Origin of the sequence: Amycolatopsis sp. WQ 127309 (assembly GCF_023023025.1) — a bacterium.
In the GTDB taxonomy this organism is placed as follows: Bacteria; Actinomycetota; Actinomycetes; order Mycobacteriales; family Pseudonocardiaceae; genus Amycolatopsis.
In genome coordinates this window covers 1,751,397-1,864,422 of the sequence record NZ_CP095481.1, presented here as the reverse complement: position 1 = coordinate 1,864,422, position 113,026 = coordinate 1,751,397, and the positions used below count along the sequence as shown (strand labels likewise).

General features: G+C 71.5%; 106 protein-coding genes and 2 riboswitches (2 of these 108 only partly in view). Of the genes, 61 read left to right on the top strand and 45 right to left on the bottom strand.

What is annotated here, in order from left to right:
- The 3 genes from MUY22_RS08295 to MUY22_RS08285 form a co-directional block, all read left to right on the top strand.
- Positions 1–2,377, top strand: the 3' portion of a protein-coding gene (locus tag MUY22_RS08295; protein WP_247058677.1) for a CHAT domain-containing tetratricopeptide repeat protein. Its footprint begins 179 nt before the window's first position; the window shows 2,377 of its 2,556 coding nt (coding positions 180–2,556); its start codon lies beyond the left edge, outside the window; the stop codon is at positions 2,375–2,377.
- Positions 2,378–2,514: 137 nt separating this feature from the next.
- Positions 2,515–3,009, top strand: coding sequence for a DUF4232 domain-containing protein (locus MUY22_RS08290; RefSeq protein WP_247058676.1), 495 nt, complete (start codon positions 2,515–2,517; stop codon positions 3,007–3,009).
- Positions 3,010–3,044: 35 nt separating this feature from the next.
- On the top strand, positions 3,045–3,635 hold the full coding sequence (locus MUY22_RS08285) for a DUF4232 domain-containing protein (RefSeq protein WP_247058675.1): 591 nt from the start codon (positions 3,045–3,047) through the stop codon (positions 3,633–3,635).
- Positions 3,636–3,863: 228 nt separating this feature from the next.
- Here MUY22_RS08285 and MUY22_RS08280 read toward each other — a convergent pair whose 3' ends face one another.
- The gene (locus MUY22_RS08280) at positions 3,864–4,847 is read right to left on the bottom strand and encodes a small ribosomal subunit Rsm22 family protein (protein ID WP_247058674.1); all 984 of its coding nucleotides are present in this window, start codon (positions 4,845–4,847) and stop codon (positions 3,864–3,866) included.
- A 411-nt stretch (positions 4,848–5,258) separates the two neighbouring features.
- Here MUY22_RS08280 and MUY22_RS08275 point away from each other — a divergent pair, with 411 nt between their 5' ends.
- The 3 genes from MUY22_RS08275 to MUY22_RS08265 are packed head-to-tail and all read left to right on the top strand — an operon-like array spanning position 5,259 to position 7,336.
- Complete coding sequence (locus MUY22_RS08275) at positions 5,259–5,684, top strand: YciI family protein (protein ID WP_247058673.1); 426 nt, start codon at positions 5,259–5,261, stop codon at positions 5,682–5,684.
- The gene (locus MUY22_RS08270; RefSeq protein WP_247058672.1) at positions 5,684–6,031 is read left to right on the top strand and encodes a YciI family protein; all 348 of its coding nucleotides are present in this window, start codon (positions 5,684–5,686) and stop codon (positions 6,029–6,031) included. Before MUY22_RS08275 ends, MUY22_RS08270 begins: the two co-directional genes overlap by 1 nt.
- 39 nt (positions 6,032–6,070) lie before the next feature.
- On the top strand, positions 6,071–7,336 hold the full coding sequence (locus MUY22_RS08265) for an RNA polymerase sigma factor (protein ID WP_247058671.1): 1,266 nt from the start codon (positions 6,071–6,073) through the stop codon (positions 7,334–7,336).
- Here MUY22_RS08265 and MUY22_RS08260 read toward each other — a convergent pair.
- From MUY22_RS08260 to MUY22_RS08245, 4 genes are all read right to left on the bottom strand, one after another.
- Complete coding sequence (locus MUY22_RS08260) at positions 7,333–8,196, bottom strand: thermonuclease family protein (protein WP_247058670.1); 864 nt, start codon at positions 8,194–8,196, stop codon at positions 7,333–7,335. The two genes, MUY22_RS08265 and MUY22_RS08260, sit on opposite strands and share 4 nt — an antisense overlap.
- 103 nt (positions 8,197–8,299) lie before the next feature.
- The gene (locus tag MUY22_RS08255; RefSeq protein ID WP_247058669.1) at positions 8,300–8,857 is read right to left on the bottom strand and encodes an HD family hydrolase; all 558 of its coding nucleotides are present in this window, start codon (positions 8,855–8,857) and stop codon (positions 8,300–8,302) included.
- 9 nt (positions 8,858–8,866) lie between these two features.
- Positions 8,867–10,558 carry an L-lactate permease gene (locus tag MUY22_RS08250; protein WP_247058668.1) on the bottom strand — a complete coding sequence of 564 codons (1,692 nt, stop codon included), beginning with the start codon at positions 10,556–10,558 and terminating at the stop codon, positions 8,867–8,869.
- A 1-nt stretch (position 10,559) separates the two neighbouring features.
- Entirely contained in the window at positions 10,560–11,342 is a 783-nt protein-coding gene (locus MUY22_RS08245; RefSeq protein ID WP_247058667.1) for an IclR family transcriptional regulator, read from the bottom strand.
- Between the two features lie 339 nt (positions 11,343–11,681).
- Between MUY22_RS08245 and MUY22_RS08240 the strand changes: the two genes are divergently transcribed.
- The 6 genes from MUY22_RS08240 (at position 11,682) to MUY22_RS08215 (ending at position 17,518) form a co-directional block, all read left to right on the top strand.
- Positions 11,682–12,902, top strand: coding sequence for a MurT ligase domain-containing protein (locus MUY22_RS08240; RefSeq protein WP_247058666.1), 1,221 nt, complete (start codon positions 11,682–11,684; stop codon positions 12,900–12,902).
- The gene (locus tag MUY22_RS08235) at positions 12,895–13,617 is read left to right on the top strand and encodes a type 1 glutamine amidotransferase (protein ID WP_247058665.1); all 723 of its coding nucleotides are present in this window, start codon (positions 12,895–12,897) and stop codon (positions 13,615–13,617) included. The genes MUY22_RS08240 and MUY22_RS08235 overlap by 8 nt, the downstream gene beginning before the upstream one ends.
- Positions 13,618–13,847: 230 nt before the next feature.
- A complete protein-coding gene (locus MUY22_RS08230; RefSeq protein WP_247058664.1) occupies positions 13,848–15,242 on the top strand; it encodes a cell wall metabolism sensor histidine kinase WalK in 1,395 nt (464 codons plus the stop codon).
- Between the two features lies 1 nt (position 15,243).
- On the top strand, positions 15,244–15,918 hold the full coding sequence (locus MUY22_RS08225; protein ID WP_247058663.1) for a response regulator transcription factor: 675 nt from the start codon (positions 15,244–15,246) through the stop codon (positions 15,916–15,918).
- A gap of 194 nt (positions 15,919–16,112) precedes the next feature.
- On the top strand, positions 16,113–16,622 hold the full coding sequence (locus MUY22_RS08220; protein WP_247058662.1) for a GvpL/GvpF family gas vesicle protein: 510 nt from the start codon (positions 16,113–16,115) through the stop codon (positions 16,620–16,622).
- Positions 16,623–16,702: 80 nt separating this feature from the next.
- Positions 16,703–17,518: an NHL repeat-containing protein gene (locus MUY22_RS08215; RefSeq protein WP_247063756.1), complete on the top strand. Its 816-nt coding sequence runs from the start codon at positions 16,703–16,705 to the stop codon at positions 17,516–17,518.
- Here the strand turns inward: MUY22_RS08215 and MUY22_RS08210 are convergent.
- The 3 genes from MUY22_RS08210 to MUY22_RS08200 are packed head-to-tail and all read right to left on the bottom strand — an operon-like array spanning position 17,515 to position 19,069.
- On the bottom strand, positions 17,515–17,916 hold the full coding sequence (locus MUY22_RS08210; protein WP_247058661.1) for a CoA-binding protein: 402 nt from the start codon (positions 17,914–17,916) through the stop codon (positions 17,515–17,517). The genes MUY22_RS08215 and MUY22_RS08210 overlap by 4 nt on opposite strands.
- A 23-nt stretch (positions 17,917–17,939) precedes the next feature.
- Positions 17,940–18,509, bottom strand: a complete 570-nt coding sequence (locus MUY22_RS08205) for a hypothetical protein (protein ID WP_247058660.1) — start codon at positions 18,507–18,509, stop codon at positions 17,940–17,942.
- 56 nt (positions 18,510–18,565) lie between these two features.
- The gene (locus MUY22_RS08200; RefSeq protein ID WP_247058659.1) at positions 18,566–19,069 is read right to left on the bottom strand and encodes a VOC family protein; all 504 of its coding nucleotides are present in this window, start codon (positions 19,067–19,069) and stop codon (positions 18,566–18,568) included.
- A gap of 140 nt (positions 19,070–19,209) precedes the next feature.
- Between MUY22_RS08200 and MUY22_RS08195 the strand changes: the two genes are divergently transcribed.
- Positions 19,210–20,007, top strand: coding sequence for a 2-keto-4-pentenoate hydratase (locus MUY22_RS08195; protein ID WP_247058658.1), 798 nt, complete (start codon positions 19,210–19,212; stop codon positions 20,005–20,007).
- Positions 20,004–20,765, top strand: coding sequence for a 2-keto-4-pentenoate hydratase (locus MUY22_RS08190; protein ID WP_247058657.1), 762 nt, complete (start codon positions 20,004–20,006; stop codon positions 20,763–20,765). The genes MUY22_RS08195 and MUY22_RS08190 overlap by 4 nt, the downstream gene beginning before the upstream one ends.
- A 218-nt stretch (positions 20,766–20,983) precedes the next feature.
- Here the strand turns inward: MUY22_RS08190 and MUY22_RS08185 are convergent, their stop codons facing one another.
- The 4 genes from MUY22_RS08185 to MUY22_RS08170 form a co-directional block, all read right to left on the bottom strand.
- The gene (locus MUY22_RS08185; protein WP_247058656.1) at positions 20,984–21,859 is read right to left on the bottom strand and encodes an alpha/beta fold hydrolase; all 876 of its coding nucleotides are present in this window, start codon (positions 21,857–21,859) and stop codon (positions 20,984–20,986) included.
- Complete coding sequence (locus MUY22_RS08180; RefSeq protein WP_247058655.1) at positions 21,859–23,334, bottom strand: wax ester/triacylglycerol synthase family O-acyltransferase; 1,476 nt, start codon at positions 23,332–23,334, stop codon at positions 21,859–21,861. The genes MUY22_RS08185 and MUY22_RS08180 overlap by 1 nt, the downstream gene beginning before the upstream one ends.
- A 270-nt stretch (positions 23,335–23,604) precedes the next feature.
- The gene (locus tag MUY22_RS08175) at positions 23,605–25,494 is read right to left on the bottom strand and encodes an ABC transporter ATP-binding protein (protein WP_371827662.1); all 1,890 of its coding nucleotides are present in this window, start codon (positions 25,492–25,494) and stop codon (positions 23,605–23,607) included.
- Positions 25,495–25,860: 366 nt separating this feature from the next.
- The gene (locus MUY22_RS08170; protein ID WP_247058653.1) at positions 25,861–26,328 is read right to left on the bottom strand and encodes a DUF1579 family protein; all 468 of its coding nucleotides are present in this window, start codon (positions 26,326–26,328) and stop codon (positions 25,861–25,863) included.
- Positions 26,329–26,377: 49 nt separating this feature from the next.
- Between MUY22_RS08170 and MUY22_RS08165 the strand changes: the two genes are divergently transcribed.
- On the top strand, positions 26,378–26,821 hold the full coding sequence (locus MUY22_RS08165) for a MarR family winged helix-turn-helix transcriptional regulator (RefSeq protein WP_247058652.1): 444 nt from the start codon (positions 26,378–26,380) through the stop codon (positions 26,819–26,821).
- 319 nt (positions 26,822–27,140) lie between these two features.
- On the opposite strand, the gene MUY22_RS08160 is transcribed toward MUY22_RS08165, so the two are convergent.
- A complete protein-coding gene (locus MUY22_RS08160; RefSeq protein ID WP_247058651.1) occupies positions 27,141–27,710 on the bottom strand; it encodes a TetR/AcrR family transcriptional regulator in 570 nt (189 codons plus the stop codon).
- Positions 27,711–27,803: 93 nt separating this feature from the next.
- Here MUY22_RS08160 and MUY22_RS08155 point away from each other — a divergent pair, with 93 nt between their 5' ends.
- The 7 genes from MUY22_RS08155 to MUY22_RS08125 all read left to right on the top strand — a co-directional run bounded on the left by MUY22_RS08155 (position 27,804) and on the right by MUY22_RS08125 (position 37,301).
- On the top strand, positions 27,804–30,230 hold the full coding sequence (locus MUY22_RS08155) for a glycoside hydrolase family 3 C-terminal domain-containing protein (protein WP_247058650.1): 2,427 nt from the start codon (positions 27,804–27,806) through the stop codon (positions 30,228–30,230).
- Between the two features lie 157 nt (positions 30,231–30,387).
- Positions 30,388–31,290, top strand: a complete 903-nt coding sequence (locus MUY22_RS08150; RefSeq protein WP_247058649.1) for a GNAT family N-acetyltransferase — start codon at positions 30,388–30,390, stop codon at positions 31,288–31,290.
- Between the two features lie 89 nt (positions 31,291–31,379).
- On the top strand, positions 31,380–31,817 hold the full coding sequence (locus tag MUY22_RS08145; RefSeq protein ID WP_247058648.1) for a hypothetical protein: 438 nt from the start codon (positions 31,380–31,382) through the stop codon (positions 31,815–31,817).
- Positions 31,818–31,849: 32 nt separating this feature from the next.
- Complete coding sequence (gene boxC, locus MUY22_RS08140) at positions 31,850–33,469, top strand: 2,3-epoxybenzoyl-CoA dihydrolase (protein WP_247058647.1); 1,620 nt, start codon at positions 31,850–31,852, stop codon at positions 33,467–33,469.
- A 5-nt stretch (positions 33,470–33,474) separates the two neighbouring features.
- Positions 33,475–34,896: a benzoyl-CoA 2,3-epoxidase subunit BoxB gene (gene boxB / locus MUY22_RS08135; protein WP_247058646.1), complete on the top strand. Its 1,422-nt coding sequence runs from the start codon at positions 33,475–33,477 to the stop codon at positions 34,894–34,896.
- 9 nt (positions 34,897–34,905) lie between these two features.
- A complete protein-coding gene (locus tag MUY22_RS08130) occupies positions 34,906–36,450 on the top strand; it encodes a benzoate-CoA ligase family protein (protein ID WP_247058645.1) in 1,545 nt (514 codons plus the stop codon).
- Entirely contained in the window at positions 36,447–37,301 is an 855-nt protein-coding gene (locus MUY22_RS08125) for an amidohydrolase family protein (protein ID WP_247058644.1), read from the top strand. The genes MUY22_RS08130 and MUY22_RS08125 overlap by 4 nt, the downstream gene beginning before the upstream one ends.
- A gap of 664 nt (positions 37,302–37,965) precedes the next feature.
- Here MUY22_RS08125 and MUY22_RS08120 read toward each other — a convergent pair.
- Positions 37,966–38,577 (bottom strand): dienelactone hydrolase family protein, encoded by a 612-nt coding sequence (locus tag MUY22_RS08120; RefSeq protein WP_247058643.1) that lies wholly within the window; start codon positions 38,575–38,577, stop codon positions 37,966–37,968.
- 129 nt (positions 38,578–38,706) lie between these two features.
- Here MUY22_RS08120 and MUY22_RS08115 point away from each other — a divergent pair, with 129 nt between their 5' ends.
- Positions 38,707–39,528, top strand: coding sequence for a helix-turn-helix transcriptional regulator (locus MUY22_RS08115; protein WP_247058642.1), 822 nt, complete (start codon positions 38,707–38,709; stop codon positions 39,526–39,528).
- 6 nt (positions 39,529–39,534) lie between these two features.
- Here MUY22_RS08115 and MUY22_RS08110 read toward each other — a convergent pair whose 3' ends face one another.
- On the bottom strand, positions 39,535–39,990 hold the full coding sequence (locus MUY22_RS08110) for a MarR family winged helix-turn-helix transcriptional regulator (RefSeq protein WP_247058641.1): 456 nt from the start codon (positions 39,988–39,990) through the stop codon (positions 39,535–39,537).
- 84 nt (positions 39,991–40,074) lie between these two features.
- Between MUY22_RS08110 and MUY22_RS08105 the strand changes: the two genes are divergently transcribed.
- From MUY22_RS08105 to MUY22_RS08090, 4 genes are read left to right on the top strand one after another with little or no spacing between them, the layout of a single operon-like run.
- Positions 40,075–41,040 (top strand): ring-cleaving dioxygenase, encoded by a 966-nt coding sequence (locus MUY22_RS08105; RefSeq protein ID WP_247058640.1) that lies wholly within the window; start codon positions 40,075–40,077, stop codon positions 41,038–41,040.
- Positions 41,037–41,639: an alpha/beta hydrolase gene (locus tag MUY22_RS08100; RefSeq protein ID WP_247058639.1), complete on the top strand. Its 603-nt coding sequence runs from the start codon at positions 41,037–41,039 to the stop codon at positions 41,637–41,639. The genes MUY22_RS08105 and MUY22_RS08100 overlap by 4 nt, the downstream gene beginning before the upstream one ends.
- A 42-nt stretch (positions 41,640–41,681) precedes the next feature.
- Positions 41,682–42,821 carry a dipeptidase gene (locus MUY22_RS08095; protein ID WP_247058638.1) on the top strand — a complete coding sequence of 380 codons (1,140 nt, stop codon included), beginning with the start codon at positions 41,682–41,684 and terminating at the stop codon, positions 42,819–42,821.
- 46 nt (positions 42,822–42,867) lie between these two features.
- The gene (locus MUY22_RS08090) at positions 42,868–43,332 is read left to right on the top strand and encodes a lipopolysaccharide assembly LapA domain-containing protein (RefSeq protein ID WP_247058637.1); all 465 of its coding nucleotides are present in this window, start codon (positions 42,868–42,870) and stop codon (positions 43,330–43,332) included.
- A 72-nt stretch (positions 43,333–43,404) separates the two neighbouring features.
- Here MUY22_RS08090 and MUY22_RS08085 read toward each other — a convergent pair whose 3' ends face one another.
- On the bottom strand, positions 43,405–44,226 hold the full coding sequence (locus tag MUY22_RS08085) for a maleylpyruvate isomerase family mycothiol-dependent enzyme (RefSeq protein ID WP_247058636.1): 822 nt from the start codon (positions 44,224–44,226) through the stop codon (positions 43,405–43,407).
- Between the two features lie 81 nt (positions 44,227–44,307).
- Here MUY22_RS08085 and MUY22_RS08080 point away from each other — a divergent pair, with 81 nt between their 5' ends.
- The 9 genes from MUY22_RS08080 to MUY22_RS08040 all read left to right on the top strand — a co-directional run bounded on the left by MUY22_RS08080 (position 44,308) and on the right by MUY22_RS08040 (position 56,569).
- Complete coding sequence (locus MUY22_RS08080; protein WP_247058635.1) at positions 44,308–45,105, top strand: Abi-alpha family protein; 798 nt, start codon at positions 44,308–44,310, stop codon at positions 45,103–45,105.
- Positions 45,106–45,109: 4 nt separating this feature from the next.
- Complete coding sequence (locus MUY22_RS08075; protein ID WP_247058634.1) at positions 45,110–46,345, top strand: DUF445 domain-containing protein; 1,236 nt, start codon at positions 45,110–45,112, stop codon at positions 46,343–46,345.
- 154 nt (positions 46,346–46,499) lie between these two features.
- Positions 46,500–46,802 (top strand): zinc-binding dehydrogenase, encoded by a 303-nt coding sequence (locus MUY22_RS08070; RefSeq protein ID WP_247058633.1) that lies wholly within the window; start codon positions 46,500–46,502, stop codon positions 46,800–46,802.
- 108 nt (positions 46,803–46,910) lie between these two features.
- Complete coding sequence (locus MUY22_RS08065; protein WP_247058632.1) at positions 46,911–49,946, top strand: patatin-like protein; 3,036 nt, start codon at positions 46,911–46,913, stop codon at positions 49,944–49,946.
- Between the two features lie 220 nt (positions 49,947–50,166).
- Complete coding sequence (ectA, locus tag MUY22_RS08060; RefSeq protein ID WP_371827661.1) at positions 50,167–50,721, top strand: diaminobutyrate acetyltransferase; 555 nt, start codon at positions 50,167–50,169, stop codon at positions 50,719–50,721.
- Positions 50,722–50,736: 15 nt separating this feature from the next.
- Positions 50,737–51,990: a diaminobutyrate--2-oxoglutarate transaminase gene (gene ectB, locus MUY22_RS08055; RefSeq protein ID WP_247058630.1), complete on the top strand. Its 1,254-nt coding sequence runs from the start codon at positions 50,737–50,739 to the stop codon at positions 51,988–51,990.
- Between the two features lie 11 nt (positions 51,991–52,001).
- Positions 52,002–52,394 (top strand): ectoine synthase, encoded by a 393-nt coding sequence (locus tag MUY22_RS08050; protein ID WP_247058629.1) that lies wholly within the window; start codon positions 52,002–52,004, stop codon positions 52,392–52,394.
- A gap of 34 nt (positions 52,395–52,428) precedes the next feature.
- The gene (gene thpD / locus MUY22_RS08045; protein WP_247058628.1) at positions 52,429–53,331 is read left to right on the top strand and encodes an ectoine hydroxylase; all 903 of its coding nucleotides are present in this window, start codon (positions 52,429–52,431) and stop codon (positions 53,329–53,331) included.
- Positions 53,332–53,842: 511 nt separating this feature from the next.
- Positions 53,843–56,569: a BTAD domain-containing putative transcriptional regulator gene (locus tag MUY22_RS08040; protein WP_247058627.1), complete on the top strand. Its 2,727-nt coding sequence runs from the start codon at positions 53,843–53,845 to the stop codon at positions 56,567–56,569.
- Positions 56,570–56,826: 257 nt separating this feature from the next.
- On the opposite strand, the gene MUY22_RS08035 is transcribed toward MUY22_RS08040, so the two are convergent.
- The 6 genes from MUY22_RS08035 to MUY22_RS08010 form a co-directional block, all read right to left on the bottom strand.
- Entirely contained in the window at positions 56,827–57,495 is a 669-nt protein-coding gene (locus MUY22_RS08035; RefSeq protein ID WP_247058626.1) for a DUF4190 domain-containing protein, read from the bottom strand.
- Positions 57,496–57,799: 304 nt separating this feature from the next.
- A complete protein-coding gene (locus tag MUY22_RS08030; protein ID WP_247058625.1) occupies positions 57,800–58,684 on the bottom strand; it encodes a hypothetical protein in 885 nt (294 codons plus the stop codon).
- Positions 58,681–59,157, bottom strand: a complete 477-nt coding sequence (locus tag MUY22_RS08025; RefSeq protein WP_247058624.1) for a hypothetical protein — start codon at positions 59,155–59,157, stop codon at positions 58,681–58,683. The genes MUY22_RS08030 and MUY22_RS08025 overlap by 4 nt, the downstream gene beginning before the upstream one ends.
- 56 nt (positions 59,158–59,213) lie before the next feature.
- Positions 59,214–59,609, bottom strand: coding sequence for a hypothetical protein (locus MUY22_RS08020; RefSeq protein WP_247058623.1), 396 nt, complete (start codon positions 59,607–59,609; stop codon positions 59,214–59,216).
- A gap of 14 nt (positions 59,610–59,623) precedes the next feature.
- Positions 59,624–60,361, bottom strand: a complete 738-nt coding sequence (locus tag MUY22_RS08015) for an OmpA family protein (RefSeq protein WP_247058622.1) — start codon at positions 60,359–60,361, stop codon at positions 59,624–59,626.
- 1,671 nt (positions 60,362–62,032) lie between these two features.
- A complete protein-coding gene (locus MUY22_RS08010; protein ID WP_247058621.1) occupies positions 62,033–62,851 on the bottom strand; it encodes an SGNH/GDSL hydrolase family protein in 819 nt (272 codons plus the stop codon).
- 279 nt (positions 62,852–63,130) lie between these two features.
- On the opposite strand from MUY22_RS08010, the gene MUY22_RS08005 reads away from it, so the two are divergent.
- Positions 63,131–63,793, top strand: a complete 663-nt coding sequence (locus MUY22_RS08005) for a DUF3159 domain-containing protein (RefSeq protein WP_247058620.1) — start codon at positions 63,131–63,133, stop codon at positions 63,791–63,793.
- 101 nt (positions 63,794–63,894) lie between these two features.
- On the opposite strand, the gene MUY22_RS08000 is transcribed toward MUY22_RS08005, so the two are convergent.
- Both MUY22_RS08000 and MUY22_RS07995 read right to left on the bottom strand, forming a co-directional pair.
- On the bottom strand, positions 63,895–64,860 hold the full coding sequence (locus tag MUY22_RS08000) for an N-acetylglucosamine kinase (protein ID WP_247058619.1): 966 nt from the start codon (positions 64,858–64,860) through the stop codon (positions 63,895–63,897).
- Positions 64,857–65,903 carry an SIS domain-containing protein gene (locus MUY22_RS07995; protein WP_247063754.1) on the bottom strand — a complete coding sequence of 349 codons (1,047 nt, stop codon included), beginning with the start codon at positions 65,901–65,903 and terminating at the stop codon, positions 64,857–64,859. Before MUY22_RS07995 ends, MUY22_RS08000 begins: the two co-directional genes overlap by 4 nt.
- Before the next feature lie 148 nt (positions 65,904–66,051).
- Here MUY22_RS07995 and MUY22_RS07990 point away from each other — a divergent pair, with 148 nt between their 5' ends.
- Together MUY22_RS07990 and MUY22_RS07985 are read left to right on the top strand one after the other, a co-directional pair.
- Complete coding sequence (locus MUY22_RS07990; RefSeq protein WP_247058618.1) at positions 66,052–66,807, top strand: GntR family transcriptional regulator; 756 nt, start codon at positions 66,052–66,054, stop codon at positions 66,805–66,807.
- 42 nt (positions 66,808–66,849) lie between these two features.
- On the top strand, positions 66,850–68,391 hold the full coding sequence (locus MUY22_RS07985; RefSeq protein WP_247058617.1) for an MFS transporter: 1,542 nt from the start codon (positions 66,850–66,852) through the stop codon (positions 68,389–68,391).
- A 24-nt stretch (positions 68,392–68,415) separates the two neighbouring features.
- On the opposite strand, the gene MUY22_RS07980 is transcribed toward MUY22_RS07985, so the two are convergent.
- Complete coding sequence (locus MUY22_RS07980) at positions 68,416–69,363, bottom strand: threonine/serine dehydratase (RefSeq protein ID WP_247058616.1); 948 nt, start codon at positions 69,361–69,363, stop codon at positions 68,416–68,418.
- A gap of 146 nt (positions 69,364–69,509) precedes the next feature.
- Between MUY22_RS07980 and MUY22_RS07975 the strand changes: the two genes are divergently transcribed.
- A complete protein-coding gene (locus MUY22_RS07975; RefSeq protein ID WP_247058615.1) occupies positions 69,510–70,250 on the top strand; it encodes a hypothetical protein in 741 nt (246 codons plus the stop codon).
- A gap of 62 nt (positions 70,251–70,312) precedes the next feature.
- On the opposite strand, the gene thiE is transcribed toward MUY22_RS07975, so the two are convergent.
- Positions 70,313–70,972, bottom strand: coding sequence for a thiamine phosphate synthase (gene thiE / locus MUY22_RS07970; protein WP_247058614.1), 660 nt, complete (start codon positions 70,970–70,972; stop codon positions 70,313–70,315).
- A 132-nt stretch (positions 70,973–71,104) separates the two neighbouring features.
- Positions 71,105–71,210, top strand: a riboswitch (TPP riboswitch).
- On the opposite strand from thiE, the gene thiO reads away from it, so the two are divergent.
- The 4 genes from thiO to MUY22_RS07950 all read left to right on the top strand — a co-directional run bounded on the left by thiO (position 71,204) and on the right by MUY22_RS07950 (position 73,770).
- The gene (gene thiO, locus MUY22_RS07965) at positions 71,204–72,280 is read left to right on the top strand and encodes a glycine oxidase ThiO (protein ID WP_247058613.1); all 1,077 of its coding nucleotides are present in this window, start codon (positions 71,204–71,206) and stop codon (positions 72,278–72,280) included. (Overlaps the previous riboswitch by 7 nt.)
- Positions 72,280–72,480, top strand: a complete 201-nt coding sequence (gene thiS, locus MUY22_RS07960; RefSeq protein WP_247058612.1) for a sulfur carrier protein ThiS — start codon at positions 72,280–72,282, stop codon at positions 72,478–72,480. The genes thiO and thiS overlap by 1 nt, the downstream gene beginning before the upstream one ends.
- Position 72,481: 1 nt before the next feature.
- Positions 72,482–73,240 carry a thiazole synthase gene (locus MUY22_RS07955; protein WP_247058611.1) on the top strand — a complete coding sequence of 253 codons (759 nt, stop codon included), beginning with the start codon at positions 72,482–72,484 and terminating at the stop codon, positions 73,238–73,240.
- A 98-nt stretch (positions 73,241–73,338) separates the two neighbouring features.
- A complete protein-coding gene (locus MUY22_RS07950) occupies positions 73,339–73,770 on the top strand; it encodes a MarR family winged helix-turn-helix transcriptional regulator (RefSeq protein WP_247058610.1) in 432 nt (143 codons plus the stop codon).
- Here MUY22_RS07950 and MUY22_RS07945 read toward each other — a convergent pair.
- Positions 73,767–74,570: an ion transporter gene (locus MUY22_RS07945; RefSeq protein ID WP_247058609.1), complete on the bottom strand. Its 804-nt coding sequence runs from the start codon at positions 74,568–74,570 to the stop codon at positions 73,767–73,769. The two genes, MUY22_RS07950 and MUY22_RS07945, sit on opposite strands and share 4 nt — an antisense overlap.
- A 320-nt stretch (positions 74,571–74,890) precedes the next feature.
- Positions 74,891–75,718 (bottom strand): bifunctional hydroxymethylpyrimidine kinase/phosphomethylpyrimidine kinase, encoded by an 828-nt coding sequence (gene thiD, locus MUY22_RS07940; RefSeq protein WP_247058608.1) that lies wholly within the window; start codon positions 75,716–75,718, stop codon positions 74,891–74,893.
- A 211-nt stretch (positions 75,719–75,929) separates the two neighbouring features.
- Between thiD (MUY22_RS07940) and MUY22_RS07935 the strand changes: the two genes are divergently transcribed.
- Positions 75,930–76,940, top strand: a complete 1,011-nt coding sequence (locus MUY22_RS07935) for a phosphatidylinositol-specific phospholipase C domain-containing protein (RefSeq protein ID WP_247058607.1) — start codon at positions 75,930–75,932, stop codon at positions 76,938–76,940.
- Here the strand turns inward: MUY22_RS07935 and MUY22_RS07930 are convergent.
- The gene (locus tag MUY22_RS07930) at positions 76,937–77,860 is read right to left on the bottom strand and encodes an NADP-dependent oxidoreductase (RefSeq protein WP_247058606.1); all 924 of its coding nucleotides are present in this window, start codon (positions 77,858–77,860) and stop codon (positions 76,937–76,939) included. The genes MUY22_RS07935 and MUY22_RS07930 overlap by 4 nt on opposite strands.
- Before the next feature lie 91 nt (positions 77,861–77,951).
- Here MUY22_RS07930 and MUY22_RS07925 point away from each other — a divergent pair, with 91 nt between their 5' ends.
- Complete coding sequence (locus tag MUY22_RS07925) at positions 77,952–78,347, top strand: helix-turn-helix domain-containing protein (RefSeq protein ID WP_247058605.1); 396 nt, start codon at positions 77,952–77,954, stop codon at positions 78,345–78,347.
- 92 nt (positions 78,348–78,439) lie between these two features.
- Positions 78,440–79,951 (top strand): alkaline phosphatase family protein, encoded by a 1,512-nt coding sequence (locus MUY22_RS07920; protein ID WP_247058604.1) that lies wholly within the window; start codon positions 78,440–78,442, stop codon positions 79,949–79,951.
- A gap of 44 nt (positions 79,952–79,995) precedes the next feature.
- On the opposite strand, the gene thiD (MUY22_RS07915) is transcribed toward MUY22_RS07920, so the two are convergent.
- The 3 genes from thiD (MUY22_RS07915) to MUY22_RS07905 all read right to left on the bottom strand — a co-directional run bounded on the left by thiD (MUY22_RS07915) (position 79,996) and on the right by MUY22_RS07905 (position 83,507).
- On the bottom strand, positions 79,996–80,796 hold the full coding sequence (gene thiD, locus MUY22_RS07915; RefSeq protein WP_247058603.1) for a bifunctional hydroxymethylpyrimidine kinase/phosphomethylpyrimidine kinase: 801 nt from the start codon (positions 80,794–80,796) through the stop codon (positions 79,996–79,998).
- Positions 80,793–82,427: a phosphomethylpyrimidine synthase ThiC gene (gene thiC / locus MUY22_RS07910; RefSeq protein WP_305879361.1), complete on the bottom strand. Its 1,635-nt coding sequence runs from the start codon at positions 82,425–82,427 to the stop codon at positions 80,793–80,795. The genes thiD (MUY22_RS07915) and thiC overlap by 4 nt, the downstream gene beginning before the upstream one ends.
- Positions 82,421–82,545, bottom strand: a riboswitch (TPP riboswitch). (Overlaps the previous gene by 7 nt.)
- Positions 82,546–82,595: 50 nt before the next feature.
- A complete protein-coding gene (locus tag MUY22_RS07905) occupies positions 82,596–83,507 on the bottom strand; it encodes a S1C family serine protease (protein ID WP_247058602.1) in 912 nt (303 codons plus the stop codon).
- 206 nt (positions 83,508–83,713) lie between these two features.
- Between MUY22_RS07905 and MUY22_RS07900 the strand changes: the two genes are divergently transcribed.
- Positions 83,714–85,879, top strand: a complete 2,166-nt coding sequence (locus tag MUY22_RS07900) for a glycoside hydrolase family 15 protein (RefSeq protein WP_371827593.1) — start codon at positions 83,714–83,716, stop codon at positions 85,877–85,879.
- 83 nt (positions 85,880–85,962) lie between these two features.
- Here the strand turns inward: MUY22_RS07900 and MUY22_RS07895 are convergent, their stop codons facing one another.
- Positions 85,963–86,541 carry a peptide deformylase gene (locus tag MUY22_RS07895; protein WP_247058600.1) on the bottom strand — a complete coding sequence of 193 codons (579 nt, stop codon included), beginning with the start codon at positions 86,539–86,541 and terminating at the stop codon, positions 85,963–85,965.
- Positions 86,542–86,696: 155 nt separating this feature from the next.
- On the opposite strand from MUY22_RS07895, the gene MUY22_RS07890 reads away from it, so the two are divergent.
- Positions 86,697–87,005, top strand: coding sequence for a DUF3263 domain-containing protein (locus tag MUY22_RS07890; protein WP_247058599.1), 309 nt, complete (start codon positions 86,697–86,699; stop codon positions 87,003–87,005).
- Positions 87,002–87,628, top strand: a complete 627-nt coding sequence (locus MUY22_RS07885; protein WP_247058598.1) for a LytR C-terminal domain-containing protein — start codon at positions 87,002–87,004, stop codon at positions 87,626–87,628. The genes MUY22_RS07890 and MUY22_RS07885 overlap by 4 nt, the downstream gene beginning before the upstream one ends.
- Positions 87,629–87,735: 107 nt before the next feature.
- Here MUY22_RS07885 and MUY22_RS07880 read toward each other — a convergent pair whose 3' ends face one another.
- The 3 genes from MUY22_RS07880 to MUY22_RS07870 all read right to left on the bottom strand — a co-directional run bounded on the left by MUY22_RS07880 (position 87,736) and on the right by MUY22_RS07870 (position 91,969).
- A complete protein-coding gene (locus tag MUY22_RS07880) occupies positions 87,736–90,003 on the bottom strand; it encodes an AAA family ATPase (protein WP_247058597.1) in 2,268 nt (755 codons plus the stop codon).
- Positions 90,004–90,265: 262 nt separating this feature from the next.
- Positions 90,266–91,234 (bottom strand): CDP-diacylglycerol--serine O-phosphatidyltransferase, encoded by a 969-nt coding sequence (gene pssA, locus MUY22_RS07875; RefSeq protein ID WP_247058596.1) that lies wholly within the window; start codon positions 91,232–91,234, stop codon positions 90,266–90,268.
- Between the two features lie 3 nt (positions 91,235–91,237).
- Complete coding sequence (locus MUY22_RS07870; protein WP_247058595.1) at positions 91,238–91,969, bottom strand: phosphatidylserine decarboxylase; 732 nt, start codon at positions 91,967–91,969, stop codon at positions 91,238–91,240.
- 257 nt (positions 91,970–92,226) lie between these two features.
- On the opposite strand from MUY22_RS07870, the gene MUY22_RS07865 reads away from it, so the two are divergent.
- Entirely contained in the window at positions 92,227–92,451 is a 225-nt protein-coding gene (locus tag MUY22_RS07865; RefSeq protein WP_247058594.1) for a hypothetical protein, read from the top strand.
- Positions 92,452–92,490: 39 nt separating this feature from the next.
- Here the strand turns inward: MUY22_RS07865 and MUY22_RS07860 are convergent, their stop codons facing one another.
- Positions 92,491–92,775, bottom strand: coding sequence for a GlsB/YeaQ/YmgE family stress response membrane protein (locus MUY22_RS07860; protein WP_247058593.1), 285 nt, complete (start codon positions 92,773–92,775; stop codon positions 92,491–92,493).
- A gap of 72 nt (positions 92,776–92,847) precedes the next feature.
- Between MUY22_RS07860 and MUY22_RS07855 the strand changes: the two genes are divergently transcribed.
- Positions 92,848–93,408 carry a transcriptional regulator gene (locus MUY22_RS07855; protein WP_247058592.1) on the top strand — a complete coding sequence of 187 codons (561 nt, stop codon included), beginning with the start codon at positions 92,848–92,850 and terminating at the stop codon, positions 93,406–93,408.
- The gene (locus MUY22_RS07850) at positions 93,405–94,658 is read left to right on the top strand and encodes an MFS transporter (RefSeq protein WP_247058590.1); all 1,254 of its coding nucleotides are present in this window, start codon (positions 93,405–93,407) and stop codon (positions 94,656–94,658) included. Before MUY22_RS07855 ends, MUY22_RS07850 begins: the two co-directional genes overlap by 4 nt.
- Here MUY22_RS07850 and glp read toward each other — a convergent pair.
- Positions 94,612–95,805 carry a gephyrin-like molybdotransferase Glp gene (gene glp / locus MUY22_RS07845; RefSeq protein ID WP_247058588.1) on the bottom strand — a complete coding sequence of 398 codons (1,194 nt, stop codon included), beginning with the start codon at positions 95,803–95,805 and terminating at the stop codon, positions 94,612–94,614. The two genes, MUY22_RS07850 and glp, sit on opposite strands and share 47 nt — an antisense overlap.
- Positions 95,806–95,878: 73 nt before the next feature.
- Between glp and MUY22_RS07840 the strand changes: the two genes are divergently transcribed.
- The 5 genes from MUY22_RS07840 (at position 95,879) to groL (ending at position 100,948) form a co-directional block, all read left to right on the top strand.
- On the top strand, positions 95,879–96,556 hold the full coding sequence (locus MUY22_RS07840) for a TIGR00266 family protein (RefSeq protein ID WP_247058586.1): 678 nt from the start codon (positions 95,879–95,881) through the stop codon (positions 96,554–96,556).
- The gene (locus MUY22_RS07835; protein ID WP_247058583.1) at positions 96,556–97,179 is read left to right on the top strand and encodes an AIM24 family protein; all 624 of its coding nucleotides are present in this window, start codon (positions 96,556–96,558) and stop codon (positions 97,177–97,179) included. The genes MUY22_RS07840 and MUY22_RS07835 overlap by 1 nt, the downstream gene beginning before the upstream one ends.
- Positions 97,180–97,291: 112 nt before the next feature.
- Positions 97,292–97,498, top strand: a complete 207-nt coding sequence (locus MUY22_RS07830; RefSeq protein ID WP_247058582.1) for a cold-shock protein — start codon at positions 97,292–97,294, stop codon at positions 97,496–97,498.
- A gap of 67 nt (positions 97,499–97,565) precedes the next feature.
- A complete protein-coding gene (locus MUY22_RS07825) occupies positions 97,566–99,062 on the top strand; it encodes a serine/threonine-protein kinase (RefSeq protein ID WP_247058579.1) in 1,497 nt (498 codons plus the stop codon).
- Positions 99,063–99,319: 257 nt separating this feature from the next.
- Positions 99,320–100,948, top strand: a complete 1,629-nt coding sequence (gene groL, locus MUY22_RS07820; RefSeq protein WP_247058577.1) for a chaperonin GroEL — start codon at positions 99,320–99,322, stop codon at positions 100,946–100,948.
- 56 nt (positions 100,949–101,004) lie between these two features.
- Here the strand turns inward: groL and MUY22_RS07815 are convergent, their stop codons facing one another.
- From MUY22_RS07815 to MUY22_RS07805, 3 genes are all read right to left on the bottom strand, one after another.
- The gene (locus MUY22_RS07815; protein ID WP_247058576.1) at positions 101,005–101,337 is read right to left on the bottom strand and encodes a hypothetical protein; all 333 of its coding nucleotides are present in this window, start codon (positions 101,335–101,337) and stop codon (positions 101,005–101,007) included.
- A gap of 172 nt (positions 101,338–101,509) precedes the next feature.
- Positions 101,510–101,725 carry a PspC domain-containing protein gene (locus MUY22_RS07810; protein WP_247058574.1) on the bottom strand — a complete coding sequence of 72 codons (216 nt, stop codon included), beginning with the start codon at positions 101,723–101,725 and terminating at the stop codon, positions 101,510–101,512.
- A 99-nt stretch (positions 101,726–101,824) separates the two neighbouring features.
- The gene (locus MUY22_RS07805; RefSeq protein WP_247058572.1) at positions 101,825–102,757 is read right to left on the bottom strand and encodes an o-succinylbenzoate synthase; all 933 of its coding nucleotides are present in this window, start codon (positions 102,755–102,757) and stop codon (positions 101,825–101,827) included.
- Positions 102,758–102,831: 74 nt separating this feature from the next.
- On the opposite strand from MUY22_RS07805, the gene MUY22_RS07800 reads away from it, so the two are divergent.
- Positions 102,832–105,621, top strand: a complete 2,790-nt coding sequence (locus tag MUY22_RS07800; RefSeq protein ID WP_247058570.1) for an AfsR/SARP family transcriptional regulator — start codon at positions 102,832–102,834, stop codon at positions 105,619–105,621.
- 1,173 nt (positions 105,622–106,794) lie between these two features.
- Here MUY22_RS07800 and MUY22_RS07795 read toward each other — a convergent pair.
- Positions 106,795–107,652, bottom strand: coding sequence for a DUF72 domain-containing protein (locus tag MUY22_RS07795; RefSeq protein WP_247058568.1), 858 nt, complete (start codon positions 107,650–107,652; stop codon positions 106,795–106,797).
- Between the two features lie 271 nt (positions 107,653–107,923).
- Positions 107,924–108,685, bottom strand: a complete 762-nt coding sequence (locus tag MUY22_RS07790; protein WP_247058566.1) for a DUF4253 domain-containing protein — start codon at positions 108,683–108,685, stop codon at positions 107,924–107,926.
- Between the two features lie 233 nt (positions 108,686–108,918).
- Between MUY22_RS07790 and MUY22_RS07785 the strand changes: the two genes are divergently transcribed.
- The gene (locus MUY22_RS07785) at positions 108,919–109,491 is read left to right on the top strand and encodes a DinB family protein (protein ID WP_247058564.1); all 573 of its coding nucleotides are present in this window, start codon (positions 108,919–108,921) and stop codon (positions 109,489–109,491) included.
- Between the two features lie 3 nt (positions 109,492–109,494).
- On the opposite strand, the gene MUY22_RS07780 is transcribed toward MUY22_RS07785, so the two are convergent.
- Positions 109,495–111,141 carry a DNA repair helicase XPB gene (locus MUY22_RS07780; protein ID WP_247058562.1) on the bottom strand — a complete coding sequence of 549 codons (1,647 nt, stop codon included), beginning with the start codon at positions 111,139–111,141 and terminating at the stop codon, positions 109,495–109,497.
- Positions 111,142–111,230: 89 nt separating this feature from the next.
- Here MUY22_RS07780 and MUY22_RS07775 point away from each other — a divergent pair, with 89 nt between their 5' ends.
- Positions 111,231–111,914, top strand: a complete 684-nt coding sequence (locus tag MUY22_RS07775) for a hypothetical protein (protein WP_247058559.1) — start codon at positions 111,231–111,233, stop codon at positions 111,912–111,914.
- On the opposite strand, the gene MUY22_RS07770 is transcribed toward MUY22_RS07775, so the two are convergent.
- On the bottom strand, positions 111,911–113,026 hold the 3' portion of the coding sequence (locus MUY22_RS07770) for an FAD-dependent oxidoreductase (RefSeq protein WP_247058557.1). It continues 267 nt past the right edge of the window; 1,116 of the gene's 1,383 nt are visible here — the last part of the coding sequence; its start codon lies beyond the right edge, outside the window; its stop codon occupies positions 111,911–111,913. The genes MUY22_RS07775 and MUY22_RS07770 overlap by 4 nt on opposite strands.

Genomic DNA, 113,026 nt, shown 5'->3' with positions numbered 1-113,026 from the left:
CCTCGCCACGCGCGTCCTCGGCACCTACGCGGCCGTCGAAACGGCGCTCGGCAACAGCACCCGCGGGCTCGCGCTGCTCGACGAGGCCGACGTCCTCGTGTCGGACGCCGGGCGCGGGATCCTGCGCCAGCAACGGGGTCTGGTGCTCATCCTGATCGGCCGGATGGACGAGGCCCTCGACTGTTTCGACGAGGCGATCCCGTTGCTGCGGCAGGCGGGCGAGTTCGTCGTGCTGGCCCGGACCCTGCTCAACCGCGCGATGCTGCACCAGTACGCCGGGCGCGTCCGGCTCGCGCTCGCCGACCTCGACCAGTGCGAGCAGATCGGCGCCGGCCAGTCCGAAGAAGAGGGTCTGGCCAGGATCTTCGCGAAGGCGGCGCACGGCCGCGGCCAGGCGCGCGTGCTGACCGGCGACATCCCCGGCGCCCTGCGCGACTTCGACGCGGCCAGCGGCTTCTACGCCGAGCAGAGCGTCGGGATGCTGCCGGTGCTGGCCGTCGACAAGGCCCGCGCGCTGCTCGCGGCCGGGCTCCCCAACGAAGCCGCGGCCGAACTCGGTGCGGCGCTGGAACAGTTCCCGCGGCTGCGGATGAACCAGGAACACGCCGAGGCCGAGCTGACCCGCGCGCTGGCCGCGCTGGCGAGCGGGGAGGCGTCGACCGCGCGCAGCTGGGCCGGGCGCGCCGAGCGTCGATTTCGTCGAAGGGGCAACGAAACCTGGGCGGCGGTCGCCCAGCTGACCGTGCTGCGCGCGGACTTCGCGGCCGGCCGCCGGATCGCCCGCGTCGCCGCCGACGCGACGTCGCTGGCCGCCCGGCTCACCGCGCTGGGCCTGCGCAACGACGCGGAGATCGCCGCGCTGCTCGGCGCCCGGGCCCGGATCGTGCTGGGCGACCTCGACGGCGCCCGCGCGGGCATCGCCGCGCGCGACCGCCGGACCGCGCCGCTGGAGAACCGCCTCTTCCGGCGGCTGGCGCTGGCCGAGCTCGGCGCGGCGACCGGCAACCGGCGCGTGACGTTCGCGAACGCGCGGGCCGGGCTGACGCAGCTGCAGCGCCACCGCAGCCGGTTCGGCAGCGTCGACCTGAAGACCGGGACGACGTCGCTGGGCAAGGAGCTCGCCGACGCCGGCCTCGCCGCCGCGCTCGCCCAGCGGTCGCCGGGGGTGGTGTTCCGGTGGCTCGACCGGTCGCGCGCCCAGGCGTTCCGGTTCCGGCCGGTGCGCCCGCCCGCGCACCCGCAGACCGTCGACGCCGTCGCCGAGCTGCGGTACCTCTCGATGCAGATCCGCGCCGGCGAGCTGTCCGGGAAGCCGGACGCGCAGGCCGTGAAGCGTTGTGCCGCACTGGAACACGAGATCCGCGCCAAGGGCTGGCAGGCCGAGGGCACCGACGAGGACCACCCGGAAGCGAAGCTGCGCGAGGTCGGCGACGAGCTCGCGGCGAGCGGCACCGCGATGGTGTGCTTCCTCGCCGACCACGGCGCGCTGTGCGCGCAGGTGATCGCGGACCACCGGGTCGCGCTGATCGAGCTGGGCCCGGCAGCGGCGGTCGCGGAGCCGGTCGCGCGGCTGCACAGCGACCTCGACGCCCTGTGCGGCCGCCAGCTGCCGCCGCAGCTGGACCACGTCATCCGCCGGTCGGTGCGCACCCAGGTCACGGCGCTCGACGCGATCCTCCTGAAGCCGCTGGCCGCGCGGCTCGGCGACCTCGACGTCGTCGTCGTGCCGACCGGCGCGCTGTCCGCGATCCCGTGGGGGCTGCTGCCGACGCTGCGCGGCCGCCCGGTGACCGTGACGCCGTCGTCGTCGGCCTGGCTCGACGCCGGCCGCCGCCCGCGGCGCGCGACCGGGGCGCCGCTGCTGGTCGCGGGCTCCGACCTGACCCACGCCGACGCCGAGGTCTCCCGGCTGGCCGCGCTCTACCCGGAGGCCGCGGTGCTGACCGGCCCGGAAGCGACGGTCGCGGCGACGCTCAAGGCGTTCGACGGCTGCCGCCTGGCGCACTTCGCCGCGCACGGCCACCACGAGCAGGAGAACGTGCTGTTCTCCCGGCTCAACCTGGCCGACGGGCCGCTGATGGCCTACGACGTCCAGCAGCTTTCGACGGCCCCGGAGCAGGTGGTGCTGTCTTCGTGCGACGTCGGCCAGACGGTCGTCCGCGCGGGCGACGAGGTACTGGGCTTCACGGCGGCGCTGCTCTACGGCGGCAGCCGGACGGTGGTCTCGAGCGTGGCCCGCGTCGACGACCGGACCGCGGGTGGCGTGATGCTGGCCTACCACCGGGCCCTGGCGTCGGGAACGCCCCCGGCCCGCGCACTGGCGGACGCCGCCCAGGCCGAACCGCTGATGCCGTTCGTGTGCTTCGGCCGCGGCTGAGCGTTCTTTCTTTTCGACGTCTCACCCGGGCCGGGGTTGCTTTCGGGTGATCGACCCCATCGGGACGCATCCTCGGTGATCACTTGGGCATCTTCCTCATGAGTCCGAAAGTTGTTGACGGAACGAGGGAGAGCACCATGAAGCGCACTGTTACCGCGATCGCCGTCGGTGGCCTGGTGGCCGGGGGCCTGTTCCTGGCGGCCGGCGCCGCGAACGCCATGCCGAGCGACACCCCGTGCGGCGCGTCCGACGTGCACGTGACGGTCGCGAAGGACCCGTCGAACGCGGCCGGCCACGAGGCCTACGTCCTGACCTACACCGCGACCTCGCCGACCACGAACTGCAAGCTCCAGGGCGCGCCGACGGCGTTGACCTTCGTCGCCGACGGGCAGCGGCTGCCGATCGCCACCACGGTCGACGGGGCCGAGGCGCTGCCGGTGAACCTGCGTGCCGGCCACCCGGCCGTGTCGCGGATCGTGCAGCGCTCGGCCGCGACGCCGTCGCCGGTCGTGCCGACGACCGTCACGTTCGACCTGCCGACCGGCCCGTACGGCCAGCCGGTGAGCGTCGACTGGCCGGCGGGTGCGCCGGTCAGGGGTGACTCCGTGCAGGTCACGCCCGTCAGCAGCTGAATCTCGCCGGCTTTCCGGACACAGGGAGGAATGTCATGAAGCGCATCTTGACGGGGATCGGGGCCGCGGCGGGGATGGCCGCGCTGACCGCTTGTGGCGCGGCGGGGGCCGCGACGCAGCCGTCGTCCGGAGCGGCGGGGGCCGCGGGGACGGCCGGGGGCGCCGTGGCTCCGGCCGCGTCCACCGCGACGCCGCGCTGCACCACGGCCGACCTGGCGGTCTCGCTGGGCAAGCCGGCCGGGAAGACCGACGCGCCGGGCCAGTTCGACGTGCCGCTGACCTACCGCAACACCTCGGACCACACGTGCGGCCTGTACGGCGTCCCGGGCGTCGATCTCCTCGGCCCGGACGACGCGACGTTCGGCCCGGTCTACCACCTGCCGCGCGAGGACAACGGCGTGAAGTACAACGAGGTCCCGGCGGGCACCACGGCGTCGGCGACGATCACGGTCCTGACGCCGTCGGAGGGCGGCGCGTCCTGGACGCCGACGTCGCTCAAGACGATCCCGCCGGGCCAGACCCAGCCGCTGACGGCCGACTGGCCGGCCGGCCTCCCGGTCCTGCGCCAGGACGCGGCGACCCACCCGGGCACCTACGTGAACGGCATCCTCGCCGACCCGGCCTGACCGGTACCGAGCGCCCCGAGGCCACCTCGGGGCGCTTGGGCCGAATGCCACGGCCTCACTCGATCGGGTGAAGCGCGAGAGCGCGCGTCATACCTGAGGCGAGGTGCCCTCTTCTTCCATGCGGCGGTAACCGGCCGGCACGCCCCCCGACTGGCCGGTTACCGCTGCGGTCTTTCCTACTCACGGTGGACCGGCTCGACGCGCAGGCACCCGTGCTCGCCGGCTCGGTCAGGTCGTCGGCCAGCCGTCGCCCCACTCGACGTCGCGGGCGGCGCGGTAGCGGGGGCCCTGCTTCTTCGACACGGCGACGCCGCTCTCGAGGCCGTCGCCTGCGGTGCAGAGGTCGAGTGCGACCCAGCCCTTGTGCTTCTTCGGGTGCCGGATGATCCGCGCGTCCGGCCGCGCCGGCGTGAACCGCCCGGCGACGACGTAGGCGAACTTCTCGTCCTCGAACCCGAGCGTGGCGGTCTTCATCCGGCGGTGCAGGTTGGACCGCGGCAGCCGCGCGGCGAAGTGGCACCAGTCCTTGCCGGGCGTGATCGGGCACTCGCCGTCGTGCGGACACGGCGCGACGACCTGCAGGCCGAGCGCGATGAGCTGGGCGCGCGCGGCCCGGATCCGCTCGTAACCGGCCGGCGTGCCGGGCTCGACCACCGCGACGGCCCCGGCTTTCGCGGCGAGCCACCGGACGACGTCTTCGCGGTCCGCCTCCGGCAGCTCGCCGAGGACGTAGGACAGCGTCACGAGGTCCGCTTCCGGCGCGGGCGCGGCCGGGTCGACGAGCTCGCGCCGCCACTCGGCGCCCCGGACGGCGGGCTTCCGCGCCCCGGCGGCCAGCCGTTTCCCGAGCCCGATGGCCCCGGCGACCTGCTCCACGACGGCGCACTTCTCGAGCGAAGGCCAGACCTCCGCGGCGGCCCAGACAGCGGCGCCGGTCCCCCCGCCGACGTCGACCTGCGTACGCGGCTCGAAGCCGGGAGCACGCGAAGCGGCTTCGGCGAGCACGGCGTGCACGGCGGCGTAGGTCGCGGGCATGCGGTAACCGGCGTAGGCCGCGACGTCGACGTCGGAGGCGAGGATCGGCGACGTGGCCGCGTCACCCTGCCGGTAGCGCGCACTGAGCCGGTCGAAGGCCTGCGTGAGCCGGTGGAGGTGGTGTTTGGCCAGCTCGTCGTCGAGCGCGGCGGAGAGATCGTCGGGGAGTACGGCCACGGCCGTCGATTCTCCCCTGACGGCGGCTCCGGCCGATCACCAGGGCTTGGCGTCCCGGTTCCTGGTTCAGCGCCACGCTCGGTCAGCGGTCCGCTCGGTCAGCGGTCCGCTCGATCAGCCGGCGGGCTCGTCCGAGCCGGGACGGGAGCCGCAGGTGATCCGCCGGACCGCCGCCGCGTTCGGGAGCCGGACCATGAACCGGCGCATCCCGTACCGCGTGATCTCGTCCAAGTCGCTCCCAGCCCGCCGCGTCCGAGCCAGCTCACGACCGCGGCCCGGGAGCCCTGTCCGGATCGTCCCGGCTCCACGCACCCTGAGCTGCTACTTTCCGGGCGCGAAAAGTTTTCCGGCGCACCCGTCGATCCGGCGTCCCGCTGTTCGACGCGTAGGCAGAAGCGAGAGGAGACCGCGATGCGGTTCATGGTCATCGTCAAGGCGTCGGAGGAGTTCGAGGGCGGGCAGGGTCCCAGCGCCGAGCTGCTGGAAGAGATGGCGAAGTTCAACGAAGAGATGCTGAAGGCCGGCATCCTGCTCGCCGGCGAGGGGCTCACGCCGAGCTCGCAGGGCGCGCGCATCGTGTTCTCCGGCAAGGAGGAGCCCAAGGTCGTCGACGGGCCGTTCGCCGAGACCAAGGAGCTCGTCGGCGGCTTCTGGATCCTGCAGGTCCGCAACCGCGAAGAGGCGGTCGAGTGGATCAAGCGGATGCCGAACACCGACGGCTCGACCCACGAGGTCGAGATCCGGCGCGTCGCCGAGGCGGCCGACTTCGACAACCTGAGCCCGGAGGTCGCCGAGATCGAGGCGCAGCTGCGCGCGAAGACGTCCGGGGAGGCGTGATGCGCTTCCTGGTGATGGTCAAGTCGAGCCCAGAGTCGGAAACGGGCGCGCCGCCGAACGCCGTCCTGCTCGAAGAGATGGCGAAGTTCAACGAGGAACTGCTGGCCGACGACCGGATCGTGCTGGCCGAGGGGCTCACCGCCAGCGCGGAAGGCGTGCGCGTCCTGTTCGAAGGCGACGCGGAACCGAAGCTCATCGACGGGCCGTTCGCGGAGTCGAAGGAGCTCGTCGCCGGGGTGTGGGTGCTCAACGGCGAATCGCTCGACGACGTCGTCGAGCTGATGAAGCGGGCGCCGAACCCGGAGGAGCAGGGCGGCGTGATCGAGATCCGCCCCATCGCCGAGTAGTGGGTTGCACCGGGCGGGCGCAGCCTGTCTGATGGCCGGGTGACGGTAGCGGACACCCGGAGCACGGTCGAAGCGGTTTGGCGGATCGAGTCGCCGCGGCTCATCGCGGGCTTGGCCCGGATGGCCCGCGGCGACGTGGGGCTCGCCGAGGAGCTGGCGCAGGACGCGCTCGTCGCGGCGCTGGAGCAGTGGCCGGAGTCCGGCGTGCCGCGCAACCCCGGCGCGTGGCTGATGACCACCGCGAAACGCCGCGCCGTCGACCAGTTCCGCCGCAACGAGCGGTACGCCGAGAAGCTCGTGGAGGTCGGCCGCGACCAGCAGGTCGGCGAGGGCGTGCTGCCGGACTTCGACGCGGCGCTCGACGACCACATCGAGGACGACCTGCTGCGGCTGCTGTTCGTCGCGTGCCACCCGGTGCTCAACACCCAGGCGCGCGTCGCGCTGACGCTGCGGATGCTCGGCGGCCTGACGACCGACGAGATCGCGCGCGCCTTCCTCGTCCGCGAGTCGACGATCGCGCAGCGGATCGTCCGCGCGAAGAAGGCCCTCGCGGCGGCGAAGGTCCCGTTCGAGGTGCCCGAAGGCGACGAGCGGGTCGCCCGGGTGTCGTCCGTGCTCGAGGTGCTCTACCTGGTGTTCAACGAGGGTTATTCGGCCACCCGCGGCGACGACTGGATGCGCCCGGCGCTGTGCGAGGAGGCCATGCGGCTCGGCCGCGTGCTGGCCGGGCTGATGCCGGGCGAGTCCGAGGTGCACGGCCTCGTCGCGCTGATGGAACTGCAGTCGTCCCGGTCGAAGGCCCGTACCGGCCCGGCCGGCGAGCCGGTGCTGCTGCTGGACCAGGACCGCGCCCGCTGGGACCGGCTGCTGATCCAGCACGGCCTCGCCGCGCTGACGCTGTCGGAGCAGATCGCCGAAGGCGCGTACGGCCCGTATTCGGCCCAGGCGGCGATCGCGGCCTGCCACGCGCGCGCCCGCAAGGCCGACGAGACGGACTGGGCGCGCATCGCGGCGCTCTACGAAGGACTCGGCAAGCTCCAGCCGTCCCCGGTGGTCGAGCTGAACCGCGGGGTCGCGGTGGCGATGGCGTACGGCCCCGAGGCGGGCCTGGCGGTCGTCGACGCGGTGGCCGACGAGCCGGCGCTGAAGGACTACCACCTCCTGCCGAGCGTCCGCGGCGACCTGCTGCGCAAACTGGGCCGGCTGGAAGAGGCCGAGCAGGAGTTCCGCCGCGCGGCGGAGATGACGGAGAACGCCCGAGAGCGAGCCCTGCTCCTGTCCCGCGCGACGGCGGTCGGTCGCTAGGCCTCGATGAACACGATCTGTTCCGGTGGCATCGTCAGCTTCACGCTCTGCCGTTTCACCTCCACCAGCGTCGAGAGCTCCGTGGCGTGGCCGCCGGGGACCGTGAACAGGCGGTCGTTCCTCGTGTCCAGGAAATGCGCGAAACCCGACAGGGACGCGCCGCCCGTTTCGTCGAGGACCAGGTAGTCGGCCAGCCTGCGGAACAGTTTCGGCAGCAGGACCAGGTCGTCGCTCAGCTGGGCGCGGTTGCTCAGCTTGAAGCCCGACGTCGTGACGTCCGACGCCCACACGCCGCTGCCGGACTTCCGGGCCGCGACCGCCGCGTCCGACAGGGCCTGGCGGAGATCCGGGTACAGCAGCGAATAGAACGTCGGGTACGCCAGGCCTTCGGTGATCATCCGGAAGTTGACGGAGTTCTTGAGCTGCTTGACGTCCAGGTGCACGAGGCTGCCGTCGACCGAACGGCCCGGTCGTTGCCCGGGGAACGCGAACGCGACCGCGCGGCCGTACTTGTCGGCGAAACGGGTCAGAATGTGGCCGGTCACCTTGTCCGGCGTCGCCGACTTCACCTTGCCGTCGTCGGCCCGACGAACGTCGGTGAATCCCAGCACCGCGACCAGCCGGTCGGCGGCCGCCGTGCCCAGGGCGACCGGCTGGTGCAGCATCGGGCCGCCGTGCGGGCGGTAGTGCGTCTCCAGCGCGTCGATCGCGTCGAGCCGCAGCTGCATGCCGCCGCGGGAATTGAGCCGGACCTTCAGCCCGGCCTTCTTCGTCGCCTCGGGATCGTCCGGGTAGAACCGCACGGAATCGCCGTCCGGCGAAGCTCCGACGAGCTGGAACGTACCTTTGATCAGCGTCATGGGCATACGACAACGGTAGGACGCCCGGCCATTGATCCGTTCGCTTTCCACCCGGACAGACCAGTGACCACAGTGGAAACAACCGCGATACCGCCGGACGCGGTTAACGGATTTCCCGCCACGAAAGCGGGGAAAGCGCCACCGCCGCCGCGGCGATCCTGCGGGCGGTCTCCGTGGTGAGACCCGTTCGGCCGGATTCGATCCACTCGCCGACCGGCCGGACGCCGGCGTGCTGGTACTCGAGCGCCTGCAGCAGCATCTCCAGCTTGTCCGCGTCCTTGGCGCAAAGCGCTTCGGGCGATTCCCGTGACTCATATTCGTCGACGGCCGCGCGCACGACGTCTCGCGAAGACACCGGCAGCCCCGCCGTCTGGTCCGCGGTGATCTCCCGCGGTTCCGGCTTCCGCAGGTACGCCACGGCCGTGTGCGGCAGGTCGCCGGTGCGGGTTTCCTGCGTGTCGTGCCACAGTGCCAAGAACGCCGCCCGTTCCGGGGACGCGCCCTCCTCCGCCGCGAGCAACGCGGCCAGCTGCGCCGCCCGTAGGCTGTGCTCGCCGACCGACTCCGGGTCGCGGACGCCCGCCTGCCACCACCCCGACCGCCGGATGCGTTTCAGCACCCCGAGTTCGTAACCGAAAGCGGCCAAGGCGTCAGCACTCATGCCGCCAGCCTAGGGCGACGGGATCATCGCCGTGAGGATCGTCGCCTGCAAGAGGGAAATCACGCCCACCACCGCGGTCAGCGCGAACGACCACAGGAACGTCTGCCGCAGCAGCGAGCCCTCCTTGCCGGTCTGCCCGATCGCCGTCGCGCCGATCGACAGGTTCTGCGGCGAGATCATCTTGCCCATCACGCCGCCCGACGTGTTCGTCGCGCCGGCCAGGATCGGGTCGATGTGCAGCTGCTGGGCCGAAATCACCTGCATCGGGCCGAACAGGCTGTTCGTCGACGCGTCCGACCCGGTCAGGAACACGCCCAGCCAGCCGATGTACGCCGAGAACAGCGGGAACACCGCACCGGTCGTGGCCAGGGCGAGGCCGAGGGTCTGCGTCGCACCCGAGTAGTTCATCACGAACGCGATCGCCAGGATCATGAAGATCGTCGCGAGCGCCCAGCGCATCTGGTGCAACGTCTTGCGGTACGTCGAAAGCAGCAGCCCCGGCTTCGCGCCCATCGCGAACCCGGCGATCACCGCCGCGACCAGCGCGACCGTGCCCGGCGAGAACAGGAAGTCCACCGTGAACGTCGCCGCGTACGGCGCGTTCTTCGCGGTGATCGGCGGGTGCTGGATCACGTGGTTGTGCAGCCCCGGCCAGGCGAAGATCCAGTCGGCCTTGTGCAGCAGCTTCGTCAGGTCCAGCCACACCGGCAGGTTCTTGAAGATCGTGCCGATCCGGGTCAGGAAGATCGCCGCGATCAGGATGATGTAGGGCATCCACGCGTAGAACGCACCCCGCGAAGCCTTGGCCGCGCCCAAGTTCGACGATGCGGGAACCGGCGACTCGCCCTCGAAGCGCCACACCGACGCGGGCTGCCAGAAGCGGGTCAGGATCCACAGCGCGGCCATCGCGGTGAGCGCGGCGAGGACGTCGACGAGGCTGGCGCTGATGTAGTTCGACGCCACGAACTGCATGGCCGCGAACGCCAGACCCGCGGTCAGCACGGCCGGCCACACCTCGACCATGCGCTTGAAGCCGGCCAGCACGACGACCAGGAACGCCGGGATGATCAGCGCCAGCACCGGAACCTGCCGCCCGACCATCGCCGAGAACGCGTCCGTCGCCTGCTCGGGTTTCAAGTGCATGATCGGCGCGGTCAGCCGGCCCAGCACGATCAGCGGGTTGCCGAGGCCGCCGAACGCCACCGGCGCGGTGTTCGCCAGCAACGCCAGCACGACGGCCTTCACCGGCGGGAAGCCGAGCGCCGCCATCATCGCCGCGGTGATCGCGATCGGCGACCCACCGCCGGCGACGCCTTCCAGGAGCGCGCCGAAGCCGAACGCGATCAGCAGCGCCTGCAGCCGCCGGTCCTCGCTGAACCCGGCCAGCACCCGCTTGATCGAGTCGAACCGGCCGGTCGCGACCGTGACGTTGTGGAAGTACACCGCGTGGAACGCGATCCAGGCCACCGACCAGACGCCGAACACCACGCCCATCGCCGCCGAGTCGAACGCCAGCCCGGCCGGCATCCCGTACAGCAGCAGGGCGACGCCCAGCGCGGTGACCAGGGCGAGCGCCGCCGACAGGTGCGCCGACAGGCGGACCACCCCGAGCGCCACCAGCAGCACGATGATCGGGAGCGCGGCCAGCAGCGCCGACACCCACAGCCCGCCCGCCGGCTGGTAGTCCTGGATCCAGGTCACGTCAGCTCCTTTGCCCTCGCACGTACCCGAGCCTCAGCGACAGGGCGGCGGCGGTCCCGGCCACGGAGGCACCCAGTTCGTCCAGCCGGCGCAGCACCCGCGGTGCCGGCCCGGCGACGCTGATGGCGGCGATCGGCCGGCCCGAGTGGTCGCGGACGGCGGCGGCGACGCAGCCGACGTCCGGCTCGTTCTCGACCTCGTCGATGGCCCAGCCACGACGGCACGTCCGCGCGAGCTCGTCGAGCAGCCGGTGCGGGTCGATGATCGTCTTGAGCGTGAGGGAGTCCAGCTTCATCCGGCGGACGCGCTCGGCGCGGTCGGGCTCCGGCAGCGCGGCGAGCCAGGCCTTGCCCAGCGACGTCGCGTGCTGCGGGCGCCGCGTGCCGAGGCGGCAGGCCAGGGTGACGGCGCTGGCGCTGCGTTCGGTGGCGACGTAGACCATGGTGTCGTTGTCCGGCACGGCCAGGTAGGTCGTCTCGCCGGAGCGTTCGGCGAGCGACGCGAGGTACCGCGGCGCGCACCGGTGCAGATCGGTCGCGGCCATCGCCCGGGCACCCAGTTCGACGAGCCGCGTCCCCAGCCGCACCCGGCCGGTGACCTGGTCGGCTTCGAGGTATTCGAGGTTCTTCAGGGTGCCGACGATGCGGTAGGCGGCACTGCGGGAAAGCCCCAGTTGCCGCGCGATCGCGTTGGTGGAAATCTCCTGGTGACGACCCACGTGCTCCAGCACCGCGAGCCCGCGCTCGAGAGTTCCGCTCTGTTCCAGCCCGCGCTCCGGTCCCACGTTGCCCTCCGTTGGACGTTCCGTTCCCGCTCAGCGGTACGTATTTCCGCTGGGCGGGTTTGGACGGTAACACCTCCGATGTATGCGGGGAAGATCTTGGAATAACTCGCAATAGCGCGGAATGTTAGCTCGGCTAATTGGTACAACCTCCGATGGTTAGGTTTCCTACCTAAGGCGGTTGTGGCGGCGGTCACGTCACGCTAGGCGGTGGCCCACGTTCATATCCGTGAACATTCGGCCGAACGAGTGGGCAATTCGGAGTGACCATTGGTCACCCGTGCGGAGACCGCCGTCACGCGCTCAGGAAACTCACAGCGCCTTCCGGGCACCGTCTGCGGCATGACCGTCCTGCGTACCCGCGCGTCCGTGGCCGCCGGCCGGCTGACCGCGTGGCTGTCCCGCAGCGCCGGGCTCGGCTCGGGCGGGATGATCGGCGGGCGCGTCACCCTCGCGCTCGACCCGCGGGCGCTGCGCCGCCTCGGCCGGGAACGCACCGTCGTGCTCGTCACCGGCACCAACGGCAAGACGACGACGTCGCTGATGCTCACCCGCGCGCTCGAAGCGCTGGCCGAGGTCGCCTCCAACGGCGACGGCGCGAACATGCCCGACGGCGTCCTCGCCGCGCTCACCGCCCGCCCGGACGCGCCGTACGCGGTCCTCGAAGTCGACGAGACCTACGTGCCGCAGGTCGCGGACCAGGTCCAGCCCGCGGTCCTGGTGCTGCTCAACCTGAGCCGCGACCAGCTCGACCGGGTCGGCGAGGTCCGCGCGACCGAACGCGACCTGCGCGCCGCGATCGCCGCGCTGCCCGGCACGCTGGTCGTCGCCAACTGCGACGACGTCCTCGTGACGTCCGCCGCGAGCGCGGCCGCGAAGCCGGTGTGGGTGAGCACGGGCCGCCGCTGGACCGGCGACGCGACCGCGTGCCCGCGTTGCGAAGGCCTGATCGCCGAGACCGACCGGCACTGGAGCTGCGGCTGCGGCCTGAGCCGCCCGGAACCCAGCTGGACGCTCGAAGGCGACCTCGTCCGCACGCCCGGTGGCCGCCAGGTCGACCTCGACCTGCGGCTGCCCGGCGACGCGAACCGCGGGAACGCCGCGCTCGCGCTGGCCGCGGCGCACCGGCTCGGCGTGCCGCCGCACACCGCCGCGGCCCGGCTGCGGACCATCACCGACATCGGCGGGCGCTACCGCACGGTCCGCCGGACCCGCCATTCCGTGCGGCTGATGCTGGCGAAGAACCCGGCCGGCTGGGTGGAAACCCTGCGCGTGCTGGACGAAGACACGCCGGTGGTGGTCGCGGTCAACGCCCAGGAGGCCGACGGGCGCGACCTGTCCTGGCTCTGGGACGTCCACTTCGAACGGCTGCGCGGGCGCCAGGTCGTCGTCACCGGCGAACGCTGCGCCGACCTGGCCGTCCGGCTCTGCTACGCCGAGGTGGCGCACTGGGCCGAACCGGACCCGGTCGCCGCGATCGACACGCTGCCGCCCGGCGCGGTCGAGCTGGTCGCCAACTACACCGCGTTCCGCGACCTGGTCGGCAGGCTGCCCGGTGGCTGAGTCGATCGTCCACATTGGACTGCTGCTGCCCGAGGTGCTCGGCACCTACGGCGATTCCGGCAACGCGCAGGTGCTGTGCAAACGGCTGCAGTGGCGCGGTTTCGACGCCGAGGTCGTGCCGGTCGGGCTCGGCGTGCCGGTGCCGTCCACTTTGGACCTCTACCTGCTCGGCGGCGGCGAGGACGGCGCGCAGGTGCTGGCCGCCGCGCACCTGCGGAAGTACCCCGGGCTGCGGCGCGCGGTGGCCCAGGGTGCCGTGGTGTTCGGCGTCTGCGCCGGGCTGCAGGTGCTCGGCACCCGCTTCCGCGGCCTCGACGGCGTCGACCACGACGGCCTCGGCCTGCTCGACGTCACCACCGAACCCGGCGAGCGCCGGTCGGTCGCCGAGCTGGTCGCGACGTCGTCCGCGCTCCTGGGGAACTCGCCGCTGACCGGTTTCGAGAACCACTTGGGCGTCAGCAAGCTCGGCGCCGACAGCGTCCCGCTGGGCCAGGTCGTGCGCGGCACCGGCAACGGCGACGGCACCGAGGGCGCGGTGACCGACCGGGTCATCGGCACCTACCTGCACGGCCCGGCGCTCGCCCGCAACCCGGCGCTCGCGGACCTGCTGCTCGCCTGGACGGCCGGGCACCCGCTGCCGGCGTTGCCGGTGCCCGAGGTCGACCGGCTGCGCGGGGAGCGGCTCACCACTTCGCGCCGCCGCCGGACGTCGTGACCCGTGTGCCCCGAGCCGGGGACGCCACCCCGGCGACCCGGCTCCGCCTCTGGTCAGCGCGCACCTCGGCCGCCGCTGTCGGCCACCCGCCGGCGCCCCAATGTGGCGTTCGGTGCATCCAACGCACCCAACGCCACATTGGGTGCGTCCAGCGCACCCAACGCCACATTGGGGCGCTCGGGGCGCGCCGCAGCCGGGCTTCGCGGCCGCGTCGTGGTTACGCTGAGTTGGTGAAACTGGGCAAGGTGATCGCCGCGACCGGCGTCCGGATGCGCACCACCGCGGTGGCGGTGTTCGCGCTCGCGCTGGCCATCGCGGCGGCGCTCGCGATCGTCGTCGTGCTGCTGGAGGAGTCGCTCGACCGGAGCGTCACCGAGAGTGCCCGCAGCACCGGCCGCCAGGTCGCGATCCAGCTCGTCCGGGAAGGCGCGCGGGACCTGAGCGCGAGCGACGTCGCGAGCACCGGCGACACCGAAGCCGTCACGCAGGTGCTCAACGCCCAGGGCCAGCCGATCGCGAGCGACCCGGCGATCGTCGGGCACCCGCCGCTGACGTCCGCCCGCCCGACGATCGGGCACGAAACCGTCGAGACGCTCCCGCTCGGTCTCAACGGCGACGGCGACGACTACCGCGTCGTCTCCCAGGAGGTGAACGGGCCGGGCGGGCCGTTCACGGTGATCTCCGCGCGCTCGCTGGAACCGGTGACGGAGGCGTCGACGCGGCTGACGTTGCTGCTCGGCCTGATCGCCGTCCCGCTGCTGGCCATCTCCGGTCTCGCCGTCTACCGCGCGGTCGGCTCCGCTCTGCGGCCGGTCGAGCGGATGCGCCGGACCGTCGCCGAGATCTCGACGCGCGACCTCGAAGCCCGCGTCCCGTTGCCGCCGGGTGGCGACGAGGTGCACCGGCTTGCCGTGACGCTGAACGAAATGCTCGGCCGGCTCGCGTCCGCGCAGGCGGCGCAACGCCGGTTCGTCGCGGACGCCAGCCACGAGCTCCGGTCGCCGCTCTCGACGATCAGCACCGCGCTCGACGTCTCCGGCCGGCACCCGGAGAGCACCGAGGAGCTGGTGCCGGTGATCGCCCGCGAGACCGCGCGGCTGCGCGAACTGGTCGACGACCTGCTGATGCTCGCCCGCACCGACGACGCCACCGACCGGCCGTCGCGCACCGAGGTCGACCTCGACGACATCGTCCGCGCCGAAGCCGAACGCGTGCGCGGCGAATGCGCGCTCGACGTCGAAGTCCGGGCCGGCCCGGCGAAGGTCTACGGCAGTGAGGCCCAGCTGCGCCGCGCCGTGCGCAACCTCGTCGACAACGCGCGCGGCCACGCGCGGGACCGGATCCGCGTCGCCAGCTCGGTGCACGGCGACCTCGCCGTCGTCGAGGTGAGCGACGACGGCCCCGGCGTCGGCGAGGCCGACCGCGACCGGATCTTCGAGCGGTTCGTCCGGCTCGACGCGTCCCGCCAGCGCGGCCACGGCGGCACCGGGCTGGGCCTGCCGATCGTCGCCGGCATCGCGGCGCGCCACGGCGGCCGGGCGCGCTACGCCGCGTCGGGCGAACCGGGCGCGCGGTTCGTGATCGAGCTGCCCGTCATCGCCGTGCCGGAAGAGGAGGAGGACTGACGTGCGCCTGCTGATCGTGGAGGACGGGCGCGAGTTCGCGGAGACGCTTCGGCGCGGCCTGGTCGCCGAGGGGTTCACCGTGGACGTCGCGCACACCGGCAAGGACGGCCTGTGGTCGGCGACCGAGCAGGAGTACGACGTCATCGTGCTCGACATCATGCTGCCCGAGCTGTCCGGCTACGAGGTGCTCAAACGCCTGCGGGCGGCCGAGAACTGGACGCCGGTGCTGATGCTGACCGCGAAGGACGGCGAGTACGACGAGGCCGACGCGTTCGACCTCGGCGCCGACGACTACCTGTCGAAACCGTTCTCGTTCGTCGTGCTCATCGCCCGGCTGCGGGCCCTGCTCCGGCGCGGTGCCCCGGCCCGCCCGGCCGTGCTGGAGGCCGGTGACCTGCGGCTCGACCCGTCGGCCCGTACTGTCCACAGAGGACAAAAGCGGATCGAGCTGACCGCGCGCGAGTTCGGGCTGCTGGAGTTCCTGCTGCGCCGGGCGGGCACCGCGCTGACGAAGAACGAGATCCTCGGCCACGTCTGGGACGCGCACTACGACGGCGACGAGAACGTCGTCGAGGTCTACATCGGCTACCTCCGCCGCAAGATCGACGTGCCGTTCGGCACCCACACCATCGAAACGGTCCGCGGGGTCGGTTATCGGCTGGCCGGTGGAAATTAACCGGAATCACCTTTTCGGCGCAGTCACCGCCAACCGGGTGGCCGAACTCGGCGAACCGGTGAAAACCACGGTGTGAACGGCATTAGTGCTGCGGCGCCGACGTTGCTACGGTGACGGTCCGGCCGGCGAAGGAGCCGATTTCCCGCAGTTTCGCCGCGGTGTCGAGAGCAATTGTCGAACGAGAACGGAGAACCGTGGCGCTGCAGTTGTTCGGGGTGGTCCGGGCCGGTCATCCGAGGGTGCCGCGCGCGGTGCGCTGGGAGGACATCGCGATGGTCGTCGGCGAGGCGCCCGCCGACCCGGACCCGGCCGCGCACCTGGCCGTGGTGTCGTCGCTCGTCGAAGGTGGCCCGGTGCTGCCCGCCCGGTTCGGCGCGGTCGCGGAGGACGAAGAGGCCGTCCGCCGCGAGGTGCTCGCCCCGGCCGCCGACGAGTACCGCGCCGACCTCGCGCGCCTCGACGGCCTGGCCGAGGTGCACGTCTGCCTGCGGTTCGGCGACTCCGTGTCGGGGGTGGGCCTGCTCGCGGAGGTGGCGGAACGGGCCCGCGACTCGGTGTCGCTGCCGGCGGGGGAGCACGCCGACGAGCGCTGGGCGTTCCTGGTGGGCTTGGGCGACCTGCTCGTCGTCCGGGAGGCGGTCGCCGGGCACGGCGCCGACTGGCTCGGGCCGCTGCCCGCGTACAGCTTCGTCGACCGGCGGTGAGCGACGGCGGAACACTTGCTGAACAGTCCTGACGTAGCTGGTCACGGTGGCCTTTTGTCGGTGATCCTGACGCCGTGGCCATGATCGCGACCCGCACCGACCAGCAGACCCCGCCGCCGGAGTACCGCGGCGCGTTCGGCCGCGTCGGCCCCGGGCCGGGGCAGTTCGCCGGCCCGGCCGGGATCACGGTCGACGCGCGCGGGCAGCTGTGGGTGGCCGACACCGGCAACGACCGCGTCCAGGCGTTCACCCGCGACGGCAAGCTCGTGCGCGTGCTGGCCGGGCGGCTCAAGGCACCGGAAGCCGTCGCGGTCGACGCGGCGGGCAACGTCTACGTCGCCGACACCGGCAACCACCGCGTCGCGCAGTACGCGTGGTGGGGCGGGTTCGTCCGGGAGTTCGGCACCGGCGAGCTCGGCAGCCCGTGCGGCATCGCGCTCGATTCGGCCGGCCGTCTGCTCGTCGCCGACCCCGGGCACCAGCGCGTCGCGCGCTTCGACACCCGCACCGGCGGGGCGCTGAGCGACATCACCGAGAAGGTCGGCTGCCCGCGCGGCATCGCCGGCGACGGCGCGGGCGGTGTCTGGATCGTCCACAACGGACATCCGGCGGACGGCGACGTCGCGGTCGTGCGGTACAACGCCGACGGCCGGGCCATCGGGTCCATCGGGTGCGGCCGGGCCGGCGCGGCGGACGTCGCCGTGACCGCGTCGGGCGACGCGTACGTGACGTCGCCGGACCACGGCCGGATCACGCGGTTCGACACCACCGGCTCGTGCCACGTGGAGTTCGGCTCGGACGCGCTCGGCGCCCCGTTCGGCGTGGCCGTCGACGCGACCGGCGGGATCTGGGTCACCGACGCCGGGCACCACCGCGTCGTCAGCTTCGGCGGCTAGCTCTTCGAGATCGACGCTGTCGCGCGGACCACCGCGGTGCAGCGGTTCTGCACGAACTCCAGCCCGCCCTCCTCGGCGATGCGGCGCGCCTCGGCGGAGGTGATGCCCTGCTGCAGCCACAATGCCTTGGCGCCGATCTCGACGGCGTCGCGCGCGATCCCCGGCGCCTCGGCGGACGGGCGGAAGACGTCGACCAGGTCGACCGGCTCGGGGATGTCCTTCAAGGACCGGTAGACCTTCTCTCCGAGCAGCTCGGTCGCGGTCGGGTGGACCGGGATGATGCGGAAGCCGTGGGCCTGCAGCACCGCCGGCACGCCGTGCGCGGCCTTGGCCGGGTCGCGGCTCAGGCCGACGACCGCGATCGTCTTCGCGTTCGCCAAGATCTCTTCAGCGTTCATGCGGGTGGAACGCCCGGCGTGCGTCAAAGCTTCCAGAGCCGCAGGCCGCGGACGCGGTAGACGGGCCAGAGCACGTGCCACGGCTTCCGGTGGGCGAACGTCGCGCAGCAGGTCAGGATGTTGCGCGCGGACGTCGTCGACACCTCGTGCCGGTCCGGCCACGCCTCGCCCTTGGCGCCGACGGCGATGCGGAACACCGTCAGCAGGCCGCGGCCCTGCAGGTCGTACTTGGCGCCGGTGTCGCCGGAGTCGGGGGCGAGTTCGAGGATCTCGGCCCCGAAGGCGCGCGCGATCCCGGACGCCCCGCTGGGGACCGCGCCGACGCTGCGGGTGATCGCCTTGCCGTGCAGCCGCCGGGCGTAGCGGGCGAGCAGCAGCCGTTCCCACAGCGGGAGGACGCGGCGGTGCGCGAGCAACGCGGCGCACTCGTCGTGACCGATCGCGAAGATGCTCTCCACGTCGTCGTAGCTGCCGTACTCCGCGGGCTCGTTCAGGTGCAGCCGCACCTCGAACCGGGTGCGGGCGGTGAGCTCGTCGAGGTGCTCACGGCGGTCGAGCCGGGCCTTCGCGCGGGAAAGCGACCAATCGGCCATCGGACCTCCAGACGTCGCGGACAGGGTAGATCGCCCGCGACGTCCAGACCACGCTTTCAGCCGATCTTCTCGCCGTACATCTCGCCCAGCGGGTCGGAGATCAGCTCGACGCGGGCGCCGTCGGGGTCGGCCAGGTAGATCGACGTCTCGCTCTCGAGCAGGTACTGCACGCCGGCTTCGTCGAGCTTGTCCTTGATGACGCTCCACCGCTCCGGCGTGACGGACAGCGCGAGGTGGTGCAGTCCGCCGAGGACCTCCGCGTACGGGCCGAGGTCCAGGCCGGGCAGGTCGAAGAAGGCGACCGCGTTGCCGTTGCCGACGTCGAAGAAGAAGTGGCTGGAGCCGGGGTAGTCGCGGTTCTCGATCAGCTCGGTGAGCGGGAAGCCGAGGATGTCCTGGTAGAACCCGATGGTCCGCTCGACGTCGCTGGAGATCAGCGCGGTGTGGTGGATGCCGCGGCCGTTGGTTTCGGGCCGGTCGGCGGCCGGGCGCAGGTGGCGCTCGCGCAGCTCGTCACGGACCTCGGCGAGCTTGGTGACCTCGGCCTGTGTCGGTGCCATGTCCTTCACGTCCCTTCTCGGTGGTGGTGTCAAAGCTACGCTCGATTTATCTCTCGCGCAAGAGGTTGTCTGGCGAGAGTTCCGCTGGGTGGAACACCCGGGCTTGTGTGCGGCTGCCGCCGAGGGCAGAGTTCCCGAGCGTGGACGCCAGCAGAGTGCAGGAGGCCGCCGCCGTTCTGGCCGGGGCCTACGCGACGCGCGAGCCGATCGAGCCGCTGATCAAGACCTTCCCGGAGGCGACCGTCGAGGACGCCTACCGGATCCAGCAGGAGCAGGTGCGGCACTGGACGGCCGCGGGTGACGCCGTCCGCGGGCACAAGGTCGGCCTCGCGTCGGCGGCGATGCAGCGGCAGATGGGCGTCGACCAGCCCGACTACGGGCACCTGACCGGCAGCATGTTCCACCTCGAGCACCAGCCGATCCCGACGTCGGCGTTCCTGCAGCCGCGGATCGAGCCGGAGATCGCGTTCGTGCTCGGGTCGGCGTTGCGCGGCCCCGGCGTCACCGTCGCCGACGCCGTGCGAGCGGTTGATTTTGTGCTGCCGTCGCTGGAGATCGTCGACTCGCGGATCCAGGACTGGAAGATCACGCTGTTCGACACGATCGCGGACAACGCGTCGTCCGGCGGCGTGGTGCTGGGCAGCAGCCCGACGGCGCTGGGTGCGGTAGACCTGCGGCTGGCCGGTTGTGTGCTCTACCAGAACGGGTCGATCGCGGCGACCGGCGCGGGCGGTGCGGTGCTCGGGTCGCCGTTGAACTCGCTGGTGTGGCTGGCGAACACGGTCGGCCCGCTGGGCGTCACGCTGGAACCCGGGCACGTCGTGCTGCCGGGCTCGATGACCCGCGCGATCCCGGTGTCGCCGGGCGACACGGTCGTCGCCACCATCGCCGGCATCGGCAGCGTCACCGCGGTGTTCGCCCCTTCGGAGGAATCATGAACGTGCGCGAAGCGGCGGCCGCCCTGCTGGCCACGGAGTCGGAGCGCCCGCCGCTCTCGGCGGACTGGCCGGACCTCGACGTCGACACGGCGTACGCGATCCAGGACGAGGCCCTGCGCCAGCGCCGGGCCCGCGGCGAGACGCTGATCGGCGTCAAGCTGGGCCTGACGTCCCGGGCGAAGCAGCAGCGGATGGGCATCGACTCGCCGTTGCTGGCCTGGCTGACCGACGCGATGGTGCTGCCCGCGGGGGTGCCCGTGCCGTCGTCTTCGCTGCTCCACCCGCGCGCGGAGCCGGAGCTGGTCTTCGTGCTGGGCCGTCGGCTGTCCGGCCCCGGCGTCACCGCGGCGACGGCGCTGGCCGCCGTCGACCGGGTCTACGGCGGGATGGAGATCATCGACAGCCGCTACGCGGACTACCGCTTCACCCTCCCGGACGCGGTCGCGGACAACGGCTCGTCGTCTCACTTCACCCTGGGCCCGATCGGCCTCTCACCTTCTGCCCTGGACCTCACCCTGGAAGCGGCCCTCCTGGAGGTCGACGGCCAGATCGTCGACACAGCGACGGGCGCAGCGGTCCAAGGCCACCCAGCGGAGGCCCTGGCCCTGGCCGCGAACACCCTGGCGACCCGCGGCCTGGCCTTGGAGCCGGGCTGGCTGGTCCTGACAGGCGGCATGACAGACGCAGTCCCGCTCAACCCGGGTTCCCGAGTAGCGGCCCACTTCTCCCACCTAGGCTCAGTAACCCTCTCCGCCTAACCCCGTGATGCCCCTCCAATCACGCGAGACACGCGCCCAATCACGCGAGTCACGCCCTCAATCACGCGAGTCACGTCCCGGATCACGTGAGTTACGCGAACCGGCCCAGCGAACTGGCGTACCTGAAGGGTCGGCCCGACTGTCTGAGCACGGCGAGCCGACCGTCCAGACACGTGAGCCGACTGCCTGAGTACGTGAACCAACCCGCCGGGTGCGGGTCAGGTGGTTACTTTGGCTCGGTCGGCGATGCGGGTGATGCCTGCGACCACCCGGGGCCAGACCGCGCGGGGCAGGTCGTGGCCCATGCCGGGGACGATGTCGAGGTCGGCGCCCGGGATCGCGCGGGCCGTCGCGCGGCCGCCGGAGACGTGGACCAGCGGGTCCCGCGATCCGTGCACCACCAGGGCCGGCACGCGCACCTTGCGCAGCTTCGGCGTCCGGTCGCGGTCGGCCACGATCGCCGCGAGCTGGCGGACCGTGCCGCCCGGGTGGACGCCGCGGTCGAACGTCCGCTCGGCCCGCTCGCGCATCCGGGCCTCGTCGAAGGGGTAGCCCGGCGAGCCGATCACGCGGAACGTCCGGACCGCCAGCTCGACGTACTCGGCGCGGTCGCGCGGCCGGGCGCCGAGCAGCATCGACATCGCCTTCGGGCTCGGGCGGCCGACCAGCCGGCTCCCGGTGGTCGACATGATCGACGTCAGCGAAAGCACCCGCGACGGGTACCGGATCGCCAGCGTCTGCGCGATCATCCCGCCCATCGACGCGCCGGCGACGTGCGCCGCCGGAACGCCGAGGTGGTCCAGCAGCCCGGCGGCGTCGGCGGCCATGTCGGCGAGCGAGTACGGCGCGACGCGCAGCAGGTACGCCTGCGCGAGGTTGGCCTGGCCACGCATCCGGCTCGACCGCCCGGAGTCGCGGTTGTCGAAGCGGATCACGTGGAAGCCTTGCGCGGCAAGGGAATCGCAGAACTCCTCGTCCCACCAGATCATCGGCGCGCCGAGCCCCATCACGAGCAGCAGCGGCCGCCCGCCCGCGTCGCCGAACGTCTCGTGGCACAGCTCGACGCCGTTGACCGCCGCGACGCGCTCCGCCATCAGGCCTCCCGGGTGTGCTCGGCGGCCAGCTTGGTGAGCTCGGCCAGCGCGTCGTGCAGGTGGTCGATCAGGTCCCAGACGTCCGGGATCAGCTCGCGGCACGCGACGAGCCCGAAGTCCAGCTTGCCGTCGTAGGACATCACGGTGATGTTCAGCCCGCCACTCGCGTCGGTGATCGCGGACACCGGGTAGTTGGCGAGCAGCCGGGCGCCGGCCAGGTAGAGCGGCACTTGCGCGCCCGGGACGTTCGACACGACGAGGTTGACGACCGGCGTGGTCGCGCCGAGGTACTTCATGGTGGCGCGGGCGGCGAGCCCGCCGAGAGCGGCCGGGAGCATCCCGCTGAAGTCGACCAGCCACGACGCCGGCAGCGGCTGGTACCGCTGCTTCGCGGCGACCATCGCGCTGGTGACCTCGGCCAGCCGTGCGGCGGGGTCCGCGAGGTGCGTCGGCAGCGGCGCCAGCATCACCGACACCTGGTTCCCGGCGTCCTTCGCCTGCTCGGGCGTGCGCACCGACAGCGGAACCAGCGTCACGAGCGGCTGGTCCGGCAGCGCGTCGTGGTCGACGAGCCACCGGCGCATGACGGTCGCGCACAGCGCCATCACGACGTCGTTCACCGTGACGCCGAAGGTGTTCTTGACCCGCTTGACCTCGTCGAGCGGCAGCGAGCCGTACGCGAACCGGCGGTGCGGGCCGATCGGGCCGTTGAACGGCGTGGCCGGCGCGACCAGCCGCGGCCGGTCGGCCTCGTGGCGTCCGGCGCCTTGGCGGGTGACGCGGTTGAGCACGCTGCCGGCCTTCGCGAGCAGCCCGACGCCGGGATAGCGGGCGAGGCCGGGCACCTCGTCGATGTGCTGGAGCAGCTTCGGCACCTGCAGCGCAGCCTTGACGGGGTGCAGCGCGAGCCGTTTCACGCCGTTGAGCGCGAGTTCGACGGGTGTCGGGATGTCGTCTGTTCGTGGCTCCCCGGGCGGGTTCACCCGGCGCGGCTCGGGGGTGACGTCCATGAGGACGCCGATCAGCTCGGCCCCGGAGACGCCGTCGATCGCGCTGTGGTGCACCTTCGTGTAGACGGCGACGTTGCCGTCGCGCAGGCCCTGCACCAGGTAGGCCTCCCAGAGCGGCCGCCGCCGGTCGAGCGGCCGCGCGGTGAGCCGCGCGATCTGCTCGGCGAGCTGCCGTTCGTCTCCCGGCGCGGGCAGCGCGATCTCGCGGACGTGGTACTCGAGGTCGAACTCGGGATCGTCGATCCAGTAGGGGTGGTCGAGCCCGAGCGGCACCGGCAGCAGCCGCCACCGCAGGGGCTTGGCCAGGTGCAGCCGCGAGCCGATGAGCTCCCGCAGGTCGTCGACGGTCACGGTGCCGCCCGGCGCGGTGGCCGGATCGAGGATCGACAGCCCGCCGACGTGCCCGGTGGTGGTGGTCGACTCGGCGTTGAGGAACTGCACGTCCAGGGCGGTGAGCTGGCGCATCGGGCCTCCTCGGGGACTCGGCAGGCCAGTCTGCCCGGCGGGGTGACGGGCGTAAATCCGCTAGGAGGGTGCGGGGGTGCAGCTCAGATGGCTCTGTCGCGACAAACGTTTTCGTGGCGTGTTGTCGTGGCGCGGCGAGTTGTCCACATCGGGTCCGGTTGTCCACAGATTTGCCGCGTCACCCGGTCGAGGAGGGGGTGGCCGATAAACTGGAACTGGGCACGCCCCCCTGGGTGTGGTGGGGGCACGGTGTGGTGGGGGCGCAGCTGGTCAGGCTGAGGGCTTGGCTGGTCGGGCCGAGCCGGTGCGGTAGGCGCGGGCCTGGATCTCGTACAGCTCGTGGTAGACCCCGCCGATGCGGATCAGGTCCTCGTGCGTTCCCTCCTCGATCAACCGGCCCTTCTCCAGGACCAGGATGCGGTCCGCGGACTTGATGTTGGCCAGCCGGTGGGTCACCAGGACCGTGGTGCGGCGGCCGCGGCTCGACGTGCTCGCGTGTTGCAGGCCCGCGAACACCTTCGCTTCGGCGCGGGCGTCGAGGGCCGCGGTCGGCTCGTCGGCCACCAGGACCGACGCGTCGCGGTAGATGCCGCGGGCGATGCCCATGCGTTGCCACTGGCCGCCGGACAGGTCGTGGCCTTCGTCGAACTTCTTCGACAGCACCGTGTTTTCCTGGCGTGGCAACGAATCGATCACCTCGCCGGCGCCGGAGTGGTCGACCGCTTCGCGCCACGCCCGGCGGTCCGGGTCGGGGCGGCCCAGGCGGCCGACCGTGATGTTGTTCGCCGCGGTCATCGGCCACTCCGCCGGTTCCTGCGCGATCACCGCGATGTTCGTGTGCACCGATTCCGGGTTGGCCCGCGCGAGATCGACGTCGTCCCAGTGCACGGTGCCTTCGTCCGGCGGGTAGAGGCCGGTCAGCAGCTTGCCGAGGGTGGTCTTGCCTGAGCCGTTCTCGCCGACGAGCGCGATCACCTCGCCGCGCCGGATCGTCAGGGAGATGTCCCGCAGTGCCGGCTTCTTCTGGCCGGGGTAGGTGAAGGTGACGCCCTCGAGCCGGATCTCGGCCGGGTCGGCGGGTGCGGTCAGCGCCGTCGGTGGCGGGCGCAGCTTCGCCGACTCCAGCAGCAGCTGGTTGTAGAACCCGATGTAGAACGAGTCCTCGTACAGCGAGTTGACCGCGCGCATGGTGTTCGACAGCGCCGTCGACGCCGTGCGCATCGCCAGCACCGCGGTGCCGGCCAGGGCCAGCTCCATCCCGCCGGCGTAGAGCAGCCAGCCGAGCACCAGGTAGGCGACGGCGGTGCCGAGGCCGGCCGCGGCGCGCCCGCTCGTGCGGACCAGGTTGCTGCGGTGCGCGAGCCGGATCTCCTCGCGCGTCAGGCTGCGCGAGATGCGCCGGTACTCACCGAGCAGCGGCTCCTGGAGCGTGAGCGCGTGGCGTTCGAGGGCCATCGACCGCCAGGTGGCGACCTCCTCCACGATCGACTTGCGGATGTTGCGCCCGACCGTGTCGAGGAAGTGCCGGTAGTTCAGCTTGGCCACGCGCGCCGCGGACCAGCCGTCGGCCGCCGCCGCGAGCAGCAGGACCGGCGCCAGCCACGGGTTGAGCAGCCCGGCCGTGAGCATCGCCGCCGCGAGCGAGATCGCCGACGACGTCAGGTCCGCCACCCGGCGCAGGCTGGTCTCGATCGCGCGGACGCCGTAGCGCGCGCCTTGGCGGGCCAGCTCGCGGAAGTCCGCGTCTTCGAAGGCGATCAGCCCGACGCGCACGACCGCCGCCGTCACCGCGTCGTCCGCCGCCGCGGTGACCTGCGGGCGCAGCGCGCCTTCGACGGCGGCGACCGCGGCGTCGAGCACCGCGCGCGCCGCGTACGAGCCGGTGACGACGGCGATCGCGGGCAGCGACTGCATGACCCGCTCCGGGGTCGGGCCCTGCTGGAGGAGCGCGGTGAAGACGTTCGCGGTGGCGAGCAGCCCGAACGCGGTGACGCAGCCGGAGACGACGTGCACCACCCCGGCCAGCAGGGTCAGCCGCGGCGATGTCCGCCACGCCAGCCGCAGCACGACGGCGATCGCGGCGGGCAACGCGCGCACGGCCCGCCCGAACCCGGCGCCGGCCACGCGTTCGTCGACCCGCGCCCATTCGGGCATCTTCATGTTCTCGACCCCGATCAGCGGGGGCGAGTCCGGGGTGTCCTGGGGTGGTCCGGCGGATCTGCGCACGCGTTCAGGTGTACTCCGGGGGTACGACAGTTTCGGGCGCCCGGCGTCCGCCCTCGGGGACACGGTTCGGAGTCGACGTTCCGCCATCCGGGTGAAAGTAATCGTTTTCTCTGGGCTGATCGCGGCTTCGAGGACACACTCGCTGCATAGCCTGAAAGCGCACGACTGAATAACTAACAATCGTTGTGGAATTGTCCCGCCGCCGGACCTCTCGTGTCGAGCGAGTCCGCGGATGTGGTGGTGGAGACCGGAAACAGGTGACGTCCTCGTGTAAGGGGGGAGGGGCGTCGCCTGTTTCCGCTACCCGTTTTCGCGGGTGTACCGGGCGCGCAGGAATGGGCTGAATTCGCGGTCTTCGCCCATCATCACGTCGATTTCGTGCGTGAGGGTGTCACCGTCCGGGGTGAGCCGGTGCCGGGCCACGCCGCGGGCGGTCCGCTTGCCCAGGACGAGCGTCGCGCCGTCCCAGCCGCCGCGGGCCGGGGACTCGGGCGGGAAGCCGTAGCTGTCGAAGCCGTACCAGAGCGTCTCGCCGGTCTGCGGGTCCGCGGTGAAGACGTTGTGGCCCAGGAACTCCGTCCCGTCTTCGCGGCGCTGACGGTACTGCTGGACCAGCACGAAACCGTTGAGCTGCAAGCGGTATTCGCAGTCGGCGCGCGCCGTCGAGGCCGGCGCCCACGGGGACGCGGCGAGGTCTTCAGTGCCGGTCCAATCGCCGACGAAGGCCTTCAGGGCGTCGTGCGCGGGGCCGAGGGTGGGCAGGTCCATGGTTCGCCTCCGTTCGACAGGTGCCTGTCGATGTGCGAGGCTAGCACGCATGCGTTCCCCGCGAGCCGAGACGTTCACCCGGGTGATCGACGCGGTCTTCGCGTGCAACGGCGGCTTCCTCGCCGCGGGCGACGCGCTGACGTCGCCGGTCGGCCTGACGGCGGCGCAGTGGCAGGTGCTGGGCTTCCTGGAGGACGGCGCGGCGACCGCTGCGGACGTCGCGCGGCGGCGAGGGTTGCGCCGGCAGAGTGTGCAGGAGACGGTGAACCGCTTGCTGCGCAACGGAATGCTGGAACGCTCGCCGAATCCGGGGGACGCGCGGGCACCGTTGCTGGTGTTGACGCGACGCGCGAAGGCGGCGATGGCCGAGCTGGGCGCGGCGCAGGTCGAGTGGGCGGAGGAGCTGGCGGCGGAGGTGCCGGAGGAGGATCTGGAGGTGACGCTGCGAACGTTGCGGCGGCTGCGGGAGCTGGCGGTGCGGCCGCGGTTGTGAGGGGTTCGACTGGGCGAGCTGCGCTGGGGGTGCGGCTCGCTTGGCCGGGCGGAATGTGCCGCGACGTGTGGGAGCAGGTTGCGGCGGGAGGAATGTGCCGCGACGGGCAAGGTGGCGAACGGTTGCCCCGGTGGAGTGCTGCTGGCCGGGCGGCGCCGCGCTGGCCGCGGCGACCGGCTCCGGGATACGCCCCAATGTGGCGTTGGGTGCGTTGGATGCACCGAACGCCGCGTTGGGTGCGCTGGACGCACCGAACGCCACATTGGGTGCGTTGGACGCACCCAACGCCACATTGGGGCGTTTGGTGCCCGGGCCTGGGTCAGTCCGGCTTGATGCCCAGCAGGGTCAGGAATGTGCGGAAGCCTGCCGACATGTCGACCTCCTCCGGCGCCAGCAGCCACTGCAGTTGCAGGCCGTCCAGGACTGCTATTGCCAAGGGGGCCAGTTGTTCCGGCGTTGAGCCCGGGGGTAGCTCGTCGCGGTGGCGCTCGAGCATCTCCGTCATTCCGGCTCGGACCCGGGTGTAGCGGTCCTGGAAGTACGACCTCGCCGGGTGGCCGTCCGTGACGCTGTCCGCGGCCAGGACCGTGTACGTCTGGACTATCCCCTTGCGGGTCGCGTTGTAGTCGACCAAGTCGGCCAGCTGGTTGACCGTCATGGCCGACGAGTCGCGGCCGAAGTGGAGCAGGTCCCATTCGTCGCGGGTTTCCAGTACCGCCGTGAGCAGGTCTTCCTTGGTCGGGAAGTAGTGCATCAAGCCCTGCTGGGTCAGGCCCACCCGGTCGGCCACCGCGGCCAGGGACGTGGCCCGGTAACCGCGCTCGGCTATCACCTCGAACGCGGCACGGACGATGCTCGTGCGGCGGTCGGCGCCCCTGGCCCGGGTCATGATCCCGAGCCTACGGGACAACCTGTCACGGAAGCGTAACTTTCACTACTCGGCGCCAGGTAGGGTGACAGCAGGACCTCCGGAAGGGGCGGCATGAGCTTCGACGTCGACGCGCTGCTGGACGAACTCGACCTGGACGCCAAGGCGAGCCTGCTCGCCGGTCAGGACGTCTGGAGCCTGCCCGCCCGGCCGGAGATCGGGCTCCGGTCGCTCGTCCTCTCCGACGGCCCGGTCGGCGTCCGCGGCGTGCGGTGGAGCCCGGACGACCCGTCTGTCACCCTGCCCAGCCCGACGGCGCTCGCCGCCGCCTGGGATCCGCGCCTGGCCGTGCGCGCCGGGCGGCTGCTCGCGCAGGAGGCCCGCCGCAAGGGCGTGCACGTGCTCCTCGCGCCCACGGTCAACCTCCAGCGCTCACCGCTGGGCGGCCGGCACTTCGAGTGCTACTCCGAAGATCCCCTCCTCACCGGGATGGTCGGCGCCGGTTACGTCACCGGCGTGCAGGACGGCGGGGTCGGCGTCACGGTCAAGCACTTCGTCGCCAACGACTTCGAGACCGAACGCTTCACCGCCGACGTCCGCGTCGGCGAACGCGCGCTGCGCGAGCTCTACCTCGCGCCGTTCGAACTCATCGTCCGGCGGGCGAAGCCGTGGGGGATCATGGCCGCCTACAACAGCGTCAACGGCATCACGATGACCCAGCACGGCGACCTGCTCAACGGCGTGCTGCGCGACGAGTGGGGCTTCGACGGCTTCGTCGTCTCCGACTGGCTGGCCGCGCGCGACACCGTGGCGTCCGCCAACGGTGGGCTCGACGTCGCGATGCCGGGCCCGCGCACCGTGTTCGGCGACCGGCTCGCCGAAGCCGTGCGCGGCGGCGAGGTCGACTCCGACGTCGTCGACGACATGGTCCGCCGCGTGCTCCTGCTGGCCCACCGGACCGGCGCGCTCGGCGAAAGCCCGGCGGGACAAGACTCCACTGTGGACGGTGAAGCGGTCGCGCGTGAGATCGCGCACCGGTCGTTCGTGTTGCTTAGCAACGAAACCGGCGCGCTTCCGCTGCGTGAACCAAAGCGCATCGCCCTGATCGGTGCGCTGGCCGCGGACCCGAAGATCCTCGGCGGCGGCAGTGCCACCGTGTTTCCCGACCACGTGGTCTCCCCTCTCGACGGCCTCCGGAAGGCCGTTCCCGTTGGCACCGAACTCACTTACGCCATCGGTGCCGATCCGCGAACGACGCTACCGCCGGCCACCGACAATTTCCGGCTCCGTGCGACCGCCAAAGCCGCAGATGGCACCCGATTGGCTGAATTTTCGTTGCGAGAGGCGAGAATCGACTGGATCGGCGAGCTGCCGGCCGGCCTCGACCTGGCCACGCTCGCGAGCGTCGAGATCGACGGCACGTTCTTCCCGGAGACCACCGGCACGCACACCTTCGGCCTCACCGGCCCCGGCGACCTCCGCCTGGTCGTCGGCGGGCAGACCCTCTTCGACGGCGTCAACCTGCCCGAAGGCGGTGACGTCTTCACGTCGATCATGCAGGTCATCGAGCAGCGGCGGGACGTCGAGCTGACCGCGGGCGAACCGGTCGAGGTCAGCCTGACCTACTGGGTCCCGTCGGAGATGGCGGAGTTCGCGCGCGGCACCTTCGCCTGGGTCACCTTCGCGCTCGGGCACCGCGGCCCGGTGCTCGACCCGGACGCCGCGCTCGACGAAGCCGTTGCGCTGGCCGGGAAGTCCGACGTCGCGATCGTCGTGGTCGGCACCACCGCCGAGGTCGAGAGCGAGGGTTTCGACCGGACTTCCCTGGCTCTGCCAGGAAGGCAGGACGAGCTCGTCACGCGCGTCGCGCGGGCCAACCCGAACACCGTGGTCGTCGTCAACGCCGGTTCGCCGGTCGAGCTGCCGTGGCGCGACGACGTCGCCGCGGTGCTGCTCACCTGGTTCCCCGGCCAGGCCGGCGGCGACGCGCTCGCCGACGTCCTCTTCGGCCGCGAAGAGCCCGGCGGACGGCTGCCGACGACTTGGCCGGCCAAGCTCGAAGACGCCCCCGTCACCCGCGTGACGCCCGAAGAAAGCGTGCTGCCGTACGAAGAAGGCGTCTACATCGGCTACAGCGCGTGGGCCCGTTCCGAGAAGCAGCCCGCCTACTGGTTCGGCCACGGCCGCGGTTACACGACCTGGTCCTACGACGAGCTGGACGTCTTCCCGGACGACGAAGGCGGCGCGAAGGTGCGCGTCCGCCTCCGCAACACCGGGACGCGCAAGGGCCGCGAAGTCGTCCAGCTCTACCTGGTCCCGACCGAACGCGGCGACCGCCCGCACCGTTGGCTCGCCGGCTTCGCGAGCGTCGAAGCCGGCCCGGGAGAGGCGGTGGACGCCGAGATCGCGATCGTGCCGCGCTCGGTCTCGACCTGGCGCGACGGCTGGCAGCACATCGCCGGCGAGTACGTCCTCGAGGCGTCGCACTCCTACGCCGAGCCCCGGCTGAGCACGCGGACCGTGCTGCAGAAAATCCGTTGACGCCCGGCGCAGGCGGCCCGTAGGTTCTGCCTCGCACCCTTGACCGGCGAAAGGAGGTGGGTCCGATGATCACGCAACCGATCACGCGCTCCCACCTCGCAACGAGGGTGCCCAGTCCGTAGACCGGGAGCGCGCGCGTACTCCCGGAAGGATTTCCATGACCGATCTGGTCGTGCGCCCGCTCGAAGCGGGCGAAGAAACACTGTTCACCTCCCTGCCCGACCGCGGTCTCGTCGGCCGCAAGCTGCTCGGCAAGGACTACGCCGAGATGGCCCTCCGGGGCGAGTACCGGCCCGGCTGGTCGTGGGTCGCGCTGCGCGACGGCGTCGTCGTGGCGCGGGCCGCCTGGTGGGCAGGGCCTGACGACGAAGAGCCGATCGCGCTCGACTGGTTCGACTTCACCGACCTCGACGCCGCCGTGCAGCTGCTGACGACGGCGCCGTTCCGGGCGGAGTACTCGCTGACCACGCCGCCTGCGTGGCAGGACGACCCGGACGTCGCCCACGAGGTGACCATCCGCGTCGAAGCGGCGGAGAAGGCGGGCTACCGCAAGCTCGTCGAGCGCTACCGGTACTGCTGGACGCCGGAAAACGGCCTGCCGGAGCGGCCCGGACGGCTCGAGTTCCGGCCCGAACCGGACGACGACGTCATCCTCGACGTCTTCCGCAAGGTCAACGCGGACAGCCTCGACGCGCACGTCCGCCGCGTGGTGGCCGAGCAGGGCGTCGAGGCCGCCGCGCAGGAGGACCTCGACATCATGCGGTGGATGCCGGCGCCGCGGGAGTGGTGGCGGCTCGCGTACACGCGCGAAGGCGACCTGGTCGGCTTCGCGTTGCCGAGCCGCAACCACTACGACCCGGTGGTCGGCTACATCGCCGTGGTGCCCGGGCAGCGGGGGCACGGTTACGCGTACGACCTGCTGGTCGAGGCCACGCACGACCTGGTCGCGCAGGGCGCCGACCGGATCGTCGCGGCCACCGACGTCCCGAACATCCCGATGGCGAAGGCCTTTGCGAAGGCGGGCTACCCGGTGACGCAGCACCGCATCGATCTGGTCTGAGAGCCCGCGGCGGCCGTGTCTTGCCTGGCACGGCCGCCGCGCGGTACCGTCGCTAGAGCGATCTATCTAGTCGACTCCGGGGGCCCGTGATGGACGTTCTTCAGGAGAAGGGGCTGACGCCGCTTCGCGTGATCCTCGGCTTCTCCCTGCTCAGCACCACGCTGCACTACACGCACAACACGATCCGCGTCGCGGACTACCCGCAGTTGCCCGGCGTCCCGGCCGTGGTGGCGGGCGTCGTCGTGGCGTTCGGCTGGGTGCTCTTCACGACGTTCGGCTACCTCGGCTACCGCGCCTACACGCGGGGGCGCTACCCGCGGGCGCTGGCGTTCTTGCTCGTCTACTCGCTGGCCGGGATGATCACCCTTGGCCACTTCCTGACGGGCGTGCCGCGGATCCCGGCGTTCTGGTTCGCCACGATCTTCACGGACTCCGCGGCCGGCTTGGCGCTCTGGGTGTTCCTCATCTGGGCCTGGGCGACGCTCAACCGGGTGACCTTGCGAGATCAAGTTTCTACACAACATTGACGTTCGCAGAATTCGTGTAGACAATCGGAGGGGTGACCACCACCACACCGGTTGACTTCGGCCGCCGTCCGGACGAGTACCGCCACTGGCGGCTCAGCCTCGACGGGGAGGTGGCCTGGCTCGAGCTGGACGTCGACGAGCAGGGCGGGCTGGTCCCGGGTTACGAGCTCAAGCTCAACTCCTACGACCTGGGCGTCGACATCGAGCTGTACGACGCCACGCAGCGGCTGCGGTTCGAGCACCCCGAGGTGCGTGTGGTCATCGTGACCAGCGCGAAGGACAAGGTGTTCTGCGCCGGCGCGAACATCCGGATGCTCGCCGCGTCCGAGCACCACTGGAAGGTGAACTTCTGCAAGTTCACCAACGAGACCCGCAACGGCATGGAGGACGCGACCGCGCACTCCGGCCAGACCTACGTCGCCGCGGTCAACGGGACGTGCGCCGGCGGTGGGTACGAGATCGCGCTGGCCTGCGAAAAGATCCTGCTGATCGACGACAACTCCTCGACCGTCGCGCTGCCGGAGGTGCCGCTGCTGGGCGTGCTGCCCGGCACCGGCGGGCTGACGCGCGTGGTGGACAAGCGGCGCGTCCGGCGCGACCTCGCCGACGTCTTCGCGACGCGCTCGGACGGCGTCAAGGGGAAGACAGCCGTCGACTGGCGGCTGGTCGACGAGCTGGTGCCGCGTCAGGGGTTCCGCGAGACCGTGCTGCAGCGGGCCCGGGAGATCGCGCGCGAGTCCGGCCGGACCGGCGAGGGCGGCATCGAGCTGACGCCGCTCGAACACCGCTACGTCGACGTCGAAGTCGGAAAAGACCAGGCCATCATCACCGTCAAGGGGCCCGAGAACGATCCGGGTGACCTGCACGAAGAGGGCGCGGACGGCTGGTTCCTCGCCATGACGCGCGAGCTGGACGACGCCATCCTGCGGCTGCGCACCAACGAGGTCGAAGCCGGCACCTGGATCCTGCGGAGCCAGGGCGACCCGGTGAAGGTCCTCGCGCACGAGCAGGCCGTCCTCGGCGGGAAGGACTGGCTGGCCAACGAGATCACGCACTACTTCAAGCGCACGCTCAAACGCCTCGACGTCACCAGCCGCAGCCTGATCGCGCTCATCGAACCCGGTAGCTGCTTCGCCGGCGCGCTGCTGGAGGTCGCGCTGGCCGCGGACCGGCAGTACATCCTCGACGGGCCGCCGATCGACGACGAAGACAGCGACGCCCGCGCGTCGATCCGGCTCAGCGAGGCCAACTTCGGCGCGTTCCCCATGGGCAACGGCCTGACCCGGCTGCAGACGCGCTTCTACGGCGACGACGACCACCTCGCCTGGCTCGCGCGGGAGAAGGACCACGACCTCAGCGCCGCGGAAGCCGTCGAACTCGGCCTGGTCACCGACGCGCCGGACGACCTCGACTGGGAGGACGAGATCCGGATCGCGCTGGAGGGCCGGGCGTCGCTCAGCCCGGACGCGCTGACCGGCATGGAGGCCAACCACCGGTTCGTCGGCCCGGAGACCATCGAGACCAAGATCTTCGGCCGCTTGGCGGCTTGGCAGAACTGGATTTTCACCCGGCCGAACGCATCCGGACCGGAAGGCGCGCTGCGCCGATACGGTACTGGTCAGAAGGCCGTCTTCGACAGGAAGCGGGTCTAGCGCCCATGCCCGAGAAAATCGACTACGACGCCAAGATCCCCAACAACGTCAGCCTCGCCGACGACCGCCGGCTGCAGCGCGCGCTGGAGGGCTGGCAGCCGAAGTTCATGCACTGGTGGGGCGAGATGGGCCCGACGCTCGAAACCCAGGGCGTCTACCTGCGGACCGCGATCAGCGTGGGCCGCGAGGGCTGGGCGCACTTCGACCACGTCAACGTGCCGGACTACCGCTGGGGCATCTTCCTCGCCGAGCGCGACCCCGACCGGCGGATCTCCTTCGGCGAGCACAAGGGCGAGCCCGTGTGGCAGCAGGTGCCCGGCGAATACCGCGCCGACCTGCAACGGCTGATCGTCATCCAGGGCGACACCGAACCGGCGTCCGTCGAGCAGCAGAAGCTCCTCGGCCTCACCGCGCCGAGCCTCTACGACCTGCGGAACCTGTTCCAGGTCAACGTCGAAGAGGGTCGTCACCTGTGGGCGATGGTTTACCTGTTGCACGCCTACTTCGGCCGCGAAGGCCGGGACGAGGCCGAAGGGCTGCTGCTGCGCAACTCCGGCAGCCCGGACGCGCCCCGCATCCTCGGCGCGTTCAACGAGGAAACCGCCGACTGGCTGGCGTTCTACATGTTCACCTACTTCACCGACCGCGACGGGAAGTACCAGCTCGGCACGCTCAAGGAGTCCTCCTTCGACCCGCTCTCGCGCACCTGCGAGTTCATGCTGAAGGAGGAAGCGCACCACATGTTCGTCGGCACCACCGGCGTCGACCGCGTGGTGATGCGCAGCGCCGAGCTGATCCGCGAGCACGACACGCGCGACATCGGCCCGCACGGCGGCATCCCGCTGGAGCTGATCCAGCGCTACATCAACTTCCACTACACCGTCTCGCTCGACCTGTTCGGCAGCGAGACGTCGACGAACGCGGCGAACTACTACACCGCCGGGCTCAAGGGCCGCTGGCAGGAGACCCGCCGCAAGGACGACCACAAGCTCACCGAGGACGCCCGCACGCTGGACAAACCGGCCGGCGACGGCACCTGGACGTCCGAGGAGCTGCAGGCGATCCTGCTGCTGAACCTCGACCTGCGCGGCGAGTACACCGCCGACTGCCAGACCGGCGTGAAGCGCTGGAACAAGATCCTCAGCGAGGCCGGGATCGACTTCACGTTCCGGTTGCCACACCCTGGTTTCAACCGGGATGTGGGCATAAACTCCGGCCACCACGTCACTCCCGACGGGACGATCGTCGACGAGACGACGTGGCTGGCCGGCAAGGACAAGTGGCTGCCCACGACCGAGGACCTCGCGTTCGTCCGCTCGCTCATGCACCCGGTGTACGAGCGGGGGAAGATCGCGAGCTGGGTGGCGCCGCCGCGGCAGGGCATCAACGGCAAGCCGTTCGACTACGAGTACGTGTACCTCACGTAGGAGGCCTGGGTGGCGACAGGGTTCAACGCGGCCGAGTACCTGCTCTCGGCCGGGCGGCCGGACGCGATCGCGGTCGTCTCGCCGCGCCGTTCGCTGACCTACGCCGAGCTGGCGGCGGAGTCCCGCCGGGTCGCCGCCGGGCTCACCGGGCTGGGGGTGCGTCCCGAAGAGCGGGTCATGTTCTGCATGGTCGACGACGTCGAGCTGCTCACCGGCATCCTCGGCGCGATGCTCGCGGGCGCCGTCGCGGTGCCGGTGTCGACCATGGTCACCGGCCTGGAGCTGGGCAAGGTGCTCGCCGACTCGCGGGCGCGGCTGCTGTGCGTCTCGGGTGAGTTCGCCGAGCAGGCCGTGACCGCGCTCGGCCTCGCGCCCGAGGTCACCGACGTCCTGCTCGACCGCGCCGAGGCGACCGGGTTCGGCGTCCGGACGCACAAGTGGTCCGAGCTGGGCGGCGAGTTCCGAAGTGGACGGACGTGGGCGGACTCGCCCGCGTTGTGGCTGTACACGTCGGGGACGACGGGGCAGCCGAAGGGCGCGATGCACCGACACGCGAGCATCCGGGCGGTCTGCGAAACCTACGGCCGCGAAGTGCTGGGAACCGTCGCGACCGACCGGGTCCTGTCCGTGCCGAAGCTGTTTTTCGCCTACGGGCTGGGAAACTCGTGCTTCTTCCCGCTCGCCGCGGGCGGGACGACGCTGCTGGAGCCATCGCGCCCGACACCGGCGTTGTTCGCGCGACGCGCTCGTGAAGAGCGGCCGACGTTGTTCTTCGCCGTTCCGACGTTCTACGCGGCGTTGCTCGCCAGTGACGTCCCGGACGACTCGTTCGCCTCGGTGCGGTACGCCGTTTCGGCAGGTGAGCCGCTGCCCGCGTCGCTGTTCGAACGGTTTCGCGCGCGCTTCGGCCTGGAGGTCCTCGACGGCATCGGGTCGACCGAGGCGCTGCACATCTTCCTGTCGAACCTGCCGGGCTCGGTGCGCCCCGGCAGCACCGGCGTCCCCGTGCCGGGATACGCCGTCCAGATCCGCGACGAGGCGGGCGCGGTGATCGACGCCGTCGGCAAGCCCGGCGAGCTGTTCGTGTCGGGGCCGTCGACGGCGACCGGGTACTGGGCGCGTTACGACGCGACGAAGCTCGTGTTCCAGGGCGACTGGCTGCGCACCGGCGACAGCTACGTGCGCAACGAAGACGGCACGTACAGCTGTCTCGGCCGCTTCGGGGACATGCTGAAGGCGGGCGGGATCTGGGTGTCACCGTCCGAAGTGGAGGAACGGCTGCGGTTGCACCCGGCGGTGGCCGAGGTCGCGGTCGTCGCCGCGCCGGACGCCGACGGCCTCGACAAGCCCGTGGCGTGCGTGGTGGCGGCTCCCGGGGTTACGGTGGACGCGGAAGAGCTGATCGAGTTCTGCCGCGAAGGGCTCGCGGCGTTCAAGCGTCCCCGAGGGGTGGTCGAACTGGCCGAGCTGCCGAAGACGGCGACCGGGAAGATCCGCCGCAACGTGATCCGCGAGCAGGTCCGCGACGCGCTGCTGGTGGTGCCCAGCCCGTGATCGACGGGCACTTCGTGGTCGACGCGCACGTGCACACCCCGCGCCTGCCGACGCTCAAACCCGCGTGGCTGCAGTGGGCGCACGACTTCGCCGGGGCGCACCCGTGGCGTTCGGTGTACGCCGACGACGGCTCGGTGATCCCGGCGGCGATGGACGACCTGATGGCGCAAGAAGGTGTCGACCGGGTCCTGCTGTTCTGCGAGTACAGCCCGCGGGCCACCGGGATCCAGGCGATCGAGGACAACCTGCCGCTGGTGGAGCACAACCCTTCGCGGTTCCGGCTCGTGGCCAACGTCAACCCGTACCTGCACCACCCGGCCGCGGCCGAGGTCGCGCGGCAGCTGGACCTGGGGGCGGTGGCGCTGAAGCTCCACCCGGTGCACGGCGCGTTCTCGCCGGCGGACAAGGAGCTGTACCCGGTCTACCAGCTGTGCCTCGAGCGCGGCGTGCCGGTGATCCTCCACTCGGGAACGTCGAGCTTTCCCGGTTCCCGCACCAGTTTCGGCAATCCCGAGCTGCTGTCCGATGTGGTCGAGGACTTTCCGGCCCTGCAGTTCGTGTTCGCCCACGGCGGCCGCGGCTGGTGGTACGACGTCGCGGCGTTCCTCGCGCTGGCCCGCGACAACGTCTGGCTCGACCTCGCGGGCCTGCCGCCGAAGAAGCTGCCGGAGTACTACCAGCGCTTCGACCTGGCCCGGCTGGCCGGGAAGTTCGTGTTCGGCACGGACTGGCCGGGGGTGCCGTCGGTGGCGAAGAACGTCCGGTCGCTGGCCGGGCTGGGGTGGCCCGAGGACGTGCTGACCGGGGTGTTGTCGGGCAACGCGATCAAGCTGATGCCGTCGCTCGCGTAGTTCGTCCGTGGCTTGTGTTTGAGTAGATCAATCTACTGACCGGGGTATTTCGCTGCTAGGTGAGTCCACTTGCTACATCCAAGAGGCGCCCCGGTGGAAACGTTCAAAGGGGCCGTAGTTCAGGCTGACCCCTGTTTCGCTGTGCGACGCCACAGCGTGCTCGCCCATCAGAGGCCTTAGTTCGTCTTCCGATGAAACTCGGGCACTGACCCACTCGGCACACGAACACTGCGCCCATACGAGATCGACACTCGCGTCCCAGTCGACAGTGATCTCGGGAGTCTCTCTTTTCGTGATCATGAGGCGATTTTAGGCAGTCTCATTCAGCAGCGCCAGCTTCTCCAAAAGTGGCACGGTCGTGCGAAAAAAAGGCGTCCTGTCGACAGCTGATTGAAAGCATTCCCGGTGCTGAGGTCATCGCTCAGACTTTGTCGGACGGGCGTGTTTCCGCAGGTCGAGAAGATGGATTTCTGGCCTGCGCAGTGCGGAGCCATATGATGCTTGTCACTATTTTGGATAGCTGATGCCGTCGCTCGCTTGACCACGGGGAGCGCCGGTGCGGCCACTTCGGCCCTGGCGTGGGCCGCACCGGCGTCCCCATGGCCCCCAGACGTCGCTCACCCCATCGTGCGCCTGCTCGAGAGCCCTGGCCAGCACCGGTTTTTCAACGGTGCTTCCCGATGAACGCGAGTGTCCGGCTCCAGGCGTCGTCGCACGCGTCCTGCCACTCCTCGTAGGCCGCGTCGAAGAACGAGTGCGGGGCGCCCTCGTACACCTGCCTCTCGTACGGCTTGCCCGCCTGGTCGAGGCGGGCCGTGAACGTGTCGAACTCCGCCGGTGACGTCGCGACGTCGGCGCCGGCGAGCAGCAGCAGGAGCGGCGCCGAAATGTCGTCGACGACTTCGGTGGCCGGCTGCGGCAGGCCGTAGAAGCCGATCACGCCGCGGACGCCGAGGTCGCTCGCGGCCAGGCGCCAGGACTGGCCGCCGCCGAAGCAGAAGCCGACCGTGAACAGCGGTCCTTCGCCCAGGTGCGCGGCCGCCGCCTCGACGTCGGTGGCGACGTCGTCCGGCCGGACCGACGGCGCTTGGTAGTAGGGGTGCGTGTCGCGGATGTCCGGCAGGATGACGATCCGGACGCCGTCGGGTTCGGCCGGGATCGCTTCCAGGGCCGAGAACACCGTGCCGTCCGCGGAGGTGAGTTCGAGCGCGCCGCTCCGGGCGATCTCGCCGGGGTTCGGCAACGCGGGTGGACGGCTGTCCGTGCTGTGACACATGTCCTTTCGCAGAGCGCCAGTTTCGGGGCGCGCCACCCGGGCAGCCAGCTCCCGGCGTGACCCCCGGACGGCCGTTACTGGTACTGGCAGGACCACGCTCGAACCACGCGGGTGTCGCACACTGGCTTGATGAGCGAGCACAACGAGCTGGGCCGGTTCCTCAAGTCGCGCCGGGCCCGGATCGCTCCCGGCCGGGCCGACGCCCGCCGTCGCGTCGCCGGGCTGCGGCGGGAGGAGGTCGCCGCGCTCGCCGGGATCAGCGTCGAGTACTACGTCCGGCTCGAGCAGGGGCGCGCGTCCCGGCCGTCGGAAGCCGTGCTCGGCGCGATCGGCCGCGCGCTGCGCCTCGACGTCGACGAGCGCCGTTACCTCGACGGCCTCGCTCGCCCGCGGCCTTCGGGCCGGCCGCGGCCCGAGCGCGTCCGTGCCGAGCTGACGCAGCTGCTCGGCATGATGGACCGGGTGCCGGCGCTGGTCATCAACCACCGGATGGACGTCCTGGCCTGGAACCCGCTGGCCGCCCAGCTGTTCTTCGACTTCGCCGCGGTGACGCCGCGCGAGCGCAACCTCGCCCGCTTCGCTTTCCTCGACGCGGCCGGCGAAGAGCGGTTCGCCGACTGGCCGGAGGTCGCGCGCGCGACCGTCGGGGCGCTGCGCCTGGCGACCAGCCGGCACTACGACGACGAAGCGCTCGCGACGTTGCTCGGCGAGCTGATGATGAAGAGCGAGCCGTTCCGGACGTGGTGGGCCGGGCGGGACGTCCGGCAGCGCGCGCACGGGAACAAGCGCTTCCGGCACCCCGTCGTCGGCGAGCTGACCCTGCGGTTCGAGCACTTCGACCTGCCCGGGGAGACCGGGCAGCGGCTGGTGGCGTTCAGCCCGGAACCGGCGAGCCCGGCGGCGTCGGCGCTGGAGCTGCTGGCGATGTGGACGGCACCGGCCGCTTCCTGAACCGGCTCACCCGCCGTTGAACGTCCGCAGGGTCCGCATCGCCTCGGCGAGGCCGGCCGCGTCGTCGCCCAGCGGGGTCAGGACGATGCGGCGCAGGATGTTCGCGGCCGCCGCCCGGGCCTTGTTCGCCACCTCCAGGCCGTGGTCGGTCAGCGACGCGAACGTGACGCGGCGGTCGTCCGGGCTCGGGACGCGGCAGATCAGGTCGGCCGCCACCAGGCGGTCCGCGACCTTCGTGAAGCCGCCGCTGGACAGCGCGGCCTCGGTCGCGAGGCGGGTCATCGGCATCCGGTGCTCGGGCGAGCGGACCAGCCGCATCAGGATGTCGAACGACGCGGGCGCGAGGCCGAAGCGCTCCGCGATCTCGCCCATCAGCTTGTCCTGGGTGGCCAGGTAGCCCTCGATGACCAGGCCCCACCAGGTGACGATCTCGTCGTCGTCGGTCTTCGGATCGGGTGTCACGCGAACAGCCTAGCGGAGAGTCTGCCCGGAATATATCTTGCGCGCGAGAGGTTCTCCGGTTACCTTGGCCAGAGGAGGCACTCCATGTCGATCAAGACGTCCGGCCTGCACCACGTCACCGCCATCGGCGGCGACCCGCAGCGCAACGCCGACTTCTACCTCCGGACCCTCGGACTGCGGCTGGTGAAGACCACCGTGAACTTCGACGATCCGGGCACCTACCACCTCTACTACGGCGACAGCTCGGGCAAGCCGGGCTCGCTGATGACGTTCTTCCCGTGGCCCGACGCACCGAGCGGCCGCCACGGCACCGGCCAGGCGACGACCACGTCGTTCTCCGTGCCCGAGGCGTCCATCGGCTGGTGGAAGCAGCACCTGAACGCGCAGCAGATCGAGACCGGCGAGGTGCGCAACGCCGACGACGAGGACACGCTGACCTTCCGCGACCCGGACGGCCTGCAGCTCGCGCTCGTCGCGCACCCGCAGGGCGACCCGCGCGACCCGTGGGACACCGAGCTGGTGCCCGCCGAGCACGCTGTCCGCGGCCTGCACTCCGTGACGCTGTCGGTCACCAAGGAGGACGCCACCGCGGGCATGCTCACCGACGGCCTCGGCCTCGGTTTCACCGGCCAGGACGGCAACCGCCTGCGGTTCGCCGCCGGCGACGGCGGGCCGGGCGCGCTGGTCGACGTCCTCGTGACGCCGGACGCGCCGCGCGGGCTGGTCGCCGCGGGCACCGTGCACCACGTGGCCTGGCGCGCGCCCGACGAGGCGACGCAGAAGACGTGGCGCGAGGAGCTCGTGGACAAGGGCGTCACCGTGACGTCCATTTTGGACCGGCAGTACTTCCGCTCGATCTACTTCCGCGAGCCGGGCGGCACGCTCCTCGAAGTCGCGACCGACGAGCCCGGGTTCGCCATCGACGAGCCGCTGCTGGAGCTGGGCCGCGCGCTCAAGCTGCCGCCGTGGCTGGAGCCGCGCCGCGACGAGATCCGGCACATGCTCCCGAAGCTGAACCTCCCCGCCGAGAACAACCCGGAGCTGTCATGACGCTGGTGCACAAGTACGTCGAGGGCGCGCCGGAGGCGCCGGTGCTGCTCCTGCTGCACGGCACCGGCGGCGGCCCGGACGACCTGCTCGGCCTGGCGCGCGAGCTGGCCCCGGGCGCCACGACCCTGGCGCCCGCCGGGCCGGTGTCGGAGCACGGCGCCGCGCGCTGGTTCCGGCGGCTCGAGGAAGGCGTGTTCGACCACGAGGACGTCGTCAAGCGAGCCCACGAGCTGGCGGACTTCGTCGTCGAGGCGCGGGAGAAGTACGGCTTCGGCGACCGGCGGCTGGTCGCCGTGGGCTTCTCGAACGGCGCCAACATCGCGGCCGCCGTCGCGCTGCTGCGGCCCGAGGTCGTGCGCGAAGCCGCGCTGTTCGCGGCGATGTCGCCGGTGCCGGACCCGCCGGCCCACGACTTGAGCGCGTCGCGGATCTTCCTGGCCAACGGCGAGCACGACCCGATGGCGCCGCTCGCGTCCACCGAAGAGCTGATCCGGCTGCTGCGTGAGCGGGGTGCCGACGTCGTCACGGATCGTCACCCCGGCGGGCATCAGGTCACTGTGGACGGTGTCCGCGCGGCGGCGAAGTGGCTTGCGCCGTAGCGATTGTACGGAGCGTATACGGCGTCACCCTAGGATCGGGTGATGACTAACGAGGCACTACAGCGTGCTACCGAACTGCTGGACGGGGTCATCCTCGCCGACGGGCACAACGACCTGCCGTGGGAGCTGCGGCAGCACGGTGGCGCGAACCCGGTCGAGGCGGTCGCCTCGCTCGACCTGACCGTTCGGCAGCCCGCCCTCCACACCGACTTCCCGAAGCTCGCCGACGGGAAGCTGGGCATGCAGTTCTGGTCGGTGTACGTGCCGTGCGAGTTCGAAGGCCACAGCGCGGTGACCGCCGTGCTGGAGCAGATCGAGGTCGTCCACCAGCTCGCCGAGCGCTACCCCGACCGGCTCCGGCTGGTCGACACCGCCGAGGAGGCCGAGGCCGCGTTCGCCGACGGCCGGATCGCGTCGCTGCTCGGCGCCGAAGGCGGGCACAGCATCGCCGAGTCGCTCGGGGTGCTGCGGTGCCTGCGCCGCCTCGGCGTCCGGTACATGACGCTGACGCACAACTTCAACACCACCTGGGCCGACTCGGGCACCGACGAGCCGGCCCACGGCGGGCTCACCGGGTTCGGCCGCGACGTCGTGCGCGAGATGAACAAGATCGGCATGATGGTCGACCTCTCGCACGTCGCGCCGTCGACGATGCGCGCGGCGATCGAGATCAGCTCGGTGCCGGTGATCTTCAGCCACTCCTCCTGCCTCGCGGTCAACGACCACCCGCGCAACATCCCCGACGACGTCCTCGCGAAGCTGCCCGGCAACGGCGGCGTCGCGATGGTCACCTTCGTGCCCGCGTTCATCTCGCCGAAGGTCGCCGCCTGGGACGAGCAGCTCAAGGCGGCCATGGCCGAGGCCGGGCAGGACTACCGCAACCTCACCCAGCGCGGGAAGTTCGTCGCGGAGTGGGACGCGCCGGTCAAGCCGAAGGCGACCGTCGACGACGTCGTCGCGCACGTCGAGCACGCCCGCGAGGTGGCCGGGATCGACCACATCGGCCTCGGCGGCGACTACGACGGCGTCGGCACGCTGCCGGAGGGGCTGGAGGACACGTCCAAGTACCCGGTGTTGTTCGCCGCGCTGCTCGACCGGGGGTGGAGTGACGACGACTGCGCCAAACTGGCCGGGAAGAACACGCTCCGCGTGCTCCGGGATGTCGACGCGTACACCCGTTAGGGGGTTTGACGCAGCGGTCCCCGCGTGCTGGACGGACACTGGAGACATGACGCACGCGCGCGGGGACGCGGCCGGCCACCCCACCGGCTCCGCAGACCACGACCTGCCCGGGAACCTGCCCGGCACCGAGGTGCCGGAAGGCGCCTTGGAGCCCGCCGAGCTGCGCGCCGGCGACGTCCGGCCGGGCCCGGAGGAGGTGACGCCGGTGCGGCCGGCGCCCACCCGGGTCGGCACGTCGTCGACAACGAGCCGGGGCAAGGCTCGGCCGACGCGGATCAGCGGCACCTGGGTCGCGGTGATCGCCGGGCTGCTGGTGCTGACCGTGCTACTGGTGTTCATCCTGCAGAACCTCGACCCGGCGACGGTCCACTTCTTCGGCGCCGAAGGCAGCCTGCCGCTGGCCATCGCGATGCTGTTCTCGGCCCTGGGCGGCGCGGCGCTGGTCGCGCTGATCGGCGGCGCCCGCATCCTGCAGCTGCGGAAGCAGGCTCGCCGCCCCCGCCACCGCTGAGGTCGTCACTTTCCCTAGGAAAGATGCGTCCAGGGGGCCTTCAGACGCATCTTTCCTAGGGAAAGTGACGTCTTAGACGATGATGGACGTCATGCCGAGGACCACTGCGCAAACGTTTTCGTCGCCTGAGGTCTTCACGCGGCTGACGTCGGGTGCGTTGCGGGTGCAGAGCCGCCAGAACGTGTCCGCGTCCGTCGTCACCGTGGCCAGCGGTGTGCGGGACGGCGGGGCGCCGCGGTCGAGGACCCAGCCGTCACGCTCCAGGCGGGCGTGCCACTTGCCGCCGCCCGCGCCGGTCACCGTGTAGCCGACCTGCTTGCCGACGCGGGCCTCGACCCCGCGCAGGGTGTGCGGCAGCGCCCGGACGAACGTGTCGGCGATCGGCTCGGCGTGCTCGGCCTCCAGCGGCGTGTGCTCCAGGGCCTCGCGCAGCTGCACGTGGTGCACCCAGAACTCCGAATAGTCGCGGGCCGCGTCCAGCCAGCGCGGTGCCGGCGCGTCGCCCGCCCAGCTCACTGGGTCGCCCAGGACGTCGAGGTCGAGCTTCGCCCAGTAGTCGGTGGTCTGGCCCATGAACTCGTACAGCATCGTGAGCAGGACGTCCGTCGAGAGCCGCCGGCAGGCGACGACCCACTCGTCGTTGAGCCGGTCGATGAACCGCGGGAACGCCTCGCCGTGACGCGGGCCGTCCGACTGGTGGCCGTCGCGGCCGCGGGACAGGCGGCCGACCTTGTCGCCCAGCAGGTGAGCCGCGATGTCCTTGACCGACCAGCCGACGCACATCGTGGGCCGTGTCCAGTCCTCGGGAGTCAGCGCGCTGAGCAACGTCATCAGCGACTGCTCCTCCTTCGCGAAGTACGGGAGGACGTCGATCGGCGGACCCCAAGGATTCATGGCCCCATCATGCCGGTCGTCACACGCCCATTCGGCCTACTCACAGGTAGCATCACCGCGTAAGCAGAGGGGAGTCCGCCCGTGAACGCAGAGCGACCGAACGGCCGGGGCACCGGCGACGAGGTGGCCGACCTGGCCCGCCGCGCCGGTCAGCTGGCCGGCTGGGCCGCGCGCACCGGCTTCGCGTTCACCCGCCGGCTGCCCGGCGTGGAGACCGCCGAACGCGGGGTGCGGCAGGTGGAACGCCAGCTGCTGGGCGAGCTGCGGCGGCGGCTCGACGAGGTCGACGACCCGTACCACGCGGCGCTCACCGCGGCGTCCGCGATGAACCGCCCGGCGGCGTCCGGCTCGCGGCCCATCGAAGCCACCGTCACGCTCGTGCCCGCGCGCGACAACCACGCCGAGCCGCTGCGCGCCGCGATGGCCGAGCTGCTCAACCACTCCATCGGCTTCGGCCGCGCCCGGGCCCGCGAGTACTTCTACGCGATCATCCTGCGCCAGCTGACGCCGGACGAGGCCCGCATCCTCTCGGCGCTGTCGGACGGCTCGCCGTTCCCGGCGATCGACGTCGCCGAGCGCACCAGCCTCGGCGGCGCGGGCCGGCTCGTGCTGCGCAACGCGTCGACCGTCGGCAAGGTCGCCGGCGTCTCACTGCCCGACCAGGTGCCCGGCTACGTCACGCGGCTGATCGGGCTCGGCCTGGTCGACCTCGACGAAGAGGTGCCGTCGCTCGAGACGCAGTACGAGATCCTGATGACGGACGAGACGGTGCGCGACGCCGAGAAGCACGTCAAGCGCGCGAAGTTCGTCAAGCGGACGATCCACGTCTCGCGCCTCGGCGCGGAGTTCTGGCAGGCCTGCGACCCGAGTCTCGGCTGACCCCATGGGGTCGTTCCTCGCCGGCATCGTCGCCGACTTCGCCCAGCACTGGCCCCTGTACGTCTCGATCCCGATCGTCGCCGCCCTGATCGGCTACGGCACCAAGCTCGTGGCCATCCGGATGATGTTCCAGCCGGTCGAGTTCATCGGCGTCAAGCCGTTCTTCGGCTGGCAGGGCATCGTGCCCAAGCGCGCCGCGCGGATGGCGAGCATCGCCTGCGACACGATGACCGAGCAGCTGATCAAGCCGGCCGAGGTCGTCGCCCGCCTCGACGCCGGTCGCATCGCCCGGGAGATCGAGAAACCGCTGCTCGCGGGCGTCGAGGACATCGTGCGCGAGGTCGCCGGGCACTACCAGCCGGGGCTGTGGGAGTCGCTCCCGGTGCGGGTGCAGCGGCTGGTGATCGAGCGCGTCCAGCACGAGTCGCCGCGGATGGTGGCCGCCGTGCTCGACCTGATCAAGTCCGATGTGGACAGTGTGTTCGACCTCAAGGGCATGGTGGTCACCAGCCTGGTCAAGGACAAGCGGCTGCTGAACCGGATCTTCCAGGAGGCCGGCGCGCAGGAGTTCAAGTTCATCGCGCGGTCGGGCCTGGTGTTCGGCGGCGCGATCGGCGTGATCCAGATGATCGCCTGGATCCTGTTCAAGTTCCCGCTGATCATGCCGGTGTTCGGCCTGTTCACGGGCTGGTTCACCGACTGGCTCGCGCTGCGGATGATCTTCTTCCCGATCGAGCCCAAGAAGTACTTCGGTGTCGAGTGGCAGGGGCTGTTCCTCAAGCGGCGCAAGGAGGTCGCGGAGGCGTACGGCGAGCTGATCGCGAAGGAGATCATCACGCCGCACAACGTCATCGAGGCGATCCTGCACGGCCCGCTGTCCGACCGCGTCCTCGCGCTGATCCAGCGCCAGCTGGACGCCGAGCTCGGCCGGGTCGCGCGGCCGCTGGTGGTGTTCGCCGTGGGCAGCCGCAAGTACCAGGACATGAAGCTGTCGATCGCGTCGCAGATCATGAACCGCCTGCCGGAGACGATGCGCTACATCGAGGACTACGCGACGGACGCGATGGACATCCGCAACGTCCTGGTGACGAAGATGAAGGAGCTGTCCCCGCACGAGTTCGAGCGCCTGCTGCGCCCGGCCTTCGAGCAGGACGAATGGATCCTCATCGCCACGGGCGCGGTGCTGGGCTTCGCGGTCGGTGAGGCGCAGGTCCTGCTGCTGGAACACCTGGCGGCTTAGGCGAAGTCGTACGCCTTCCGCGCTTCGGCCACCTTCGAGCGGTGCTTGGCCGCCCACGCCGAGAGCGCGTGCAGCGGCTCGTCCAGCTCCGCCGCGTGGGCTCCAAGCCGCGCAACGTCAGGGACAGCATCCGCCGGGAGACGCCGTCCAGCGCGTGCGCGCGCTGTCCGACGCGACGGCCAAGGGCGGCACGCTGGTCGTCTACGGCGCGCTCGACGTCCCCGAGACGCCGTTCCCGCTGTGGACGCCGCCGACCATGCGGATGTTCACCGCGTTCGACCTGACCATGAACCCGGAGCGGCTGGTCCGGGCGGGGCACTTCATCCGGGCCGGCGTCCGCGCGGGCACCTTCCGGCCCCGGGTGGACCGGACGTTCGACCTCTTCGACGTCGCTGAGTCGCACCGGTACCTCGAAGCGAACGGCCAGTTCGGCAAGGTGGTGGTCACGGTCGGCTGAGAAGCCGATCAACTCCACCCGAACGGCCGTACACCCACGCGTATCCCGCGCCTAACCTTCCGCCTCTAGTCTGCGTCGGGCAGGGACGACAACCGGCTTGGGGAGTTCATGGCGGAGCAAGCGGAACCGTGGCAGCAGGAGATCCGCCTGGCCATGACGATGGTCGGTGGCGCCAGCCTCGCCATCTGGATGGGCGGCGTCGCCACCGAGACCTCCCAGCTGCTGCGGGAGTCCCGGGGCGACGCCGAGGCGGGGCTCTACCGCGGGCTGCTCGACCTGCTGCGCGCCACGGTGTCGATCGACGTCCTGACCGGCACCAGCGCCGGCGGGATCAACGCGGCCTGCCTCGGGCTGGCGGAGGCGTTCGGCTCGACGCCACAGGTGCTGCGTGACACCTGGATCCGGATCGGCTCGCTGGAGAACCTCCTCCGCGACCCCGCGGAGGCGCAGCCGCGGTCGGTGCTGGACGGCGACCGCGTGCTGCTCGGTGACCTGGCGCAGGCCCTGCACGAGATCACCGGCCCGGGCACGCCGCCCGCCGAACCGCCGGATATCACCGTGCTGCTCACCGGCACGATGATCGACGGTGAGACGACCCGGTTCGACGACGCGCTGGGGAACCTGGTGCGCGACACCGAACACCGGATGCTCTTCCGCTTCGAAGGTCCACTGTGGACGGAAGGGGTGCAGGGGCCGCTGGCGCTCGCCGCGCGCGCCACCGCGTCGTTCCCCGGCGCGTTCGAGCTGGCCCGGCTGCCGATCGGCACCGAGGGCACCGACGCGCTGCACCCCGACATGACGGCCTACACCGACCTGACCCGGTCGCACTGGCTGACCGACGGCGGGGTGCTGCTCAACAAGCCGCTGCGGCCGGCGCTGCGGGAGATCTTCGAGCGCCCGTCCCACGCGGACGTCCGGCGGCTGCTGCTCTACGTCGTGCCCACCGGCGAGAAGGACACGACGGCGATCGCCTGCGACCCGGCGGCCCCGCCGTTGCTGGCGAACGCGATGAGCAAGGTCGTCTCCACGGTGATGAGCCAGTCGATCAGCGCCGAGCTGGAGGAGCTGACCCGGCACAACGACGCCGTCGTCCGCACCCGCGACACCCGCGTCTCGCTGGCCGCGCTCGGGCTGCGCGGCGGGCCGGAGGCGCTGATCGACAAGCGGCTGGCCACGGCGTACCTGGACCGGCGGACGGCCGAGGACGCCGCCGAGCTGGTCCAGGTGGCCAGCCGGCGGTACGCACTGTCCGATGTGGACACCGAGGACCGCGAGTGGGCGTCCGGGATGTCGCAGCAGCTGCGCGCGGTCGCCGTCGGCGGGCTCAGCGCCGGCATCCCGCTCGCGCCGCCGTCGACGAGCATGTCCGTGCCCGAGCTGGTCGGCTACCGCACGAGCGCGCTCGACGACGCCGTGGCGACCGGATTGCAGCTGATCAACGCCGGGTTCCGGCTCGGGCCGGACCCCAAGGAGGCCAAGGAGCTCAACGACGCGCGGGCGGGGCTGCACGCGGCGCGGAAGACGTCGGCCCGCGGGGTGCGGCTGGCGCAGTGGATCGCCGCGCACGACGGGCCGGGCGCGAGCAGCACCCTCGAGGTGTGGATCGGCGAGCTCGCCCAGGAGTGGGCCGGGCTCGGCCGGTCGGACGCCGTCGTCGAGGCCTGGCCGCTGGTCGTGGCGGCGCTGCGGGCGGCGACGCCGACGTTGCGCACGCTCGCCAACGCGGCCCTGCGGAACGCGACGGCACCGACGTCGCGGGCGCTCGCCAACGGCGCCCTCGAGTCCGCCAACGCGGCCATCGAGACCGCCGACACCGTCTCGGTCCTGCTGGACTGGCTGGCCCTGGAGAACGGCGCCGACAACGTCGTCCAGGCGCGGTTGCTGGGCCTGCACGTCGCGACGCGCGGGCTGCTCGCGCAGGCGCCGTCGGTCGACCAGCGCGTCGAGCTCGTGCAGGTCAGCGCCGACTCCCGGACGCTGCTGGACCTGAAGCGGCGCCGGTCGGGGGACAAGCTGACCGGGATGCAGGCCGACGACTTCGGCGCGTTCTACAAGGCATCCTGGCGGGCCAGCGACTGGATGTGGGGGCGCGTCGACGGCGCCGGCTGGCTGGTCCAGTGCCTGCTCGACCCGGCCCGGCTGGCGACGCTGCGCGACCTGATCGGGCCCGAGGCGTTCCGCGCTGAGTTCGTCGCGGCGCTGGGGCCGCTCTGGCGCGAGCCGGACCCCGCCGACAACGCCGAGCCGGCCGAACTGCAGCAGCTCAAGGACCAGCTGAGCGCCGAACTGGCGTTCCTCGGGCTGGACTGCGCGCTGAAGCCGGTCGCGAAGTTCTCGGACGACCCGCCGATCAGCATGCCGGTGACGGCCATGGTGCTCGCGCGGACGCGGCAGGCGCGGATCGCCGCGGAGGAGCTGCCGGTGGTCGCCGAGCAGGCCCAGGCCGACGTCGAGGTCGGCGGCTGCAGCGGCGCGGCGTCGGCGGCGTTCCGGGCGCGGAGCGCGCGGCCGATCGGCGACGCGGACACCGCCCAGCGCGTCTTCCAGGCCTGCCAGGTCTCGGCGGAGAAGCTCGCCGGCGAGCAGGGCACCCCGCAGCTGACGCGGACCCTGGTCAAGCTCGGCGCGGCCGTGGTCAACGCCGGCACGGTCGCGTTCCGGCTGCCCGGCGGCTGGCCGAAGACGGTGGCGGGCATCCTGCGGACGGTGGCCCGCAGCTCGGCGAAGGTCTCGCAGAGCGCGTCCAAGCTGGGCACGCTCGGCTCGCTGGCGGCGGGCGTGCTGGCGCTGCTGGCCGGGCTGGTCATCGGCGACAGCAGCGGCGCGATCCTGCAGTGGATCGGCCTCCCGGTGCTGGCCGGCGCGGTCGTCTACCTGGCGACGGCCCTGCTCACGATGGGCCGCACGCCACGGCGGCTGGTCGGCGTGCTCGGGGCCCTGGCGGTGGCGGCGCTGCTGCTGGCCGCGTTCCTGCCCCCGATCGCGAGGCCGTTCTTCGGCTGGCTCGGCAACGTGGTGGCCGGCTGGCGCCGCGGCGACGGCGCGGTGTGGTGGCTGGTGGTCTCCGGCCTGCTGATCCTCCCGGCGGTCGTGATGCCGGTGAGCGGGGCCTGGCGACGTCTCCGCCACCGCCGTCGCCCCTGACTCGCGGTACTTTCACGTGAGAGTGCCGCGAGGTCACCCGCGGGGATTCGGCCCGGCGCCTTGCGATCTTCGGCCCGGGGGTTCATGGTGCGGGTAGGTCACGGACAACGAGGACGCGACCTGAGCCGCCGTGTGCCCCGGAACTTCTCTCGCCAAACACGTTTGTGGGCCTCCTCACCGGGTACTCCACGTCGCCCCAGGTCATCGCGGGGTGCGTGAGCTGCGTCGCTGGCGGCCGGAAAATTCTCTGTTACGTTTCCTGAGTATGTCCGTAACGCACTTGATCGAATCGCCGACCAAGGCGGACGGCGCGGCGCTGTGGCGAATCGCGCGTGATTCCGCCAAGCTCGATCTCAACTCGCCGTACGCATACATGCTGTGGTGCCGCGATTTCGCCGAGACATCGGTGGTCGCGCGCGAGGACGGCAGGGCGGTCGGGTTCGTGATCGCCTACCGCCGGCCCGACGAGCCCGGGGCCGCGCTCGTCTGGCAGGTCGCGGTCGACGCGTCGCAACGAGGGAAGGGCCTGGCCGGGGCCCTGCTCGACGCGTTGTACACGCGCTTGGTCGGCGCGGGGGTGCGCTACCTCGAGACCACCATCACCCCGGACAACGAAGCGTCCATCGGGTTGTTCACGTCGTTCGCGAAGCGCTGGAACACCGCGGTGGAAACCAGCGTGCTGTTCGGCGGGGACGAATTCCCCGAAGCCGGGCACCTGGCCGAAGAGCTTTACCGCATCGGTCCGCTATCGGTACGCACAGATCCGGGCGAGTAGGAGAAAAGAAACGTCATGAGCATCTTCGAAGAGCTCGAATCCGAAGTACGCAGCTACAGCCGTGGCTGGCCCGTCGTGTTCGACCGCGCGCAGGGGAGCTGGCTCCACGACGAGAGCGGCAAGCCGTATCTGGACTTCTTCGCCGGGGCCGGCGCGCTCAACTACGGGCACAACAACCCGGTGCTGAAGCAGGCCCTGATCGACTACATCCAGCGTGACGGCGTCACGCACGCGCTGGACATGTACACCGTGGCCAAGCGCGACTTCCTGCAGACCTTCCGCGACCGGATCCTCGACCCGCGCAACCTGAACTACAAGGTCGTGTTCCCGGGTCCGGGTGGCGCGAACGCCGTCGAAGCCGCGCTGAAGCTCGCGCGGAAGGTGACCGGCAAGGAGTCGGTCATCAACTTCACCAACGCCTTCCACGGCATGACGCTCGGCGCGCTGTCGGTCACCGGCAACTCGATGAAGCGCGGCGCCGCGGGCATCCCGCTGGTGCACGCCACGCCGATGCCGTACGACCGGTACTTCGACGGCGCGATGCCGGACTTCCTGTACTTCGAAAAGCTGCTCGAAGACTCCGGCAGCGGGCTCAACGAGCCGGCCGCGGTGATCGTCGAGGGCGTCCAGGGCGAAGGCGGCATCAACGCCGCGCGCCTGGAGTGGCTGAAGGGTCTCGACGACCTCTGCAAGCGCCACAACATCCTGCTGATCCTCGACGACGTCCAGATGGGCTGCGGCCGCACCGGCCCGTTCTTCAGCTTCGAGGACGCCGGGATCTCGCCGGACATCGTCTGCCTGTCGAAGTCCATCAGCGGCTACGGCCTGCCGATGGCGCTGACGCTGATCAAGCCGGAGCTCGACGTCTGGGAGCCCGGCGAGCACAACGGCACCTTCCGCGGCATCAGCCCGGCGTTCATCACCGCCACCGCGGCGATCGACACCTACTGGCGCGACGACGAGCTGGAGAAGTCGACCAAGGCCAACGGGGAGCGCATCGCCAGTGCGTTCTCCGGGCTCGTCGAGGCCTACCCGGAGGCGAAGCTGTTCGCCAAGGGCCGGGGTCTCGCGCGCGGGCTCGAGTTCGAGAACGGCGACCTGGCCGGGCGCGTCTGCGCCGAGGCCTTCGCCCGCGGCATGCTCATGGAGACGTCCGGTCCGGACGGCGAAGTCATGAAGCTGCTGCCGCCCCTGACCCTGACCGACGACGAGCTGACGCAGGGTCTGTCCATCATCGACGAGTCCGTCAAGGCCGTCCTGACCAAGTAGAGGAGTACGACGTGCTCGTTCGCACGCTCGACGAGGTGACCGACACCGACGCCGACATCAAGACCCCCAACTGGCGCAGCAAGCGCATCATCCTGGCGAAGGAGGGCGTCGGTTTCTCGGTGCACGAGACCACGCTCTACGCCGGGACCGTCAACGACTTCTGGTACGCGAACCACATCGAGGCCGTGTTCATCACCTCGGGCGAGGGTGAGGTCGAGGACCTCGCCACCGGCAAGGTGCACGAGCTCAAGCCCGGCACGCTGTACCTGCTCAACGACCACGACAAGCACCAGGTCCGGCCGCGGACCGAGATCAAGTGCGTGTGCGTGTTCAACCCCCCGGTGACCGGCCGCGAGGTGCACGACGAGAACGGCGTGTACCCGCTGATCACCGAGGACGCGTAAGAGAACCGGAGCGGCAACACAGGAGGCGAAGCCCGTGACGCTGATGGACACCCGGGTCGACGACGGTTACCCGACCCGGATCACCGGTGCGCCGGAGCACCTTCCGCGCGTGCACCCTGCCGTGTGGGGTACCGAAGCCGATGGTCCGATCGACGCCGCGACCCTGGCGAACCACGAGGCCCGCGGCTACACGGTGGACGACGACCTGCTCTCGGTCGGCGAGGTCCAGACGTACTGGCAGGAGCTGGTGCGGCTGTCCTCGAACCGGGAGCCGGCGCAGGACGAGCGCGTGATCACGGAGGCGCGGACCGGCGAGGTCCGGTCGATCTTCGACGTCCACGTGATCTCGGACCTGATCCGCGAGCTGGTGCGCGACCCGCGCGTGCTGGACCGGGCGCGGCAGCTGCTCGGCTCCGACGTCTACCTGCACCAGAGCCGGGTGAACTACATGCCCGGGTTCAAGGGCACCGGGTTCTACTGGCACTCGGACTTCGAAACCTGGCACGCGGAGGACGGCATGCCGGCCCCGCGCGCGGTCAGCTGCTCCATCGCGCTGACCGACAACTACCCGTTCAACGGCGGCCTGATGATCATGCCGGGCTCGCACCGGACGTTCGTCCAGTGCGCCGGTGAGACGCCGGCCGAGAACCACAAGGCCTCGCTCAAGGACCAGCGGGTGGGCGTGCCGACCGAGGACGACATCACCAGGATGGCGGCCGAGCACGGCATCGAGCAGTTCACCGGGCAGGCCGGGTCGGCCCTGTGGTTCGACGCGAACCTCATGCACGGCTCGGGGAACAACATCACGCCGTACCCGCGCTCGAACATCTTCCTGGTGTTCAACAGCGTGGAGAACGCCTTGACCGAGCCGTACGCCGCGAGCCGGCCGCGCCCGTCGTTCATCGCCGGCCGCGACACGACGCCGATCTCGCGCTGACGCGCACCCGAAAGCGGCCGACACGCACGCGTGTCGGCCGCTTTTGGCGTATCTGTCGGCTTTTCGGGCCCGTCGGGACGAATTCGCGTCAGCCCGGCGGTGACTGATCCGGTGCGCTTTGTTACCGTGTCGCCACCGCGAGGGCGTGTGGCCCGCGCGAGAACCGTCTTCGCGGACGACCGGCGGGTGCTTCGCTCGGGGTGAGCAGACCCCACCCGGTCGCTCACGGCGACGACGGGCGGACCGCGCCCCCTGGCGGCCCGGCCGGAGTTCCATTCACGACCCCGCACCAGCGGATCGGGACCGATGGTGCGGGGTCGTGTCATGTCCGGCGGAAGCCGCAGGCCCGTCGCGCCCCGGCAGCGGAATCCGCAGAGTGACGAAGTTCCTGGTGACCGGCCTGTGGCCGTCCCGACTGGGTGGTACAGGTCCGCCTGCCGTCACGGTAAGTTGAATTTTCCGACGAGGGAGACGTCGGACAACCGTGATCCCCGGGGAGGTGGGCGCGAGCGTGGCCGAAACCCGCTTCCAGCTGCTCGGGCCCGTCCAGCTCTTCGCCGGCGACGTCCCGGTGCCCATCGGCGGCCCCGGCGTCCGCGGGCTGCTCGCGCTGCTGGCCCTCCAGCCCGGCAAGGTCGTCGCGCTCGACGACATCATCGACGCGCTCTGGGGCCACGACCCGCCCGCGACGGCCCGGACCATCATCCACGGCAACGTCTCCCACCTGCGGCGCGTCCTGCGGGACATCGAGAGCGACGCCGCCATCCTCACCACCCCGCCCGGCTACCGGCTGGTGGCCGAGCCCGGGCAGATCGACGCCCACCGGGCGCGCACGCTGCTGGACCGGGCGTCCGTGGCGAACCCCGAAACGGCGGCCGCGCTGCTGGCCGAGGCGCTCGCGCTGTGGCAGGGGCCGGTGCTCGGCGGGGTGCCCGAGTCGGTGCGGGCGCCCGAGCTGGCGGAGTTGCGCCGGGCCGTGCACGGCGCCCGCGTCGACGCGGACCTGAACCTGGGCCGGCACGCCGAGCTGATCGTCGAACTGAGCCCGCTCGCCGATCCCCTGGAGGAGCGGACCGCGGGGCAGCTGATGCGGGCGCTCTACCACGCCGGGCGCCGCGGGGACGCGCTCGAGCTGTACCGGACCGTCTCCCGCGCCACCGTCGGCACCCTGGGCGTCGAACCCGGCGCCGAGCTGCGCTGGCTCCACGAGCGCGTGCTCAACGACGACCTCCCGGCACCGGCCGAAGCGCCCGCGAAGGCGATTTCCCAGCTGCCCGCCGCGGTGCCGAGCCTGGCCGGGCGGGCCGGCGAACTCGACTGGCTCGACGCGCTGGTCACCCGCGTCGAGGCCGGGGAGACCACGATCGCCGTGGTCACCGGGACCGCCGGCGTCGGCAAGAGCACGCTGGTCGTCTGGTGGGCCCACCGCGTCGCGGCGCGGTTCCCGGACGGCGTCCTGTTCGCCTCGCTGCGCGGCTTCGACCCGCACCACCCGCCGCTGGAGCCCGCCGAGCTGCTGACGCAGTTCCTGCTCGGCTTGGGCGTCGAAACCGCGCAGGTCCCGGAGCTGCTGCACGAACGCGTCGCGCTGTACCGGTCGCTGATCGCCGGGCGCCGGATGCTCGTGCTGCTCGACGACGCCCGCACCGCCGAGCAGGTGCGCCCGCTGCTGCCGCCGAGCGCGCGCACGATGACCGTGGTGACGAGCCGGTCGCGCCTCGACGGGCTCGCCGTGTCGAACGCGGCCAAGCAGCGCGTGCTCGGCACGCTCGCCCCCGGCGACGCCGTCCGGCTGATCGAGGAGCTGGCCGGCCCGGCCGAGCACAACCACACGCTCGCGCGGCTCTGCGGTTACCTCCCGCTCGCGCTGCGCATCGCCGGCGCCCGGCTGTCGGCGAGCCCGCAGCGCACCGCGGCGGAGCTCGTCGACGAGCTCGGCAACGAGCGCACGCGGCTGGCCGGGCTGCAGGTCGACGGCGCTGAAGACGGGGTGCGCGCGGCCTTCGACGTCTCCTTCCGCGGCCTGCCCGGCGAGATCGCCGAGACGTTCCTGCAGCTGGGCGGGGTGCCCGGGGTGATGGTCGGGCCGCACCTGATGGCCGCCGTCGCGCAGATCCCGGTGGCCGAGGCCCGCCGCCGGCTGCGGGCGCTGGCCGCGCACAACCTCATCGAAGAGACCGCCCGCGACGTCTTCGCCCCGCACGACCTCGTCTGGCTCTACCTGCGCGAGCTGGCGGAGCAGGAGCTCGCCGAGAAGGAGCGCGACGAGACGCTCGGCTGGACGGTCCGCTACTACCAGGCGGTGGCCGACCGGGCGCGGCGCCGGCTCGCCCGCGTCGTCGATCCGCTCGACTTCGCCGGCGTGCTCGCCGAAGACGTGATGCCGCCGCTGCCGGGCTTCGCCGAGGCGCAGGACTGGTTCGGAGCCGAGTGGCCGAACCTGCTGGCGGTGCTCGACGCCGCGTACGCCGCGGGCCGCTACGACGACGTCTGGCGGCTGGCCCTGCTCGCGCACACCTACCGCGTCGCGTGCCCGCTGCTCGACGAGTGGACGCGGATGGCCGACCTCGGCGTCGCCGCCGCCGAAGCCGCGGGGGACGTCGCCGGGCAGTGCTGGCTGCGGCTCACCCGGTGCGAGATCGCGCTGACCTTCGAGCTGCCGGGCGCCGGGCTCGCCGACGCCGAGCGGGCGCGGGAGCTGGCCGCCGGGCTCGCCGACGACCGGCTCGCCACCGCGGCCGACCTGCAGCTCGGCCGCGCGCTGAGCCGGCTCGGCGAGCACGAGCGGGCCGTCGAGCGGCTGCGCACGGTCATCGCGGCGGCCGACGGCGACGCCGTGCTGCTCGGGCAGGCGCTCAGCAGCTGCGCGGCGGCGGAGCAGCGCGCGGGCCGTGTCCCCGACGCGATCGCCCACCAGCTCGCCGCGCTGCGGATCGACCGCGAGCTGGGCGACGACGACCGGGTCGTCCGCTCGCTGGACGACCTGGCCGCGCTGAGCCTGCGGGCCGGAGATCGGCCGGCGGCCGAGCGCTACGTCCGCGAGGCGATCGACCTCGCGATCAGCCGGGAGTTCGTCGCGCGCGAAGGCGCGTTGCGGCTGACCTTGGGCCGGGTCCTGCGGGCGAAAGGCGATCCGGCCGGCGCCCGTGAGCAGCTCGCGATGTCCGTGCGCATTTACGAACGCGTCCACCCGAAGCTCGTCGGCGAAGTCCGCGCCGAACTCGCTGAACTGCAGTGACGATTCGGCCGGCGGTTGCGAACGGGTCACGGCCGCCCGGTGACCGGGGAATCCTTAGTGGATTCTTAGTGCCCGCCTCCGCCGTCCGCGTAGGTTCGGCGGTGCCGGTGGAGCCCTGGGGAGGGGCAGGCTTTGAAGCCGGTGCCAGGCCCCGCGAGGGAAACCCAGCGGGGCCGGGAGCCGCCAGGAGCGGCTCGTGGCGGCCCGGCCGGCCGAGATGGGGGTAGGCCGGCCGGTCGCCAGGCGGGTGCCGCCGATCAGCCCACGTTGGCCGTGCAGAGCGCGATGCTCGTCCCGCTGTTCTCCGCGACCTTCTTGCCGTCGACGAGAATGGCGCACGCGATATCGTTGTATGAATTCGAATTGCGCGTGTCCGCGGTGAGCGTCAAAAGATAGGAACCATTGTTGTACGAAGCCTGGCCCTGCCACGCGTCGGTGCTCGCGGGCGCGGTTTCGGTGCGCTGGTCGCTGAGGCTGCCGTAGCGCACGGTCGCGCCGCCGGCGGAGGTCACCTGGAAGACCACGGCGTGCTTGTCGCCGGCCGCCGCGGGCATGTGCAGCCCGGAGCTGCCGCCGCCGAGGAAGGTCGAGTAGACCAGCATCCCGCCGGTCGAGAGCAGCGCCACGACGGAGACGACGACGGCGGTGATCGCCAGCCCGCGGCCGCCCACGGTGCCCTTCTTGACCTGGACCACCCCGAGGACGCCCAGGACCAGCCCGATCGCGCCCAGGGGCCACGCGACGAACCCGATGTCCGGGACGAAAGCGACGGCCAGGGCCGCGATCCCGAGGAGCAGGCCGACGATCGCCAGGATGTTCCGGGCGGGTTTCGCATTCGCTTGACGACGCTCAGTGGCCGTCACCGGCGGCGCCGGCCTGCTGCCGTGGCGCGCGGTGGTCGGCGGGTACTGCGGGTCGGTCATCATGCCTGCCCCTTCGGATGGGAGTGCGACGACGTTAACCCATAAGTGTGGCCCAGAACGAAATTGTTACATTCTGGAAAAAGTCATTGTCCCACCATTTTGCGCCGGGTATCGGTATTTCCTGACCTCGCGCGCAGGGTGTGGCCCGGTGATCAATGGGAAGAATATCGGAGTTCCCACTGTCCGATGCGGTCTTCCGCGACCTCACGGCCGGTATCGTAAATTCGGCACGAACATCCCGGCACCGCCGTGAGGCCTACGACGAGTGGCGGGTCGGTCGCGGAGTGCAGGCCGGATATCGGACTTCTCAGTCGAAAAGACTCACTTCGGGAGTGATCTCGAGGAGCTCGAACACCGGCCGGCCGCGGCGGCCGTCGATCGTGGTCGTGCGCACGACCCGCAGCCGGGCGGTCACCGGGTGGTCGAGGTTCTCCTTGATCTCGTCGAGCAGGTCCTCGGCCACGGCGCCCTGGATGGTCCCGCCCGACTCGCGGTCGAGGTAGAAGATCCGCCGCCGGGTGCGGACGCCGTCGAGCCGCCCGCGCACCGTCTCGTAGCCGACCGCCTCGCGGGACTCCCGGAGGCTGCCCTGCAGGATCCGCGCCTGCTCGGTCGTCATGCTGCGGGTGACCTGCTCGCCGGCGGTCGGCGTCAGCGCCATCCCGATGCCGGCGTTCTTGGCGACGGCGTTGACGATGTCGCTCACGGCGTTGCGGACGGTGTCGCGCTGCAGCAGCACGGCGTCGAGCGCGCCGTCGTCCGAGCCGTTGGCCGGCAGGAAGTCGCACAGCTCCTTCACGGCCCGCTCGGACAGCGTCTCGATGCCGTCCACGATCAGCGCGTCGTCGGCGACGTCGAGCTCCGGGAAGCCGAAGAAGATCGCGTTGCCGGCCTGGCCGCGCTGGATCAGCGGCGCCTTGTCCCGGTCGGCCTGCTGGACGATGGTGACCTCGCCCGAGGGGTTCCGGATGATGTGCCCGATCTTGGCCGTCGCGTCCTGCAGCGCCCGGCTGATGTCGGAGAAGGTGTAGGCGTCGATGTGCTGCTCGCCGATCACGGACACGTGCAGCAGCGGCGAGCGGGACGTCCGCTCGAACTTGGCGTTCGCGGCCATCGCCGACGCGCGCGCCAGGTCGTCCAGCCAGGTGCCGCCCGGGATCTCGTCGGCGATGCGCCGGAACTCGTTCCTCACCAGATCATCTCCGGGTAGCCCTTGCCGCCTGCGGCCCAGACCTCGGCCCAGGTGTCCTCGTCGCCGGGGCGGCACAGGAAGCCGTCCAGCATGCCCCCGACCGGCTGCACCTGGTCCAGGTACATCGCGGGCTGCCCGACGATCACGCCGCGCAGGGTCAGCAGGCCGTACAGCGCCGACCGGCCTTCGTCGTCGAGCCGCTTCAGCGCGCCCCACTCGTCCGGGATGAGGACGACGTCGAGACCGCGCGGCGGGTGCGCGGTGCGCGTGACCAGCTCGCCGCCGATCCACGCGCGCCCCGACGGCATGATCCGGCGGGCCACGCCGAGGTAGCTGTTGAGCGCGCTGAAGAGGATCTCGCGCTCGTTCTGGTGCGGGGCGTCGAAGACCAGGCGCTCGTAGACGTCGGCGAGGTCGCCGGCGTGGCGGCCCGGCGGCAGAACCTGCTGGGGCGTCCAATGGGGGAGCGCCACGCCACCCCCTTCTCAGCCTCGCTCACAGTGCGTAGCCGAATTTACCAGGATGGGTGTCAGGCACCGCGCCCAGGCTGGTGCGGAGCCTGCGGCCACTGGTGGGTGGCGTCGGGCAGGTCGTCCGCTTCGGGCCAGGCCGGTTCCTCTTCGGCGGGCCAGTACTCGTCCTGGGCCCCGCGTTGCGGCGGCAGCGGGAGGTGCCCTTCCCGGTGCCCGGCGGGCTCGGGGGTGTCCTCGTCGTAGCGGGACTCCTCCGTCGGCTGGAAGTTCGCGGCGGGGATGAACTGCGTCTGCTCGGCTTCATCGCGGGGCGTGGGCTCGTAGTAGGGCTCGGGTTCCCGGGTGGGCTCCGGCGCGGTGTGCTGGGTGCGCAGGACGAGCCACGCGGAGAGCGCACCGAGGGCGAAGGCGACGATCAGCCACAGCCAGATCTGCCCGAACAGCCACACCATCTGCTCACACCCCTTCAGACGACGGTGATCTCGACGCGCCGGTCCTCTTCGCCACCGGCGGCGGGCCGGGTGTCACCCAGCCCCCGCGACGTCACGCGCCCGGCGGTCAGCCCGTTCGACGTGAGGATCCGCGCGACGGCCCGGGCGCGGTCCCGGGAGAGTTTCAGAGCGGCGCTCTCGCCACCGGGCCCCCGGGCGACGTGCCCGGTGACGCGGTACCGGAAGGTCGCGGGCGACTTCGCGAGCGCGACGGCGACGCCCTTGGCGGCCTGCTCGCCTTCGGGAGTGAGCCGAGCGGTGTTCGGTACGAAGGCGATGGGCGCTTCGGCGAGCATCCGATCGATCTCGGCCTGCACACCGGCCTTGTCGGTGGGCGGCGGCGGTGGGCTCGTTGTCTTCGTCGGTTGTGTTGTCCTTGTCGGGCTCTGGCTGGGGCTGGGGCTGGGGCTCGGTGTCGGGGCCACGGGGATGACGTCGCCGGAGATCTGCGCGGCCCGGACGCCATCGACGTTCTGGACCACATCGAGGGCGCGCAAGGCCTTGTCGGGCGGAAAGCCGCTGAGGGTGGCATCCCGGCCGTCGAAGCTGACGGAGCCCGCGGGAAGCCCCGCGGCGGCGAGCGCGTCCTGGGACTTCGTGGTGAGGTCGCGCTGGACGCTCCCGGCCTGCGCCCAGGTCACGACCCCCGCCAGCAGCGCCGTGACCAGCACCGCGATCGGGATCAACCGGATCCAGCCACGCCCACCGGACATGAAGCGACTGTAAGCCGGACGAGGCGGCTTGGCGACCTGGGAGAGCGGTCCGTCCACAGTTTGTCCCCAGCCGGGTCGACATGTGGACAACTGGAGTTGCGGTGATCGTCCGGACACGTTCTGTCGGATCACCTCGTTACGCTGGAGACGGGCGGCCCCCCTTGGGAGTGGTGGGGTACGTCTGTGGGTCACCAGGGGGCGGTTTTCGCAGGTTGGTGGGGGTGGTCGTCGCTGAGCGAAGCGGAGTCTGGCGCAGCGGAGCGAAGCAGCGCAGCGGGCGTTGCGCGAGCTGGCGGAGCCTGGCCCAGCGGGGCGAGCCTGGTGGAGCGGGCGGAGCAGAGCGCAACGGGCGGAGCTGAGCGAAGCAGCGCAGCGGAGTCTGGCGCGGCGGGCGTTGCGCGAGCTGGCGGAGCCTGGCGCAGCGGGGCGAGCCTGGTGGAGCGGGCGGAGCAGAGCGCAACGGGCGGAGCTGAGCGAAGCGAGCTGAGCGGAGTCTGGTGTAGCGAGCGAGCCTTGTGCAGCAGGCGGACGGAGCGCAGCGGGTGGAGCAGCGGAGTGCAGCCTGGCGGAGCGAGCCTGGCGCAGCGAGCGGAGCGGGCTGGCGAGAGTCTGGCGGGCGGAGCTGAGCAGTCCGGCGGAGTCGGGCGGAGCCGAGCGGAGCGGGTGAGCGAAGCGAACCTGGTGGAGCTGGGTCCGGCGCAGCGGCGGAGCCTGGCGCAGCGAGCGGAGCGAGTGGGCCGAGCGGAGCGAATGGAGCAGCGGACCGCAGCCGGGCGCAGCGGGCAGAGCAGAGCCTGGCGCAGCTGGTGGGGCGAAGCAGCGCAGCGGGCGGAGGCGAGTGAGCGGAACTGCGGGAGCAGGCGGAGCGAGCCTGGTGGAGCGCAGCGGAGCAGGCGTCGGGCTGAGCGGAGCGCGCTGGCTGGCTGCTGGAGCAGAGCGCAGCGGGTGGGCGGAGCAGCGCCCTGGTGCAGTGCAACGGGCGGAGCTGAGCGGAGCCGGCGTAGCGGAGCGAGTGGGCGAGCTTGGCGCAGCGGAGCGGAGCGGGCGGCGGGGCTGAGGAGCGCGCGGGCTGGCTGGCGGAGCGGGTGGGACGGAGCGGAGTCAGGTGTAGCGGAGCGGCGGAACTGCACGGAGCGGCAGGGCAGAGCAAGCGAGCTGCGCGGAGCGGGCGGGTAGAGCCGAGTGGGCGGGCAGAGCTGCCGATCCCCACAGACCTCGGCAGCCGACCAGACAGGGCGTCGAGCTGGGCGTGGCAGACGTGCAAGCGCTGGTCGGTTGCGCCCGCAGTTTGGGCTAAAGCTGATGTTCCAGCTCGGCTGAGGTTCGCAGTTCGCTTGGCTCTTGAGCCCGAAGTCGGGTTCGGCAGGGCTTGCAGTCAGGCGATCCTTCGGCCGTCAGGCGGCTCGGCGGACTTGAGGTGCGCGGGCGGCCGGAGTTCCGGTGGTCCTGAGCCGTGCCGGGCGCCCACAGATATGTGCCGCTAGGACCGGCACCGAGATCAGCCGCAGGGCGGGCAAGCAGAACCAGCCACAGGGCGGCAGCAGAACTAACCACAGAGCCGCAGGCAGCAGGACAAACCGCAGGGCAGAACAACCCCCAGCCCAGCAGCAACCAGCCCCGAGGCGAGAAGACCCCCGACGTCCCGAGGGCAACCCCCGGAAACCCCAACCCTCAGCTGGCCTGCTGCTGTTGCTGAGCGTTCTCCGCCGCTTCGAGAACCTCGATCGGCACCAACGGCGCCAGCTGCGGCCGCTTCGGGGACAGGCCGTCCCCCATCGACTCGCCTCGTAGCTGGCGGCGGATCCACGGCAGCAGGTGCACCTTCGTCCACGCCAGGTCCGACCTGCGCGAGTCGATCCAGCGGCTCGGGGTGTCCTCCGATGGCCACGGCTCGCGCCAGTCGCTGGCCACCGGGATGCCCAGGACCTCCGCCGACTTCAGGGCTATGCGGCGGTGGGCCTCCGGGGAGAAGTGGAGACGATCGTCGCTCCAGGCTCGGCGGTCGTGTAGCGGGCCCATTGTCCACAGGTCGACCATGCGGGCTCCGTGGCGCTCCGCGATCGCCCACAGGTGCGTGTTGTAGATCGCCACCTTGCCGCGCAGCACCGACATCACCGACAGCACCTTGGTGTCCGGGCCGTTGAAGATCAGTACCGGGATGCCGGCCTCGCGCAGCTTCGCGACGCCCTCCTCGAACCGCTCGACGACCGCTTCGACGTCGGCGCCCGGGACGATGATGTCGTTGCCGCCGGCGCAGAGCGTGACCAGGTCGGGCTTCAGCTCCAGCGCGATCGGCAGCTGCTCGTCCATGATCTCGTCGAGCATCTTGCCCCGCAGGGACAGGTTCGCGTACCGGAAGTCGGACCGCCCGGCCGCCAGGATCTCGGCTAGCCGATCGGCCCAGCCCCGGAACGAACCGTCCGGCAACGCGTCGTTGAGCCCCTCGGTGAAGCTGTCACCGAGCGCCACATAGCTGTCGAATCCGTACACGTTGGGTCCCCTTCCCGTCCTGCGACCGACCCACCCCGACATATAGTTGTACACCCCAACTAACGAATCGGGCCGCACCCCCACGATGCGCCCACCGCCACCGCGGGTTCAGCCAGCGGTAACAGTGTCTTATCTTGTCGGCCTTCCGCGCTTCTGTATTACGCAGTCTTCACCTTCGGTATGCCGTGAAACAGCACACTCGGAGTTAAAACCGGCACCCGATGTGGCGAAGATCTCCCCGGCCGGGGCGTTCCGGGGCTGATCCGGCAGGCTGGACACGTGTCCGAACAACCCCGCGAGTCGCTCGCGCAGATCCTCGGCGGCCGCCGAGGTGCGCTCGACGCCAGCATCCCGCCGGTCGGTTTCGTCGTGGGCTGGCTCGCGGCCGGCCAGTCCATCGCCTGGGGGGCCGGCGCCGCCATCGCGGTCGCCGTCGCGCTCGGGGTCTTCCGGTACGCCCGCGGCGGCAAGATCCGCGCGATCGTGGTCAGCCTCGCCGCCGTCGTCGCGGCCGCGCTGATCGCGCTGCACACCGGCCGCGCCCAGGACTTCTTCCTGCTGCAGCTGATGTCCAATGTGGCCAGCGCGCTGCTCTGGGCGGCCAGCATCGTGGTCCGCTGGCCGCTGCTCGGTGTCGTCGTGGGCCTGGTGCTGGGCCAGAAGACGCGCTGGCGCCGCGACCCCGTCCTGCTCAAGGCCTACTCGAGGGCGAGTTGGGTGTGGGTGTTCGGCCAGTACGTGCTGCGCGTCGTCGTCTACGGCCTGCTGTGGTGGTCCGGCCAGGTGATCGCGCTCGGCGTGGCCCGCACGGTGCTGTCGTGGCCGCTGGTCGCGCTGACCGTCGCGGTCAGTGGCTGGGTGCTCTACCGCGCGTTGCCGCCGGAGCACCCGGGCCTGCGCTTGACCCCCGAAACCCGGCCGGAGGACGTACCCGGGGCATAAGGCGGCCCCCGGCGAGGGGGGAGGGTCCGGGGGCCACTGCCTACGGTACCCGGACTACCCGGGTTCAGTCGACGTTTTCACGTCTTCGCGCCGCGTTTTGCTCATTTTCGCAGGAGCGCGGGTCTCGGTGCCCCCTCGCCGAAGGCGTCGACGGCGGCCAGCCAGGCCGCCCCGAGCACCCCATCGGAGCTGGTCAGCACCTCGAGACCGGTCAATCCACGCCGCACGAGCGCCCCGACCGGGCTGCTCCCGGTGAGCACCGAACCGACGAGGACGACCGGGGTCGACTCGCCGGGCTCGCGCGCGGCGAGGGCGTTCGCGACCAGTAGCCCGGCCCCGCGGGCCACGATTTCGCCCGCCGCGGGCTCGCCGGCGTCGTGCGCCGCGCTCACCAAGGGGGCGAACCGGGCCAGCCGCACCGGCGCCTCCGCGTTGGCGTTCGTGATCAACGCCCGGGACGCGGCGAGCCGCTCGGCGTCGGTCCGGACGTCCACACCGGACGGTCCGAGCGCTTCGGCGAGCACCGCCGAGGGGAGGCCGTCGAGTGACAACCCGCGCCCGAGTGCCTCCAAAGTGGACCGGACGGCTTCGCGGCCGAGCCAGAACGCCGACCCCTCGTCACCGAGCAGCCAGCCGTAACCGCCCGCGGTGCCGGCCAGCCGCCGCTTGCGGATCCGGCCCGCGATCGAGCCGGTGCCGGCGACGAGCACGGTCCCGTCCGGCGCGGCGGTCGCGGACGCGTACGCCACTTCGGCGTCGGCGACCGTGCGCACGACGCCGGTGAGCCCGATCCGGGTCCACGCCGCGTCGAACACGGCCGCGATCGCCGGGTCGCTCAGCTTGCTGACCCCGGCCATGCCGACGACGCACGCGCGCACGCCGCCGGGGTCGCGCCCGCCGAGGGCCGCGGTGATCGCGTCGGCGATCCGGCCCGCGGCCACCTCGGGCGCGTGCGCGTTGGGGTTGGCGCCGCCGCCGCGCCCGGTACCCAGCACGACGCCGGCGGCGTCGACCAGTGCGGCCCTGGTCGACGTGCCGCCGGCGTCCACGCCGACAGCGAAGGTCACCGGGTCTTGGTCACCTTCAGCAGGCCGCGCGGGCTGTCCGGGTCGCCGCCGCGGGCCAGCGACAGGCCGAGCGCGAGCCGCTGGAGCGGCAGGATCTCCAGGATCGGCGCCAGCTCCTCGACGGTCGGCGCGACGTCGATGCGCAGCGCCGCGGGCACCTCGGAGGCGGCCGAGCCGACGGCGAGGACGTCCGCGCCGCGCTTGCCGACGGCCTCGAGGACCTCGTGCATCGCCTGGCCGCCGTGCCCGGCGCTGGTCACCGCGAGCACGGCGGTCTCGCCGTTGACCGCCGCGACCGGGCCGTGCAGCAGGTCCGCGCCGCTGTACGCGCGGGCGGCGAGGTAGCTGGTCTCGGCCAGCTTGAGCGCGCCTTCGAGCGCGGACGCGTAGGAGTAACCGCGGCCGGTCGTGAGGACGCGGTCCACGAAGCGGTAGCGGTCGACCGCGCGCTGGACGCCCTCGACGGAGCCGTCGAGGGTCTGCTGGGCCAGCTCGCCGATCTTCTCGGCGTCGGCCGCCTTGCCGCCGCGCACCGCGTCGATCAGCAGGTACAGCGCCATCAGGGTGGCGGAGTACGTCTTGGTCGCGGCGACGGCCGTCTCGACACCGGCGCCGATGTCGATGCCGAGCTCCGACGCCGCGCGCAGCGGTGACTCGGGCGTGTTGGTGACGGACACGGTCAGCGCGCCCTGGCGCCGGGCCGTCTCGGTCACCTCGATCAGGTCAGGTGAGCCACCGCTCTGGCTGACCGTGACGAACAGCACGTCCCGCAAATCGGGCCGCGCGCCGTACAGCGTCGCCGTGGACGGTGAGACAAGACCAGCCGGAAGGCCGAGCATTACCTCGATCAGGTACTTCGCATACAACGCTGCGTGGTCACTCGATCCACGCGCGGCGAGCAAAGCGAAGCGCGGGGGGCGTTGTGAGATCTTTTCCGCCACCCCGGCGATTTCCGCCTGACGCTCGACCAGTCCGGCCAAGACGTCCGGCTGCTGGGCGATCTCCGCGGCCATGTGCTCGCCGGGCCGTTGTTCGGTCATCATTTTCCTCTCCACCTCCGGCATTATGTACCGGACTCAGGCGGCGTCGGTCAGGTCTAGACCAATCTTAGTGGGGCGGCGCGTTTGGGGAAAAGGGTACGTTTCTTACGGGGACGTGGCGTGTTATGAGGGAAGACATAGGGAGTCGGGCATGTTGGACACCACCACCGCGGGCGAGGCGGGTGCCGTCGCCGGGATGCGCGGTCAGCGAGAGCCCAAGTACTGGGCACTGAAACAGCACCTGCTGGACCTGCTCGACGTGCTGCCGCCCGGGTCGCCGATCCCGACGGAACGCGCGCTCGCCGGGGAGTTCACGGTCTCCCGCACCACCGTGCGCCAGGCGCTGGCCGACCTCACCGCCGAGGGCCGGCTGCACCGTGTGCAGGGAAAAGGCACCTTTGCGGCCGAGCCGAAGCTCGCCCAGCGGCTGCAGTTGTCCTCCTACACCGAGGACATGCGCAAGCAGGGCCTGAAGCCGTCGTCCAAGCTCCTGGAAGTCGAGGAGCTCCCGGTCGAGGGCGATCTGGCGAAACTGCTCGGAATCCGGACGGGCGCGAAAATTCTTCGCCTTCGACGGCTTCGACTGGCGGATTCCCAGCCGATGGCACTGGAGACGACGCACCTGCCGCTGGGCCGCTTCCGCGGTTTGCGCAAGCACGTCTCGGCGGGCGCGTCGTTGTACGCCGTTCTGCGTGAGCACTACGGCGTCGAACTGGAACGCGCGGAGGAGACGATCGAGACGTCGCTCGCCGGGCCGCAGGAAGCGGAGATGCTCGGGGCGGACGTCGGCATGCCGGTGCTGATGCTGACGCGGCACTCGTTCGCCACCGATGGCAAGCCGGTGGAGTTCGCCCGCGCGATCTACCGGGGGGACCGCTACAAGTTCGTCACGACGCTGATGCCGTAGGGCCAGGTTGACGGGGGTCTTCGGGCACGGTGGAGTGTGCTGGTGACAGCCACCGAAGACACCGGGATCCGGTGGGGGACGCACGCCGCGCGCGGCGTGCTCGCCACGACCATCCTCGGCTCCGGCATGGCGATGCTCGACGGCACGATCGTCAACGTCGCCCTGCCCCGCATCGGCACCGAGCTGGGGGCGTCCGTCGCCGGGCTCCAGTGGATCCTCGACGGCTACATGCTGGCGCTCGCCGCGCTCATCCTGGTCGCCGGCTCGCTCGGCGACCGGTACGGCCGGCGCCGCATGTACCTCATCGGCGTCGTCTGGTTCGGCGTCGCGTCCGGGCTGTGCGCCGCCGCGACGTCGACCGAGATGCTCGTCGCGACGCGCATCCTGCAGGGCATCGGCGGCGCGCTCCTGACGCCCGGATCACTGGCGATCCTCCAGTCGTCCTTCGCGCACGACGCGCGCGCCCGCGCGATCGGCGCGTGGTCCGGCCTCGGCGGCATCGCGGCCGCCGCCGGGCCGCTGCTCGGCGGGCTGCTGGTCCAGCTGTGGTCGTGGCGGCTGGCGTTCCTGATCAACGTGCCGATCGCGGTCGCCGTCGTCTTCATGGCGCGCAAGTTCGTGCCCGAGTCGCGGGACGAGGAAGCGACCGGGCACCCGGACTTCGGCGCCGCCGCGCTCGGCGCGATCGGCCTCGCCGGGATCACCGGCGCGCTGGTCGAGGCGCCGGGACGCGGCATCGGCGACCCGATCGTGCTGGTCGCGGGCGTGCTGGGGATCGCGGGGCTGGCCGCGTTCGTGTTCGTCCAGCACCGCTCGCGGGAGCCGCTGGTGCCGCCGTCGCTGTTCCGCGACCGGACGTTCACCCTGTCCAACGCGCTGACCTTCGCCATGTACGCGGCACTCGGCGGCGTGCTGATGCTGATGGTCATGCAGCTGCAGGTCTCGCTCGGCTACTCGCCGACCGCGGCCGGCCTGTCCGGGCTGCCGCTCACGGTGATCATGCTGCTGCTCTCGGGCCGCTCGGGCGCGCTCGCGCAGCGCATCGGCCCGCGGACGCAGCTGGTGGTCGGGCCGATCGTCGTCGGCATCGGGATGCTGCTGATGCTGCGCATCGCGCCCGGCGCGTCCTACCTCGGGGCCGTGCTGCCCGCGGTCGTCGTGTTCGGGCTGGGCCTGGCGACCGTGGTGGCCCCGGTGACCGCGACGGTGCTCGCCGCGGCCCCGGACCGCTACGCCGGCGTCGCGTCGGGCGTCAACAACGCGATCGCCCGCTCCGGCGGCCTGCTGGCGGTGGCGGTGCTGCCCGCCGCGGCCGGGCTGACCGGCGAGGCGTACAACGACCCGGTCGCGCTGACCGCGGGCTGGCGGACGGCGTTGATCATCTGCGCGGTCCTGGCCATCGCCGGCGGGCTGATCGCGCTCGGCATCCACAACGGCGTCCTCGCGCCGCCCACCCCCGCGCCCGCGCCGCCGGCCGCGCCTCCGGTCGCCGACGAGTCGCCCCACCTGGGCGAGTGCTTCAGCTGCGGCGTCGAGGGCCCGCCGACACACGTGCGCCGAGGGGCCCCGGCCGCCGGCTCCTGACGGGGCCCATGCGGGCCGAGCGGGTCAGGCCAGGATCTCCGCGAACAGCGCCGGGTCGATGTTGCCGCCGGAGACGATCGCCACCGTGCGGCCGGTGGGCAGCTCGGCCGCGTGGTGCAGGTAGGCCGCCGTCGTCACCGCGCCGCTGGGCTCGGCGACCAGGCGGGCCTTGTGCGCCAGCGTCCGGACGGCGTCGCGGATCTCGTCCTCGGTGACCGTCACCATGGCGTCGACGACCTTCGTGAGGTGCGCGAAGGTCAGCTCGGACGGCTGCGCGCGCAGGCCGTCGGCGATCGTGCGAGCGCGGTCGGCCATCGGCCAGTCGACCTGGCGGCCCAGCCGCAGGCCCTCGGTCGTGTCACCGGCCAGCACGGGCTCGACGCCGATGACCCGCGCCCGCGGGCAGCGCGCCTTGATCGCGGTGCCGACGCCGGCGGCGAGCCCGCCGCCGCTGACCGGCACCAGCACGACGTCGACGTCCGGCAGGTCTTCGGCGATCTCCAGGCCCGCGGTGCCCTGCCCGGCGATGATCGCCGCGTGGTCGTAGGGCGGGACGAGGGTCAGCCCGCGTTCGGCGGCCAGTTCGTGCGCTTTGGCCTCGTGTTCGCCGATCGGCACCTCGATCACCTCGGCGCCGTACGAGCGGGTGGCCTCGACCTTGATCCGCGGTGCGACGTCCGGCACGACGATCACCGCGGGCACGCCGTACTGCCGCGCCGCGTACGCGACGGCCTGCGCGTGGTTGCCGCTCGAGTAGGCGATGACGCCGCGGGCGCGCGTCGCGTCGTCGAGGGTGCCGATCGCGTTGAACGCGCCGCGCACCTTGAACGCGCCGATCGGTTGCAGGCTCTCGGGTTTGAGCCACAAGGACCCGCGCGGGTCCCACGTCTGGAGCAACAGCGGCGTGCGCACGGCGACACCTTCGACGCGCTTCGCGGCCGCCTCGATGTCGGAGATCGTGACCAGTTCCATGTGCCGAGTATGTCAAGAAACCGTTCGGTTTACACTGTCCATAGTGGACGGTCAACGTGGCGCTCCTCACGCCGCGGCAACGCAGGGAGTTTCCCGCGCGCCTTACACGTTGGACAGGGGAGAAGACTTACTACCGGATCGGGATCATGAGCAAGGAGAACGCAGCGACTTCCGAAACGAAGGAAGCAAAGTCAGGACTGCGCATCGCGCAGGTGATGGCGGCGGCGCTCGCGGCGGTGACGGCGGCGCTGCTGGGGTCGACGCTCGGCGTGGCGGGCACGGTGGCCGGCGCGGGCGTGGCGAGCGTGATCACCACGGTCGGCGGCGAGGTGTACCTGCGCTCACTGCAGCGCACGCGCGCGGCCGCGTCGAAGGCCCGCCAGTTGGCGACGTCGGGGATCCGCCGCCGAGGTGGCGCCGAGGTGCCCTTGGCCGAGCAACCCACGGTCCGGCTGAAGCGCCCGGACGACCTGCCCACGGACGGTCCGGACGACGAGCCGGGCAGGCTGCGCAAACTGCGCTGGCCGCTGATCATCGGCACGAGCGTGGTGGCGTTCGCGGTGGCGATCCTGGCGATGGTCAGCGTGGACGCGGCCACGGGCGGCAAGGTGGCGGGCGGCACGGGAGCGGGCATCGGCAAGATCTTCGGCAGCGGCTCGGGCCCCTCGACCCCGACCCCGTCGACGACGCCCTCGACCTCGACGAACGACACCCAGGACTCACCGACGGACACGTCGCCGACGACGACCCAGTCGAACACCCCACCGACGACCTCGTCGGACACGCCGACCACAACCCCGACAACGCCGAGTACGACGTCGCAGAAGCCGACAACCTCGGCGGCACCCCCGACCAGCCAGGGCGCGGCGTCCACCCCGACCCCGTAAAGCCGTGAAGGACTCCTTACCGGCCATAAGAGCCGGTAAGGAGTCCTTCACGGACTTCAGGGTCAGAGCAGGTGGGAGCGCAGTTCGCGGGCTGCCGCAGCCGGGTCCTCCGCCTCCGTGATCGCCCGGACCACCACGATCCGCGACGCTCCCGCCGCCAGGACCTCCGGCAACCTCGGGACGTCGATGCCGCCGATGGCGAACCACGGCCGGGACACCGCGGCGGCGGCCGTGGAACGGACCAGGTCCAGGCCCGGTGCCGAGCGGCCCGGCTTGGTCGGCGTCGGCCAGCAGGGGCCTGTGCAGAAGTAGTCCACACCCGGCTCGGAAGCAGCGGCCGCAGCCTGGTCAAGAGAGTGTGTCGAGCGGCCGATCACCACGTCGTCGCCCACGATGCGGCGGGCCAGGGGGACCGGGATGTCGTCCTGGCCCAGGTGGAGGACGTCCGCGCCGACCGCCAGGGCCACGTCCGCCCGGTCGTTCACCGAGAGCAGCGCTCCGTGGCGCTCGCACGCCTCCGCCAGCACCTCCAGCGCCGCGATCTCGCCCGCGGCTTCCAAGGCGCCGGTCTTGTCCCGGAGCTGGATGATGTCGACGCCGCCGGACAGGGCCGCGTCGGCGAACGCGGCGAGGTCGCCGCGGGTCGTCCGGGCGTCCGTGCACAGGTACAGGCGCGCGGTGTCGAGGCGGGCGCGGATCTTGTCACCGGAGAGGGCGGGCATAGCGGCGACCGTACCTGGCCGGTTACCGGTCCGGCCAAAAGCAGGCCGGCCTCGAGCGGTACGTGCCGTTGCCACGAAAGCCATCCGGCCGTGACTGTGGTTGGACTGGTAACGAACGGCACAGTAGGGTGACGGAGTCCGCACGGGAGCCCGAGGCACGGGCTGAGAGGGAGCTGCCGCTCCGACCGTGGAACCTGATCCGGGTCATGCCGGCGCAGGGAGCGTGATCCCATGACGAACACCGTGGCCGTGGTCGGTGCCGGCGTGATCGGCCTGTCCGCGGCGTGGCGCGCGGCCGCGAACGGTCACGCGGTCACCGTCCACGACCCCGAACCCGTGCGCGGTGGCGCGTCCTGGCTGGCCGGCGGCATGCTCGCCCCGGTCACCGAGGCCTGGCCGGGCGAGGAAGACGTCCTCGCCCTCGGCGAAGAGTCCCTCCGCCGCTGGCCCGGCTTCGCGGCCGACCTCAAGCAAGAGGGCGTCGATCCCGGCTTGGCCGAGCACGGGACGCTGGTCGTCGCCTTCGACAGCGCCGACGCCGGGTACCTCGACATCCTCGCCGGCCACCTGCAGTCCCTCGGCCGCGCGGCCGAACGCCTCACCGGGCGCGCGGCCAAGCGGCTCGAACCCGGCGTCGGATCCGTCCGAAGTGGACTCCACGTGCCCGGCGACCTGGCCGTGGACAACCGGAAACTGCTCAACGCGCTGTACGCGGCCTGCGTCAACCACCAAGTCCGGTTCGTCCGCGAACGCGTCGAAACGATCCCGGACGCCGACGCCGTCGTGCTCGCCGCCGGCGCCTGGACCGGGCGGCTGCACCCGAAACTGGCCGACGCCGTCCGCCCGCTCAAGGGCGAGATCCTCCGCCTCAAACCGCGCCGTGGCTGCCTGCCGCCGCCGACGCGGACCGTCCGCGCCGTGGTCGAAGGCCGGCCGATCTACCTCGTCCCGCGCGGCGACCAGGAGCTCGTCCTCGGCGCGACGCAGTACGAAGCGGGCTTCGACCAGGCCGTCACCGCGCGCGGCGTCCGCGAGCTGATCGAGGGCGCCGAGCGCGTCTTCCCGGCGATCACCGAGTACGAGCTGGTCGAGACGGCCGCGGGCCTGCGCGCCGGCAGCCGTGACGCGCTGCCGTACCTCGGCGTCCTGGACGACGGCGTCTACGCCGCGACCGGGCACCACCGCAACGGCCTGCTGCTGGCCCCCGTGACCGCGGCCGCCGTGGTCGCCTGGCTCGAAGGTGAGAAGCCGCCCGAAGGCGTCGAAGCGGCTTCACCCGCCCGCCTGCACCAGAAGGAGCACGTGTGATGGAGATCAAGCTCAACGGCAAGTGGACGGAGTTCCCGGACGACGCCACCGTCGCCGACGTCCTCGACGCCGCCGGCGGGCAGCGGCCCGGGATCGCCGTCGCGGTCGACGGCGTGGTCGTCCGCCGCGGCGACTGGGCGGCCACCGCCGTCCCCAAGGGCGCGGCGCTCGACGTGCTCACCGCCGTCCAGGGAGGCTGAAGTGGACGAAGCACCGCTCGTCATCGGCACGCACAAGCTGTCGTCACGGCTGATCATCGGCACCGGCGGCGCGGCGAACCTCGCTGTGCTCGAACGGGCGCTGGTCGCGTCCGGCACCGAGCTGACGACCGTCGCCATGCGCCGCGCCGACGCCGAGGGCGGCTCCGGCGTCCTGGAACTGCTCCGGCGCCTCGGGATCGAGCTGCTGCCGAACACCGCGGGCTGCCGCACGGCCGCCGAGGCCGTGCTCACCGCGCGGCTGGCGCGCGAGGCGCTCGGTACCGATCTGATCAAGCTCGAAGTCCACGCGGACGACCGGACGCTGCTGCCGGACCCCGTCGAAACCCTCGACGCGGCCGAGCAGCTGGCCGCCGACGGGTTCACCGTGTTCGTCTACACGAACGACGACCCGGTGCTCGCGCTGCGGCTGGAGGAGGCCGGCTGCGCCGCCGTGATGCCGCTGGGCGCGCCGATCGGCACCGGCCTCGGGATCCGGAATCCGCACAACATCGAGCTGATCGTCTCGCGAGCGAGCGTCCCGGTGATCCTCGACGCCGGAATCGGCACCGCGTCGGACGCCACCCTGGCGATGGAGCTGGGCTGCGACGCCGTCCTGCTGTCCACCGCGGTCACCCGGGCCAGTGATCCCGAGCGGATGGCCGCGGCGATGCGGTCGGCCGTCGTCGCCGGACGGCTGGCCCGCGGCGCGGGACGGGTGCCGCAGCGCTTCTGGGCGCAGGCGTCGAGCCCGCCGCGGTGAACCGGAGCGCCTTAACACCGAACCTGCACCGCCAACCCGTAAGGTAGACGGAACTTTCCGGCGCACCCGCGCACGGGTGAGGGCAGAAGGAGCCAGCCGTGACCACATCGGTTCAGGACACCTCGGGCAGGTTGTACCTCGCCGTGGGAAGGCTGTCCCGGTCACTGCGCCAGGCCGGTGTGCCGGGCCCCGGCCACGGCGCGATCTCCGCGCTCGCGACGCTGGTCCACGCCGGCCAGCTGCGCCTCGGCGACCTCGCGGCCAAGGAGGGCGTCGCGGCGGCGACCATGTCGCGGATCATCGCGTCCCTGGTCGAGGCCGGGTACGTCAGCCGCGAGTCCGACCCGGTCGACCGGCGGGCGTGGCTGGCGAAGGCCACCGAAGAGGGCGAGCGGCTCGTGTCCGGCGTCCGGTCGACGCGCGTCCAGGAGCTGAACCGGCGGCTCGACAAGCTGTCGCCGGAGCACCGCGAGGCGCTGACCACGGCACTCCCGGCGCTCGAAGCGCTGATCGCCGACGAAGACCGCTAAGCGGCGTTCTGCCGCAGCTCGGCCAGCTCCGCGCGCAGGGCGCGGAGCTCTTCGAGGATCTCGCGGTTCGCTTCGGCCTGCGTCGCGGCCTGCTTCGCCTCTTCTTCGCGGATGTCCTGGCGCAGCTCGTCCTCCATGCCGCTGACCACGACGGCGATGAAGAGGTTCAGCACCGCGAAGCTGGACACCAGGATGTAGACGACGAAGAAGATCCAGGCCATCGGCGCCTGCTGCATGATCTCCTTCGCGATGTCCGGCCACGCCTCACCGGTCATCACCTGGAACAACGTGAACAACGACGTCCCGAGGTCGCCGAAGTTCTCCGGCGAGATCACGCCGAACAGCTTGGTCGCCATCACCCCCGCGACGAAGATGATCAGCCCGAGCAGCGCGGCGATCGACGCCATCCCGGGGATCGCCGCGAGCAGCCCGGAGACGACCTTCCGCATCGACGGCACGACGGAGATCAGCCGCAGCACCCGGAGCACGCGCAGCGACCGCAGCACCGCGAACGGCCCGGTCGCCGGGATCACGGCGATGCCGACGACCAGCAGGTCGAAGACGTTCCAGTTGTCCCGGAAGAACGCGCCGCGGTAGGCGTAGAACTTCGCCAGCAGCTCGGCGACGAAGATGCCGAGCGCGATGTGGTCGAGGGTGTGCAGGAGGCCGCCGTAGCCGTCGATCAGCGACGTCGACGTCTCCATGCCGAGGGTGACCGCGTTGAACACGATCACCGCGATGATGAAGTTCTGGAAGCGGCGGTCCTCGAGGAACCTCGCGACCCGTTCGCGCCCGGTCAAGGCCGTCCCCCGTTGTGGTCAAGGATCAGTAAACGAGGAAAGGGTAACCGGACGGGTACTCAGCGCTCTTCGGGTGCCAGCCGCCAGAAGGCCGAGGCTGGTGTGGTTCGGGCGCCCGCGCGGTGCCGTGTCGCGCGGGCGCCGGCGACCGGTTTGCCCGGGTCCCGGGCACGGGCCGCAGGAAGGGTGCGGCCGCGGCGGGGTGACCCGCGATCTTCGGGGGCCGGCTGCCGGACAGCCTGATTCGGTCGCCCCAGCGGAGGGTTTCGTGCGCGAATGGCGGCGACCAGCGGGTCTTCGGGCGCAAGTCGTGCCGGTGCTCAGCGCTCTTCGGGTGCCAGCCGCCAGAAGGCCGAGACCGGGCCGACCTTGGCGCCCATCGGGTAGGCGTGCTCGACCGCCTGGGAGACGAACCACTTGCCGTAGCGGGCCGCTTCCACCACCGGCATGCCCTTCGCCAGGCCCGCCGTCAGCGCCGACGCCATCGTGTCGCCCGCGCCGTGCGTGTGCTGGGTCGGGTAGCGCTCGCCCGGCAGCTCCACGAACGTCGAGCCGTCGAAGAGCAGGTCGACGCACTCCGGGTCCGCCTGCAGGTGGCCGCTCTTGACCAGGACGTAGCGCGGGCCCATCCGGTGCAGCACCACCGCCGCGGTGTGCATGCCCTCGCGGTCCTTCACCGTCATCCCGGTCAGCAGCCGGACCTCGTCGAGGTTCGGGGTGAGCACCGTCGCGCGCGGCAGGAGCTCGTCGCGCAGGGCGCGCAGGCCGGCGTCGTCGAACAGCGGGTGGCCGTGCATCGAGGCCGCGACCGGGTCGACGACGAACGGGATCTTCTCGTCGCGGCCGATCTCCGCCTTGTCGCACGCCGCCGCGACGGCGTCGATGATCTCCGCGGACGCCAGCATGCCCGTCTTGGCCGCGCCGACGCCCATGTCCGCCGCGACGGCCTCGATCTGCCCGGCCACGATGTGCGGCGGCAGGTCGGCGCGGTCGTGCACGCCCAGGGTGTTCTGCACCGTGACGGCGGTGACCGCGACCAGGCCGTGGACGCCGCAGGTCAGGAACGTGCGCAGATCCGCTTGCAGACCGGCGGCGCCGCCGGAGTCCGAACCGGCGATGGTCAACGCGGTGGGCGGGCTCGTGGTCATTCTCTTCCCGACTTCTGGTCTAGGCCAATCGGCCGCTTTTGCTTCATCAACAGGCCACCACGGTGGCACATTGTGTGGGCTACTCACCAGTTACCAATCTGGCAGGAAGTAGGCGGATACGGTCCGCAGCCGGTCTGCACGAGGCGCCGGTTTCCGCCGTGGCTGCTGTCGGATTGGTAACCGTCGGCACTGTATGGGCGAAGGAGCCTGGATGAAGCTCTTCTCGGTGGTACTCCTCACGGCCGCTCTCACGTTCTCCGGGGCGACCGCCGCCAACGCGGACGGCCCGAAGCTCTCCCACGTCACGACGGTCGGCGTGCACAACACGTACGACCCGGCGGCCTACGACTACCTGGCCAGGGCGCTCGACGCCGGCTCGTCGCTGATCGAGCTCGACGTCTGGCCCGACTTCTTCACCCACGAGTGGAAGGTCAGCCACTCGAACCCGTTGGGGAACAGCAACAACTGCGTCGCGGCGGCGTCGGCGGCGCAGCTGTACACCGGCGGGAAGAACAAGAACCTGGAGTACTGCCTCGACGACATCCGGATCTGGCTCGCGGCCCACCCGGGGCACACGCCGCTCACGCTCAAGCTCGAGATGAAGACCGGCTTCTCGGACAACACCGGCATGGGCCCGGACGAGCTGGACGCCACGTTCCGCGCGCACCTCGGCAGCGTCGCCTTCCGCCCGGGTGAGCTGCTCGGCGGTTACGGCACGCTCGACGACGCGGCCAAGGCGGACAACTGGCCGTCCGTGGACGCGCTGCGGGGCCGGGTGATCACCGAGATCATCCCGGGCACGGTGGAGGAGCAGAACCCGACCGACACGCTGAAGACCGACGTCGAGTACGGCCGCTACCTGCTCGGGCTCAAGAACGCCGGCCGGATCGGCGACGCCTATATCTTCCCGACCGTGCACGGCGCGGCCGGCGGTGACCCGCGGGACAAGTACACCGCCGACCTCAAGCCGTGGTTCGTGGTCTTCGACGGCGACGCGAACGCGTGGGTCACCCAGACCGGGCCGGGGTGGTACGACACCAACCACTACTACGTCGTGATGACCGACGGCCAGAACGTCGCGCCGGCCATCGACGCCCACAACCCGACGGTCGAGCAGGCCAACCAGCGCGTCGCCGACCTGGCGAAGCAGCACGCGTCGGTGATCACGTCGGACTGGACCGGGCTCACGACGGTGCTGCCCCAGGTGCTCGCCAGGGGTTAGACGGTCAGCACGAGCTTGCCGGACACCCGGCCGGACTCACCCAGCTCGTGCGCCTTCGCCGCGTCTTCCAGCGGGAAGGTCTGCTCCACGCGGACCTTCAGCTGACCGGCCTCGATCAGCTCGACGAGGCCGGTCAGCCCGCCGCGGTCCGGTTCCACGAGGATCCGTGCCGTCCGCACTTTCCGTTCGGCAGCAGCCTTTTCGACGCGGTCGCCGACGCCGCTGGGCACGCCGATCAGCAGTCCGCCCTCCTTGATCGCCGGCAGCCAGCGCAGGTCGCTCTCCTCGCCGACGAGTCCGAAGTAGACGTCCACATCGGACGCGGTCGCGGCTTCGTCGTGGTAGTCGATCGGCTCGTCGACGCCGAGTTCGCGCAGCAGGTCGTGCTTGCCCGCGCTGGCCGTGCCGAGCACGTGCGCGCCGCGCGCCTTGGCGATCTGGACGGCGAGGTGCCCGACCCCGCCCGCGGCGGCGTCGACGAACACCCGCTGTCCGCTGTGGACGTTCGCGACGTCGACCAGGCCCTGCCAGGCGGTCAGCCCGGCCAGCGGCAGCGCGGCGGCCTCGGCGAACGAGAGTCCGGCGGGCTTGCGCACGAAGTGGCGCGAGGGCGCGGTGACGTACTCCGCGTAGGCGCCGGCCGGGCGCGGGAACCAGGGCATGCCGAGGACTTCGTCGCCCTGCCGGACGCCGGTGGCGCCGAAGCCGATCTCCTCGACGACGCCGGCGACGTCCCAGCCGACGGTGAACGGCGGCTCGCCGAGGAACCCGCCGCCGGCGCGCACCTTCCAGTCGACCGGGTTGACCCCGGCGGCGTGCACGCGCACCAGGACCTCCGTGGGCCCGGGGACCGGCCGCGGTGCTTCGGTGACGGTCAGCACCTCCGGGCCGCCGAGTGCCTGCTGGGTCACGATGCGCATCTGTTCGCTCCTTCGTTCCGGGGTCGCCTCCTATACTCGGGCGGGTAGGCACTTTTCGCCAGAAGGCACTTCTTCGTAAAGTAGGTACCCGATGGAAACCACCTGCGACCAGGACGGACCCTGGGACGTCTACCTCCGCAGCTGCCCGTGTCGTGACGTGCTGGACCTGCTGGCCAACAAGTGGACGGCCCTGGTCCTCGGTGCGCTGGCCCGCGGACCGCACCGCTTCGGCGAGCTGCGCCGCGCGGTCGACGGCGTCAGCCAGAAGATGCTGACCCAGAATCTGCGCCAGCTGGAGCGCGACGGCTTCCTGACGCGCACGGTCTACCCGACGACCCCGCCGTCGGTGGAGTACGCGCTCACGGACATGGGCGCCGAGGTCGGCGCGCACCTGATCGCGCTGAGCGCCTGGTCCCAGGCCAACTTCGGGCGGATCCGCTCGGCCCGCGAGTCCTACGACGGCCGGGAGCTGCAGCCGGTCCGCTGATGGCTCACCGGGTTTCGCCGCGCGTTCACCTCGTCGCCTTCGTAACTCCCTAACCTCCGGGTAACTCATCCGAACCAATTCCTGGAGGGTTCATGCGGAGACTGTTCTGCCTGGTCACGGCGTTGGTGGCGGCCGCGGGGCTGACCACCGGCGTAGCCGAGGGCGCGGCGAAGACGCCCAAGGTGCTGGTGATCGGGCTCGACGGCACGCGGTTCGACAAGCTCCTCGCCGCCGACACGCCGAACGTGCACGCGCTGGTCCAGCGCGGGTACTCGGCGCGGAGCTCGCTGTACGGCAGCGGGATGGCGCCGACGCTCAGCGGGCCCGGCTGGTCGTCGATCCTCACCGGCGTCTGGCCCGACAAGCACCTGGTGAAGGACAACGCGTTCACCGGCAACAACCTGGCCGCCTACCCGAGCTGGCTGGCGCGCGCCGAGACGGCGAACCCGGCGCTCGACACGTACGCCGCCGTCGACTGGAAGCCGATCGGCGACAAGATCCTGCGCACCGGTCAGGACCGCAAGTACGTCCTGGACGGCGACAGCGCCGGCTACGAGAACACGGACCCGCAGATCGCCGCGGACGCCGAGAAGCACCTGAAGCAGGACAAGGCCGACGCGTCGTTCGTCTACTTCGGAGACACGGACGAGGCGGGCCACGCGCACGGCGCCGACTCGCCGGAGTACGCGGCGACCCTGCGCGCGGACGACGCGTACCTCGGCCGGCTGCTGGCGGCGATCAACGCGCGACCCTCGTATTCGTCGGAAGACTGGCTGGTCATGCTGACGACCGACCACGGGCACACCGGCCCCGGCGGCCACGGTGGCGACAGCCCCGAGGAGCGCATGACGTTCGTGGTCGCGGCGGGCGGCGCGGTGCCGGCCGGAACGCCCGCGGTGGCGCCGAAGATCGTCGATATCGCGCCGACGGCGTTGCGGCACCTGGGAATCCCGCTCTCCCTGGACGGTTACGCGCTGGGCTCGCTTCCCGCGGATCCGTTCGACTCGGCGGTCTTGAAGCCGCGGGCGGACGAAACGGGCGTCCCGGCGTCGGTGCCCGGCTGGACGCACGACGCGCCGTCGGGCTGGACGGTCCGCAACGCGTCGGCCATGCCCGCGGGTGTCGCGGAGTGGCAGGGCTGGGCGTTCACGACGGACGACTTCTGGACGCGCACCGCGCCCGGGCAGGAGCGGGAGGCGAACGTGCGCGCCCGGGGCGTCTTCGCGGTGGCGGACCCCGACGAGTGGGACGACAAGGGGTCGCCGTCTTCGTCGGGGACCTTCGACTCTTCCCTGGTGTCACCGGCGCTTGCGGTGGCCGGTAAGTCCACAGTGGACGTCGGGTTCATCTCGCACTACCGCCAGGACGGCACCCAGCGCGGCGCGTTGACGGTCTCCTTCGACGGCGGCGCGGAGCAGCCGATCCTGGCGTACGGCCCGGAATCCTCGTCCGCGAACCGGGGTGGCGACGTCCTGTCCCAGCCGACGACGACGTCGGTGGCGGTCCCTTCGGGCGCTCGTTCGGCCCGCTTCACGTGGCGCCTCTACGCGGCGGGCAACAACTGGTACTGGGCAGTCGACGCCCCGCGCCTGACGACCCGCTGACCCACGTCGTGAGTGGTAATTCGGGTCAGAACCCTGATTACCACTCACGACGAGCCGAGCACCCAGAACGGCGACACCGGGCCCACGCCCGCGCCCAGTGGGTAGGACTCCGCCACGCAGCGCTCGATGAACTTCTTCCCCGCCGTCACGGCGTCAGGGACCGACGCTCCCTTAGCCAGCGATGACGTGATCGCCGAGGCCATGGTGTCGCCGCCGCCGTGGGTGTTCTCCGTGTCGTAGCGGGGGCCGCTCAGCGAGACGTACGAGGCGCCGTCGGTCAGCAGGTCCACGCACGTGCTGCCCGTCATGTGGCCGCCCTTGACCAGGACCCACCGCGAACCGAAGGCCAGCAGGGCCTCGGCCGCCTCCCGTTGGGACGCGGGAGAAACCACCGAGATGCCCGTCAGCAAGCGGACCTCGTCCAGGTTCGGGGTGATCAGCGTCGCCCGGGGAAACAGCTCCGTGCGGATCGCCTCCAGGGCGTCCTCGCGCAGCAGTGCGTGGCCCGTCATCGACGCCGCCACCGGGTCGACCACCAACGGGATGTCGCCGCCGACTTCGTCCAGGGTCTTGGCCACCGCTCGGATGATCTCCGCCGTCGCCAGCATGCCCGTCTTGGCCGCGTTCACGCCCATGTCCGTCGCCACGGCCTTGATCTGCGCGGCCACGACGTCGGCCGGGATCTCGGTGAAACCCTGGACGCCCAGGGAGTTCTGCACGGTGACGGCCGTCAGTGCGACCAGGCCGTGGACACCGTGCGCGAAGAACGTGCGCAGGTCCGCCTGGATGCCCGCACCACCGCCGGAGTCGGATCCGGCGATGGTGAGGGCGGTGGGCGGAGTCACGGCTGCACCACGGGCAGGTAGACCTGGCCGCCGGACTCGGTGAACTCCGCCGACTTCGAAGCCATGCCGGCCTCGATGGCCTCCACAGTGGACAGACCGTGCTCCTCGGCGTACTTGCGGACGTCCTGCGTGATCCGCATCGAGCAGAACTTCGGCCCGCACATCGAGCAGAAGTGCGCGGTCTTGGCCGGCTCGGCGGGCAGGGTCTCGTCGTGGAACGCGCGCGCCGTGTCCGGGTCGAGCGACAGGTTGAACTGGTCGTTCCAGCGGAACTCGAAGCGCGCCTTGGACAGCTCGTCGTCCCACTCCTGCGCGTACTGGTGCCCCTTGGCCAGGTCGGCGGCGTGCGCGGCGATCTTGTACGTGATCACGCCGGTCTTGACGTCGTCGCGGTTCGGCAGGCCGAGGTGCTCCTTCGGCGTGACGTAACACAGCATCGCCGTGCCGTACCAGCCGATCTGCGCCGCGCCGATGGCGGAGGTGATGTGGTCGTACGCCGGCGCGATGTCCGTCGTGAGCGGGCCGAGGGTGTAGAACGGCGCCTCGCCGCAGAGCCGTTCCTCCAGCTCGACGTTCTCCTTGATCTTGTGCATCGGCACGTGGCCGGGGCCCTCGATCATCACCTGGACGTCGTGCGAGCGCGCGAGGTGTGTCAGCTCGCCAAGGGTCTCCAGCTCGGCGAACTGCGCGCGGTCGTTGGCGTCGGCGATCGAGCCCGGGCGCAGGCCGTCGCCCAGGGAGAACGTGACGTCGTACTGGCGCAGCAGCTCGCAGAGTTCCTCGAAGTGCGTGTACAGGAAGGACTCCTGGTGGTGCGCGAGGCACCACGCGGCCATGATCGAGCCGCCGCGGCTGACGATGCCGGTGACGCGCCGCGCGGTCAGCGGGATGTAGCGCAGCAGCACGCCGGCGTGCACCGTGACGTAGTCGACGCCCTGCTCGCACTGCTCGACGATGGTGTCGCGGTAGACCTCCCACGACAGCTTTTCCGGCTCCCCGTCGACCTTTTCCAGCGCCTGGTAGATCGGCACGGTGCCGACCGGCACCGGTGAGTTGCGGATGATCCACTCGCGCGTCTCGTGGATCCGCTTGCCGGTGGAGAGGTCCATGATGGTGTCGGCGCCCCAGCGGGTGGCCCACACCATCTTGTCGACTTCTTCCTCGACCGACGACCAGACGGCCGAGTTGCCCATGTTCGCGTTGATCTTCACCAGGAAGTTCTTCCCGATGATCATCGGCTCGGACTCGGGGTGGCGCCGGTTGACCGGGATCACCGCGCGGCCGCTCGCGACCTCGGCGCGGACGAACTCCGGTTCGACGCGCTCGCGAGCCGCGATGTACTCCATTTCCCTGGTGACGACGCCTTGTCTGGCCCACCCGAGCTGCGTGTTGTGCTCCCGGCCGTCGGCCCAGCCGGCCCGCAGCCGATGCAGTCCACTGTGGACGTCGATCTTCGCTTCCGGATCCGTGTACGGGCCCGAAGTGTCGTAGACGTCGAAGTGTTCGCCGTTCGAGAGGTCGATCCGGCGGGCCGGAACGCGGAGTCCGGATTCGGTCTGGTGGTAGATCTTGTGCGAGCCCGTGATGGGCCCGGTCGTGACGGAGACGTCCTTGTTCTCCAGCGTTGTCAACGACTTTCACTCCCTACGCCGGCATTACCCGGTCAGGTTCATGCGGTCGGTGACACCCGGGACAAATCCCCAGTCACCCTCTCAGCCCGCCATGGCGCGAGCTCCCGCGTTGTGGTGTTGTGCCACCGACCATGCCACGCCGGGGCGCCAGACTCAAGTCCGCTCACCTCACCCGACCAGTTCGGCCGGTGTGGCGTAGACGTCGACCATGGCTCCGTTGCGCAGCACGGTGATCGGCAGTGCGGTGCCGATCACTTCGGCGAACAGCTGCCGCTGGATGCCCTGCGCGTCCGACACCCGGGCGCGCCCGACGGTCAGCACGAGATCACCCGTTCGCAGCCCGGCGCGCTCGGCGGGCCCGCCGGAGACGACTTCCCGCACGCGCAGCCCGGCCTCCTGCCCGGTGCGCTCGGCGACGTCGTCGGGCAGCGGCGCGGGCACGCCGACGACGCCGAGGTACGCCCGCCGCACCCGGCCTTCGACGACGAGCGTGTCGATGATCCGGCGCGTCGTCGAGTTGATCGGCACGGCGAGCCCGAGCCCGACGCCCGCGACGGCGGTGTTGATCCCGACGACGCGGCAGGCGGAGTCGGCGAGCGCGCCGCCGGAGTTGCCCGGGTTGAGCGCGGCGTCGGTCTGGATGACGTCCTCGATCACCCGGCCGGCGCGCCCGTGCCGCACCGGGAGCGCCCGGCCGAGCGCGCTGACGACGCCGGCGGTCACCGAGCCGGAGAACCCGAGCGGACTGCCGATCGCCACCACGAGCTGCCCGACGACGAGGTGGTCGGCGTCTCCGAGCACGGCGGCGGACGGCGTCTCGTCCCGCGCCCGCAGCACGGCGAGATCGGACAGCGGATCGGCCCCGACGACGTCGAAGCGGGCTTCGCTGCCGTCGGCGAAAGTCGCGACGCCGTGGCGTTCGCCGTCGACGACGTGGGCGTTGGTCAGCAGGTAGCCGTCATCGGCGAAGACGACCGCGGAGCCGCTGCCGCGCCCGAGCTGAACCCCGGCGACGTGCGGGGTGACGGTCTTGGCGACCGTGCTGACCGCGCGCGAGTAGGCGTCCATCGCCTCGTCCATGGAGTACCTCGATTACACCGTTGCAGGTACATCAAGTGTGCGCCGCGAACGGCCGGAAGTCCGTTCGCTGCTGGTGAACCGGCGGCGTGACCGGACCAGTGACGGTCAGTGGTTCACCGGTTCGGACCATGCGCCCGTGAAGAATCGGCGAGACACTGCCTGTCGCTTCTGTAACGGTGCAGAAGCGACATCACTGTGGGGTTGATATGCGCAAACTCATGGTTCCGGCACTCGCCGGGCTGCTGGTCACCGGACTCATACCGGCGACCGCGGCGGCCCAGGGGACGGCTCCCGGCGCCCCCGGCGCCCATCCCAGCTGGCTACCCGCGAACAAGACCGGCTTCGGCACGGCCCACGATCGCGGCAGCAACGTCTGGTTCACGCTCCAGGGCGGGCAAATGTCCGAGGTCTACTACCCGGACCTGTCCACGCCCAGCGTCCGCTCGATGGACTTCGTCGTCACCGACGGGCGCAGCTTCGCCGTCGCCGACAACACGGCCAAGTCGCAGCAGGTCCGGCGGACCGACGACGACAGTTTGACCTACGAGCAGACCGTCACCGACGACCAGCACCGGTGGCGGCTGCGCAAAACCTACGTCACCGACCCGGCCGCGACGACCGTGCTGGTGGACGTCGACTTCCAGTCGCTCACCGGGCGGCCGTACCAGCTCTACGCGGTCGCCGACCCGGACCTGACCAACGACGGCTCCGACGACTCGGCCGCGCGCAAGGGTGACGCGCTCACCGCGTCGGACGCCACCAACGCCGCCGCCCTCACCGCGAAGCCCGGCTTCACGCGCACGAGCGTCGGTTACGCGGGCGCGTCCGACGGCGGCACCCAGCTCGCGAAGACGTTCAAGCTCACCACCTACGACAGCGCGGCGAAGGGCAACGTCCTGCTCACCGGGCAGACCGCGGCCGACGGCGTGCGCAGCCGGCACGTCACCCTCGCACTCGGCATGGGCGCGAAGGCGGCCGACGCGCTCGGCAACGCGCAGGCGTCCCAGCGACGCGGTTTCGGTGCCATCACCCGCGCCTACGACCGCGGCTGGGAGCAGTACCTGCGCGGGGTGAGCAAACCGCCGTCGTCGCTGAAGACCGACAGCGAGCGCGACCTCTACAAGGCGTCGATGCTGACGCTGGCCGCGAGCGAGGACAAGCACCACCCGGGCGCGTTCATCGCGTCGCCGAGCATGCCGTGGCGGTTCGGGAACAACGACCCGGAGTGGTCGCCGTCCGGCACCTACCACCTGGTCTGGCCGCGCGACCTCTACCAGATCGCGACCGGCCTGGCCGCCGGCGGCGACACGGCGGCCGCGAGCCGCGCGGTGACCTACATGTTCGGCACGCAGCAGCAGGCCGACGGGCACATGCCGCAGAACAGCCGGGTCGACGGCGTGCCGTACTGGACGTCGGTCCAGCTCGACGAAACCGCTTTCCCGATCGTGCTCGCTCAGCAGCTCGGGCGCAACGACGTCTGGCCCGGCGTGCGCAAGGCGGCCGACTTCCTGTTGTCCTACAAGGGTCCTGACGGCCAGGCGGCGCCGTGGACGCAGCAGGAACGCTGGGAGGAGCAGGACGGCTGGTCCCCGTCGACCATCGCCTCGGTGATCGCCGGGCTCGTCTGCGCCGCGGACATCGCCTCGCACAACGGCGCGGCCGCCGACGCCAAGAGGTACCTCGCCGCGGCGGACAAGTTCAAGGCCGACCTGCCGAAGCAGACGATCACCACGAACGGGCCGCTGTCGAAGGACCCGTACTTCGTCCGGCTCACCAAGGACGGCAACGCCAACGCCGGAACGACGTACAACCTCGGCAACTCCAGCGTGACGATGGACCAGCGCGCGGTCACCGACGCCGGGTTCCTCGACCTGGTGCGCCTCGGCATCTACCGCGCCGACGACCCGGTGATCGTCAACAGCGTGCGCGTCACCGACAAGGAGATCTCGTTCACCACGCCGACCGGCCAGTTCTGGCACCGCTACACGAAGGACGGCTACGGCGAGCAGGCCGACGGCTCACCGTGGGACTACACGTTCCCGGCCGAGAGCCGCACGACGTTCGGCCGGCTGTGGCCGCTGCTGGCCGGCGAACGCGGCGAATACGAACTCACGCTGGGCCAGCCGGCTTCGGCCGCGCGGCGGCTGCGTGACCTCGGCCGGGTGAGCAGCTCGGCGGAGACCATGCCGGAGCAGGTGTGGGACGAGAACCCGCCGTCGGGCCAGACGGGGTTCCCGGCCGGCACGCCGAACAACTCGGCGACGCCGCTGGCCTGGACGCACGCGCAGTACGTCCGCCTGGCCCAGGACGTCAAGGCGGGCGCTGTGCTCGAAACCCCGCGAGTAGTCCGCTGCCACTTCCTCGGCTGCTGAGGTTCGCCAAAAGCCGTGAAGGCCTCCTTACCGGCCATAAGAGCCGGTAAGGAGGCCTTCACGGCTTTACGGAGTACGGGAGGTCAGATGACGGCGCCGTCGTCTTCCGGGGTGCGTGGCGGGAGCCACGACAGGCCCGGGACGCCCCACTTGTTGGACTTCAGCATCTTCTTCGCGGCGCGGGCGTGGCGCCCGACGAGCCGGTCGAGGTAGATGTAGCCGTCGAGGTGGTCGGTCTCGTGCTGCAGGCAGCGCGCGAAGTAGCCGGTGCCCTCGACCTCGATCGGGTTGCCTTCGATGTCGGAGCCGGTCACCTTCGCCCACGACGCGCGGCCCGTCGGGTACGACTCGCCGGGCGCCGAGAGGCAGCCCTCCCAGTCGTCGTCCGGGTCCGGCATGGTCTCCGGGATCGCCGACGTCTCGAGCTTCGGGTTGACGACGACGCCCTTGTGGCGCACGCCCTCGTCGTCCGGGCAGTCGTAGACGAACACCCGCAGGTCGAGGCCGATCTGGTTGGCCGCTAGGCCGACACCCTCGGCTTCGTACATCGTCTCGAACATGTCGTCGGTGAGGACGCGCAGCTTCTCGTCGAACTCGGTGATCTCCCGAGTCGGGTGGTGCAGCACGGGGTCGCCGGCGATCCGGATGGCGTGGACGGTCACGAGCGGGCAGTTTAGTCGGACCCTTCTGGTAGACCTGCATCAGACCGTGACGCGCCGATGTCGATGCCCACGTCGGCGTGTTGATCCGTGGTTGAATGACGCCCGCGGAAGAGGTTGGTCTGGATCACCATGTCGCCCGATTGAGAGGGACTCGGATGGACGCCGCGGAGTCGATGGCTGAGCCGCAGCCGTCGCCGCCGAAGCCCGTACCCGGCCTGACCGAACGCGAGGTCGAGATCCTCGCTTTCGAGCGCCAGTGGTGGCGACATGCCGGTGCGAAGGAGAACGCCATCCGTGAGCGCTTCGAAGTCTCCAGCACGCGCTACTACCAGCTGCTGAACAAGCTGCTGGAGAAGCCGGAGGCGATCGAAGCCGACCCGATGCTGGTGAAGCGGCTGCGCAAGACGCGCGCCGCCCGCCAGCGCAAGCGTGGGGCCAGGCGACTGGGGATCGAGCTGAAATGAGCGTGTTTTCGGGAATGTCCCGGCCGATGAAGGCCGCGGGCGTCGTGCTGATCGGCGTGGCGATCGTCGCCGCCGTGATCGGCGGGATCTCCGCGTTGAGTGGTGGCGGTTCGAACGAAGCCGGGCCGAGCGGTACGCCCAGCTCCCAGCCCGGCACGCCGCCGGGCGGGACGTCGCCGCCGACCTCGCCGTCGACACCGCCGCCGTCGTCCACGACCCCTCCGACGTCACCCACGCCGTCGTCGCCGACGCCCGGCCAGCCCACACCGGGGCAGCCGACGTCCGGGCAGCCGGGTCAGCCCGGCGACCAGCAGACGGGCAACAAGTGGGTGACCGTCCGGGTCTTCAACAACTCCCTGATCAAGGACCTCGCCGAGCGGGCCGCGAGCGACTTCCGCGGTGACGGCTGGACCGTCAACGAGGTCGGCAACTACTCGCAGGGCACGATCCCGGTGACCACGGCGTTCTACCGCCCGGGCACCGACGAGGAAGCCGCGGCGAAACAGCTCGCGCAGGAGTTCCAGATCAAGGCCGAGCCTCGCTTCCCCGGGATAGAGAGCGCCAGCCCGGGCGTGATCATCATCGTGACGAAGGAATACGAGTCGGGCCACAAGGGCAGCTGACCCGTAACTCGCGTGCTTGAGCACGTAACTCGCGTGATCGGGGCCGGAACTCACGAGTTCCGGCCCCGATCACGTGGGATCCGGGCCGGATCACGCGAGTTCCGGCTTCAGTCCCCGGCCTGGGCGTGGGCGTAGGCCTCCAGGGCCGCGAGCTGGCCCGGGTCCAGGCTCGGCCGGACCGTCTTGCGGGCCGTTTCGAGGTGGGCCGCGGTGACTTCGTGGGCTTCCAGCGACTCGCGCATCGCCGTCAGCGCCGCTTCGCGGATCAGCGCCGCACAGTCGGCCGCCGAGTAACCGTCCAGAGTGGACGCCACCGCGGCCAGGTCCACATCGGAGGCCAGCGGGGTGTTCTTCGAGGTCGCGGTCAGGATCGCCGTGCGGGCTTCGGCGTCCGGCGGCGGCACGTAGACGCGGCGCTCCAGCCGGCCCGGCCGCAGCAGCGCCGGGTCGACCAGCTCGGGCCGGTTCGTCGCGCCGAGCACGACGACCTCGCGCATCGGCTCGACACCGTCGAGCTCGGTCAGCAGCGCCGCGACCACGCGGTCGGCGACGCCGGAGTCCGACGACTGGCCGCGGCGCGGGGCCAGCGCATCGATCTCGTCCAGGAAGATCAGCGACGGCGCGGCCTCGGCGGCGCGGCGGAACAGCTCCCGCACCGCGCGCTCCGACTCGCCGACCCACTTGTCCATCAGCTCGGCGCCCTTGACGGCGAACACGTTGAGCGCGCCGGTGCCGGCCAGCGCCCGGACCAGGAACGTCTTGCCGCCACCGGGCGGCCCGTAGAGCAGCACGCCGCGCGGCGGTTCGACGCCGAGCCGGGCGAACGAGTCCGGGTACCGCAGCGGCCACAGCACGGCCTCGGTGAGGGACTGCTTGACGTCGACCATGTTCCCGACGTCGTCCAGCGTCAGCCCGCCGGTGGCCAGGTTGTCCGAAGTGGACATCGAGACCGGCCGGACGGTCGCCAGCGCGTCCACCAGGTCCTGCTGCGAGACGCGCGGCTCGTCCTCTTCCCGCTGGCGCAGCGCGGCCCGCAGCGCCGCGTCCCGCCGCAGCGCGATGAGGTCCGCCGCGACGAACCCCGGCGTCCGCTCGGCGAGCGCGCCGCAGTCGATGCCCGGCTCCAGCGGGACGTCGCGGAGCAGGACGTTCAGCAGCTCACGGCGGGTCTTCGCGTCCGGCAGGGCCAGGCCCAGCTCGCGGTCCAGCAGGTCGGCGGCCCGCAGCCGCGGGTCGGCCGACTCGGCGCGGGCCGTCGTCGCGACCACGGCGAGGCGGTCGCGGCGCAGGGCCGCGCGCAGCTCCTCCAGCACGACTGTGGCCACCGGCGGCGGCGTGGTCGCGGGCAGCAGCGCGTCGACGTCGGTGATCAGCAGCACGGTCGGGCCGGACGCGGCGCGGATCGCCTCGCGCAGCCGCGCCACCGCGACGTTCGGGTCCAGCACGGCGAGGTTGGGCGCGGCCACCGGCACGACCTTGACGTTCTCGGCCTGCGCCACCGACCGCACGAGCGTCGCCTTGCCGACGCCCTCCGGGCCGGACAGCAGCACGCCGAGGTGGGCCGGCGCGCCCAGCTTCGCGAGCAGCTCGGGCCGGTGGAAGGCCAGGTCGAACCACTCGGACAGCTTGCGCGCGGCCGCTTCGCCGCCGATCAGGTCGGCCACCGCCACGGCCGGCTCGGTGGTCTCCGCGACCTCGACCTCGTCTTCGACGATTTCGGCGTCGATCCACTCCTCGGCCGCGGTGACGGCGGTGGTGCGGACGAGCGCGGTCGCCGTCCGCGGCGCGGCGGGTTCGGCGGCGGGCCGGGCGCCGTCGCGCCAGACGACCACAGTGGACGGTCCAACCGCGACGGTGCCCGCGGGCTCGGTCGCCGTGACGGTCAGCAGCTCGTTCGTCCAGGTCGCGCCGATGGCCCGCGACAGCTGGCCGCGCAGGCCGGCCGGGTCCGACCCCGGCTGCGGCGCGAGGTCCTGCGGCAGCAGGGAAACCGCGTCGCCGATGGTCAGGACCTTGCCGATCAGCGCCAGCCGCAGCACGTGCGGGCTGACCGACGAGCTGGCCAGCCGCGACCCCGCGACCGTCACCGTCCGCGCGGCCGACACGTCGGCGGGTGCGACGACGACCTCGGCGCCTTCGGTGACGCCGAGGTTCGACATCGTGACGTCGTCGGTGAGCAGCACCCCCGGCACGCCGGTCTCGTCGGCGGGCGCCGCGAGCGCGGCGCTGACGCGGGCGCCGGTCAGGTGCACCGCGTCCCAGGCCCGCAGGCCCAGCGCGTCGAGGACTTCGGGGTGCAGCCGGACGACGCCGCGGCGGGTGTCCAGCGCGGACGGCGTGTGCCGGACGGTCAGCGTGATCTGGGGGTGGCTCACGCCGTTCACCCTAGCGATGCGGAGCGCTCCCACGCGGCCGAGCGGGGGTGATATCCCGCCGTCATCGTGTCGTCCCCCCGATCACGCGTGTCGACCCTCTGATCACACGCAATCGCGGTACCGGACAACCGGCTCGCGTCGCCGGAGGGCGGATCTCGCGTGACTGGGCGCGCAACTCACGTGATTGAGCACGTATCTCGCGTGATTGGGCACGTATCTCGCGTGATTGGGCACGTATCTCGCGTGATTGGGGGTCGACCGGTTACTTGCGGCGTAGGCCTATCTGGCGCCAGGAGCGGCGGCGTTGGCCGTCGCGGTTGCCGTTGGGGGAGGTGTCGCGGGGGGTGCGGACGTACTCGCCGTTGCGGGGGAGGCGGACCGCGCGCATCGCCGCGCCCGCTACGCGCCTGCGCAGCGGGGGACGCAGGCCCAGGCGGCGCTGGGACCGCGCGCGGCGGATGGCCCGGCGCTCGCGCGGCGGGACCGTCCAGGCCTCGGGGTGCGCGGCCAGCCAGCGGCTGCGGTAGACCGAGTACGGGATGTGCGCCAGGTACAGCACCATCGCGACGAGCAGCGCGACCAGCGGGAACTGGATGATCGCCGCCGCCAGCAGGGCGACGCCGATCAGCAGCGGCGCGATCGCCTTCGCCGGGGCCTTGACCGTCTTCAGCGACAGCGTCGGGATGCGGCTGATCAGCAGGGCCGCGATGGCGATCGTCCACGCCCACACGATCCACTGCGACGACCACCAGCCCTCGCCCCACTGCAGCCAGGCGACCAGCGGCAGCATCGCGAGCAGGCCGCCCGCGGGCGCCGGGACGCCGACGAAGAACTCGCTCGAGTACGGCGGCTGCTCGGTGTCGTCCAGCAGCGTGTTGAACCGGGCCAGCCGCAGGATCATGCAGACGGCGAAGATCAGCGACGCCACCCAGCCGATCCGGTCGGCGCCGGCCTGCCACACGTAGATGACCAGCGCCGGCGCGACGCCGAACGAGATGCCGTCGGACAGCGAGTCCAGCTCCGCGCCCATCTTCGACGTCGCGTCGAGCAGGCGGGCGATGCGGCCGTCCAGGCTGTCGAGCACCGCGGCGATGCCGATCGACGCGATCGCCATCGAGTAGTTCTTCGTCAGCGCGAACTGCACCGCCGACAGGCCGGCGCAGAGCGCCAGCACGGTGATGGCGTTCGGCAGCAGCCGCACGCCGGGGGTCGTCGTGGTCACGCGGACCATGGGTCAGCCCTTCGAATCGGACACAGCCGCAGGGAGTTCCGCGATCACCGTCTCGCCGCCGACCGTGCGCTGGCCCTTCGCGACCAGCACCCGCGAACCCGGCGGGAGGTAGAGGTCGACCCGGGAGCCGAAGCGGATGATGCCGTACGTCGCGGCGGCGCCGACCTTGTCGCCCTCGCGGATCTCGCAGAGGATGCGGCGCGCGACCAGCCCGGCGATCTGCACGACGACGAGCTCGTGGCCGTCTTCGGTGCGCATCAGCACGGAGTTGCGTTCGTTGTCCTCGCTCGCCTTGTCCAGGTCCGCGGAGAGGAACTTGCCCGGCCGGTAGGCGACGCGCTCGATCACGCCGTTCGCCGGCACGCGCTGGACGTGCACGTCGAACACCGAGAGGAACACCGACACGCGCAGCCGCGGCTCGGCGGGCAGGCCGAGCTCGGCGGGCGGGACGGCTTCCTCGATCAGGGAGACGAGACCGTCGGCCGAGGCCAGCGCGACGCCGTCGCGCGGCGGCGGGACCCGCTTCGGCTCGCGGAAGAACGCGGCCATCGCCACGGTCGTCAGCGCGCCGAGGACGCCCAGGCGCTTGGAGAACCGGCGGGCGACCAGCGTCGCGACCGCGCCGCCCGCCACGAACGGGCGACCGGCCGGGTGCATCGGCGGCAGCGTCTCGCGGGCGAGCTGGAGGGCGTGGGCGACGGGATTGCCGGCGGATTCCGGCCGGTTGCCGCTCATGGTCGGGTCCCCTGGTTTCGTGTCGTGAGGGCGGGTGACGCCGGGGTTCCGGCGGCCGCGTACGGGCGCCACCACGCTACCGCTGCCCCTGGTGGGGGTCTGGTCCGGTACCGCCGGGCTCCTCCGTGAGGGTGTCCCCGGCACGGGTGGGAGTGCCGGCTTCTCGGTAACGCAAGGTCGAAGTCTGCGATAACTCTGGGTAGTTGACGCCGTTCGGGGCGCTGCCGCACGCATCCCCGCCAGACCTGTGAGGACCGATGACCGACCGCCGCGAAGCCGCCGACGCTCAGCTCACCGAGCTGCTCGGCGCGTGGCGCCGGGACATCACCGAGGTGCCGATGCCGTCGCTCGTCGACCCGGACCACGCGGTGGACGTGGTCATCGAAGCGCTGAGACGAAGCCGGGTGCATGCACCCCCCGACGGCGCATGCACCCGGCCGCGGAATCAGGGCCTGAAAGAAGCACCGAAGGACACACTTTAGTGGCGGACGCCGTGTTGACCACGGTTCGTCCGGCAACTGTTACGAACGGTCGCCCGAGCGCCGGCCGATCCCGCTGAGGAGCCGCAGGATCGCCAGCAGCACGACGGCGCCCAGGATGGCCACGCCGAAGCTGGGGAAGTCGAAGTCGAACGACTTCGCCTGGCCGGTCGCGAGCCGGTAGATCAGCCCGCCGAGGGCCGCGCCGACCACGCCCACCAGCACGCTGACCAGGCATCCCTGCCGGCGTCGGTCCCGGCCGCCGACGACCAGGTTGGCCGCCCAGCCGACGAGCGCGCCGAAGATGACCCATGCGACGAAACCCATGCCGGGAGCTTACGGGAACAGATGTACAAGAGACATTGCACAATAGTTATTGTACAACTACTCTTGTGCGTCATGAGCGATGAGGTCCGGAACATCCGGGATTCGAAGGTGCTGGCGGCGGTGTCGCACCCGCTGCGGCGGCGGCTGATGGAGCTGCTCCACCTGGACGGCCCGGCTACGGCGTCGATGCTGGCGGGCAAGACCGACCAGGCGGTCGGCAACATCAGCCACCACATGAAGGTGCTGGCCGCGGCCAAGCTGGTCGAGGAGGCGCCTGAACTGGCCCGTGACCAGCGGGAACGTTGGTGGAAGCGCACGGTGAAGACCATCCGGTGGGCGGCCGAGGACTTCCCGGGCGACCCGATCGCGGAGGCCGCCGAGGTGCTGACCCTCGACCACCAGACGGCGATCGCGCGCGACTGGATCGCGAACCGCGAGACCTACCCGGAGCCGTGGCGCGGCTCGGCGTTCAGCACCGACACGTGGATGCGGCTGTCGGTCGCGGACCTCGAGGAGCTGAACGAGCGGGTCCTGCTGCTGCTGACCGAGTTCGAGAGCCGCACCGAACCGGGTGACGGCGTCGAGCGCCGTCCTGTCTTCTTCGCCGCGCGGGTTTCGCTGGGCAAGCCGTGAAGGGGCTCTGGGGGAACCGCGACTTCCGGCTGCTGTGGACCGGCGAGACCACCAGCATGCTCGGCAGCATGGTCGCGAGCACGGCGTTGCCGCTGGTCGCGGTGATCACGCTGGGGGCGTCCACGTTCCAGGTCGCGCTGCTGACGGCGGTGGCCTGGCTGCCGTGGCTGGTGATCGGCCTGCCCGCCGGCGCGTGGGTCGACCGGCTGCCGAAGCGGCCGGTGATGCTGGCCTGCAACACGGTGTCCATGGCGGTGTTCGGCAGCGTCCCGCTCGCCGCCGCGTTCGGCGCGCTGACCATGGCGTACCTGCTGGTGGCCGCGCTGCTCGGCGGCGTCGCGAAGGTGTTCTTCACCCTCGCCTACCGGGCTTACCTGCCGGCACTGCTCGGCCGCGAGGACCTGCTGGAAGCCAACGCCAAGCTGCAGGGCAGCGAATCCGCGACGCAGGTCGGCGGCCCCGGCCTGGCCGGGGTGCTGGCGCAGGCGTTCGGCCCGGTCAGCGGGGTGCTGGCCGACGCCGTCAGCTTCGGCGTCTCCGTGCTGTGCGTGCGGGCGATCCGCGTCCGCGAGGCGGTCGTCCCGGTCGAGCGCACGCCGTTGCGCAGCCAGATCGCCGTGGGCCTGCGGTTCGTCGCCGGTGACCGGTACCTGCGCTCGCTGATGGTGTTCGGTGCGGTGTCCAACCTCGCGCTGACCGGCTACAGCTCCATCCAGATCGTCTTCCTGTCCCGCACCCTGGGCGCCGGCCCCGGCCTGGTCGGCCTGGTCCTGGCACTGGCCGGGCTGGGCGGGGTCCTCGGTGCGGCGCTGGCCGGACGGCTCGGCGCGCGCTTCGGCACCGCCCGCGCGTTCCTGCTGTGCGAGGTGGCCGCGGCGCCGATGATGGTGCTCGGGCCGCTGAGCGGACCGGGCTGGCGGCTGTCGCTGTTCGTCCTCGGCGTGTTCGGCGTCTGCGCGGGCGTCGTCGCGTCGAACGTGCTCACCACGACGTTCCGGCAGGGGTACTGCCCGCCGGAGCTGTTCGGCCGGATCACTTCGAGCGCCTCGCTCGCCGCCTACGGGACGATCCCGCTGGCCGGGGTCCTCGGCGGGGTGCTCGGCGAGGTGATCGGCGTCCGCGAGACGCTGTGGGTGGCGTCCGTCGTGCTGGTCGCCGCGCTCCCGATCCTCGCGCCGTTCCGGAGGCTGCGCGACTTCCCGGTCACAGCAGCAGGACGTCCACCTCGTCGCCAACCGCAGCCGAGCTGACGTCCTCCGGCAGCACGATCAGGCAGTTGGCCTGGGTGAACGCGGCCAGCAGGTGCGACCCCGGGCCGCCGTGCGGCCCGACGACCCCGGTGACCTCCCGCTCCGACAGCGTGAACACGCCGCGGCGGTACTGGCGGCGCCCGGGCGGCGAGCTCATCGCCTCGGTGAGCCGGGCCCGCACCCGCCGGCGGGAGACGTCGGTGTGGCCGAGCGCGGCCAGCAGCGCGGGGCGCAGGAACGCCTCGAACGAAACCAGCACGCTCACCGGGTTGCCGGGCAGCGTCACGACCGGCACGCCGTGCCAGCGCCCGTTGCCCTGCGGCCCGCCCGGCTGCATCGCGACCTTCCGGAACTCGACGCCCTGCCCGGTGAGCGCGTCCTTCACCACTTCGTACGCGCCGGCGCTGACGCCGCCGGAGGTGACCAGCAGGTCGGCGCCGGCCAGCCGCGGCTCGATGACCTTGCGGAACTCCTCGACGTCGTCGACGACGCTGCGGACCACCTCGACCTCGCAGCCGAGCTCGCGGATCGCCGCCGCCAGCATGACGCTGTTGGACTCGTAGATCTGGCCGTGGCGCAGCGGCGCCGGCGCGTCGACCAGCTCGGTGCCGGTGGAGGCGACGAGCACCCGCAGCGGCCGGTGCACGCGCACCTCGGCGAGCCCGACCGCGGCGGCCAGCCCCAGGTGCGAGTGCCCCAGCACGGTCCCGGCGGCCAGCGCGAGGCTCCCGGCGACGACGTCTTCCCCGAGCCGCCGGATGTGCGCGCCTTCGCGGGCCTCGGCGGTGATCGTCACGGTCTCCGTGCCACCGTCGGTGTCCTCCACCATCACGACCGCGTCCGCGCCCGGCGGCAGCGGCGCGCCGGTCATGATCCGGTGCGCGGTGCCCGGCTCGAGGGTGCCGACGTCGACCCGGCCCGCCGGGATGTCGTCGGCGACCGGCAGCGTCACCGGGGACGTTGTGACATCGGCGGCGCGGACCGCGTAGCCGTCCATCGCGGAGTTGTCGAACGGTGGCAGGGAAACCCTCGCCGGCACGTCCTCGGCCAGCACGAGGCCGGCCGCGTCGGCGAGCGGGAGGACGGTCGCGGGAGCGGTGCCCAGGAGCGCGGTGATCCGCTCCCGGTAGTCGTCGACGGAGATCACCGGACCATCCTCCCCCCTGCGGGGTGCCGTGCAAGACTCTGCGTCGTCTGAGAGCACGCTTAGGGGAGAACGCATGCAGGTCCGAGTCCGCAACCAGCCCTCTTTCGCCGTCGCCCGGCTGATGCTGGCGCCGGGGGAACCGTGCCAGGTGGAGTCCGGCGCGATGATGGCCACCAGCTACGGCGTGCAGGTCCAGTCCCAGGCGCAGGGCGGCATCATGAAGGGCCTCGGCCGCGCCTTCCTCTCCGGTGAGTCCTTCTTCATCTCCACCTTCACCGCGCCGCAGAACGGCGGCTGGGTCGACGTCGCGGCCAACCTGCCCGGCGACATCCAGACGATCACGCTCGACGGCCGCACCGGCTGGGCCGTCACCCGCGGCTGCTGGCTCGCGTCGTCGCACGGCGTGCAGACCGAGACCAAGTGGGGCGGGATGAAGAACCTGATGGGCGGCGAAGGCGGCTTCCTGACGCACGCGACCGGCCAGGGCGAGCTGCTCGTCAGCTGCTACGGCGCGGTCGAGACCATGACCCTGCAGCCGGGCGAGATGGTCACCGTCGACACCGGGCACGTCGTCGCCTACGCCGACACCGTGCAGTACCAGATCCGGAAGGTCGCGACCGGCATCATCCAGTCCATGAAGAGCGGTGAAGGCCTCGTCTTCGACTTCGTCGGCCCCGGCCAGATCATGACGCAGACGCGCAACCCGTCCGCGCTGATCAGCTGGATCATCTCGCACGTCCCGTCCCGCTGATGCGCGTCCAGACCCGGCACACGCCGGGCTTCGGCGTCGCCCGCGTGCTGCTCGACCCGGGTGAGGCCGTGCAGGCCGTGCCGGAAACGCTGCTCGCCAGCCGCTTCGGCGTCACCGAGACGGCGGCGGGCCGCGGCGGCGTCCGGGTGGGCAAGGCGACGATGGCCGTGTACACCGCGCCGTCCGACGGTGGCTGGATCGACTTCGCGCCGCTGCGCCCCGGCGACGTCTACCCGCTGGAGCTGCGCGGCGGCACGGGCTGGTCCGTGCACCGTGAGGCCGTGCTGGTGCGGCCCTCGGCCGTCCGCCACGACCCCGGCTGGACGCCGTTGCAGCAGCTCTTCGGCGCCGACGCGGGGTTCCTCGAGCACTACAGCGGAACCGGGCCGCTCGTGCTGGCCGCGCCCGGGCCGGTGGACGCGTTCGAGCTCGCCCAGGGCGAGCTGGTCACCGTCCGGCCGGACTACCTGCTGGCCTACCCCGACACCGTGCAGTGCCGGCTGCGCGCGCTCGACCCCGGCGGCCCGCAGTCGGTGCGCACCGGGGAAGGACTGGCGGTCGACTTCGCGGGGCCCGGGACGGTGCTCGTGCACGCGCGCAACCGGCGCCTTTCCGGTGCGTGATCTTCAGACGAATTGCCCATTGCCGAGGGGAATAATTCCGGTAGCGTGATTGTCACTCGCGCCGCTGGCCTACGCTGGGCCAGCGGATCCTTGTGTGCTGAGGGAGGGCGCCGTGACTGTCGGCACCGTCAAATGGTTCAACTCGGAAAAGGGCTACGGGTTCATCGAATCGACCGAAGGACCGGACGTCTTCGTGCACTATTCCGCCATTCAGGCTGACGGATTCCGCACTTTGGACGAAGGCGATCGGGTCGAGTTCGAAGTGCAGTCCGGCCGGGACGGCAGAAGCCAGGCGGCCGACGTGCGGAAGGTGTCGTAGCCACCGCTGTTGACCTGTTGGGCCAACCCCCGGCAGCCGCCGAACCAGGGGCGTTAGGCTGCCGGGCGTGACAGGCGATGTGTCGGGGGACCTCACCGGTCGCCGGCTGGGCAACTACCGCATCGACGGAGTGCTCGGCAAGGGCGGCATGAGCGTGACCTACAAGGCCACCGACGTGCGCCTGGGCCGGAAAGTGGCGCTGAAGGTCATCGGCGACCACCTCGGGACCGACGCCGAGTTCCGCGAGCGGTTCGTCGACGAGGCGCGCAACACGTCCGCGATCGACCACGCCAACGTCGTGCCGCTGTACGACTTCGGCGAGCTCGACGGGATGCTCTACATCGCCATGCGCATGGTCGACGGCGGCGACCTCGCCGGCCTGATCGCCGGCGGCCCGATCGCGCCCTCGCGCGCGCTGACCATGCTCGACCAGGTCGCGGACGCGCTCGACACCCTGCACAACCGTGGTCTGGTCCACCTGGACGTCAAGCCGGCCAACGTGCTCGTGACGAAGAAGGAGACCTCGCGCGAACACGTGTACGTCGCCGACTTCGGGCTGACGCGCCGCGGCGCGACCGGCCACCGCACCCGCGGCGGCGACTTCCTCGGCTCGCCCACCTACGCGGCGCCGGAGCACCTGCGCGGCGAGCCGCTGGACGGGCGCACCGACCAGTACGCGCTCACGTGCGTCCTCTACGCCTGCCTCACCGGCAGCCCGCCGTTCAAGGGCGACGTGCCGACGGTGATCAAGGGGCACCTCAACGGCGAGCCGCCCGCCATCTCCCGCGCCGTCGCGCTGCCCCCGGCGATCGACGAGGTCATCCGCAAGGGGATGGCGAAGAGCCCGGCCGACCGCTACGCCAGCTGCGTCGAGATGGTCGCGGCCGCCCGCCGCGCGCTCGGCGCCCAGGCGGCGTCGGACACCCCGCCCGGTCCGCCCGGGTCCCCGGGGACCAATCCGGGTGGAATCCCCGCGCCGCAGCGTCCTGGTCAGGTACAACAGGGACCGCACCAGACCACGGCACCGCAGCAGGGAGAGGGGGCCCCCGTGCACCCGTACGGAGGACAGCAGCAGCCCGGTTACGGGCAGCAGCCCGGACCGCAGGGCCCCGGTGGTCCCGGCGGCCTCGGCGGCCCTGGTGGCCCGCCGCAGGGCCCGCCCCCCGGCTACGGCTACCCCCAGCAGGGCCCGCCGCAGGGGATGCCGCCGCAGGGCCCGTACGGCTACCAGCAGCAGCAGGGCATGCCCCCGCAGGGCCCGCCGCCCGGCTACGGCCCGCCCGGCGACCCGATGCGCCTGCGCCCCCCGATGCCCGCGGGCGGAGCGGGCGCGTTCCACCAGGCCAAGAGCGGCAACGCCAAGTGGATCTGGATCGTGCTCGGCGCGGTCGTGGTGATCGGCGCCATCGTGACGGCGATCATCCTGTTCACCGGCGGCGACAGCGGCGGCGGCAGCCAGACGACCGCGCCCAACATCCCGGTCGGCCCGGGCGACTCCCAGGGCAACCCGACGTCCTCGCTCAACGCGCCCCCTTCGTCGATCTCCATCAAGCCGAGCTCCTGAAATCGTGCGGCCCTGAGCAGGTCTTCTTGCACTCTCCCCCCGAGAGTGCTAAACACGGACCTGGCACTCGACGCCGTTGAGTGCCAGGCGCGCGGTCACCGATCGCGCGCTTGAAGGTCGGGACGGTGAGGCTGAGCCCCCACGTGGGAGCAGTCGTCCGTCGCGGGCACCGAGCCTGGCCGAGGAAGAGTCCTGCTGCCGCCGCTGCAAAGCATTCAGCGCGGCGGTGGCGCCCAATACCGGAGGACCACACCGCAATGGCCAAACTGATCGCGTTCGACGAGGACGCCCGCCGTGGTCTTGAGCGCGGCTTGAACATCCTCGCCGAAGCCGTCAAGGTGACCCTCGGCCCGCGGGGCCGGAACGTCGTGCTCGAGAAGAAGTGGGGCGCGCCGACGATCACGAACGACGGCGTCTCCATCGCCAAGGAGATCGAGCTCGAAGACCCGTGGGAGAAGATCGGGGCCGAGCTCGTCAAGGAAGTTGCCAAGAAGACCGACGACGTCGCGGGTGACGGCACCACCACCGCCACCGTGCTCGCCCAGGCCCTGGTCAAGGAAGGCCTGCGCAACGTCGCGGCCGGAGCCGACCCGATCAGCCTGAAGCGCGGCATCGAAGCGGCCGTCGAGGCCATCATCGAGCAGCTGCACAAGGCCGCCGTCCAGATCGAGACCAAGGAGCAGATCGCTGCTACCGCCTCGATCTCGGCCGCTGACCGCACCATCGGCGAGCTGATCGCCGAGGCGCTGGACAAGGTCGGCAAGGAAGGCGTCGTCACCGTCGAGGAGAGCAACACCTTCGGTCTCGAGCTCGAGCTCACCGAGGGCATGCGCTTCGACAAGGGCTACATCTCGGGCTACTTCGTGACGGACCCGGAGCGTCAGGAAGCCGAGCTGGAGGACCCCTACATCCTCCTCTTCGGTTCCAAGATCTCCACCGTCAAGGACGTCCTGCCGCTGCTGGAGAAGGTCATCCAGTCCGGCAAGCCGCTGCTGATCATCGCCGAGGACGTCGAGGGCGAGGCCCTGGCCACCCTCATCGTCAACAAGATGCGCGGCACCTTCAAGTCCGTCGCCGTCAAGGCCCCGGGCTTCGGTGACCGCCGCAAGGCGATCCTGCAGGACATCGCGATCCTGACCGGTGGCCAGGTCATCAGCGAGGACGTCGGCCTCAAGCTGGAGAACGCCGACCTGTCGCTGCTGGGCAAGGCGCGCAAGGCCGTCATCACCAAGGACGAGACGACCATCGTCGAGGGTGCGGGCGACGCCGACCAGATCCAGGGTCGTGTCAACCAGATCCGCGCCGAGATCGAGAACTCGGACTCGGACTACGACCGCGAGAAGCTCCAGGAGCGTCTGGCGAAGCTGGCCGGCGGCGTGGCCGTCATCAAGGCCGGCGCCGCGACCGAGGTCGAGCTGAAGGAGCGCAAGCACCGCATCGAGGATGCCGTGCGCAACGCCAAGGCCGCCGTCGAAGAGGGCATCGTCGCCGGTGGTGGCGTCGCTCTCATCCAGGCTGCCGAGGCTGCCTTCGCCGGTCTGAAGCTCGAGGGCGACGAGGCCACTGGCGCCAACATCGTCAAGGTGGCCGTCGAGGCCCCGCTCAAGCAGATCGCGATCAACGCCGGCCTCGAAGGCGGCGTCGTCGTGGAGAAGGTCAAGGGTCTGCCGCAGGGGCACGGCCTGAACGCCGCCACGGGTGTCTACGAGGACCTGCTCGCCGCCGGCGTGCCGGACCCGACGAAGGTCACCCGCTCCGCGCTGCAGAACGCCGCGTCCATCGCGGCGCTGTTCCTGACCACCGAGGCCGTTGTGGCGGACAAGCCGGAGAAGGCTTCGGCCGCTCCCGCCGACCCGTCCGGTGGCATGGGTGGCATGGACTTCTGAGCCACGCCTGAAAAGAGCCCGGTCCGCTTCGGCGGGCCGGGCTTTTTCGTTGTCCGCTAAGGCTTGGTGAAGAACCAGACGGCGAAGGCGCCGACGATCACGACGCCGAGCGCGAGCACGCCGAGGCCCCCGAGCCAGGCGGTGCTCGCTTCTTCCGCTTCGAGGGCGACGACGATCGCGCCGATCCCGGTGAGCAGGATCCAGATCGCCGCCGCCGCGGCGGTGTACAGCACGGTCCTGGTGACGCTCGCGCTGCCGGTGTCGTTGAAGGCGAGCGCGAAGAAGGCGGCGAAGGCGGTCAGCCCCAGTCCGGCGAGCAGGTAGAGCCCACCCAGGACCCCGACGACGACCTTCGCGGCCGTCCGGCCGCCGGTGTTCCCTTGATCCACGACCGCGAACCCTAACCCCTCGAACGGGGTTCGCGCGGGGCATTTCGGCCGGTCAGCGTAGTCGGCTACGCCGAACGGCCCGGACTTCCCCTTGGTGTCCGGGCCGTTCACTGCACACCCCGTGATCGTCCGGCGGGCACCGGTTCCCCCTGCGAACCGGCGCCCGCCCCGGTCAGGAGTCTTCTTCGGGCGTCAGGATCGCGGCGGCGACGTAGATCGGGATGGCGATCCCGACGGAGAGGAAAACGGCGGCGACGAGCCCGATGCGCAGCACGTTCGCGTCGATGCCGAGGTACTGGGACCAGCCACCGCAGACACCGGTGAGCATCTTGTCGGTGCGGCTGCGGCGGACCTTCTTGGTTTCCGGGGTGTACACGCTGTTCGTCATGCACCAATGTTCGCCCGGCGGCGGCCCTGCCCACATCGGGAAGGGCCCGGATCCGGACCCTGAACTCGGCCTCGGGGAAACCCGGACGCGCGACGGTCGTCAGGGCAGCAGGCCGCGGACTCTCGCCAGCCGGCCTTCCCACGCGGCTTGGACGTCGGCCGAGGCCGCGTAGGCCTCCGTCGGCTCCGGGGGCTTGCGCAGGACCGGGAGGTAACCGTCCACAGGGGACAGTGAGTCCGCGCAGACGTCGCCTTCCAGCAACGAGATCGTGCCCAGGCCGCACGCGAACTCCAGCTCCGGGAGGGCGCCGGCCAGGGCCAAGCCGGCGGCCAGGCCGACGCTCGTCTCCACCGCCGACGAGACCACGCACGGCAAGCCGCACGCCTCGGCGACCTCCAGGGCCCGGCGGACGCCGCCGAGGGGGGAGACCTTCAGCACCGCGATGTCCGCCGCGCCGGCGACCGCGACCTTCAGCGGATCCTCCGCGCGGCGGATCGACTCGTCCGCGGCGATGCGGACCGACACCCGGCGGCGTACCGCGGCGAGGTCGTCGATCGTCGGGCACGGCTGTTCCGCGTACTCCAGGCCGCCCGCCGCCTTGTCGAGGTCGGCGATCGCGCGGACCGCGGTGTCGACGTCCCACGCCGTGTTGGCGTCGACGCGGATCGCGCCGCCGGGGCCGAGCGCGTCGCGGACCGCCTCCACCCGGGCGCAGTCGTCGGCCAGTGACGAGCGGGGGTCCGCGACCTTCACCTTGGCCGTGCGGCAGCCGGACGCGCTGACCAGTTCGTACGCCTTCTCCGGGCCGACCACCGGCACCGTCGTGTTCACCTCGACGCGGTCGCGGACCGGCGCCGGCCAGCCCGTTTCGCTGGCTTCGACGGCCGCGTGCAGCCACGGCAGGCTCTCGGCGTCCGAGTAGTCGGCGAACGGGCAGAACTCGCCCCAGCCCGCCGGGCCGGGCAGCAGCACGCCCTCACGGACCGTGATGCCGCGGAAGCGGTTGCGCAGGGGAATCGCGTACACCTTCATCGACGCCGATCATGCCACCGTCCCGCGTTTCGCGATCGGGTGCCGATCTGCGCGTTTCCGGACAGAATGGGCCGGTGGTCCTCGATTTCCGCCTGCTGGGCCCGGCCGAGGTCACGGCCGACGGCCGCCCGGTGCCACTCGGGGGGAGCCGGCCGCTGATCGTGCTGGCCGGGCTGCTGCTGCGCGCCAACCGCGTCGTGCCGGTCGACGAGCTGGGCCGGTGGCTGTGGAACGACGACCGCCGCCGGTCCAAGGGCGCGCTCCAGACGTACGTGCTGCGCCTGCGCCGCGCCCTCGGCGACCAGGTCTCGATCCGCACCGAAAGCGGCGGCTACCTGATCGAGGTCGACGACGACCTGCTCGACCTGTCCCGGTTCCGCGCGCTCGCCGCGCGGGGCCAGGCGGCGCTGGACGGCGGCGAAAGCCGGCAGGCGGCGGCGCACTTCGCCGACGCGCTGGCGCAGTGGCGTGGCGCGGCACTGCTGAACGTCGAGTCCGACGCGCTGCACCGCGACGAAGCCGGGCAGCTCGCCGAAGAACGCCTGCGCGTGCGCGAACTGTGGGCCGACGCGCTGCTCGAAGCCGGCGAGTACGGCACCGTCGTCCCCGAACTGACCCGGCTGACCAGGGAAAACCCGTTGCGCGAGCGGCTGCACGAACAGCTGATGGTCGCGCTCTACCGGTCGGGCCGCCAGGCCGAGGCGCTGGACGTCCACCGCCGGATCAGCGGGGTGCTGGCCGACGAGCTCGGGCTGGACCCCGGCCCGTCGCTGCAGCGCACCCGGCAGGCGATCCTCACCGGCACCGACGACGCCGAACCCGCGCGCTACCGCCTCGGCGTCGAACCGCTGGTGCCGCACCAGCTGCCCGCCGACCCGCGGACGTTCGCCGGCCGCGAGAGCGACCTCAAGGCGTTGCACGCGCTGCTGCCCGAGGCGCTCGACGCCGACGCGTCGACGCCCATCGCGTCCGTCGAAGGCATGGGCGGCATCGGCAAGACGACGCTCGCGGTGCACTTCGCGCACGAGATCGCCGATCGTTTCCCCGGCGGGCAGATCCACCTCAACCTGCGGGGGTACGGGCCCGGCGAGCCGGTCGAGCCGGCGGCGGCGCTGGAGGCGATGCTCACCGCGCTCGGCGTGCCGTGCGAGCAGATCCCGGCCGACCTCGACGGCCGCGCGGCGAGCTGGCGGACGCACACCGCGGGGCGGCGGCTGCTGATCGTCCTCGACAACGCCAACCGCACCGAGCAGGTGCGGCCGCTGCTGCCCGGGCCGGGCTGCCTGGTCCTGGTCACCAGCCGCTGGCAGCTGCGGGCGCTGGTCGCGACGCACGGCGCCCGGCGCGTCGCGCTGGCGGAGCTCGGCGCGGAGGACGCGGTCGAGCTGCTCGCGTCCACGATCGGCCTCGAACGGGTGGCGCGCGACCCGGCGGCGACCGAACGGTTCGTGCGGTACTGCGGCGGGCTGCCGCTGGCGATCCGGATCCTCGCCGTGCGGGCGGCGCAGTTCCCCGGCCTGCCGCTCGACGAGTTCGTCGACTCCCTCGAAAGCGAGCACGACCTGCTCGGCTCGTTCGACCTCGCCGACGGCGACGGCACCAACATCCGTTCGGTGTTTTCGTACTCCTACCAGGCACTCGAGCCGTCGGCGGCGCGGTTGCTGCGGCTGCTCGGGCTGTCCACCGGCGTCGACTTCAGCGTGCCCGCGGCGGCCGCCGTCGCCGGTCTGGACCTGACGCGGACCCGGCCGGTGCTCACGACGCTGGCGGCCGCGCACCTGCTCGCCCAGCCGCGGCCGGGCCGCTACCAGTTCCACGACCTGATCCGCGCGTACGCGGGCGAAGCCGCGGAGCAGGTCGATACCGCGGAGGAGCGCGACGCCGCACTCGACCGGCTGCTCGGCTGGTACCTGGCGACGGCGTTCAACGCGTCCCGGCGGATGCGGCCCGAGCGGTACTACCGGCTGCTGGAGCTGGACGGTCTCGACGGCTCGGCGTTCGCCGAGTACCACGACGCGCTCGACTGGTTCGACGAAGAGGCCGGCAACCTGATCGCCGCGGTGCACCTGGCCCGGCGCCGGCGGCGCGACGACGTCTGCTGGAAGCTCGCCTGGCTGCTGCAGAGTTATTTCGGGACGCGCTCGCGGCTGGACGACTGGCGTTCGGTGTTCGGCGTGGCACTGGAAGCCGCGCGGGACGGCGGCCACCGCCCGGGCGAGGCGGGCATCCTCAGTGGACTCGGCGTGGTCAACGGCGTGGTGCGGCAGTACGACGAGTCGCGGCACTACCTGGAACGGGTGCTGGCGATCCAGCGCGAACTGGGCGCGCGGGAGGGCGAAGCGCGGGCGCAGTACAACCTGGCGCTGGCGGCGCACAACCTGGCCGACTACACCGGCGCGTACGAGCACGGCATGCGAGCGCTGGAGATCGTCCGCGAGCTGGGAATGGGCGCGTTCGAGGCGAGCGTGCTGCGGGCACTGGGCGACATCTGCACGTCGATGGGCGACCACGAGCAGGCCCTGGAACTGGCCGACGCGGCCCTGGCGATCCCGGGCCCGGACGGCCACCCGGTCGACACCCGGTTCACGCAGCACACGCGAGGCCTGGCCCTGCTCGGCCTGGGCCGGCTCGCCGAGGGCATCGCGTGCATCAGCGAATCGGTGGAGATGTTCTTCACCATGGGCGAGCACTACGAGGCCGCGGACGTGCTGTCCCAGCTGGGCACGATCCACCTGAGGCACGGAGACGGGGCACTGGCCCGGGAGTGCTGGGTCCGATCGGTACGGCTGCTGACAGAGCTGGGCCACCCGGACGCGGACGACGTACGAGCCAAGCTGGCAGCACTGGTGGGCACGCCGAGCTGAGGCACTTCGGCGGGGGTCGCTGGGTGGGTGAGGTTCTGGCGGCGGCTTGGTGGCTGGTGGTGGCGCGGCCGGGTGGGCGAGATTCTGTGGTTGCGAGAGTGGCTCGGTGGCCGGTGGCGATGCGGTCGGGCGAGGCTCCGCGGCGGCGGCTCGGTGTCTGCTGGCGATGGGGTCGGGTGGGTAAGACTCGGCGGCGCCTCGATGTCTGGTGGCAGCGCAGCCGGTCGGGTGAGATTCGGTGGTTGCGAAAGCCGCTCCACGGCCGGTGGCGACGCGGTCGGGCGAGGCGCTGCGGCAGCGGCGACTCGGAGCCTGGTGGCGGCGCGGTCGGTCGGGTGAGGCTTTGTGGTTGCGAGAGCGGCTCCACGGCCGGTGGCGATGCGGTCGGGCGAGGCTCCGCCGCGGCGAAGCCTCGGAGCCTGGTGGCGGCGCGGTCGGCTGGGTGAGGGTCTGTGGTTGCGAGAGCGGCTCGGTAGCCGGTGGCGATGCGGCTGGCTGGGTGAGGGTCTGTGGTTGCAGTAGCGACTTGGTGTCTTGTGGCGGCGCGGTCGGGTGGGGTTCTGCGGTGGCGGTTCGGTGTCTGGTGGCGATGCGATCGAGTGGGTGAGGCTCGGTGGTTGCGGCGGCTTGGTGTCTGGTGGCGATGCGGGTCGGGTCGGCGAGGCTCTGTGGTTGCGGCAGCGGCCCGATGGCGGCGCTGCTGATGGGCGAGGCTCGGCGGCGGCTCGGTGTCTGGTCGTGATGCGGCCGGTCGGGCGAGGCTTTGTGGTTGCGAGAGCGGCTCGGTGGCCGGTGGTGGCGGGGCCCGTGCGCTATCGATGCGTTGCGCGGGGTCCTTGGCCGGCTTCACCTGCTTGGTGGGGTTCTCCTCGGCTAAGGCGGTGCAAGTCTGCGCGCGGGGCCACTGCGCGGCCGAGTTCTGCGAGCGACCGGCTCTTGCCTGGCGTGGGAGGCCGCTGCTTGGCGAGGGCTCTGTGGATGCGGATGCCCGTGCGAGGGTGAGTGGTCAGCGAGCGGCGTGGGTTGTGGCTGCTCGCGGCGGGACCTGCTCGGTGCGGTTCGTGGTGGTGACGGCCGAGTGGCTGTGCGCGTGCGGCGGACCGCTCGCGTGCTGACCCCCAGTCGCGGCACGCGAGGCGGTCCCGCCCGCTTTGTCATCCAAGACCGGGGCGCTCACTGTCCACTCACTGTCTTGTTCGCGGGCTCGACGCCCAGCATGTCGGCCAGGGCCTGCGCGTTGCGTGGGGCCTCCACTTTGGCGTCGTTGTCGAAGTAGACGTGGACGTCTCGCTTGCCGTCGGCGTGCCAGGTGCGGATCTTTGCTGCCCACTCGCGCAGGGCCTGGTCCGAGTAGCCGCTGACGTACAGCTCCTCGGCGCCGTGCAGGCGGACGTAGGTGAAGCCGGCGGTCTGGTCTTCGATGAACGGCCACTTTCCCGCCGTGTCGGCGACCACCAGGGCGATCCCGTGGTCCCGCAGCAGCTTCTTCGCCGTGGGCTCCGCGAAGCTCGGGTGGCGGACCTCCAGCGCGTGCCGCAACGGCCTTCGTTCCCCGGCCTCCAAGTACGGCTTCGCCTTCAGCTTGTCGTCGTGCTTCGTCGCCAGCTCGGCCGCGTCCGTTGTGGTGCGTGGGAGGAGGGCGAAGAAGGTCGCTAGGCGGTCCGGGTCGAACGTGAGCCTCGGTGGCAGCTGCCAGAGGAACGGCCCCAGCTTCGCGCCTAGTGCGAGGACGCCGGACGCGTAAAAGTTGGCCAGCGACGTCTCGACGTCGCGCAGCTGCTTCATGTGCGTGATGAAGCGGCCGCCCTTCACCGCGAAGAGGAAGTCCGACGGCGTCTCGTCGAACCACGCGCGGAAGCGCTCCGGGCGCTGCAGCGAGTAGAACGAGCCGTTGAGCTCGACCGCGTTCAGCTGCCGCGACAGGTATTCGAGCTCGCGGCGCTGCGCCAGGCCCGGCGGGTAGAAGTCACCGCGCCACGGCGGGTAGCGCCACCCCGATGTCCCGATCCGGATTTCGGCGATCGTTCTCACCGCCTTCCCGCGGTGCGTGATGCCCGTTCGCCGGGACGCCCAAACGCGCCCGAGCGGCCACCGTCCGGACCGGTGGACCGCCGGCCGGGACAGCTGGCCCAACTTCGTGGACGGCCGTCTCACCGGGCCTTTGACGCGCTTGCTCATCGCGCCGCCCCGCGCCGGGCACCCGCGCCGCATCCGCAGGCCACGGGACGCAGTGGGCGGCGCGCGGCCCGCGGCGACGAGGATCCGGCGGCGAGACGCCCGGAACGGTTGCCGCTGCTCGGTTTCACGCCCAGGAGAACCGCCAGTGCCGGGCCTGCACCAGGTCCGACGCGTACTCGCGCAGGTTGCCCGGCTGGGCCGCGAACGTCGGCAGGCTGAACGCCCGGTGCTCCGCCGCCACCGACAGCGCCCTCGCCTGGTTGCGGGGTGGGGCCGACACCGACAGCTCGATCGCGTCGAAGCCCAGCACCACCAGCGTCGCTCCGAACCGCTCCTCCCAGCTGCGCAGCACCGCCGACAGCTCGGCGACCTGGTCGGTGCACTTGATCATGCCCGTCCAGCCCAGCAGGGCCGGGATGTCCGCGGGCCGCTCGGTCTGGACCAGGCCGAGCCGGTGCGGGGCGCGGGTGGCCAGGATCGAGCCCGTGTTGCCCGCCTCGGCCAGCGGGTCGGACCGGCGCGGGCTGCGTTTGGCCAGTCCGGGGAACTTCGCGCCGAAGGGGCGCAGGCAGGCGCCGTCACAGCAGGAGCCGTCCCACCAGCGGTCGAGCACGCTCACCGCGTCGGCCGAGGCGACCCGGTGGCCGGCCGGGGCGAGCCGGCCGCGGTCGTCGATCCAGTCCTCGCCGTTGGCCGCGAAGCGCTGGTCGTGCGGGATCAGCACCGGCCACAGCCCGGACCGCTCGAACTCGGCCACGCAGCCCAGATAACGCTCGGGCCGGGTCAGTGGCAGGTCGGACACCCACAGCCGGCCGTGCCACGCCCCCGGTGGCAGGGTCTGGACCGGCGGCGCGGGCGTACCGGGGCGGAGCGGTGCGATCGTCATGACGTCCCCTCGAACTTGTGTTCGGCTGTACTCGTCGAACAGTAGTTCGAGGGTCTGACAATTTCCAGCGTCCGGCCCGCTCATCCGTTCGGGTGAATCCGGAAAAGTGCAGGTCAGAGCGCCGAGTGAGACGTCTGTGGCGGAAGTTGTTCCTGTGACGATCCACTGGGCCGAACGAGGACGCCGCGACCGCCGAAAGCACGAGGTGCGCCCGTTGGGGCAAGCTGGAACCCGTGATCGACGACTTCGCGAAGGACTACCTGCACAGCGACCTGCGAGAGATCCGGGAGGAGATGCTCGGGAAGCTCGACGGGCTGTCCGAATACGACGTCCGGCGCCCGCTGACGGCCACCGGGACCACCCTGCTCGGCCTGATCAAGCACCTGGCGGTGGGCGAGGCCCGGTACTTCGGCGAGGTCTTCGGCCGGCCGTCGCCCGACGCCGTCCCGCGGTGGGACGACCTCGAGCGGCGCGGTATCGACATGTGGGCGACCGAGCACGAGACGCGCGAGGAGATCATCGGCCGCTACCGGCGTGTCTGGGCGCACTCGGACGCGACGATCGCGGCGCTGCCCGTCGACGCGCCCGGCCACGTGCCCTGGTGGCCGCGGCCGGACGTCAAGCTGTTCAACGTCCTGGTGCACGTGCTCACCGAGACCAACCGGCACGCCGGGCACGCCGACATCCTGCGTGAGCACCTGGACGGCAAGCCGCCGGCGGACAGCGGGCGCGACCAGGCGTTCTGGGCGGCGCGGTGTGCGGAGGTCGACCGGGCGGCGCGGGCCGCCGCGCCGGTCGCCCCCTGAGCGTCAGAGCGGCCGGAGCAGGTCGTCCGCGTCGACGATGTGGTAGGCGTAGCCCTGCTCCGCCAGGAACCGCTGCCGGTGCGCCGCGTACTCCGTGTCGACCGTGTCGCGCGAGACGATCGAGTAGAAGTGCGCCTGCCGCCCGTCGCCCTTGGGCCGCAGGAGCCGGCCGAGCCGCTGGGCTTCCTCCTGCCGGGAGCCGAACGTGCCCGAGATCTGGATCGCCACCGACGCCTCGGGCAGGTCGATCGAGAAGTTCGCCACCTTCGACACGACGAGGGTGCGGATCTCGCCGCGGCGGAACTTGTCGAACAGCTCCTCGCGCTCCTTGTTCCGGGTGGAGCCCTGGATCACCGGCGCGTCGAGCTCGTCGCCGAGCATCTCCAGCTGGTCGAGGTAGGCGCCGATGACCAGGGTCGGTTCGCCCGCGTGCTTCGCGACGATCGACTTGATCACGGGCGTCTTGGTCATCGCCGTCGCCGCCAGCTTGTAGCGCTCGTCGGCCTCGGCCGTCGCGTAACCGAGGCGCTCGGCGTCGGTCAGCGTCACGCGGACCTCGGTGCACTCCGCCGGCGCGATCCAGCCCTGCGCCTCGATGTCGCGCCACGGCACGTCGTAGCGCTTCGGCCCGATCAGCGAGAAGACGTCGCCCTCGCGGCCGTCTTCGCGCACCAGCGTCGCCGTCAGGCCGAGGCGACGCCGCGACTGCAGGTCCGCCGTCATCCGGAACACCGGCGCGGGCAGCAGGTGGACCTCGTCGTAGACGACCAGGCCCCAGTCGCGCGAGTCGAACAGCTCCAGGTGCCGGTACTCGCCCTTGGTCTTGCGGGTGACCACCTGGTAGGTCGCGATGGTGACCGGCCGGACTTCCTTCTTCTCGCCGGAGTACTCGCCGATCTCCTCTTCGGTCAGCGACGTCCGCGCGATGAGCTCGCGCTTCCACTGCCGCCCGGCGACGGTGTTCGTCACCAGGATCAGCGTCGTGGCCTGCGCTTTCGCCATCGCCGCCGCGCCGACCAGCGTCTTGCCGGCGCCGCAGGGGAGCACGACGACGCCGGAGCCGCCCGCCCAGAACGCCTCGGCGGCCATCCGCTGGTAGTCGCGCAGCTGCCAGTCCGTCTCGTCGAGCGCGATCGGGTGCGCTTCGCCGTCGACGTACCCGGCGAGGTCTTCGGCCGGCCAGCCGACCTTGAGCAGCGCCTGCTTGAGCCGCCCGCGCTCGGACGGGTGGACGAGCACGGTGTCGTCGTCGATCTTCGCGCCCAGCATCGGGCTGATCTTCTTGTTGCGCGAGACCTCGGTGAGCACCGCGCGGTCGGTGGTGGACATCACCAGCCCGTGCGCGGGGTGGTTGGCGATCTGCAGCCGCCCGAAGCGGCCCATCACGTCGACGACGTCGATCAGCAGCGGCTGGGGCACGGGGAAGCGCGAGTACGTCGTCAGCGCGTCGACGACCTGCTCGGCGTCGTGGCCCGCGGCGCGGGCGTTCCACAAGGCCAGCGGCGTGATCCGGTAGGTGTGGACGTGCTCCGGGGCGCGTTCGAGCTCGGCGAACGGCGCGATCGCGACGCGCGCGTCGTCGGCCTGGGGGTTGTCGACCTCCAGGAGCACGGTCTTGTCGGACTGGACGATCAGCGGGCCATCAGTCACAACTACTGTTATACGTGCCTCGCTCCGGCCCGCTCCGTTCGCGGGTCCGCCGGTGGGACGATATGCCGAGGGGATCACTGGAGGGCACGTTGACCACACCACCGTCCGACGACAACCCGTTCCGGACGCCGGACTACGCGACGCCGTCTGTGCCGATGCCGGCGGCACCGATGTACGGGTCGTCGATGCCGGGGACGCCGGTGCCGGGGATGCCGGGAATGCCGCAGCGGCCGGGGATCCCGCACTGGTTCAGCGTGAAGGTGCGGATCACGCTGATCGCGTGCGTCGTCGCCGCGCTCGGGCTGGGCGCGCTGGGCGCGATGAGCATCGTCTGGATCCACCAGGCCGGGCCGCCGTCGGACGGCGAGTGCCTCTACCTGACGCGCGAGAGCGGTGAGCAGCTCGCCTACCACCGCGTCGGCTGCGGCGAGAACAGCGCGACGTTCAAGGTGGACGACAGCTACCGCGGGACGTTCAGCTGCGGGGCGAGCGACGACTACGTGCGGTTCCAGATCAGCGGCTCCGGCACCGATCGCACCCTCTGCCTCGCGCTGAACGTCAGCACCGGCGACTGCCTGCGCGACGTCGACGACGACGCCGCGGTCGCCAAGGTCGGCTGCACCGACCCGACGGCGCAGGTGCGCGCCGAGGTCGTCTCCGGCTACGGCGTCACGGACCCCGAAGAAGCCTGCGGCGACGCCGAGAAGGCCCTGAAGTACACCGGTCCGCCGCGCCGGATCGTGTGCCTGAGCCAAACCGGCGAGAACATCTAGCCGAACCACCTCCCCAGCTCGGCGGGCTCGACGGCGTACCCGTCCGGCCGGACGAGCAGCAGCCGGCCGCGGTACTCGCTGTCGGTGGTGGTCGCGTGCACGACGTCGGCCTGCCCGGTGAAGCCGGCCGGTTCCGGGTGGTCGCCGAGGTCGAGCAGCAGGCCGCGGCCGCCGTGCAGCAGCGCCGAGAGCCGCGTCGGGCCGGCCGCCGTCGTCAGGTCGAGGTCCGGGACGCGGTGCGCGCCCGGGTAGCCCAGGGCCAGCCCGGACATGAGCCCGCTGAAGTAGCGGTTCCCGTCCGGCGTCCGCATCAGGTCGACGACGATCTCGCGCAGCGCCTCGACGTTCTCGCCGCGGTCCGGCGTCGTGAAGACGCGCTGCGCGGCCGTGTGCCGCAGCACGCGGGCCGCGGCCGGGTGGCGTTCGTCGTGGTAGCTGTCGAGCAGCCCGGCCGGCGCCGTGCCGCGCACGGTCGCGGCCAGCTTCCAGCCGAGGTTCATCGCGTCCTGGACGCCGAGGTTGAGCCCCTGACCGCCGAGCGGCGGGTGGATGTGCGCGGCGTCGCCCGCGAAGAGCACCCGGCCGTGGCGGTAGCGCTCCAGCTGCCGTGTGGCGTCGTTGAACCGCGACGCGCCGTGGAGCTCGCCCAAGCGCGTCCCGTCGCCGTAGAGGGCCGTCAGGGCCGCGGTGACCTCGGCGTCGGTCACCGGCGCGTCGCGGCCCGGCTGCGTCGTCGTGGTGCCGAAGACGAAGCGGTGGGTGCCGTCGCCGAGCGGGGTGAGCATCGCCCAGTGGCCGTTCGCCTGCCGCGTCACCTCGCTGAAGTGCGCCATCCGCGGCGGGACGAGGTCGGACGCCGCCGCGAGCGTGATGTGCGCGAGCGTGGCGACGTAGGTCTCGGTGCGGCCAGGGAAGGGCAGCCCGAGCCGCTTGCGGACGGTGCTGTGCGCGCCGTCGCAGGCCACCAGCCAGCGCGCGCGGAGCCCGTCGACGGTGACGCCGTCGTCGTCGGGCTCGACGGCCGTCACCTCGAACCCGCGCCGGAGCACCGCGCCGTGTTTGACGGCGTGCTCGGCCAGCATCTCCTCGACGTCGTCCTGGCTCCGGTTGCG

What these genes read in the sequence shown, in the direction of transcription:
- MUY22_RS08290 (WP_247058676.1), top strand. Translation starts at nt 2,515, where the DNA reads ATGAAGCGCACTGTTACCGCGATCGCCGTCGGTGGCCTGGTGGCCGGG.
- MUY22_RS08285 (WP_247058675.1), top strand. Translation starts at nt 3,045, where the DNA reads ATGAAGCGCATCTTGACGGGGATCGGGGCCGCGGCGGGGATGGCCGCG.
- MUY22_RS08275 (WP_247058673.1), top strand. Translation starts at nt 5,259, where the DNA reads ATGCGGTTCATGGTCATCGTCAAGGCGTCGGAGGAGTTCGAGGGCGGG.
- MUY22_RS08270 (WP_247058672.1), top strand. Translation starts at nt 5,684, where the DNA reads ATGCGCTTCCTGGTGATGGTCAAGTCGAGCCCAGAGTCGGAAACGGGC.
- MUY22_RS08260 (WP_247058670.1), bottom strand. Translation starts at nt 8,196, where the DNA reads ATGACGCTGATCAAAGGTACGTTCCAGCTCGTCGGAGCTTCGCCGGAC.
- MUY22_RS08255 (WP_247058669.1), bottom strand. Translation starts at nt 8,857, where the DNA reads ATGAGTGCTGACGCCTTGGCCGCTTTCGGTTACGAACTCGGGGTGCTG.
- MUY22_RS08240 (WP_247058666.1), top strand. Translation starts at nt 11,682, where the DNA reads ATGACCGTCCTGCGTACCCGCGCGTCCGTGGCCGCCGGCCGGCTGACC.
- MUY22_RS08215 (WP_247063756.1), top strand. Translation starts at nt 16,703, where the DNA reads ATGATCGCGACCCGCACCGACCAGCAGACCCCGCCGCCGGAGTACCGC.
- MUY22_RS08210 (WP_247058661.1), bottom strand. Translation starts at nt 17,916, where the DNA reads ATGAACGCTGAAGAGATCTTGGCGAACGCGAAGACGATCGCGGTCGTC.
- MUY22_RS08205 (WP_247058660.1), bottom strand. Translation starts at nt 18,509, where the DNA reads ATGGCCGATTGGTCGCTTTCCCGCGCGAAGGCCCGGCTCGACCGCCGT.
- MUY22_RS08200 (WP_247058659.1), bottom strand. Translation starts at nt 19,069, where the DNA reads ATGGCACCGACACAGGCCGAGGTCACCAAGCTCGCCGAGGTCCGTGAC.
- MUY22_RS08190 (WP_247058657.1), top strand. Translation starts at nt 20,004, where the DNA reads ATGAACGTGCGCGAAGCGGCGGCCGCCCTGCTGGCCACGGAGTCGGAG.
- MUY22_RS08185 (WP_247058656.1), bottom strand. Translation starts at nt 21,859, where the DNA reads ATGGCGGAGCGCGTCGCGGCGGTCAACGGCGTCGAGCTGTGCCACGAG.
- MUY22_RS08180 (WP_247058655.1), bottom strand. Translation starts at nt 23,334, where the DNA reads ATGCGCCAGCTCACCGCCCTGGACGTGCAGTTCCTCAACGCCGAGTCG.
- MUY22_RS08175 (WP_371827662.1), bottom strand. Translation starts at nt 25,494, where the DNA reads ATGAAGATGCCCGAATGGGCGCGGGTCGACGAACGCGTGGCCGGCGCC.
- MUY22_RS08170 (WP_247058653.1), bottom strand. Translation starts at nt 26,328, where the DNA reads ATGGACCTGCCCACCCTCGGCCCCGCGCACGACGCCCTGAAGGCCTTC.
- MUY22_RS08165 (WP_247058652.1), top strand. Translation starts at nt 26,378, where the DNA reads ATGCGTTCCCCGCGAGCCGAGACGTTCACCCGGGTGATCGACGCGGTC.
- MUY22_RS08160 (WP_247058651.1), bottom strand. Translation starts at nt 27,710, where the DNA reads ATGACCCGGGCCAGGGGCGCCGACCGCCGCACGAGCATCGTCCGTGCC.
- MUY22_RS08155 (WP_247058650.1), top strand. Translation starts at nt 27,804, where the DNA reads ATGAGCTTCGACGTCGACGCGCTGCTGGACGAACTCGACCTGGACGCC.
- MUY22_RS08150 (WP_247058649.1), top strand. Translation starts at nt 30,388, where the DNA reads ATGACCGATCTGGTCGTGCGCCCGCTCGAAGCGGGCGAAGAAACACTG.
- MUY22_RS08145 (WP_247058648.1), top strand. Translation starts at nt 31,380, where the DNA reads ATGGACGTTCTTCAGGAGAAGGGGCTGACGCCGCTTCGCGTGATCCTC.
- boxB (WP_247058646.1), top strand. Translation starts at nt 33,475, where the DNA reads ATGCCCGAGAAAATCGACTACGACGCCAAGATCCCCAACAACGTCAGC.
- MUY22_RS08120 (WP_247058643.1), bottom strand. Translation starts at nt 38,577, where the DNA reads ATGTGTCACAGCACGGACAGCCGTCCACCCGCGTTGCCGAACCCCGGC.
- MUY22_RS08115 (WP_247058642.1), top strand. Translation starts at nt 38,707, where the DNA reads ATGAGCGAGCACAACGAGCTGGGCCGGTTCCTCAAGTCGCGCCGGGCC.
- MUY22_RS08105 (WP_247058640.1), top strand. Translation starts at nt 40,075, where the DNA reads ATGTCGATCAAGACGTCCGGCCTGCACCACGTCACCGCCATCGGCGGC.
- MUY22_RS08100 (WP_247058639.1), top strand. Translation starts at nt 41,037, where the DNA reads ATGACGCTGGTGCACAAGTACGTCGAGGGCGCGCCGGAGGCGCCGGTG.
- MUY22_RS08095 (WP_247058638.1), top strand. Translation starts at nt 41,682, where the DNA reads ATGACTAACGAGGCACTACAGCGTGCTACCGAACTGCTGGACGGGGTC.
- MUY22_RS08090 (WP_247058637.1), top strand. Translation starts at nt 42,868, where the DNA reads ATGACGCACGCGCGCGGGGACGCGGCCGGCCACCCCACCGGCTCCGCA.
- MUY22_RS08085 (WP_247058636.1), bottom strand. Translation starts at nt 44,226, where the DNA reads ATGAATCCTTGGGGTCCGCCGATCGACGTCCTCCCGTACTTCGCGAAG.
- MUY22_RS08075 (WP_247058634.1), top strand. Translation starts at nt 45,110, where the DNA reads ATGGGGTCGTTCCTCGCCGGCATCGTCGCCGACTTCGCCCAGCACTGG.
- MUY22_RS08065 (WP_247058632.1), top strand. Translation starts at nt 46,911, where the DNA reads ATGGCGGAGCAAGCGGAACCGTGGCAGCAGGAGATCCGCCTGGCCATG.
- ectB (WP_247058630.1), top strand. Translation starts at nt 50,737, where the DNA reads ATGAGCATCTTCGAAGAGCTCGAATCCGAAGTACGCAGCTACAGCCGT.
- MUY22_RS08035 (WP_247058626.1), bottom strand. Translation starts at nt 57,495, where the DNA reads ATGATGACCGACCCGCAGTACCCGCCGACCACCGCGCGCCACGGCAGC.
- MUY22_RS08020 (WP_247058623.1), bottom strand. Translation starts at nt 59,609, where the DNA reads ATGGTGTGGCTGTTCGGGCAGATCTGGCTGTGGCTGATCGTCGCCTTC.
- MUY22_RS08015 (WP_247058622.1), bottom strand. Translation starts at nt 60,361, where the DNA reads ATGTCCGGTGGGCGTGGCTGGATCCGGTTGATCCCGATCGCGGTGCTG.
- MUY22_RS07995 (WP_247063754.1), bottom strand. Translation starts at nt 65,903, where the DNA reads ATGATGACCGAACAACGGCCCGGCGAGCACATGGCCGCGGAGATCGCC.
- MUY22_RS07990 (WP_247058618.1), top strand. Translation starts at nt 66,052, where the DNA reads ATGTTGGACACCACCACCGCGGGCGAGGCGGGTGCCGTCGCCGGGATG.
- MUY22_RS07980 (WP_247058616.1), bottom strand. Translation starts at nt 69,363, where the DNA reads ATGGAACTGGTCACGATCTCCGACATCGAGGCGGCCGCGAAGCGCGTC.
- MUY22_RS07975 (WP_247058615.1), top strand. Translation starts at nt 69,510, where the DNA reads ATGAGCAAGGAGAACGCAGCGACTTCCGAAACGAAGGAAGCAAAGTCA.
- thiE (WP_247058614.1), bottom strand. Translation starts at nt 70,972, where the DNA reads ATGCCCGCCCTCTCCGGTGACAAGATCCGCGCCCGCCTCGACACCGCG.
- thiO (WP_247058613.1), top strand. Translation starts at nt 71,204, where the DNA reads ATGACGAACACCGTGGCCGTGGTCGGTGCCGGCGTGATCGGCCTGTCC.
- thiS (WP_247058612.1), top strand. Translation starts at nt 72,280, where the DNA reads ATGGAGATCAAGCTCAACGGCAAGTGGACGGAGTTCCCGGACGACGCC.
- thiD (WP_247058608.1), bottom strand. Translation starts at nt 75,718, where the DNA reads ATGACCACGAGCCCGCCCACCGCGTTGACCATCGCCGGTTCGGACTCC.
- MUY22_RS07935 (WP_247058607.1), top strand. Translation starts at nt 75,930, where the DNA reads ATGAAGCTCTTCTCGGTGGTACTCCTCACGGCCGCTCTCACGTTCTCC.
- MUY22_RS07930 (WP_247058606.1), bottom strand. Translation starts at nt 77,860, where the DNA reads ATGCGCATCGTGACCCAGCAGGCACTCGGCGGCCCGGAGGTGCTGACC.
- MUY22_RS07925 (WP_247058605.1), top strand. Translation starts at nt 77,952, where the DNA reads ATGGAAACCACCTGCGACCAGGACGGACCCTGGGACGTCTACCTCCGC.
- MUY22_RS07920 (WP_247058604.1), top strand. Translation starts at nt 78,440, where the DNA reads ATGCGGAGACTGTTCTGCCTGGTCACGGCGTTGGTGGCGGCCGCGGGG.
- MUY22_RS07905 (WP_247058602.1), bottom strand. Translation starts at nt 83,507, where the DNA reads ATGGACGAGGCGATGGACGCCTACTCGCGCGCGGTCAGCACGGTCGCC.
- MUY22_RS07900 (WP_371827593.1), top strand. Translation starts at nt 83,714, where the DNA reads ATGCGCAAACTCATGGTTCCGGCACTCGCCGGGCTGCTGGTCACCGGA.
- MUY22_RS07890 (WP_247058599.1), top strand. Translation starts at nt 86,697, where the DNA reads ATGGACGCCGCGGAGTCGATGGCTGAGCCGCAGCCGTCGCCGCCGAAG.
- MUY22_RS07885 (WP_247058598.1), top strand. Translation starts at nt 87,002, where the DNA reads ATGAGCGTGTTTTCGGGAATGTCCCGGCCGATGAAGGCCGCGGGCGTC.
- pssA (WP_247058596.1), bottom strand. Translation starts at nt 91,234, where the DNA reads ATGGTCCGCGTGACCACGACGACCCCCGGCGTGCGGCTGCTGCCGAAC.
- MUY22_RS07870 (WP_247058595.1), bottom strand. Translation starts at nt 91,969, where the DNA reads ATGAGCGGCAACCGGCCGGAATCCGCCGGCAATCCCGTCGCCCACGCC.
- MUY22_RS07865 (WP_247058594.1), top strand. Translation starts at nt 92,227, where the DNA reads ATGACCGACCGCCGCGAAGCCGCCGACGCTCAGCTCACCGAGCTGCTC.
- MUY22_RS07860 (WP_247058593.1), bottom strand. Translation starts at nt 92,775, where the DNA reads ATGGGTTTCGTCGCATGGGTCATCTTCGGCGCGCTCGTCGGCTGGGCG.
- MUY22_RS07855 (WP_247058592.1), top strand. Translation starts at nt 92,848, where the DNA reads ATGAGCGATGAGGTCCGGAACATCCGGGATTCGAAGGTGCTGGCGGCG.
- MUY22_RS07840 (WP_247058586.1), top strand. Translation starts at nt 95,879, where the DNA reads ATGCAGGTCCGAGTCCGCAACCAGCCCTCTTTCGCCGTCGCCCGGCTG.
- MUY22_RS07835 (WP_247058583.1), top strand. Translation starts at nt 96,556, where the DNA reads ATGCGCGTCCAGACCCGGCACACGCCGGGCTTCGGCGTCGCCCGCGTG.
- groL (WP_247058577.1), top strand. Translation starts at nt 99,320, where the DNA reads ATGGCCAAACTGATCGCGTTCGACGAGGACGCCCGCCGTGGTCTTGAG.
- MUY22_RS07810 (WP_247058574.1), bottom strand. Translation starts at nt 101,725, where the DNA reads ATGACGAACAGCGTGTACACCCCGGAAACCAAGAAGGTCCGCCGCAGC.
- MUY22_RS07805 (WP_247058572.1), bottom strand. Translation starts at nt 102,757, where the DNA reads ATGAAGGTGTACGCGATTCCCCTGCGCAACCGCTTCCGCGGCATCACG.
- MUY22_RS07790 (WP_247058566.1), bottom strand. Translation starts at nt 108,685, where the DNA reads ATGACGATCGCACCGCTCCGCCCCGGTACGCCCGCGCCGCCGGTCCAG.